Here is a 100,562-nt window from a genome sequence, read left to right on the forward strand (position 1 = left end):
GGAGCGCCCTTGAGGGACCGGCCCGACACGGAAGGACGATGGGACTGACGGGAAACCCCCAAACCGACTGTGACACCGCCCGAGGGGCTACCGCCCCCACCCCCGCCCCACTCCGCACGGCCCCCCGCCCCCTCACTCCTCCGGCGGGAACACCGCCTCGCCCGACGGGGACAGGGTGATGAGGATCGCCTCCACCGGGCAGCCCTCGGCGGCCGTCAGCGTCGGCTCGTTCGCGTCCGTTTCCGGGGAGCGGGGGTGGGACTGGCGGGCCGAGTCGAGGGTGAAGGCGTCGGGGGCGTGGTTCACGCACATGCCCGAGCCGATGCAGACCCCCCGGTCGACCTCGACCTGCCAGCGGTCCCCCATCAGGCACCCGCCGGGAGGTGGATCATCTTGTGCTCCAGGTACTCGCTCAGGCCCTCCGGGCCGAACTCGCGCCCGACGCCGCTGCTCTTGTAGCCGCCGAACGGTCCCAGCATGTCCAGGCTGAAGGTGTTCACGTTGAAGGTGCCGGTGCGCACGCGCCGCGCGAGGTCGACGCCGTGTTCCACGTCGGCCGTCCAGACACTGCCGCTGAGGCCGAACTCCGAGTCGTTGGCGATCCGTACGGCCTCCTCCTCGTCCCCGTACGGGATCAGGCACACGACGGGGCCGAAGATCTCCTCGCGGGCGATCCGCATCGAGTTGTCGACGTCGCCGAAGAGGGTCGGTTCCACGTACCAGCCGCGTTCCAGGCCCGCCGGGCGGCCGCCGCCCGCCAGGACCTTCGCGCCCTCCTCCTGGCCGATCCGGATGTAGTCCAGCGAGCGCCGCCGCTGGCGCTCGGCGACGAGCGGTCCGAGCTGCGTCGCCGGGTCGAGGGGGTCGCCGACGACCAGGCCGCCCGCCGCAGCGGCGAGGGCTTCGGCGACCTCCGCGTAGCGGCTGCGCGGAGCGAGGACGCGGGTCTGGGCGACGCAGGCCTGGCCGTTGTTCATCCAGGCCGCCGGGACGATCCCGGCGATGGTGCTCTCCAGGTCGGCGTCCGGCAGGATCACGGCTGCGGACTTGCCGCCCAGCTCGAGGGTGACCCGGGTCAGGTTGCGGGCGGCGACCTCCATGACCCGCTTGCCGGCGGCGACGGAGCCGGTGAAGGCGACCTTGTCCACGCCGGGGTGCCCCACCAGGTACTCGCTGACTTCCCGGTCGGCGGGCAGCACCGACAGCACCCCCTCCGGCAGCCCGGCCTCCCGTGCGATGTCGGCCAGGATGAAGGAGTCCAGGGGGGCTTCGGGGGACGGCTTGAGGATGACCGAGGAGCCGGTGAGCAGCGCCGGCGCGAGCTTCGCCGCGGCCACGAACTGCGGGACGTTCCACGGGATGACGGCGGCGACGACCCCGACCGGTTCGCGGCGTACGAGGATCGGGCCGAGCGCGCCCTGACGGCGCTCCTCGTAGGGGTAGTCGGCGGCGACCTTGATGGCGGAGTCGTAGACCATCATGGCGCCGAGCGCCTGGGCGAGGACGCTCCAGGAGTACGGGGAGCCGTTCTGGGAGCTGATGGAGCGGGCGATCTCCTCGTGCCGGACGGCGATGGCGTCCTTGATCCGGGAGACGACGGCGGTCCGCTCCTCGAGTGACAGGCGGGGCCAGGGGCCTTCGTCGAAGGCCTTGCGGGCGGCGGTGACGGCCCGGTCCACATCGGCCTCGGAGGCGTGCGGGACGCTGCCGATGACCTGCTCGGTGTGGGGGGAGACGACGCGGATGGTGCCGGTGCCCAGCGGATCCGTCCATTCCCCGCCGATGAACAGTTGGCCGTGTTCCACGAGCTCGGTCATGTCCGATGCCTCCAGGAGCTGCGCACGATCTCACCGATGTCGCAGAACTGATACCAGTTCTAGTTCGAGGAGTCCACGGCCAGGACGGCAGCGGCGGCAGGGACGGCAACGGCGGCAACTGCGCGGCGCCACCTCACGGCTGGCCAGGAAGCCTCCCGGATGGTCGACTTGGGCTACTACTGCAACACGTTCTCGCTCACGCGCTCCAGCCCGGCCGTCGCCCAGAGTCCCCAGGGAGAGCCCTCATGACGGAAACCACTCCCCAACTCCCACCTCACCCCACCCCCCACCTCACCGATCACGGCGGCGGTGTCCGTGCCATCAGGGTGCCGATCCCCGACAACCCCCTCGGCCACACCCTCGTCCACGTCCTCGACACCGACCGCGGGCCCGTCCTGATCGACACCGGCTGGGACGACCCCGCCTCCTGGGACACCCTCACCGCCGGGCTGGCCGCGCTCGGTACCGCCGTCGCCGACGTCCACGGCGTCGTCATCACCCACCACCACCCCGACCACCACGGCCTGTCCGGCCGCGTCCGGGAGGCTTCGGGGGCGTGGATCGCCATGCACGCCGCCGATGCCGAGGTCGTCGTACGGACCCGCTCCTCCGAGCCCGCCGTCTGGTTCGACTACATGAGCGAGAAGCTGGCCGCCGCCGGGGCCCCCGAGGAGCACCTCGCGCCCCTCCGCACGGCCCGGGCCGAGGGGCGCGTCCGCACGCTGCCCGGGCTGAGCGCCGCCGTGCCCGACCGGGAGATCGTCCCCGGCGAGCTGCTGCCCCTCGCCGGGCGGCGGCTGCGTGCGGTCTGGACCCCGGGGCACACCCCCGGCCACGTCTGCCTGCACCTGGAGGAGGCCCACCCCGCCGGCCTCCCCGGGAGCGGCCGGCTGTTCTCCGGTGACCACCTGCTGCCCGGGATCTCCCCGCACATCGGCCTGTACGAGGCCCCGGGCGACACCGGTGTCACCGATCCCCTCGGCGACTACCTGGACTCCCTCGAACGCGTCGGCCGCCTGGCTCCCTCCGAGGTGCTCCCGGCCCACCAGTACGCCTTCACCGACGCGCCGGCCCGCGTACGGGAGCTGCTGGAGCACCACGAGGAACGGCTGACCGGGCTGTGGCGGCTGCTGGCCGAGCCCCTGACCCCCTGGCTGCTCGCGGAGCGGATGGAGTGGAACCGGCCCTGGGAGCAGATTCCGTACGGCTCCCGGAACATCGCCGTGTCGGAAGCGGAGGCGCATCTGCGGCGGCTGGTGAAGCAGGGCCGGGCGGAGGCGGTCCCGGGCACGGACCCGGTGGCGTACCGGGCGCTGTAGGCCGCCGCACGACCGGTCGGGGGACCGCCCGCGGGCACCCGGGCCACCGGGCCCGCGCGTTACGGGCCGGTAGAGTGAGCCCGTCGTCCACACTTCCGTACGGGGGGAAGCCGGTGCGAATCCGGCGCTGACCCGCAACCGTGACCCGGCCCGCAGCACGCGGGACGGCAGCCGGAATGCCCCGTACCGGAGGTGCGCGGCTCGTGCCGCCGGGTCCTCCGGCGGCCGGCACCGTCGAGGTAAACGGAGCCGGAGCCCGGTGCCTGCGCGTGCCTGTCTCCCGCCCCCCGTACGAGAGGCACCCTCCCCGCCATGAACGTCCGCCGCAGCGCCGCCGCGCTCGCCGCATCCGCCGTGCTCTGCGCGGGCGCCGCTCCCGCCGCCCTCGCCGACACGCCGCCGCCCTCCCCCGCCGCCTCCCCGGCCCTGCCGGCCGGCCTGTTCGGCAAGGCGGACCCGACGTACGACGGGGTGTGGCGGCAGTCGCTGGCCCTGCTCGCCCAGCGGACGGCCGGTGTGAAGCCCGCGGGGCAGGCGGTGGAGTTCCTCGTCTCCCAGCAGTGCCCGAGCGGCGGTTTCGCCTCCTACCGCGCGGCCGTGCCGTGCGACGACAAGACGATGTACGACACCAACGCGACGGCGGTGGCCGTGCAGGCCCTGAAGGCCCTCGGTGGCAAGGACGCCGAGGTCAAGAAGGCCACGGACTGGCTGAAGTCGGTGCAGAACGAGGACGGCGGCTGGGCCTACGTCCCCGGCTCCCCCAGCGAGGGCAGCTCCACCTCCCTCGTGATCAGCGCGCTGGCCGTGGCGGGCGACAAGCCGGCCGAGGTGAAGTCGAAGGCGGGCAAGTCGGCGTACGACGGGCTGCTCTCCTTCCAGCTGGGCTGTTCCGCGGAGCCGGCCTCCGACCGGGGTGCCTTCGGGTACCAGCCGGCCGACGGCAAGCTCGCCGCGAACGCCGACGCCACCGCCGCGGCCGCGCTGGCGGGGCTCGGCAAGGGCATGGTCGTCGACCCGGCCGCCACGGACACCCCGGCCGCCGCACTGGCCTGCCCGGCCGGCTCCGCCGACCCGGCGGGCGCGGCCCGGGGCGCGGCCGGCTACCTCGCCGAGGCCCTGAAGAAGGACGGCCACCTGACGGCCGTCACCCCGGGCGCCGACCAGCCGGCCGCCGACACCGGCAACACCGCCGACGCGGTGATCGCCCTGGCCGCGGCCGGGCACCGGCAGGCGGCGGCGGGCGCCCTGGAGTGGCTCCAGAAGAACTCCACCGCCTGGGCCAACCGCAACCCGGCGGCGCTGGCCACCCTGGTCCTGACGGCCCACGCGACGGGCACCGACCCGAAGGCCTTCGGCGGCGTCGACCTGGTGGCGGCGCTGAACGCCACCGGTCCGGCCCCGGAGGCCGTCGCCGACACCGAACCGCAGACGGTGGAGGGCGAGGAGCAGCCCGGCTCCGGCAGCGGGAACGTCTGGTGGATCGTCGGCGCGGGCGCCGCGGCCGGCATGGGCATCGGCATCCTGCTGAGCGGCCGCCGCAAGAAGAACCAGCCGTGACCCGCGGCCGTACGCGTACGCGGGCCACCCGGGCCGGTGCGCTCGCGGGAACCCTCGGCCTCCTCGGAGCACTGGGCCTGGCCCTGACCCTGGTGGCGGCCGCGCCCGCCCTGGCGGCGAGCTACCGCTACTGGTCGTTCTGGGACGGCGCGGACGGCCGCTGGACGTACGCCACCCAGGGCCCCTCGACGGCCCGTCCCGCGGACGGCGCCACGCTCGGCTTCCGCTTCGCGGTCAGCAAGGACGCCGCCGCCGAGGCGGCCCGGCCGCGCGCCGGCGCCGACTTCCAGGCCGTCTGCGGCGGTACCGCCCCGGTGGACGGCAGGAAGCGGGTGGCGCTGGTCATCGACTTCGGCGTGCCCGGGGACGCCCCGGACGGCGAGGGCGTGCCGCAGGACGCCCCGCGCACCGCCTGCGCACAGCTGGCGCCCGCGGCCACGGCGGCCGAGGCCCTGGCGGAGGTGGCGAAGCCGCTGCGCTACAACGGCGCGGCCCTCCTCTGCGGGATCTCCGGCTACCCGAGGACGGGCTGCGGCGAGCCGATCCCCGACGCGGAGCCGAAGCCTCCGGCCTCCGCACCGGCACCGTCGGCCTCCTCGGACGGCGGCTCCTCCGGCCCCTCGGCGGGGCTGTTCCTGGGCATCGCGGCGCTGCTCGCCCTCGGCTCCGCCACCGTCTGGCAGTCCCGCCGCCGCAAGCGATGACGGGGCGCCCCACCCACGGCGGGGCACGTGCCGCCGCACCCCCGGCCCGGCGGGGTGCGGCCGGGCGGACCGGCCCCCCGCACGGGCCGGCGTACGGAGGCGTACGGAAGGGAACGGCGCCGGCGAGTGAACGGCGCTGGCGGGCCCCCGAGGCGCGGCGCGGGAACGCCCTGCACGCGGGGGCCTGGTGGCTGTGGGCGCTCGGGCTCGCGACCGCCGCCTCCCGGACCACCAATCCGCTGCTGCTCGGGCTGATCGTCGGTGTCGCCGGGTACGTGGTCGCGGCGCGCCGGACGCAGGCGCCGTGGGCGCGGTCCTACGGGGCCTTCCTCAGGCTCGGCCTCTTCGTCATCGGGCTCCGGCTGGTCTTCTCCGTGCTGCTGGGCTCCCCGGTCCCGGGCTCGCACACCCTCTTCACCCTGCCCGGGATCGCGCTGCCCGACTGGGCGCAGGGCATCCGGTTCGGCGGCCGGGTCACCGCCGAGCAGCTGGCCTTCGCCTTCTACGACGGCGCGAAGCTGGCCACCCTGCTGATCTGTGTCGGTGCCGCGAACGCGCTCGCCAACCCGGCCCGGCTGCTGAAGTCGCTGCCGGCCGCGCTGTACGAGGCCGGGGTGGCGGTGGTCGTCGCCATGACCTTCGCGCCGAACATGGTCGCCGACGTGGCCCGGCTGCGGACCGCCCGCCGGCTGCGCGGGCGTACCACCGGCGGGGTGAAGGCGGTCCTGCAGATCGGGCTGCCGGTGCTGGAGGGGGCGCTGGAGCGCTCGGTGGCGGTCGCCGCGTCGATGGACGCGCGCGGGTACGGGCGTACCGCGCGGGTCGCGCCGGCCGTGCGGCACACCACCAATGCCCTCACCCTCGGCGGGCTGCTCGGCATGTGCGCCGGTACGTACGGGCTGCTCGCGGCGGAGGGCGCCGCGTTCGGGCTGCCCGTCCTCGGCATCGGCCTCGTGCTGGCCCTCGCCGGGCTGCGGCTCGGCGGGCGGCGCAGCGTCCGCACCCGGTACCGGCCCGACCGGTGGGGGGCGCGGGCCTGGCTGGTCGCCGGCTCCGGCGCGGCCGTCGCGGCCCTGCTGATCCGCGCCGGCTCGCTGGATCCGGAGGAGCTGCGGCCTGGCGTGGTCCCGCTGGTCGCGCCCGGCCTGCCGCTGTGGCCGGCGGCGGCGATCCTGATCGGTCTGCTCCCGGCCTTCGTGGCCCCCGTACCTCCCGAGGAGTCTTCCCGTTGATCCGCTTCGAGCAGGTGTCGGTGACGTACGACGGCGCCGCGCAGCCCTCCCTCCGGGACGCGGACTTCACGCTCCCGGAGGGTGAGCTGACGCTGCTGGTCGGCCCGTCGGGGGTCGGCAAGTCGACGCTGCTGGGGGCGGTGTCGGGGCTGGTCCCGCACTTCACCGGCGGCACGCTGCGCGGGCGGGTGACGGTCGCGGGCCGGGACACCCGTACGCACATGCCGCGCGAGCTGGCGGACGTGGTGGGCACGGTGGGGCAGGATCCGCTCGCCCATTTCGTGACGGACGTGGTGGAGGACGAGCTGGCGTACGGGATGGAGTCGCTGGGCCTGCGGCCTCCGGTGATGCGCCGCCGGGTGGAGGAGACGCTCGACCTGCTCGGCCTGAACGAGCTGCGCGACCGTCCGATCGCCTCCCTGTCGGGCGGTCAGCAGCAGCGGGTGGCGATCGGCTCCGTCCTCACGACGCACCCGCGCGTGCTGGTGCTGGACGAGCCGACGTCGGCGCTCGACCCGGCGGCGGCCGAGGAGGTCCTCGCGGTGCTCCAGCGGCTGGTGCACGACCTGGGCACGACGGTGCTGATGGCGGAGCACCGCCTGGAGCGGGTGGTCCAGTACGCCGACCGCGTCCTCCTCCTCCCGTCCCCCGGCGCGGCCCCGGTCCTGGGCTCCCCGGCGGAGGTCATGGCCGTCTCCCCGGTGCACCCCCCGGTGGTCTCCCTGGGCCGCCTGGCCGGCTGGAGCCCGCTCCCCCTCTCCGTCCGTGACGCCCGCCGCCGTGCCGCTCCGCTCATCGCCCGCCTGTCGTCCGCGACGGCATGCGCGGCGGGGGAGCCGCCGCGCCCGTCCGCGGGCCGGGGCGGGGGCACCTCCGCATCCGAGCCCGCGTCCGCGTCCCCGCCCGCGCCCGCGTCCCCGCCCGCGCCCGCGCCGGCAGCCGAGGCCCCGTCGCAGCCCCCGTCCCCGGCCGGCGCGGTCGTCGTCGCCGCGTCCCGGGGTCCCGTCGTACCCGCCGGTGGCGCCGGTGCCTCCGGTGGCGCCACCGGCACCGGCCTCCTCGGCCGGCTGGCCCGGCTCGCGCGCCGCGGGCCGGGCGCCGGGGCCCCGGCCGGCCCGCCGGACGACACCACCGCCGCCGCCCTCGCCACGGGTCTAGCCGTCCGCCGCGGCCGCGCGGAGGTGCTCCACGACATCACCCTCCGGGTGGCCCCCGGCGAGACCGTCGCCCTCATGGGCCGCAACGGCGCCGGCAAGTCCACCCTCCTCGCCGCCCTCACCGGCACCCTCGCCCCGTCCGCCGGCCAGGTGACCGTCGGCGGTCTCACCCCGCACCGCACCCCGCCGCCGGAGATGGTCCGCCGCGTCGGCCTCGTCCCGCAGGAACCCCGCGACCTGCTCTACGCCGACACCGTCGCCGCCGAGTGCGCCGCGGCCGACGCCGACGCCGGGGCCGCGCCCGGGACCTGCCGGGCCCTGGTCACCGCCCTGCTGCCCGGCGTACCGGACGACACCCACCCCCGGGACCTGTCCGAGGGGCAGCGGCTGACGCTGGCCCTGGCGCTGGTGCTGACCGGCCGGCCCGCCCTGCTCCTCCTCGACGAACCCACCCGCGGCCTGGACTACGCCGCCAAGGCCCGTCTGGTGGAGACGCTGCGCGGCCTCGCCGCCGACGGCCACGCCATCGTCCTCGCCACGCACGACGTGGAACTGGCGGCCGAGCTGGCCCACCGGGTGGTGATCCTCGCGGGCGGCGAGGTCGTCGCGGACGGCCCGACGGCCGAGGTCGTGGTGTCCTCCCCGGCTTTCGCCCCGCAGGTGGCCAAGGTCCTGGCCCCGGGCCACTGGCTCACCGTGTTCCAGGTCGCCGCCGCCCTCGGGGATTCCCGATGAGCCCCGCCCGTCCCGTCCGTCCCGCCCGGCCCGTCCGCATCGGCCCCCGTGCCGCCGCGGCCCTGCTCCTGGTCACCTCCATCGGCATCGCCGCCTTCGGCTGGCCCCTGCTCGCCGACCGCCAGTCCGGTCTGGCGCACTCGCAGGACGCCCCGTGGCTCTTCGCCGCACTGCTCCCCCTCCTGGTGGCCGTCGTCATCGCGACCCTCGCCGACGGCGGCATGGACTCCAAGGCCGTCGCGATGCTCGGGGTGCTCGCCGCCGTGGGCGCGGCGCTGCGGCCGCTGGGCGCGGGCACGGCCGGGCTGGAGCCCATGTTCTTCCTGATGGTGCTCAGCGGCCGGGTCCTCGGGCCGGGCTTCGGCTTCGTCCTCGGCTCCGTGACGATGTTCGCGTCCGCCCTGCTGACGGGCGGGGTCGGACCGTGGATGCCGTTCCAGATGCTGGCGCTGGGCTGGTTCTCCCTGGGCGCCGGGCTGCTGCCCGGGCCGGAGAGGATCCGGGGGCGGGCCGAGCTCGCGATGCTCGCCGCGTACGGGTTCCTGGGCTCGTTCGCGTACGGCACGGTCATGAACCTCCAGGGCTGGGTCCTGCTCCAGGGCATGGGCCAGGGCATCTCCTTCCACCCCGGCGACCCGGTGCCGCAGAACCTGGCGCGCTTCCTCGCGTACTGCCTGGCGACCTCACTGGGCTGGGACCTGGGCCGAGCCGCCCTCACCGTCGTCCTGACCCTCACCCTCGGCGGCACGCTGCTCAGGGCCCTGCGCCGGGCGACGCGGAAAGCGGCGTTCGACGCGCCCGTTTCCTTCGATTCGGGGCCCGGAAGTGGCCCGGACCACGCCCCCCGAAGGACACAAACCGCCACATACGGTGACATCCGGCCGCCCCGCCGGTGAGGCGCCCCACAGGACCCAGGTCACATCCGACCCGCCCTAGTACCCCACCCCCTCCCCCACCCGTCCCCCACCACCACAAACACCCCTCCGGACCCCGCCCCCCAAGCCCTTCCCCTATGCCGGCTAGGAGCAGGGGGGCGTTGCCAGCCCGCCCGGGGCCTGGCTAACTGGTGTTGTCGCCGAGGCGGCCGGGGCGCACCGCCCCCCGCCGGGACGATCCCCTCTCCTTCGTGTGAGTGGCTCACGCGTGCTCCGGCACGCCCCGCGACCGTCCCTGTTCCCGTCGGAAGGTTTCCTCCGTGTCCAACGCCGTCATCCGCCGCATCGCCGCTTCGAAGAAGACCCTCGCCGGCAGTGTCCTCGCCCTGGGCGTCGCGGGCTCGATGCTCGCCGCCGTCCCCGCGCAGGCCGCCCCGACGAGCGCCAAGGCGATCGCCCAGCAGATGATCAAGGACCCGGCGCAGTTCGCGGCCTTCGACAAGATCGTCACCCACGAGAGCGGCTGGGACCACACCGCGACGAACGCCTCCTCCGGCGCCTACGGCCTCGTCCAGGCCCTCCCGGCCTCGAAGATGTCCTCCGCCGGCTCGGACTGGAAGACCAACCCGGCCACCCAGATCAAGTGGGGCCTGGACTACATGAACGACCGCTACGGCAGCCCGGTCGGCGCCTGGAACTTCTGGCAGGCCAACCACTGGTACTAAACCGACGCTGCGCAAACCCACACGAAGACGCCCGCCCGGGACACCCCGGCGGGCGTCTTCGCGTCGTCACCCCCGCGCTCGCCGGCCTCCCGGTGCTTCAGCGTCTCGCGGGTCGACGACATAGCGTCGGCCCTAAGCGCCGTGCCAGCGCATCAGGTTCTGGAATAGCTCACCCTGCTCGATGGCGTCATCCAGGGCGTTGTGCGTGTGGGGGCGGGTCGACAGCAGATGGCTCGGCATCGACCGCTTCGCCGCCTCACCGACCGGCACGGCGGCCTTGGCCGCGTACAGCGTCTTGAGGTCCAGGCAGCGAGAATGCCCGAACGGCGAGCCTTGCGCGGCGAACTGGACGAAGTACCAGTACATCCACATCCAGTCATAACCCAGCGGGTACGCCACGAACACCGGGGAAGCGCCCAACTCCTCGGACATGGCTGCCAGCCAGTCCACGGCGGCGTTCATGGCCTGCGCCGGATCCTGACCCTCACGCACCAGCAGCTCGCGGTCCAGGCCTCCAACCGCCAGGGCCTCCGGGTCGTAAACATCGCTGATCGGCTTCAGCTCGGCGTAGAACGTCCGCTCGGCCGGATCGACAGCCCGGAACCCGGACCCGTCACGGATGCCCGCGACCGCCAGACCGAAGCTCGACATCGAGAACGGCCCGGGCACCGGGCCGTCGGCCTCCACGTCGGCGGACACGTAGAACTCTGCTCCTGACATGCTTCTCGCCCTCCGGGTCCTCAGGAGGAAACCTGGGCGGTAACAGTCAGCCCGGCCCGCGCCGCGGCGTCCAGGATCACCTGCCGGAGCGCCTCCGTCTCCTCGGCCGGCAGGGGATCACGCGCGTAGTCGAGCGAGACCATCCAGTCGTCATTCGCGTAGCGCCACAAAGACACCTTGACCCTGCCCTGCTCGGCAGTGCGCAGCTCCCGCCGTCCGAACTCCTCATCCCAGTCGTCATCGAGACGACCACGCGGAGTGAGTCCCACCGCGCGCCGGAAGCTGGAGAGCCGATCCGCGTCGAGCTCGCCCTTCATCCGGATCTGCAGCTGGTCATGCATCTACATCGCCTCCAGGACGGTTGATGATCCAATCGGTTTCACGGAAATGCGTCGAGATCCCCGTGCCCACACCGGTCCTGTCCGGCGGACCGTCCGAGGTGAACAAGGCAGGAGCCACCTCGCGACCGGTCTCCTGCTCCCAGTGATCTTTCCACTCGTCGAGTGCGGGGAACGCCTTCTCGACCGTCTTCTTGTCCACAAAGTCGTACTTCGGGTGGATCACGTCAGGCTTGCGCGTAGCGGGATCCGAGGCCTCCCAGGTATCCCGCGCCTTGTCGACCATGTCGCTGGACGAGATCTGGACGTCATAGTCACTGGGCGGCTCGGCCTCACCGTTGCCGTCTTCGACCCCCAGCAGGTGCTTGGCGTCGAAAGGTATCCGGGCGGGGCGTTCGGACTCCGGCCGGTCCCCCATCCACTCCACCAGCTTGTTCTGTGCCTCGGGCTGGTCGGCGAGATCACTTTCCGACGGGAAGTCTTTGTGCGATCCGGAGAAGAACTGCGCCGACGATCCCTGCAGCCGGATGTCCACCTGCTCCGGATCGATTCCGTCCGCCGCGAGGGCGTCGTTCAGGGTGCTCTTGAACTCCTTGAACTGTTCCGGGCTCATCCCCAGCGGTGCCTCGAACCGCTGCCATGCCTCGACCTGCTTCTCGTCCAGACCGAGGAACTGCAAGTCCTCGTCCCGAATCTCGTATCCGGTGTCGTCACACGGCCAGCCACGCACCCGGTCGCCGGATTCGAGTTCCTCGACGGGCACGCGTCCGGCCTCGTCAATCAGCCCGTTGGCAAGCGCCTCCTGCTTCCGGGCGTCCAAGGGGTCCACAGGACCATCAGCAGCGTCGGAGGGCTCCGGTTCTTCGAACGCCTCGAACTCCTGCGGGGTCGCCGACTCGACCTCGTCATCCGACGAAGTCTCCACGTCTGCCTCTTCGCCTTGTTCTTCCCCTTGGCGCGGCAGCTCGGGCGCCTTGCTGGGCGCCTCGGGCTGCTTCTCGGTACCGAGTGATGCCGTGTACAGGACCGAGTGCGGGACGGAGTCGCGGTAGGGCTTGAGTTCCAGCTCCAGCTCGGGGAGTTCGGCGTCCGGGTCTTCTGGAGACTCAGGGACGCCGGCGTCCTCGGCGGACGCCTCGGACGTCTCGGATGCCTCGAGATCGGTCGGCTCAGGGGACTCGGGAGGCTCCTCCTCTGTGGAGTCGCGCGGCTCCGTCGGCTCCTCAGGGGCGTCTGCGTCGCCGTGTTCCTCCGTGCTGTCCTGGTCGATGGAATCGTCGGGCTCTTCCTCTGCCTCGGTTCCTTCCCCGTTCTCCAGTGGCTCCGGCGGTTTCCGGCCCTCGGGCTCGTCCGGGTCCGCCGCTTGCTCGGGCTCGGCCGGGTTCTCAGGCTCGCCGGGCCGGTCCGGGTCCGCCGGCTGCTCCGGGTCGGTCGGTTCCGTGGGCCGGTCCGGGTCCGCCGCTTGCTCGGGCTCGGCAGGGTCAACTTCGTCGGCCTCTGTCTCGGACTCACCTTCGGAGGCGGTCGAGGCCTCGGGGGCCGCCGGTTCGGTGGGGTCCCCGGGCTCGGCCGGGTCGCCCTCCTCCGTCGGCTCCGTATCCGCCTCCCCTGCCTCGTCCGGGGCTTCCGGCTCCTCCGGGTCGGCGGCGTCCCCCTTCGTCCCGGTGTCGGGGGTCTCGCCGCCCTTGGGCTCCGGGGCCTCCTTCGGTTCCCCGACCGGTTCCGGCTGCTCCAGCGGCGGAGGCGGTGTCGGGGTGTCGGGCCCGGTGGTGGCCGTCGTGTCGAGCTCGCTCATGCCTTGTCCCCCGTGGACGTTGCGGCCGGAACCGGCTTGCGCGGTCGGCGTGTGAAGACGGTGAGGGCGCGGGCGAAGCGCTGGGACCAGTCGTCCGACGGGTCCGCGCAGCCGACGATCTGCTCCAGTACGGACGGGGTGTGGCGGCCGTGGTAGTACTGGCGCGTCTTCGTTCCCTTGCGGGCCTTCCACTGCGGTTCGGCGACCGGGCAGGGGTCGTCGCCGTCGAGTTGGGCGCGCATCGTCTCCGCGACGTGCCCGGCCAGGGCCTCCGGGGCCTGCGGGGCGCCCACGCGGCTGTGGACGGCGCGGTCGACGGCCTGGCCGATGGCGCACTCCACCAGGCGCCGGTCCGACGTCCAGTACGGGGCCAGATCGCGGCGCATCGCCTCCCCCGGCAGGGGGGTGACCCAGCCCAGCAGGTGGGAGGCCACGGCCATCTCGGCCCAGAGGGTGATGCGCAGCTCGTCCTGTTCGGTCAGGCGTTGCGCCGTGCGCAGCTGGCGGAGCGTGCAGGGGGCCGCCGCGCAGTCCGCGCCGCAGGCCCGGCTGCGGGCCGTGACCATCGGGGCCGGGGAGGCCGGCCGGATGGCGGACGCGTCCTCGCGCGCGGTGCCGTCCTCCATGCGGACCAGCAGGGGGTAGTCCATCCCGTCGGTGAAGACCGCCGCCTCGCCCGGCTTGAGGGTGACCAGGTACTCCGACTGGGCCTCGGTGATGTTCATCGTGGCGCCGACGGCCTCGCGGTCGTCCTGGGCCGGGAGACGGTGGACGACCTTGGCGGCCGTGTTCTTGATGACGTCGGGGACGAGTTTGCTCGGAATCTGGTCGGCAATCACCAATCCCTCGCCGTACGCGCGGATTTCGGCCAGGAGTCCCGCGAACATCTCGACGGCGTGGGCGCTCGCCCCGCCTTCCTCCGAACGCCGGAGGAGTCGGTGGGCCTCCTCGAAGACGGTGATGTGGCGCAGGGGAAAGGCGATCCGGCGGGTGGTGCGCTGTTCCATCCGGAGGTATTCGATGAGACGGATGAGGATGGTCCCCATCAGGAACGCCTTGTCCTTGTCGTCTCCGACGTCCTCGATCTCGAAAACGACGTTCCGCTGGAGGAGCTGGCCGAAATCGATGGGGTGGCCGCCCTCGAGGAACCGGCCGGTGGTGCCGAGGCGGAGGCTGGCGAGCCTGATCTTGATGAAGCCCTGGACGTTGTCGGTGATCTCCTTGCCGTAGCCGATCTCCGCGACGATCCGCAGCGCCGTGTGCTCCAGGTCCTCCAGCGTCGGGTAGCGCGGCTCGGTCCCGGCGGAGCGGGGTTCGCCGAGGGTGAGGTCCCAGCCCAGGTCCTCGTAGCAGCGGGTCAGGGCGGCGCTCAGGACCTGTGGGAACGGCTCCTGCGGGTCGAAGGAGGCGAGGAAGAGGGCCCGGACCATGTCCAGGTGGGTCTGGAGGGGGAAGCGTTCCCCGTCGGCGAAGACGGAGGGCTCCAGGGGGTTGAGGCCCGCCGGGAGGGCGTCGCGGTCTCCGGGCTTGATCACGATGACCTCGTGTTCGTCGCCCAGCCGCGCGGACATGAACCGGTACTCCGCCTTGGCCGGCTCGACGACCAGCCACGGCAGCCGCTCCCGCGTTGCCGCTTCGAGCAGACCGCGTACGGTCTGGGACTTGCCGCCGCCCGTGGCCCCGCACACGAAGGTGTGCCGGTTGAGCGTCGAGCGCGGCAGGTCCAGGGCGCCCACCGGGCCACGGTTGCGGTCCAGGATCGTGCCAAGCCGGATCGGGCCCGCGGCGCCCGGCTGGAGCGAGGAGGCCCGGTTCTCGGGGGTGACGTCGAACTCGGGGCGCAGGGCGAAGCGGACGCCGGGTATCTCCTGGGCCGGGGGGCGGGCCAGGGCCGCGAGCAGTTCCGAGCTGCCGACGAAGGGGTAGCCCGTGTACTGGGCCGGGTCGGTCTCGAGTCCGGCTGTGACGACGGTGGGGAAGTCGCCGGCCCATCCGGTGGGCCGGAGCGCGTACGGGAGCCCTTCGAGGTCCGCCGACGCGCAGACCAGGGCCGCCACTCTCTGGGCCTCGTCGGGGGTGCGGCCGCCGGCCAGGAGGCGTATGCGCCACAGCCCGGTGGCCGAAGCCTTGGCCAGTTCCTTGTGCCGGCGCTCCAGCCGGCCGGCTTCCAGGGCGTACTCGGGCGAGCCGGCCGCCTTGGACTGTGCCCGGCGCTGCCGGTCCGCTGCCTCGCCGGTCAGCTCGTCGAGCTCCTGCGGCGGCACCGGGTCGGCCAGCAGCAGCCAGGCGAAGGCCTCCTGCCAGACGCCGAGCAGGCAGTCCTCGAGCGTGGGGCGCAGGCCTGACGCTCCCGCCTGCCGGGGTTCGTCGTCGACGAGCAGTCCGTCCGCGACTCCGGCGATGGCGGTCCAGTGCGGGAACTGTGCCAGGGAGCCGACGACGGCCCCCGGGGCGTGCCGCCGCGCCCGCGCCCCGGCCGGGAGGCGGAGCAGGGCCGTGCCCGGGTCGGAGGGGTCGTCGCCGCCGGCCAGCGCGGTACCGCCCAGGAACACGTCGAGGGGGTGGGTGGCCGACGGGCGCGACCAGCCGAGGAGGATGCCGCCCCCGCCAGGATCGGAGGGGCGGCGGGAGTGGGAGGCGGAGACCAGCGCGGCGAAGCGGTGGGCGCGCAGTTCGTCGTCGGGGCCGGCCGGCCGGTTGGCGTCGGGGCGTTGCCGGGGGACCTCGGTCAGGGCGTACGTGGGCAGTGCGAGGAGGCGGTGCCATGCCTCGCCCGCGGTTTCGCGCAGCGTGGTCGACACAGCCCCGCCTTCAATCGTTCGAACTCGTCGCCAGCATCCTAGAGTCGCTCGAAGTCAGCTCCAACCCCCGGCAGTCGGGAAGGGTGTTGACCGGAAGTGAATTGGACCTCGGGGCATGTGTGATGCAGCATGACCCGACTACAGGTCGATGAATGATTCTCCGCTTCGGCGGGTCCGGTAGCGGGTCGGATCACCGGCTGTCCCATGTGGCACCTACCGGAGGCATTTGGTCAACTGTCTTCATTTCAACGCCGTACGAAAGCACCGTGCACGGCGTCAGGTATCCACAGGGGGACTTCCGTGAACCAACCAGTCGATCCCAGACAACTTCATCTCCCCCCGGATGAAAGCGAATTCACCGCCCCGAGCGCACCGCGGCCGGTGCCGCCCCAGCCGCACGGGCAGCAGCCCCCGGGCCCCGGGCAGCAGACGGCCCCGCCGGCCGGCCCCGGCTTCCCGCAGCAGGGCCACCCGTACCCGGGCACCCCGCCGGTCCCGCCGCAGGCGGCGCCTCCCGCCCCGCCGGCGGCCGTCACGGGCAGCTTCCACCTCGCGCCACCGGCCGGAGCGACCGGCAGTTTCCACCTGGCGCCACCGGCCCAGGCGGCCGCCGCCCCGGGCCACCCCGCCGCCCCGCCTCCGCAGCCGTACGCGGCCCCGGGCCCCTACGCGCCGACCCCGCCGCCGGCGCCGCCGCAGCCACCCCAGCCCCAGCAGCAGCCCCCGCAGCAGCCGCAGCCCGCGCAGTACGCGCCCGGCACCTTCGCGACGCCGCCTCCCGCCCCGGGCTTCCAGGCTCCGGGCAACCTCCCGGCCCCGGTGACGCCGCCCCCGGCCGCGCCGCCCACGCTCGCGAAGCCCGGGCCCGGGCAGGCCGCGCCGGTGCCCGCCGGGGCTCCCGTACCAGCGCACCAGCCGGCCCCCGCCTACGGCCCGGCGCAGCCAACCACCGCATACGGCCCCGGGCAGGTCGCGGCGTACGACCCCGCGCAGCCGGCCCCGTACGACCCGGGCGCGCCGCCGCCCATACGTCGCGGGGCGGACGCGTCGTCCATCACCACGCTGCTGCTCCACCTCCCCCTGTTCCTGGGCAGCTTCGTGGTCATCTGGCTGCTCTCCCAGCTGCTCCCGCCCGGGCTGGACATCGTCTTCGTCATCGCCTGGCTCGCGTCTGGCGCACTGATGTTCCACCGTCCGACCGAGCGGGCCCTCGCCCGTCTGATGTTCAAGGTCCGCGAACCCACGGCAGCCGAAATGGCCCGGCTCCGTCCGATTTGGGACGAGGTCACCGGGCACGCGGGCATCGACGGCTCGCGCTATGACCTGTGGGTCGAGGACAGCAACGAGATCAACGCTTTCGCCGCCGCAGGCCACATCGTCAGTGTGACGCGCCGGTCACTGGACCAACTCCCGGAGGAGAGGCTCGCAGCCGTCCTCGCGCACGAGCTGGGGCACCACGTCGGCGGTCACGCCTGGGCGGGTCTGCTCGGTATCTGGTACGCCTTCCCGGCCCGGTTCGTGATGGGCATCGTGAAGCTCATCATGCGGGGGATCCTCTTCGTGGTGGCCGAGGGCACGTCCTGCTTCGCGGGGATCCTCGCCCTGATCATGCTCGCTCTCGCCGTCACCTTCGCCGTCACCTTCCCCCCGGCGCTGGCCCTGCTCGCCATCCCGTTCCTCCTCGCCTGGGCGGGGCGCCGCGGTGAGCTGCGCGCCGACCGGTTCGCCGCGGAGATCGGGTACGGACCCCAGCTGCACGCCTCGTTCACAAGCCTGCAGAACGATGCGAACGGCGGTGCCGACGACCGTCGCCTCCAGCAGGGACTGCTGACCCGGCTGATGGCCACGCACCCGCCGATGCACCAGCGCGTTCGCGCGCTGGATCCGTTCGTCACCGCGGCGGACGGACCCGCCGCACCGACCGGAGGCCTGCCCTCATGAGCGTGCAGAACACCGAGGCCCAGGCGGCAACCCGCTGTCTGCGCCTGTTCGAGCCCGGCCAGCGGCTCGGCTGGACCTACCGCGACCCGGAATCGCTGCGCAGCCTCTTCTCCGAGCCCGAGCCCCAGCGGCCACCCGCACCCGTGGCGTACCAGAACCGGGCGCAGGCCGCGCGGCTGAGGCACGAGGACCGCAAGAGTTCCACGGTCAAGATCGGTGGCGGGATAGCGCTGCTGCTCCTGGTCCTGACGACGGTCGGCGGCGCCCTCATGGTGGTACTGGCCGTGATCGCGGCGGCGGCGACCGCGGCCCTGGTCGTCCACGCCGGGCAGTTGGCCGCGAAGGCCGCGGCGGAGTTGGAGGCCAAGAGCGCGGAGCTGGAGCAGCACTTCCAGTACGCCTGGCACTCCTGGCAGCAGCGGGCCCTCCAGCACACAGCGGCCCAGGACCAGTGGATCAACGGCCTCGACGCGTGGGGCGCGCTCCCCGCGGGGCCGGGCATGCGGCGGCTGGACATCTTCGGGGGCAGCCAGCGCAGCCGCGAGGGGTTCCTGACCGTCTTCGGCACGTCGACCCTCCAGCAGCGGCCGTTGATCGTGGTCGACCTGACGCAGGCCCTCGTCTGCGAGGAGCTGTGCGCCGTCGCCGGGCTCGCCGGTGTCGCCGTCGACGTGCAGCTGCTGCCGAGCCGGATGGCCGAGAGCGGCATCGTGACCGGTCTCACCGCGCAGGAGCTGGTCGACGCCCTCGTGGAGGCGGTGTACGCGGAAGAGGCCGAGGGCAACCGGGCCGGGCGGGCGCTGGACACGAGGATCCTCCAGCAGCTGTGCGCGGTCCTGGGGACGGAGGTCACCCCGGCCCGGCTGGGGGCGGGTCTGCGGGCCCTGATGGGCGAGCTCGACGACACCGAGGTCCTCACCCGGGCGGAGCGCAACCGCATCGCGGACGAGCTGCTGGGTGACAAGAACAAGGACCAGATGCGGGACAGCCTGCTGCGGCTCGCGTCCTTCCTCCATCCGCTGGAGCGGCTGGGCGCGGAGCGCTGCGGGCGCGGCCCGGGTTATCTCACCTGTATCGCGCTGGACTTCACCACCGGCTCCGCCAGTACGGAGCTGCTGGCCGACCTGGCGGTGCAGAGTGTGACCCGGCGCCTGGCGTCCTTCCCCGAGGCGGCGCCGTCCGTGGTGGTCGCGCTGGGCGAGCGGGGGCTCCAGCGGCGGTACCTGGAGCAGCTGGCCAGTGTCTGCGAGCGGCGCGGTGCGCAGCTCACCGTCCTGCACCCGCATCTGCGCGAGGGGGCGCAGGAGGTGATCGGCGGTGGCACGGTCGGCTTCATGAAGCTGGGCAACCACCAGGAGGCCGGGGTCGCGGCGGACTTCCTGGGCCGCCACCACTCCTTCGTCCTGCACTCGCTGACGGACACCGAGGGGACGACGGTCAGCACCTCCGTGGCCAAGACGATCGGGTCCTCGGTGAGCGTGGGCACCACGTACAGCGAGTCGGTGACGCGGGGGTCGAACTGGGGGAGCTCCGACACCTACCAGGGCGGTTCCAACCCGTTCGCGACGAGCAGCACCAGCAGCTCCGGCGGCAGCTACAGCGAGACCACTGGTACGTCGACCAGCCGGACGTACTCGACCAACGAGTCCACGACGCACACGAGCGGCGACAGCCAGAGCACCAGCCTCGCGCACGGCCGGCAGCGCGTCTACGAGTACGCGGTCGAGCCGACCCGGCTCCAGGCGCTCGCCGAGTTCAGCCTGCTGCTCGTGGAGCGGAGGCCGGACGGGTCGGTGGCTGTCCACCCGGTGGACTGCAACCCGAACGTCGTCCTGCTCGACCGGGTGAGCACGCAGCCGCTGCCGTACACGGCGTAGCGGCGGCGGGCATACGAGGGCCCCGGTGGCCGGCCTCCCCAGGTCCGGCCGCCGGGGCCTTCGCATCCCATCCCACGGGTCCGGTGAGCGCCGTCAGAGGCGCTGGATGATCGTGCCCGTCGCCAGCGCGCCTCCCGCGCACATGGTGATCAGCGCGAATTCCCTGTCGCGCCGCTCCAGCTCGTGCAGCGCGGTGGTGATCAGCCGCGCGCCGGTGGCGCCGACGGGGTGGCCGAGCGCGATGCCGCCGCCGTTGACGTTGACCTTCTCCAGGTCCTGGCCGAAGACCTGGGCCCAGCTGAGGACGACGGAGGCGAAGGCCTCGTTGATCTCGACGAGGTCGATGTCCTTGAGGGACATCCCCGCCTTGCCCAGGACGGCCCGGGTCGCGTCGATCGGGCCGTCCAGGTGGAAGTGCGGGTCCGCGCCGACCAGTGCCTGGGCGACGATCCGGGCGCGCGGCTTGAGCTTGAGCGCGCGGGCCATCTTGCGCGACGCCCACATCACGGCCGCGGCGCCGTCGGATATCTGGGAGGAGTTCCCGGCGGTGTGCACGGCCGTCGGCATGACCGGCTTGAGCCGGGCGAGGCCCTCCATGCTGGTGTCGCGCAGGCCCTCGTCCCGGTCGACCAGCCGCCACATGCCCTGGCCGGCGGCCTGTTCCTCCTCGGTCGTCGGCACCTGGACGGCGAACGTCTCCCGCTTGAAGCGCTCCTCCGCCCAGGCGGTGGCGGCCCGCTCCTGCGAGAGCACCCCGAGCCGGTCGACGTCCTCGCGGGTCAGGCCCCGGCGGCGGGCGATCCGCTCGGCGGCCTCGAACTGGTTCGGGAGGTCGACGTTCCACTCGTCCGGGAAGGGCTTGCCGGGCCCGTGCTTGGAACCGGAGCCCAGCGGGACCCGGCTCATGGCCTCGACCCCGCAGGCGATGCCGATGTCGATGACCCCGCCGGAGACCATGTTGGCGACCATGTGGTTGGCCTGCTGGGAGCTGCCGCACTGGCAGTCCACGGTGGTCGCGGCGGTCTCGTACGGCAGGCCCATGGCGAGCCAGGCGTTGCGGGCGGGGTTCATGGACTGCTCGCCGGCGTGGGTGACGGTGCCGCCGACGATCTGTTCGACGCAGTCGGGCTGGATTCCGGTACGCGCCAGGAGCTCGCGGTAGGTCTCACCGAGCAGGTAGGCGGGATGGAGGTTGGCCAGGGATCCCCCGCGTTTCCCGATGGGGGTGCGTACGGCTTCGACGATGACGGGTTCCGCGGCCATGAGCTCGTCCTCTCCTGCACTCTCTGCACAGCGCCGGCGTGGCGGGCCCGTCCCGGCGACTGCCCCGCGCGAACTAGTACGCGTTCTAGTTCTCCCCGCAGTCTTATGACCCCGGCCCCCGGCACGCAAGGGTCTTGCACGCGCCTTCCACGGATTCCACACGCAACAGTTGCCGCGGGAGCCCTTGTGGCTTCTAGAACTCGTTACTACCTTCGAGCCAGATTCTGATGGGCCGTCAGACATTCGTCAGACTTTGGAGTCGCCCGATGCCCTGTCCCGCGCTGCCCGAAGGCTTCGACGCCACCGACCCCGACATCCTCCAGGACCGCGTCCCCCTCCCGGAGTTCGCGCAGCTGCGGCAGACCGCGCCCGTGTGGTGGTGCGCGCAGCGACGGGGCGTCACGGGGTTCGACGACGAGGGCTACTGGGCCGTGACCCGGCACGCGGACGTCAAGTACGTCTCCACGCACCCCGAGCTGTTCTCCTCCACCACCAACACCGCGATCATCCGCTTCAACGAGCACATCCAGCGCGAACAGATAGATGCCCAGCGCCTGATCATGCTGAACATGGATCCGCCGGAGCACACCCGCGTACGCCAGATCGTGCAGCGGGGGTTCACCCCCCGCGCCATCCGGGGCCTGGAACGGGCCCTGCGCGACCGGGCCCGGAAGATCGTGGAGGAGGCGCGGGAGGCCTCGGCGGACGGCTCCTTCGACTTCGTCACGCAGGTGGCGTGCGAACTCCCGCTCCAGGCCATCGCCGAACTGATCGGCGTACCGCAGGAGGACCGCTCCCGGATCTTCGACTGGTCGAACAAGATGATCGCGTACGACGACCCCGAGTACGCGATCACCGAGGAGGCCGGCTCCCACGCGGCCGTGGAACTGATCGGCTACGCGATGAACCTGGCCGCCGAGCGCAAGGAATGCCCGGCCAAGGACATCGTCACGCAGCTGGTGGCGGCCGAGGGCGAGGGCAACCTGCGCTCCGACGAGTTCGGGCTCTTCGTCCTGCTGCTGGCGGTCGCGGGCAACGAGACCACGCGCAACGCCATCAGCCACGGCATGCACGCCTTCCTCACCCACCCCGAACAGTGGGAGCTGTACAAGGCGGCCCGGCCGTCCACCGCCGCGGAGGAGATCGTGCGCTGGGCCACCCCCGTGGTGTCCTTCCAGCGCACCGCCACCCGGGACACCGAGCTGGGCGGCCAGAAGATCAAGGCCGGTGACCGGGTGGGCCTGTTCTACTCCTCCGCCAACCACGACCCCGAGGTCTTCGACGACCCGGACGTCTTCGACGTCACCCGCGACCCCAACCCGCACCTCGGCTTCGGCGGCGGGGGCCCGCACTTCTGCCTCGGCAAGTCCCTGGCCATCCTGGAGATCGACCTGATCTTCAACGCCCTGGCCGACGCCCTGCCCGACCTCCGGCCCGCCTCGGACGGCCCGCGGCGGCTGCGCGCGGCCTGGCTCAACGGCATCAAGGAGCTGCGGGTCCGGGCGGGATGACGGACCGCCGGCGCCCCGGCCGGTGCGCGCCGGCCCGCGATGAACCAGGACGGCGGGGGCCGCACCACCCACGCCCCGGCCCCTGCCGTCCGCCGGCCCGGTGACCGGCCCGGGCGGCGGCACCGGCCCCCGTCGCCGCCGCTACGCCCGGCCCGACGCGGCCGGGGCGCGCACCGGATCCCCGGCGGTCCGGCGCTGCACGGGAAGGGGCGCCTTCAGCCCGCGCGGCCCGGACAGCACGTGGACCAGCCCGAACCCGGCCGCGACGACGGCCGCGCCGCCGACCGCGTCGAGCACCCAGTGGTTGGCGGTGGCGACGATCGCGCACACCGTGATCAGTGGGTGGAGGACGCCGAGCAGCTTCTGCCACCGCCGGCGCGCGAGGACCACGACCACGGCCCCGCACCACAGGGACCAGCCGAAGTGCAGCGAGGGCATCGCGGCGTACTGGTTGGAGATCGCGGTCATCGCCCCGTACGACGGGTTCGCCAGGTCCTGCACCCCGTGCACCGTGTCGACGAAACCGAGGCCGGGCATGAGGCGCGGCGGCGCGAGCGGGTACAGCCAGAAACCCGCCAGCGCCAGGACGGTGGCCAGCCCGAGCGAGGCGCGCGCCCAGCGGTAGTCACCGGGGCTGCGCCAGTACAGGACGGCGAGGATGCCGAGGGGGACCACGAAGTGGAAGGAGGTGTAGTAGAAGTTGAAGAAGGCCTCCGGCCAGCGCGTGTTCACCACCGCCTGGTTGACGGCGTACTCGATGTCGATGCCGAGCGCCCGCTCGATCCCGTGGATCCGGCCGGCGTTGTCCTCGGCGACGGAGCGGCTCGCGGGGGCGGCGGCGCGGATGTGCGAGTAGACCGAGTAGCCGACCCGTATCAGCAGGAGTTCCAGCAGCAGGTTGGGGCGCGAGGCGACCCGCCGCCAGAACGGCAGCAGCGGGACGCGGGACCAGCGCGCGTCGGCGGGCCGCCCGTAGACGGTGGGCACCGGATCGCGCCAGTACGGGGAGGAACGCGGCAGGAACGGCACGGCGCAGGCCGCCGCCAGGGCCGCGAGGAGCGGCACGTTGTCGCGTACGGGGGCGAGCGCGGCCAGGTTGGGCAGCAGTACGGCGCTCGGCAGGGTCATGGCCAGCACGACGGCGACGGGCCACACCGGGCGGTCGGCCGCCCGCCTGCCCACCTTGCCGGCGACGGCGAGGAGCACCCAGAGCAGCTGGTGGCGCCAGCCGGCCGGGGACACGGCGACGGCGACGCAGCCGGTGACGGCGACGGCGAGCAGCAGCTGGCCGTCGCCGGCGTAGCGGACCGCACGGCGCAGGCCGGTCCAGGCGACGGCGGCGGCGAGGGCGAGGCAGAGCGCGACCTCGCCGGGGCCGCTGAGGCCGAGGCGCAGGAGGGCGCCGTGCAGGGACTGGTTGGCGAGGCCGTCGGGGGCGCCGCCGAGACCGGTGCCGGCGAGGTGCTCGACCCAGTACGTCCACGAGTCGCGCGGCAGCGAGGCCCAGGACAGGGCGGTGGCCCCGGCGAAGGTCGCGGCGGCGGCCCTGGCGGCCGGGCGGCGGCCGATGAGCCACAGCAGCGGGACGAAGAGCAGCAGGGCCGGCTGGAGGGCGGCGGCGAGACCGGCGAGGAAGCCGGCGGGCCGTCCCGCGGGGACCCGGAAGACGGCGAGGAGCACCAGCAGCACGGGCAGCACGGCGGTCCGCCCGGGCAGGGCGGCTTCGCGGACGGGGAGGGAGACCAGCAGCAGCGCGACGAGCACGGGCGCGGCCGGCAGCGCGGCGCGCCGGGCCAGGGGGCCGGGGCCGGGGGCGGGAGCGGAGGCATCGTCGGGGGCGGGGGCATGGGCGGGGGCGGGGGCATGGGCGGGGGCGGGGCCGGAGGCGGGGAGCGCCCGCGCGGCGACGAGGCCGGTCGCGGCGACGAGGAGCACCGTCACGCAGGTCCAGGCCACCTCCACGGAGGGCGTGGCGAGGGCGGCCAGCGGCTTGAGGACGAGCCCGGCGAAGGGGGTGCCCGCGAACTGCCCGGCGTCGTAGAGCGAGCCGGGGAACTGGAAGCCGCCGAGCCACTCGCCCGGCGGCACGCTCAGCACCGCGGCGGCCTGTCTGACGCCGAGTACGGCGGCGAACGCCCACAGCAGGATCCGCAGCGCCCCCGGCCGGCCGTTACCGCCTATGACCCCGGCATGCCCGCCGGCACCGCCCCGCTCCGCCACGTCAGCCACGCCCCGCCGCCCTCCGCCCTGTCGACCGCCACGGTGACTTCGCCTGGCTGCCGCGCGTCGTGCCCCGTTTCATTACCTGGACGACGATATCCCGGGCGGGATCCCTAGGATGGCGGCCATGAGCATCGTGAAGATCAACGCGCTGACCGTCCCGGACGAGCAGCGGGAGCTGCTGGAGCAGCGGTTCGCCTCGCGGGCGGGCGCCGTGGAGGGTTCGGACGGGTTCGAATGGTTCGAGCTGCTGCGGCCGATCGAGGGGACGGACCAGTACCTCGTCTACACCCGGTGGCGGTCGGAGGAGGACTTCCAGGCGTGGATGGAGGGTCCGATGAAGGCGGCGCACCAGGGTGGGGGCGCGGGCGGGGCCGGCGGTGAGCGGCCGAAGCCGGCGGCTTCCGGATCGCAGGTGTGGTCGTTCGAAGTGGTGCAGCAGGCGGCGCCCAAGCAGGCCTGACGGCCGTCGGGGCGCGCGTCGGCCGGCGCCTCGGGCACGGGCGCGTTGGTCGGGGCCGCTGCGGGCCGGGGCGCGTTGGTCGGGGGCCGCTGCGGGCCGGGCCTGGGCGCGTGGGGTGTCAGGTCGGCTTCCCCGCTCCCCCGGCCCCCGGCCCCCGGCCCCTCCGGTCCGGCCCGGTGGGGCCGGACCTCCGGCCCCGCGCCGGGCGGCGCCTCTGCCCGGTCAGCTCCAGAAGGCGTCGGATTCGTCGATGTCCTGGGTGCACTGGTCGATGTCGGTGATCTTGCCGCCGACGATGGTGAAGAACAGCCCTTCGTGGATCTCGATGCCCCGGTCGCCGCGGTCGCCCTGGGCGACGTGCACGGACATCGCGTGGCCCCGGCCGTCCACCATGACGTTCTCCAGGCGGACCCGGAGGGTTCCGTTGGTCTCCTCGCCGAAGCGGCGGTAGAGCTCGAGGACGGCTTCCCGGCCCTTGTGGTGCCCGGAGAGCACGTTGTTGCCGGGCACGTGGTGGATGACGTCCGCCGTCATCAGCGTGCCCAGGGTCTCCATGTCGCCCTTGCCGAAAGCCTCGTAGCCGCGGCGGATCAGGGCACAGTCCGGATGCTCCGACATGACGGTTCAACCCTCCACTTGTGCGATTTACGCCTTTCCTCATCATCAGCCCGTGCCTGTGGATATTCCACGCGGCGGGTTCGGCGACCTCTGCACAATGACGCCATGGACAGGAATTCGATCACCACGAAAGACGCCACGACCACCGCGAACCGCAGGTGGGAGGTGGTGGCGGAGCCCTTCGCCAGCGCGGACGCCACGGCGCTGCGCCGCGCCTATTACGCGGAGGTCGCCGGCCGGTACTGGGCGCGGGCCGTCACCGAGGCCGAGATCGACCAGGGCATGCTGGACGACCCGGCGGACGGGCTCGTACCGCCGACGGGCCAGTTCGTGGTCGGCCGGCTCGACGGGCGGCCACTGGCCTGCGGCGGGATACGCCTGCTCGACCCCGCCACCGCCGAGCTCACCCGGGTGTACGTGGACCGGCGCGCCCGCGGCACCGGCGGCGGGGCGGCCCTGCTGTCCGCCCTGGAGGAGGCCGCCCGCGAGCTGGGCGCCACGCGCGTGCGCCTGGACACCCGCTCGGACCTGGTGGAGGCCCGCGCCCTGTACGCGCGCCACGGATACCGGGAGATACCCGCGTACAACTCCGGGCCGTACGCCGAGCACTGGTTCGAGAAGAACCTGGACGGCGGCGGGACCGTCTCCTCCTAGGCGGGTGCGTGGTCCCGGCGCGGCAGCGCGTCGTAGGGCTCCTCGGAGTCGGATCCGCACAGTTCCCGGTTGAGTTCCTCCACCAGCTTGACGAGGTCGGTGGGCCGGTCGGGCCCCCACCAGTCGCCGAGCAGCTCGGCGAGCGATTCCTGCCGCGCCTGCGCCAGCCGGGCCGCCACCTCCCTGCCCTGGTCGGTGAAGACCAGCTGGAGCCCTTCCCTGGTGGCGAGACCGCGTTCCTCGATCTGGCGGGCGGCCTCCGTGACGGCCTTGATCGGGACGGCGGTGCGCTCCGCGAGCACGGCCGGCTCGACGGAGCCGTACTTGTTGATCCGCAGCAGCAGCCAGCTCGCGGCGGGCAGCAGGTCGTAGCCCGCCTTCGCGGTGATCTTCTCGTACACGTGGCGGCGGCCTTCGCGGGTGCCGAGCGCGGACAGCGCGCGGGCGACCTCCTCGTGCGAGGAGCGGTGCACCGGGTTGGACGCCAGGGTCTCCGTCACATCGGGTGCGGTGACGGACGCGCGCAGCTTGTCCTCCTTCAGGAACCAGGAGATGAGGAAGGCGAGCAGCACCACGGGCACCGCGTAGAGGAAGACGTCGGTGATGGCGGAGGAGTAGGCGTCCAGCGCCCGTGGGCGCAGCTCGGGCGGGAGCGCTCCGATGGCCCGGGGATCGGCCTCCAGGCGTGCCGGGGTCGCGGTGGGCGGCAGCGGGATCCCCGCGAGGGTCTCGGACAGTTTGTCGTCGAGCCGGTTGGTGAAGACCGTGCCGAAGACGGCGACGCCGAAGGAGGCGCCGATGGAGCGGAAGAAGGTGGCGCCGGAGGTGGCGACGCCCAGGTCGGCGTAGCTGACGGCGTTCTGCACGACGAGGACGAGCACCTGCATGACCAGTCCGAGGCCGACGCCGAAGACGAAGAAGTAGACGCTCGTCTCCCAGTCGGAGCTGGTGCGCTTCAGCTGGTGCAGGAGCAGGAGGCCGAGGGCGGTGACGGCGGTACCGGTGATCGGAAAGACCTTCCAGCGGCCGGTGCGGCTGACGATCTGTCCGGAGGCGGTGGAGGCGATCAGCAGGCCGAGCACCATCGGCAGCATGTGGACGCCCGACATGGTCGGCGATACGCCCCGCACCACCTGGAGGAAGGTCGGCAGGTAGACCATCGCCCCGAACATCGCGAAGCCGATGACGAAGCTGATCACCGAGCAGAGGGTGAAGGTGCGGATCCGGAACAGGCCCAGCGGCAGCACCGGTTCCGCGGCCCGCCGCTCGACGAGGACGAACGCGACGAGGAGGACGGCTCCGAGGACCGCGAGCCCGATGATCCGGGCCGAGCCCCAGCCCCAGCTGCCGCCGAGCGAGGCGACGAGCACGAGGCAGGTGGCGACGGAGGCGATGAGGAAGGTGCCGAGGTAGTCGATGGTGTGCCGGGAGGAGCGCACCGGGATGTGCAGGGCGGCGGCGATGACGAGGAGCGCGACGAGACCGATGGGGAGGTTGATGTAGAAGACCCAGCGCCAGGAGAGGTGGTCGACGAACAGGCCGCCCAGCAGGGGCCCGAGGACGCTGGTCGCGCCGAAGACGGCGCCGAAGAGGCCCTGGTACTTGCCGCGCTCGCGGGGCGGGACGATGTCGCCGACGATCGCCATCGACAGCACCATCAGTCCGCCGCCGCCGAGACCCTGGAGGGCGCGGTAGCCGATGAGCTGGGGCATGTCCTGGGCGAGGCCGCAGAGGGCGGATCCGATCAGGAAGATGACGATGGCGGCCTGGAAGAGCTTCTTGCGCCCGTACTGGTCGCCGAGCTTGCCCCACAGGGGTGTGGCGGCGGTGGCCGCCAGCATGTAGGCGGTGACCACCCAGGACAGGTGCTCCATGCCGCCGAGGTCGCTGACGATGGTGGGGAGCGCGGTGGAGACGATGGTCTGGTCGAGCGCGGAGATCAGCAGGCCCAGCAGCAGGGCCCCGATCGAGACGAGCACCTCGCGCGAGGCGTGTTCGGCGGCGGGCTTCGGACCCCTGGCCGACGCGGTCACATCCTGAGCCATCGACTCCTCCTCTCCTCAGGCGGATCAACATCTCCATCCTGAGCGGTGTGTCCCGTTATGGCCTCTCGGAAGGGTTGGGCGGGACGGAGGGGGTCTGCATAATCGCTGGCAATGTCCAGGGGAGGGGTACCAGTGAGCACAGAGCGCTGTCCGGAGTGCGGCGCCGTGGGTGTCGGCTGTGAGTGTGCGCGGGGCGTGGGCTTCAACCCGCTGCGCATTCGCCCGTACGTGTCCATGCCGCAAGCCGACCAGGCCGGCCCGTCGTCCCCCCAGCCGGTCTTCGGCGCCATGGCCCACCCCGACGGGGACCCGGGCGGGGACCCGGGCGCGGACGGCGGTACGGACCCGGGCACGCCGCCCGTCGTCCCCCCGGCTCCCCAGGAACCTCCGGCGCCGGCTCCCACTCCCCCGCCCGGTGTTCCGTATGCGGCCGAGGCGGCTCCGTGGCCCGCCGCCTGCGCCGCGACCGGGGAGGATCCGCAGCACCAGGCCGCCCAGGAGCCGGACACCGCACCGCACGGGCACGCCGCCCGGGCCGACGAGGCCCCGACGGCCATGCTGCCGCCGGTCCCCGCCGGGCCGGGTCCCGCGGAGGGGCCGGGCACCCCGGCGTACGGCATACCCGTGGCCGGAGCCGTACCGCCGGCGGAGCAGACGGTACGGCTGCGGGCCGTCCCCCCGCGCGGGCCCGACGGCCGTCCCGCCGAACGGGCCCGCTCCCGGCGGCTGCCGCTGCTGGCCGCAGCGGGCGCGGCGGTGGCCGTCGGCGCCGTGGCGGTGGCCCTGGTGCTGTTCACGGGGGGCGGGGAACACGACGCGGCACTGCTGGACCCGAAGCCGTCGGCGCCCGCATCCGAATCCGCCCCGGCCGTGCCGTCCGAGGCGCCCTCCGGTCCGACCGCGAGCCCCTCCGCCTCGGCCCCGCCCTCCCCGTCGCCGAGCGCCTCCCGCTCGGCGTCCGCGTCCGCTTCCCCGAGCGCGTCCCGTTCGGCGTCGCCCTCCCCCACCGCGAGCCGCTCCCCGAGCCCCTCTGCCCCGCCGAAGTCGGTGAAGCCGGCCACGCTGCGTCCTGGCGACTCGGGGCCCGAGGTGGAGAAACTGCAGCGGCTGCTGTGGGAGCAGGCGCTGTACCGGGGCAGGTTCGACGGCCGGTACACCCGCGGCGTGGAGCGGGCGGTGGCGGACTTCCAGCTGGAGAACGGGATCTACGAGGACGAGTTCGGCGTCTACGGGCCGGCGACCCGCGCCGCCTTGGAGGGATAAGTCACTCGGCCGTTGGTGGCGCGCACCCCACCAGGTTTTGTATCGTGAAGGAACAAAGTGGTTCCGTCCGCAACCCCTGACCGGTGGACGGAACCACTTGTTCTCTTTCACCACCGTCTGGAGCCCCGCAATGCCGGCCAGCACCACCACCGCCCCCGCCGTCCTCACCGCCAGGGCACTGCTCCTGGACATGGACGGGACCATCGTCAATTCCGACGCGGTGGTCGAGCGCTGCTGGCGCGAGTGGGCACTGTCGCACGGGCTGGACCCGCAGGAGGCCATGAAGGTGGTGCACGGCCGGCAGGGCTACGCCACGATGGCGATCCTGCTGCCCGAGCGCCCGATGGAACTCAACCACGCCGAGAACGCGGTGATGCTGGCGCGGGAGACAGCCGATACCGACGGCGTGGTCCCCGTCGCGGGCGCCCCCGAGTTCATGGCGGCGCTCGCGGGCCTGCCGCACGCCCTCGTCACCTCGGCCGACGCCGCCCTGGCCGAGGCCCGGATGACGGCCGCCGCGCTTCCGATGCCGCCCGTGCGGGTCACCGCCGAGTCCGTCGGGGCCAGCAAACCCGACCCCGAGGGCTTCCTCAAGGGCGCCGCCGAGCTGGGCGTGGACCCGGCCGACTGCGTGGTCTTCGAGGACTCCGGGGCCGGTATCGCGGCAGGCCTGGCGGCCGGCATGCGCGTGATCGGTGTCGGCCCCCGCGCCGCCGCGCACGGCCCGACGGCCCACGTCCCCGACCTCACCTCGGTCCGCGCCGACCCCGCCGAGGACGGCACGGTCCGCCTCACCCTCACGCTGCCCGCATGACCCGCGCGCGCCGCCCGCTCCCCCGGCACGTCCGGCGCAGGCGGCAGTTCCGGGTCACCACCGCCAGGAGCGGTGCCCAGGCGAGTAGCGGGACGTAGCGGACCCCACAGGGGCCAGGCGGAGGGGCCTCCGGCGGCCACGGTGTCGCCGGTGCCGTTCAGCGGGGGCGAAGCCGGAGTCGTGGTTCAGGGCGGCCTCCGCGGCATGCGCCGTGGCCGGGAAGGCGCCGGCGGAAGCTCAGGCCGGCGCCGTGCCGAGCCGTTCCTTCCGGCCCCGGCCAAAGGCGCCCCGCGGGGCAGCCCCTCGCCGGGGGGTGCGACCGGCCCCGAGGTGAGGAGCGCCAGGCACCCGGCCACCAGCGAGAGCGAGAGCGCGTACCCCCACTCCACGGCCGGCCACCCGGCGTACCAGTCGGGCCGGCCGGCGGTCACCGCCGTCCGCCACGGCCCGGGGAGCAGGGCGCACAGTGGGACGGCGTAAGCCGCCCACCTGAGGGGACGGGGCGAGCCGTGGAGGGAAGGGGAGTGGCTGGCGGTCATCGTCGTTCCTCTCGTCCGTTGTCGTACCGCCATGCTCGTCCCGGCGCCAGGGCCCCCGCCTCCCCCGCCCGTGGGGGCCGTCTCCCCCGCACGGGGGAGGCCGGGCGGCAAGGGGTGCCGGCTGCACCCCCCGGGCCGGCGGGGGGGCAGGGCGGGCAGGCCACGGCCCGCCGTCCCACGAAGCGGACGGTCCCGGACCGGCGGGGGCCGGCGCGGATCAGGCCACACCGACCGCCCGGGGGATCAGACCGCACCGGCCCGGAGGATCAGGCCGGACCGGCCCGGATCAGCCCGCGATCGCCTCGTACAGGGAGAAGCCGGCCAGCGCCGCCATGACCGCGGCGGCGACCTTGGTGATGAGCCGCAGAGGTACGTACTTCATCAGCGTGCGCCCGCCCAGGATTCCGATGCCCGCGACGGCCCACAGCGCCAGCACCGCGCCGAGGCCCACGGAGAGCGGATTGTCGTACCTCGCCGCGAGGTTCGCCGTCATGATCTGGGTCAGGTCACCGAATTCGGCCACCAGGATCAGCATGAAGCCGGCCCCCGAGACCTTCCAGAAGGACTGGTCCGCGGGCGCCTTGACCTCCTCGTCCTCGTCGTTCTTCTTCAGGAGCAGCATGGCCGCGCCCGCGAGGAAGAGGAGACCGACGACGGCCTGGACGAGCCGGTGCGGGAGGAGCGTGAGGACACTGCCCGCGGCGATGGCGAGGGCGACGTGCACGGCGAAGGCGGCGGCGACGCCCGCGAAGACGTAGGAGGCGCGGTAGCGGGTGCCGAGCATCAGGCCGGCGAGGGCCGTCTTGTCGGGGAGTTCGGCCAGGAAGACGACGCCGAAGGCGATCGCGAGGACGCTGAAGCTGAACACGGGGTGGAAACCTCGATCGGTCGGTCGGGCAGGACGCCGTCGGACCGAGAGACCTGGATTCTTCAGGGGTCGCTTCGGCTCGGCGGCGCCCCGGGAGGTGTGATCACGTCACGTGCCACGCATGCGCATGCGTCGCGCGCGCCGCGTCACATGGACAGGGCACTGCGGCCGAAGGTCTCGCTGGCCGGCCGCTGACGCGGTCTGCCTCCGGGCGCCGGCTGGGTGACCCAGCAGTATGTCGACGGTCCGGCGAAGAGCTACTCCCCTTCTGCTCCGTTCAGGGTACGCGACGGCGCCGACGGGGCAACGACGTCCGGTATGTGAGTTTGACCCCACTCGCTCCCCCCTCGCACCCCGTCCACCCCCACTTCGGCCCACGCTTCGAGCGCCGGAATCTCAACTTCCCCTTGAGTGGGGACCGTTGCCGCCCTTGATGTGACGTGCCCATGTCGGCAATCTGTCACCTGGTGCCCGTCCCCGCGACATCTGGCGCCGCCACCATGGCCGCGCCCCGCCGGGGCCGCACGGCCACACCCCCCCACCCAGGGAGCCCTCCATGGCCCTCATATCCACCCGCACGTCCTCCGTCTACGCGCGTCGCATCGGGCGCGCGGGCGTCCTCGCGTCCGCCGTCGCCCTCGCCTCCCTCACCTCGCTCGTGAACGCTCCGGCCGCCCTCGCCGCTCCGCCCACCCCCATCACCGCCGCCGAGGCCCGCTCCTACCTGGCCACCGTCAGCCCCGCGGCCGAGGGTTCCCTCACGGGCTACAGCCGCTCGCTCTTCCCGCACTGGAGCACGGTCTCCGGAACGTGCAACACCCGCGAGACGGTCCTCAAGCGCGACGGCGTGAACGTCGTGACCGACTCCGCCTGCGCCTCCGTGAGCGGCAGCTGGTACTCGGAGTACGACGGCGCCACCTGGACCGCCGCTTCGGACATCGATATCGACCACATGGTCCCCCTCGCCGAGGCCTGGCGCTCCGGGGCCGCCTCCTGGACCACCACGAAGCGCCAGCAGTTCGCCAACGACCTCACGCGGCCGCAGCTGATCGCCGTCACCGACAACGTCAACCAGGCCAAGGGCGACCTCGACCCCGGCAAGTGGCTGCCGCCGCGCACCGAGTACCGCTGCACGTACGCCCGCATGTGGGTCCAGGTGAAGCAGTACTGGGGACTGCGCATGGACTCCGGGGAGAAGACGGCCCTGGTGAACCTCCTGAACGGCTGCTGACCCCAAGCCCCGCCCGGCCCTTCCCCGGTCGCGGCCCGGCCCCCTCGGGGAAGTGCCGGGATTTCACCCGCCCTATCCCCCGCCAGGGGGAGGCCCAGCCCCCTCCCTCCCCTTACCGTGATCGAAAGGTCTGCCGAGGAGGGGGAGTTGGATGGCCGGGCTGCGACTGGGACCACTGCTGCGCTACGTCGACTGGGACGCGGGCGACTCCGCCACGATTTGGGTCGAGGCGGACCGCCCGTGCACGGCCGAGGTGCGCTGTGCCGACGGATCGGGCGGCAGCATCCGCACCTTCCAGATAGCCGGCCACCACTACGCACTGGTGCCGGTCACCGGCCTGACGCCGGGCACGACCACGGCGTACGAGGTGCTGCTCGACGGGAACCGCGTCTGGCCCGCCGACGGTGACGGCTTCCCGCCGAGCACCATCAGCACCCCCGCCGTGGGGGGCGGCCCCGGGCGGCCCGTCCCCGGGCTCCGCGTCACGTTCGGCTCCTGCCGCCAGGCGGCCCCGCCCGCCGGCCGGCGCGGGCCGCACGGGGCCGACGCCCTCGACACGCTCGCGGCGCGGCTGGCCCAGCACCCCCAGGAGGTACGGCCGGACGTCCTGCTGCTGCTCGGTGACCAGGTGTACGCCGACCAGCTGTCGCACGCGACCCGCGAGTGGCTCGCCGCCCGCCGCGACCTGCGGGAGGCACCCGGCGCGCAGGTCGCGGACTACGAGGAGTACACCCGGCTGTACGACGAGTCCTGGCTCGACCCCGAGATCCGCTGGCTCCTGTCGACGGTGCCCAGCCTGCACATATTCGACGACCACGACGTCATCGACGACTGGAACACCAGCGCGGCCTGGCTGGCGGAGATGCGGTCCACCCCGTGGTGGCCGGAGCGGGTGCTCAGCGGGCTGATGTCGTACTGGGTGTACCAGCACCTGGGCAACCTCTCCCCCGCCGAACTCGCCGCCGACGCGGTGTACGCGGCCGTACGTTCCGCCCCGGACGGCACCGACGTGCTGCGCGCCTTCGCGGCCTCGGCGGACGCCGAACCGGCTTCCGTGCGCTGGAGTTACCGGCGGGACTTCGGCCGGACGAGGCTGCTGATGGTGGACACCCGGGCGGCCCGGGTGCTCGCCGAGGACGGACGGGCCATGCTCGACCCGGGAGAACAGCTCTGGCTCCGGGACAACGCCCTGGACGGGCACGGCAATTACGACCACCTGCTGATCGGGTCCTCACTGCCGTGGCTGATGCCGCCGCTCATCCATGACGCGGAAGTGTGGAATGCCGCGCTCTGCCGGGGGGAGCGCGGGGCGCGGTGGGCGCGCGTCGGGGAGGACCTGCGGCGGCGCAGCGATCTGGAGCACTGGGCGGCGTTCCCGGCGTCGTTCGCGGCCCTGAGCGATCTGATCGAGGAGGTGGGCACGGGCCCGCGGGCCCCGGCGACGGTCGCCGTCCTGTCCGGGGACGTCCATCACGCGTACGTGGCCGAACCTCGAATACCGAGCACGGCCCGGGTGTTCCAGCTGACCTGTTCCCCCGTGCACAACTCCATCCACCGGGTGGTGAAGTGGGGGTTCCGGCTGGGCTGGTCGCGGCTGGGCCGGTGGCTGGGGCGCGGCTTCTCCCGGCACGGCCGGACGGGCAGGCCGCCGGTGAGCTGGCGCCGGACGGGGGGACCGTGGTTCGGCAACCAGCTGATGACGCTGGCCCTGGCGGGCCGCAGCGCCCGGCTGCGGCTGGACCAGGCCCGGTCGGGCCGGGCCGGGACCCGGCTGGTGACGGTGCTGGACCGGGAACTCACCACGGCGGAGTAGGCCAGGGCTTCCCCGGGCCGGCGGCGGGCGTACGCTGTATGGCTGTCAGCCGCCCCTGCCGCTCCCCGCGACGACGCGGCGCTTCGGACTGGGGAGTCCCGCTGTGCTTGAGACTCTGGGGTCGTTGACCACGAGCCCCTGGATCTACGCCGTGGTGGCGGTGTCCGTGGTCCTCGACGTGTTCCTGCCGGTGCTGCCGAGCGGGATGCTGGTGATCACCGCCGCCGCGGCCGCGGCCACGGGTTCACCCGCCCAGGCCCCCGACATCAGGCTCCTGCTGGTGGTCGCGGCGACAGCCTCCGTACTGGGCGACACGGCGGCGTACCGGCTGGCCCGGCGCGGCGGGGACCGGCTCGACCGGGCCATCGCCCGGTCCCGCCGGCTGACCCGCGCCCAGGAACGCCTGGGCACCGCCCTGGCGAGGGGCGGCGGCGTCCTGGTGGTCATCGCCCGTTTCGCCCCGGCCGGCCGCTCGGTCGTCTCGCTGGGCGCCGGCCGGACGCGGCGCAGGGCGTCGGAGTTCCTGCCCTGGTCGGTGCTGGCGGGCATCAGCTGGGCGGGCTACAGCGTGTCGCTGGGCTACTTCGGCACCCAGTGGCTGGGCACGGCCTGGCTCGGCACCGCGGTCTCCCTGGCCGCCCTCTTCGCGGCGGGCTCCCTGGCCGCCTACCTCGTACGCCGCCGCCCCTCCGCGTCCCCGGCGCCGGCCTGACCCACCCCTGCCCGGCGCCGCGGGGAGCCCTGCCGGGCCTCCCGCCACGGGGCCAGCTCCTCCCCCGACCGCCGCGCCCCCGCGCGGAACCCGCGCAGTCGTCGGCGGGGACGCGCCACACCCGAAGGGAGCAGGCGGGTCACCCGTTCACCCGGCAGGGATCGCCGCCTTCCTCAGGGGCTTCTAGCGTCCAGAAGACGGCGCTCCTGCCCTGGCCGCGCCGTTTCGACGAGCCCGAGGAGTCCCCTCCATGTCCCCCACGCGCACGCGCAACCGGAGCCGCCTGACCGGGATCGCCGCCGCGACACTCGTCGTCGCGGCCGTCACACCCGCCACGCTCGCCTCAGCCGCCCCCTCCGCCACCGTCTCCCCGGGCACCGTCGCCCCCGGCGGCCGCGTCAGTCTCAACCTCGACGGCTGCGACACCTCCACCGGCAGGGCCTCGTCCCGCGCCTTCGGCGCCGTCTCGCTGACTCCGGGCAGCCGCAACGGGAACAACCTCTTCGGCGCGGCCACGGTCTACCGTGACGCCGCCGCCGGCTCCTACCCCGTCACCTTCGAGTGCGGCGGAACCGGGGGCCGCCGCGTCACGGTCACCCTCCACGTCAGCCCCGGCGCCGCCCGCGGCGGCCTCGGCGGCAGCGTCGAGTCCATGAGCCCGGGCCGGATCGGCCTGGGCGGCACCCTCGCGGCCGGCGCGCTCGGCACCGGCATCTGGCTGCTGCGCCGCCGCTGGGCCCACTCGGGCTGACGGCCCGGTCAGACGGCGGCGGCCGTCCGTCCCCGCACCTGCACGCCGTCGAGCAGCGCGGCGGTCGCCTCCGCGACGGCGTCCACGGCGGCGTCGAACACCTCCTGGTTGTGCGCGGCCGGGGCCCGGAACCCGGACACCTTCCGTACGTACTGGAGCGCGGCCGCCCGGATCTCCTCCTCAGTGGCCTTCTCGGGGATGGCGGGCGGGCGCAGGGTCTTAATGGAGCGGCACATACCTCCACTATGGCGCGGCCGGCGGCAGTTCGGCCCCGGAAAGCTTCATGATGAGCCCGGCCTGGAGCCTTCCGCGCAGCTCCGGGTCGGAGACCTCCTCCAGGAGCCCAATGGCCTGCTGGGTGCTCTCGGCAGCCCGCCGGTCCTCGCGCAGGGACGCCGTCTGGGCGGCCATGTGCCGCAGGGCCAGGTCGGCCCGCCGGTGGAACAACTGCCCGACGAGGGTGACGACCAGGCCGGCGGAACTGGTGACGACCCCGATGTACGCGTCCCCCGTGCTCTCCGCCTTCCACACCGCGAGCCCGACCCCCAGGAGCAGCACCGCCGCACCGACCCCGGCGAACCGCTGGCTGGTGGCGAAGCTGCTGCGCGCCTGCGTGAGGCCGTACGCGTAGTACTCCACGAGGATCGGCGTGAAGTCGTCATGCCGGTCCCCCAGCTCGGCCGACACCCCCTGACGCGCCCCGGCGTCCACCAGCCGCGGATCCACCGCCTCCCGCGCCCCTCGGCCCAGCCGCGCCAGCAGCCGCTTCCGCTCGGCGTCCCGCTCCCGCTCGAACCGCGCCTGCCCCAGCAGGGCGACGCCCAGCAGCCCGAGCCCCGCCACCCCGAGCCCCACGACCCAGACCCACTCCACTCCCCCGGCCACACCTTCCAGATCCCCGCGTCACCGCGCGGGAAACCGGCCCGGAACCTAGACTGACGAACGCCCGGACCGTTCAGCACCAGGGACCCGAGGGAGCCACACCATGGCCAAGCGAGGAAACAAGAAGCGCGCCCGCAAGAAGAAGAAGGCCAACCACGGCAAGCGCCCCAACGCCTGAACCCCAGACATCCAGAAGACCCCCCGCCCTCACCGGCAGGGGGCCTTCGTCACAGTTCCCCCTCACCCCTCGTCGCTGCGCTCCAACACCAGGCCCACGAACCCTTCTTCCAGTCCGTTGCCCTCGTCGAGGTACGAGTGAGTCCCGTCGTGGACACCGTCACCGGCCAACACGAGGAGGTGCGCAGCCAGCGTCTCGAGGCCTGCGGCATCGGCCTCGATGACAACCTCTCGGTCGGGGCGCGGCTGTGCTCGGAAGTCAAGGGGACCATGATGCCGCTCACGGCACTCGCGTCCGGCGGGGTCTCGGGCGAAGCAGCTCCCACGAATCGGCTCTTCAAGGGCGCCGTCACCGTCCCCGATCGTCGGCGTGGATGTCAGCTGGGGATGCAGAAGGCCCCCAACCATGATCGGTTGGGGGCCTTCGCGCTGGTGGGCGTGGACGGTTTCGAACCGCCGACATCTGCTTTGTAAGCTCGCCCAGAGGCCGGTGAGCGCCAGTGCAAGCCCAGTAGCGGCTGCCGTCCACAGCCCTCCGGGGTTGCCGCCGTGCGCCGACGTTGATGTCAGCAGTGGATGTCAGATCACGGGTTCGGCATCTGCTCGTCAGCCGCCCTACGCGGTCGCCCAATGGCTTCCGCGGCACGCCTGTCAGCTGCATGCTTTCGCTCGATGGAGGCCCGCAGCTCCCCAGGCGCCGGCCAAGGCGCACGCCGGTGGATCATGCGATGACAGTTAGCGCATATGAGAGCGAGATCGCTGAGCTTGGTCCGCCCCTCGCCCGCTTCGTGCAGCGGCACGACGTGATGGCACTCGATGTACCCAGAACCGCGGTCGCCGTAGACCTCCTCGAAGTCGAACCCGCACGCTTCGCATGCCAACCGCCCGCCGCGCTGAAGCACGGAAGCGATCTTCTTCTTGCGCAGGCTCTTGTTCCGCTCTCGGGCCTGGTGCCGGCGCGTCAGCAGCCGACCCTCGGGAGCGCTGTAATCGTCCTCGAACTCCTCGTCGCCGATCGGAGCAAGAGTCCGCAGATCGCCCGCGGCAATGCCGTCGCGAATGAGCCGCGCGACCCCGGTCATCTCATCGGCCCGAGCCAAGAACTCGTTCAACACCGCGACGTCGAGGGCTCCGCCGTTGGTGGGCTTGCCCCGGTACTCCGGATGCCGCGTGGCAATGTCGAACGTCTTACGAGCCACCCCGTTGGGGTTGCGGAACTTCTCGTTGCGCTCTGCCTCAGCGTGGATGGGAAGCAGCTGGAGTAGATCCGACAGCTCCACCACTCTGGCGTCCTGGGCGTCCAACCCCTTCCAGCCGTTCTCCATCACGAGCTGACAGGCAAGGATGATCTCGTCCCGAGCCCAGTCAGGATTCCTGACGGCCTTGACCTGGAACCCTGCCCGCTTCAGCCACGCCGCGGCGTGCTCCTTGCCTCCGCTGAACTCGTCAGGCCTGAGGGCCCGACCCTGATCCCACTGATGCGCCACGCCCGCTATGGCCTTGGAGTCGTACTCCCGCCCGTCATGCACCACCACGTACGACCGGGCCTCGCCGAAGCCGTACTTCTCCAGGAACGCATCCCGTCCCAACTCTTCGTACTCGGCAATGGTCTTGAGCACGGATCCGTGTGTGATCGCTCCTCTGCGCATGGGGGCAGCGTACGACGCACCATTGACACCCGCCTGCCGCTTCATGCACCCGAAGGCTGGGCTCTGGGGCACCGTGCGCCCCGCTGTGCGACGGATGCCCTCTTGCGCGGCTCGCACACAGCCTGCACGGTTCCGTTGAATGCTGCTCGGCACTCAGGTGCCACAAGGGGGAAGGGCGGTAGGCCATGACAACCGTGACAGGCTGGGCCGAGAAGACCTTCGGCGATGCCGCCGGCCCGTTGGTCGACCTGATTCCGGCCAGCTTGGTTCGAGCCCATGCCCGAGCCCGTAACGGCCACGAGGGAGTGCAGACCCAGACCCTGGAGGCATACGGACACGGCCTGTACGCCGCGCAGTACGAGGAACTTGAAGTGGGCCTCGCCTCACTCCCCGCGGCCACGCCTGTCCGCTTACAGGGACGAACGCTCATGGTCCTTGGCGACCATGTCATCTATCCGCTCCGCTACGCCAAGAAAGACGTCCCCGTCACGGCGGCACGGCTGCGACGCGCCACGGGCTTCCGAGCTGACCTGATACGTCGGCACGGCCCCGAGCCCATGCAACAAGCCTTCGACTTGGGCCTCGACGAGTTGGACGAGCAGGAACCCCATCCCGACCTCGGCCTGCTGTCAGAGGACGTCAAGCTCGTGCTCGTCGCCTACGCCTGTTCCATGGCTCAGGGCGTCATGCGCATCGAGTGGGGCTCCGCCGAACTGCGCCGCGAGGACCGCTACCTCATCTGGCACCACCACGAGCCGCTTCACCTACCGCCTCGGTGAAAGAACGTCGATCGCACGCGGCTCCGGAGGCCCCGTGCGTTTCAGTTGTGGCCGCAGGTCAAGAGCCTAGAAGCAGTCTGTTGTGGCCCGTCGGTCCGCACATAGGCCGTGAGTCCTCGCGCCCCACCCTGCGTTGGGCGAAACGCCCAACTCTCGGCTCGCCGCCTCTTGTCGACCGCCCAGCGCCGCCAGTGTCCACGCACGCTGATGCTAGCTACCGCTCTCAGTGGCGGCCGGCGGCTACCGGCTCACTTCTTGCTCCGAAGCTTCCGCATCTTCTCTTCGGCTTCCCTCTTCTTCCGCTGGGCGACCGCGTACGGTGTCCATGCGCCCTGGTGCTTCGCGCACTGCCCGCTTCCGATGATCGCCCTGTTACGACAGCGACCGCCATCCTGCGTTGCCGCACCGCATCGCGGCTGCGTCATCTCTCCCCCGCTCATCCGGCTTCCTGGGCACCACCAAGGTGCGGAGGGAGTAGGCCACCCGAGAGGGCGCACAGAGGGCCTATCGAAGCTCAGAAGCGCACGCCGTGCCGGGAACCCGGCAATCACGAGCCTGGGAGTCACCGATCTTCATGCCCCATCTGGGTTGCAATCGGTAGAAACAGGGCGCATCAGTCGCTCTCAGAGCCCCAAGAGCGGGCCGCGATGCCAGAGCCTTTGGGGAGCTGGGCACCACAACAATCGCTCAATGGTCACTCACCGTAATAATGGAGGGCGCTTGGTGGCGTCTTCCTGGCTACGGTCCGTCGCTACGCTGCACCTCCGGTGACGGACCGTAGCCAGGAAGACCCGGGGTGGGTGTTCATTTGGAGTAAAAATGACGGTCTCTTTGTCGAGGCTTGACCTCAGGGTCCAAGGGCTTGGGCTGCCCTCCGTGCTGTTGGGGATGTGGCAGATCCCCAACAGGGAGGGCTAGGCTCGCTTTGTGGATCTGACTGAGCTGACGACCATCGTTGCTGATCTTCGAAGCGAGGGGAGTGACTTCGCTGAGGTTGAGGTTAAGCGCGCCGCAGACGGCTTCCCTCGGACCGTTGCGCCCACCGTCTCCGCTTTCGCCAATACGCCCGGTGGCGGGACGCTGATCTTTGGACTCGATGAATCGGACAATTTTAGCGCCGTTGGGGTTTATGACCCAGTGGCTTGTAAGTCTGCGCTGGCGTCGATGTCACGTACCGGAATTGAGCCAGCGGTAAATCCGCAGACCTGGGATTTTATCTTTGAGGGCCGGCCGGTGGTTGTTGCCCAGGTCGATGAACTCGCCACGTCATTCAAGCCTTGCCGTGTCAAGGGCACCGGGAAAGCCTATCTGCGTTCTTACGATGGGGACTATGAACTTTCCCAGCTTGAAGAGCAGGCGTTTATCGCCAATCGGGATATGCCGCGATTTGATCAGGCTGTCGTGAACGAATCTGGCATGGATGATCTCGACGTCATTCTAATTGATTCCTATATTGAGAACTGTAAGGCCACGTCTCCGGCCCTTGCGCGGTTTGATCGAGATGAGATTCTATTCCGTACGGGAGTGGTGGCGGGGCCCGATCGTCGGCCCACGGTGGCCGGCCTGCTGTCTCTAGGGGTCTATCCGCAGCAATTTTTCCCCAACCTGGTCATTCAGGCCAGTGTCGTCCCGGGTCCAAATGACCCTCCCGGTACGCGGGCTGTCGATGCCAGGCGATTTGACGGCCCCATCCCGCTGATGCTTGAACAGGCATTGAGTTGGGTTCAAAGGAACACTCGAACCAGGGTTCGGTTTGGTTATGACGGCCATGGGCGCGACGAGTCCGAGTACCCAGTTGAAGCTGTGCGTGAGCTGCTCTCTAATGCGCTGATCCATCGAGACTTGGGCCCCTATGCTCTAGGGGAGGCGATTACGCTCAAGATCGATAAGAGTCAGCTCATCCTGAGCAACCCTGGCGGTCTTTGGGGTCTGACTGTGGACCGTTTGGGTCACACCGGGGTTACTTCTGCACGGAATTCGTACATTGTGCGAGTTTGTCAGAACGTTCGCTATGCCCGGGGGCAGCGGGTAGTGGAGGCTCTCGCTTCAGGAATCCCTACGGTCTTGAGGAGTCTTCGCGAAGCTGGAATGGTTCCCCCTCGTTTTCATGATCAAGGGGTGAAGTTCACGGTTCGAGTCCCTAATCACACATTGTTGGCCCCGGCTGATCTGGAGTGGCTGGCTTCTCTCAGCCCTTCTGCCCCCTTGAGTGATATTCAGCGGCATGCGCTTGTGGCGATGAGGCACGGTACGCGATGGACTAACAAATCCCTGCGCGACGCATTTCCCATGGACTCGCTTGAGGCGAGGAATACCCTCGCTGGTCTAGTCGATGCCCAGGTGGCTGAGGCTGTTGGGGAGCGGGGGGGTAGAATTTATCGCCTCGCTTCAGATCTTTCGGGGAAGTCCAGCTCTGGGCGGCAGAATCTTCCGGTAATGGATGAGGCGGAGTCGGCGGAGCTTGGTAGCTCACCGGATAAGATCGAAGGTGGAGTTACACGCTCTCGCGGGGCGCGGAGGGAGAACGCAAAGGCTGTAGTGGAGGCCTTGACGGCCGGCCCTGCGTCGGTCAGTGATATTCGCGCATTTACGGGGCTCTCCACCAGGCAGGTCGAGTACGCGATCGAGTTGTTGAAAACCGAAGGAAAGGTCGCTTTGCTGGGCAGGCGCGGGGACCGGACTAGTCGTTGGTCGTTGAGCCAGGGTGGGTCTGCCGAGGATAGGTAACCTTCTGTTGACGTGCAGTGGGTTGTCTACCTTCGCCCCGACCTCCCCAACTCCCATCCCGTCTGCCGTCGACCCACACGTATGTGGAGCGGGCGCGGTGCCGGGCGTCCAGGTGGAGCGCGCCACTGTACGAACGACCTGGACGCCCGGTGCCGTGTCTGCTCGGCTTGTCCTGGGTCGACGGCAGACGGGATGGGAGTTCCCCCGCCTCAGCCTCATCCGGCCGGCACTCGCGAGCGGTCCCCGCCATCCCGGAGCCGGAGCGCCCCCGCCGGAGGCATGTTCGGTGAGGGAGGGAACCAGCGGCCCCTTTGGGGCTCGGCTCATGCCTTCGGGCCTTATCCCGTCTGTAGGGGCGGGCGTCGGCGCAGCGCGCGCGGAGCGGGCCGAAGGCAGGAGCGTCGCGCGAGAGCGGAGCCGGGAAGCCCGCCCGGCGGAGCGGAGCGCAGCCGGGTGCTTGATGAGGTAGAGAAACCTGTAACAGGTCCGCGTGGCTCCTACGGCGAAGCCGTGGGGAAGGCCCCGGCAATGGCGTGCATAGCGTCGGTGCGGCGTCGGCTCCCGCCTCGGCGAAGAGCGTGGCCTTGTGAGGCTTGTTGGCGTAGGCCACCACCGTTGCCGCCGGCGGCGTGAGCAGCCTGGACGTCGGTGAGCGAGTCACCAATGAGGGTGCAGTCCGCTACCCCACCCGCACCCGCTCCGCCGCCGTAATGATCGGGACCGGGTTGGGCTGGATCGGGTGGGCAACGTTTCCGCCGTCGCCCGTCATCCTCACACTTGCCTCCCTCCCCGCCCCCCTATTCCCCCTTCAGCAGCCTGCTTGTGAACCCGCGTCGGCACAGCTGTTCGTATGCCTCGATCACGTCGTTCGGCACCTGCTGGCTGATCATGAACCCCTGTTCCGGGTAGAGCAGAAGCCGCTGCAAAGCGCCCACAAGCATGTCGATCACCAAGCGGGCGTCCCCGATGGAGCTCACGTACTCCTCCAGCGTCATCGGGCTCGAAGCGCTGACGATCTCGACTTCGGGCCACAGTTGCCGCGCCGTGGCGTATGCCCGTCGTTCCTCGTAGGGCTTGCTGATCAGCAGTACGGAGGAAACCTCCACCCCGGCTTCTCGGAGGAGTTCGCGGCTGAAGCGGATGTTCTCGCCGGTGTTCCGAGCGCGCGGCTCCACCAGTACGGCTGAGCTGGGGACCCCCAGTTCGATCGCTCGCTCCTGGTAGTGGACGGCCTCGCCGCGCGGCATCCGTTCGCGCGTCGTGGGGCTGGTGGCTCCGGTGAACAGGAGTAGCGGAGCCATGCCTCGGCGGTACAGATCGACCGCGGTGTCCGCCACCCCCAAGTCGTGGCTGCCCAGCCCGATGGCGACCGAGCAGGGCCGCGGCATGTGGCCCATCTGGTGGTAGTCCCACAAGCGCCGAGTGTCTGCCCAGTCCTGCGCCGAGATCACGACTGGCCTTCCCCGTCATTCGCCGAGTCGGGGACCTTGAAGTCGTACTCCCAGGCGAACCGCGACGCAGCGTGCACTCCAATGGCGAACTCGACCACTGTGCCGGATGCGGTGCAGGTCGTGCGATGCAGCTCCACGACTGGTTCGCCGGCCGGAAGCTGGAGAAGCTTCACCTCGTCCGCCGTGGGGGTCCGGGCGAAGATCCGTTCCTTCATGTGGTCGATCTCGTAACCCGCGTCGTACAGGACGCGGAACCCGCCACCTCGGCCGGCCGGGCCAGGCGTCGGATCCACCAGACGCGTACCTTCAACGTGCTCGGGCCGGTAGTAGCTGGTCAGCATATGCGTCGGCTGGTCGCCTTCCTTGACCAGCCGTGCACGTGCGTAGACCGGAGCCCCCAGCGCGAGACCGTGTGCGGCTGCCACCTCGGCTGACGCTTCAACGAGGCTCACCGACTGGGTCTGTTCGTTGCGGCGGTACGCCCGGCCGGAGGCCACACGGTCCGCGATGAACGCCACTTCGTCGCCGTCGCGCCACTTGGCCTTGTCGTACCGGGCGATACCCAGGCGCTTCAGTGGAACCTGCTGCCGCACGACGGTGCCGTGGCCGCGGGACGAGGTGACAAGACCTTCAGCTTCCAGGGCCTTGTAGGCGGCGTGGACGGTGGCCTTGGAGCCCTTGCCCTGATCGACCTGTTCTCGGATGTGGGGCAACTGCTGTCCAGGCCGGTAGACACCGCTTCTGATCTCTTCGGCCAGCTTGTCCGCCAGCTCTCGCCACTTGGGCGCCATCACGAACTCCTCTCGACGGAATCTAGTCAAGCACAGTCCTAGGACTAGACAGTCCTAGGACTGTGCGCCACTATTTCTCTCAGCGACGCAGTCCTAGGACAGCGAGCCAAAATGGGCTCACTCGGGCTGCCTGACATTGGGAGCATCCATGCCCGCTTTCAAGATCGACCTCTCGACCGCCGTCGTCTTCGTCGCGACCGCCCCCACGCCGAAACTCGTGAGCAAGCAGACCGGTGAGCGGGCCACCGACCGGGAGACCGGTGCGGGTCTGTCCACGGTCGGCCTGCTGATCTCGGACGAGGGGGAGGGCAACCTCTACCAGGTGACCGTCCCGGAGACCGGACTGCCCGCGGGGCTGGTGCCGGGCATGCCGGTGTCGGTGATCGGGCTGAAGGCCCGGGACTGGGAGAACACGTTCAACGGCCAGACCCGGCACGGCATCTCGTTCCGCGCCGTCGCCCTCACCACCGTCGGGGCCTGACCGTGGCTGACCTGACGACCTTATGGGACGTCGCCGTCCCCCTGGCCGGGGCCGGTGGAGGCCTCCGCTACGCGAAGGCCCGCGCGCCGCGCGTGTACTGGTCGCTAGTGGGGTTGCCGGTGGCGCGGGTGCGGTTCGCGGTGACGTATCGCTCCACGATGGACGTGTGCGGGCTGACGGTGCAGCCGTCGCGCCTGCGGGCGTTCCTGGTCCGCAACGTCACCCGGCACGGTGACGTCCAGCCCGTCCCGCCTCGGGTCCGCCGCGTCCGTCCCTCCGCGACCGGGATGCGGGTCACCCTGCGGCTGCCGGCCGGACTGGAGCCCGCCGACGTGATGGCGGCATCGGAACGGCTGCGGCACGCCTGGGGCGTCCGCTCGGTCAACGTGATCGAGGTCCGGCCCGGGTTTGTCGAGCTGCGGATGACCGGCTACGACGTGCTCCAGCGGGTGAGGATGCCGCGCCGCCTGCCTTCCGGGCCGATGACGGTGGCGGTCGCGCTGCGGGAGGACGGCACCGCGTTCGTCCGGGACTACCTCAAGGTCCCCCACGCCCTGACGCTCGGCGCCAACCAGTCGGGCAAGTCCATGTATCAGCGCAACCTCGTTGCCGGCCTTGCCCGGCTGCCGGTCGCCCTCGTCGGCATCGACTGCAAGCGCGGGGTCGAGCAGCGGCGTTACGCCCCGCGCCTGTCGGCTCTCGCGGTGACGCCGGACGAAGCCGCGGGGGTTCTGGACGCGCTCGTGGACGACATGGAGACCCGATTCGACCTGCTGAGCGAGTACGGGGCCGCCGACATCTGGGGGCTGCCCGAAGAGGTCCGGCCAGTGCCGGTCGTGCTGCTGGTGGACGAGATCGCGGAACTGTTCCTCGTCGCCGGAAAGAAGGACGAGGAACGCCGGGACCGGATGGTCACGCAGATGATCCGGCTCGGGCAGATGGCCCGCGCCGCCGGAATCTACCTGGAGATCTGCGGCCAGCGCTTCGGCTCCGACCTCGGCAAGTGCGCCACCACGCTCCGCGCCCAGCTCACCGGCCGCGTCGTCCACCGCGTCAACGACAAACAGACCGCTGACATGGGCCTCGGCGACATTGCCCCGGACGCGGTGATCGCGGTGACCACGATCCCGCCCGACCGCCCCGGCGTCGCCGTGGCCGGCGACTCCTCCGGCGGCTGGTCCCGCATCCGCACCCCCGAACTGAGCGCGGACGAAGCCGGTGAGATCTGCACGCAGTACGCCTACCTGACCCCGGACCTTCCGGCCCTCGCCCCGTACCGGCCGGTGCTCCCCGCCGAAGCCGCGGCGAACGGGTCCGTTCCGCTGGTGAAGCCGATTCCAGCGACAGACTGATCCCTTATCCCCTCGGTTGGCGTGACCGTCTCACGCCAGGTCCCTACCCGACCCATGCCCGAATCCGAAGGGAACCCCATGTCCGCCACGAAGAAGCCCCCGGGCCCGCGTCGCCGTACGTCCAAGCCCGCGTCCACCCCGCCGTCCTGCGGCACCTGCTCCGGCACTGGGGAGACCACGACGACGGTCCGGGTGGGGCGCAAGCGCCGGGAGATCGACGCCACCCAGACCGCGCTGTGCCTGGACTGCCTCGGCACCGGCACCGCCTAACCCCCAGGAAGGAGACGGCCTCGTGTTACGCACCCTCCGCTTCGACGCCGTAGTCATCCAAGCCGTCATCGCCGGGGCCCTGTCCTTCGCCCACCTCCACGACCTCGCCGCCGCTGCCGGGCAGGACGGCTGGAAGGCCTGGGGTCAGCGTCGACCTCCTGTTGGTCGCCGCCTGGCGCCGAATGCGCACCGACGTCGAGAACCGCGATGCCTGGCTGTGGTTCGCCATCGCCCTCATCGCCTCACTCGGCGCCAACATCGCCACCGCCGGGCTCCTCGACCTCCAGAACGTCCCGGCCTGGCTGCGCATCCTCGTCACCGGATGGCCCGCCCTCGCCTTCCTCGGCGGCACCCTCCTCGCCCACAGCCCGGCACCAGAGCCGAAGGTGCCGGAACCGGAGCCCCTGGATCGGCCTCACAGCGAACCTGAGCCGGAACTCACCGTGGAGCGGATCCCGGAACCGGCCACCGAACTTCCGCCGGCCGAACCCGCCCCGGAAGAACCGGACGAAGAAGCCCCAGCGGAACTTACTCCCGTCGCCAAACCTGCGCCCCCCGCTACCGCTGTGGCCGTTCCGCCTGCGCTGCTCGATCACGCCCGAAAGATCGCGGACGCCCACCGCGTCCAGACCGGCGCCCCGATCGACGCGACGACCCTCCGGACCCGTCTCGGTGTCCCGGCCGCGCTCGCGGACTCGATCGCCCTCCAACTCGCCTGACAGGAGATCGCCACCCATGCGCCCGAAGCACTTCTACAACGTGATCCGCATCGGACCCGTCCGCGTCGGCACCTACCGCGACGGCCTTGGCCGTACCAAGCACACCGCCGCCTGCACCGCCCCCGAGTGCGGCTTCTCCGCCGACTACTCCAGCCGCGCCGCCGCTGAACTCGCCGCCCGCACCCACCGCTGCAACCCGCGCTGACCCGCGAAGGAGACCCACGTCATGGACGTCCCGCTCTGGCTCGCCCTGATCGTCGTCGGCGCCCTCGGCATCAAGCTCATCCGCCCGCCCTGGTGGCTTGTCGCCGTGATCCTCCTCGGCGGCTACCTCCTCGCCGACAGCTTCCTCGCCCCGATCGCCGACCCCATCACCAAGTAGGGAGACACCGCCATGTTCCGACCGCACATCCCGGTCAACCCGCTCCCGACCGGCATCGTCACCCCGCTTACCCAGACCGCCCCCACCACCGGCGTCGAGTCCCGCCACCAGTCCTCGCCCATGGTCGCCCCGCCGGCCGCCCCGACCCGGCCCACGGTCCAGCTCACCCCCGGCAGCGTTCTCGCCCTCGCCGCCGGCGGCGGTGCCGCGGTCCTGGTCGTCGGCGCCGTCCTCGTCTCGATGCTCCTCGCCGTCGCCATCACCGGCGTCTCCATCGCCCTGATCGCGGTGGTCCTGCGCCTGCTCATCAAGGACCTGCACAAGCACTGAACGGCCCCCGGGGCGGCCTCGGTCGCCAAACTTCCGCCGCCCCGGGCGCCTGCACCCATCCCAGATCCAACGGACCCGAATGGGAGAGCTTCATCATGCCCGAGCACACCCCTGCCCCGCGCGTCTGCCACCACTGCGACGGCTTCGCCACCGCCACCATCACCACCGGCCTGCTCACCGCCAGCGGCACCCGGGACACCATCCCCGTCCACTGCCCCGCCTGCCGAGGCCTGGGCCACACCGTCCCCGCCGCCCGCGTCCGCGTCGGGAGGTGACGGCTGTGGCTCTCCTCGACTGGCGCTCGCCCGAGCACTTCGACCACACCGGCGACAAGCCCTGCGTGATCTGCACCAAGCCCACCCCGCTTCGCTCCGACCGGGGCAAGCCCGTCCACAAGGTGTGCGCCGAGGAGTGGATCGACAACCACCCCACGAAGGAGGACGGCCAGTGAACACCGCCCTCCCCAACGGCCTGAAGGTGCTGGACCTGTTCTGCTGCCAGGGCGGAGCGGGCATGGGCTACCACCTCGCCGGCTTCGACGTCACCGGCGTCGACCTCGCCCCCCAGCCCCGCTACCCCTTCGACTTCGTCCAGGCCGACGCGATCGAGTACGTCTACGAGCAGGCCCTGAGTTCGACTTCATCCACGCCTCCCCGCCCTGCCAGCGCTACACCCTCGCCCAGCGCATCCAGAACCGCACCCACCCCGACCTCATCGCCCCCGTCCGCGCCGCGCTCGAAGCCACCGGCCGCCCCTGGGTGATCGAGAACGTCGAAGACGCCGCATCCCAGCTGCGTACCCCTGTCACCCTGTGCGCGGCCGCGTTCGGGATGCGGACCTACCGCCACCGGCTGTTCGAGACCGGCGGAGGCTTCGCCCTCACCCAGCCCCGCCACCGCCCCCACACCGCGCCCCTGACCAAGATGGGCCGCCCCCGCGCCGAGGGCCACTTCGCCCACTACGTCGGCAACTTCTCCGGCGTCCAGGAAGCCCGCACCGACATGGGCGTCCCCTGGATGAACCGCGACGGGATCCGCGAGTGCATCCCGCCGGCCTACACCGAACACATCGGCACCGCCCTGCTCGCCTCCCTCCTGGAGGTGGCTGCGTGACCGATGCCGCCACCCTGGCGGGCCTGGACCCGGCCACCCTGAGCGACCTGCTTCGGGTGGCCGGGGCTCCCGGTTTCGACCGCCTGACCGAGCAGATCCGCCGCACCGGCGGCTGCGCCGCCCCCATCCGACTGTCCGGCGGCACCAAGCTCCTCGACCCCGCCACCAAGACCGTGCTCCACGCCTACACCACCGACACCGAACCCGGCGGCGTCCTGCGCGTCGCCTGCGGCAACCGCCGCGCCTCCCGCTGCCCGGCCTGTGCCTGGACCTACGCCGGCGACACCTACCACCTCATCCGCGCCGGACTCGTCGGCGACCGGGCCAAGGGCACCCCCGAGACGATCCGCGACCATCCCCGCGTCTTCGCCACCCTCACCGCCCCGTCCTTCGGCCCCGTCCACAACCGCCCCGGCGCCCGCCCCTGCCGCTGCGGCGTCCGGCATACCGAGGACGCGCCCGAGCTGGGGACCCCGCTCGACCCGGACGGCTACGACTACGCGGGTGCGGTGCTGTGGAACAACCACGCCTCCGAGCTGTGGCGCTACTTCACGATCTACCTCCGCCGCGAGATCGCCGCCCGCGCCGGCCTCACCCAGAAGGCCGCCCGCGAACAGTCCCGGGTCTCCTTCGGCAAGGTCGCCGAGTACCAGAAGCGCGGGGCCGTCCACTTCCACGCCGTCATCCGCTTCGACGGACCCGACGGGCCCGAGTCCCCGCCGCCCGCCTGGGCGACGCTCGATCTCCTCACGGACTCCATCCGGGCCGCAGCCGCCCGCGTCCGCGTCGTCGTCCCTGCCGCCCCGGACCACGGGATCGCGGACGAGTGGGAGCTGCGGTGGGGCGAGCAGCTCGACGTCCAGCCCATCGGCGCCTTCGGGAACGGCGAAGAGCTGACGGAACAGGCGGTCGCCTCCTACGTCGCCAAGTACGCCACCAAAGCCGCCGAGACCACCGGCACCGTCGACCACCCCGTCGGCAACAAGGAGGCACTCGTCCTCCTCGGCGTCCCCGACCACCCCCGTCGGCTCATGGAAGCCTGTATGGACCTCGACCGCGCCTACCCCGACCGGCGACTGAGGGCCTGGGCTCACATGCTCGGCTTCCGCGGCCACTTCTCCACCAAGTCCCGCCGCTACTCCACCACCCTCGGCGCCTTACGCCAGATCCGCGCCGACTACCGCGCCGCCCAGCAACGCGCATCCCTCGGCCTGCCCGACCCCGACGAGAACCCGGAAGCCACCCTCCTCGTCATCGCCCACTGGTGCTACGCCGGCCACGGCCACACCCCCGGTGAGTCCTGGCTCGCCGCCAACATCCGCCGCGACATCCAGCACAACCGCGAGATCGCCCGCGAAGGCCTACACGACCAGCTCGCCCTGGAAGGAGACGTGTCCTGACCACCGCGACCGCCGAACTGCTGACCGTGCCCGAGGTCATGCAGCGGCTCAAGCTCGGGCGCTCGACCGTCTACGACCTGATCCGGTCCCGGCGGCTCGTCTCCATCACCATCGGCCGGGCCCGCCGGATCCCGGCTGACGCCGTCCGGGAGTTCATCGACCACGAGATCGAGGAGGCTGCCTGATGGCGACCCAGCGCAAGCGCAACCCCAACGGCGCCGGGGCCATCACCCAGCGCAAGGACGGACGGTTCCAGGCAGCCGTCTACGTCCTCCAGCCCGGCGGCACCCGCGCCCGGAAGTTCGCCTACGGCAAGACCTGGGCCGAATGCGACGTGAAGCGCCGGGAGCTGCTCGCCAAGGTGGACCAGGGCGTCCCCGTCCCCACCCGGTCGGCCAAGCTCTCCGAGTGGCTGCCGTACTGGCTCGACAACATCGTGAAGCCGCACCGCAAGCGCACCACCTTCGCCAAGTACGAGATCCACGTGCGGCTCTACCTCGTCCCGATGCTCGGCTCGAAGCGCCTGGAGTCGATGAGCGTGGCCGATGTCCGGCGGGCGCTGGGGCAGTTGCAGAAGAAGACCAGCGCGGCAACGGCCAAAGAGTCGCACCGGGTTCTGCGGACCGCCCTCACCGCTGCCTGCCGGGAAGAGCTGGTGAGCCGGAACGTGGCCACGCTTGTGGAGCCGCCCAAGGTCGACTCGCGGGAGATGGACCCCTGGACGCTCCAGGAAACGCTGGACTTCCTGGCGGCCGCCCGGACCGACCCGCTGTACCCGGCCTTCGTCATCGCCATCGCCCTCGGCTTTCGGCGCGGCGAGATCGTCGGGCTGCGGTGGGAGAACGTGGATCTCGACAAGCGTGAGATCCGGGTGCGGACCCAGCGGCAACGGGTCAGCGGGGAGGCGTACGAGGACGACCCCAAGGGACGTCGGCGCCGGCAGACGCTGCCCCTGCCCGGGATCTGTGTCGCTCCCTGCGCTGGCAGCGGATGAGGCAGGCCGCCCAGCGTGAGAAGGCAGGCGACGCCTGGCAGGAGACCGGATACGTCTTCACCACCCGGACCGGGCGGCCGATCGAGCCGCGGAACGTCTACCGGTCCTTCACCCGCGTGGCCAAGGACGCCGGACTGAGGGTGATCCGGCTGCATCACGCGCGCCACGGCACCGCGACCCTGTTGACCGCCGCCGGGGTCCCGCCTCGGGTCGTGATGGAGATCCTCGGGCACTCGCAGATCGCCGTCACGATGAACGTGTACACCCACGTCGTCCAGGACACCCAGCGCGAGGCCATCGGGCACATTGACCGGCTGCTCAGGCACCAACCTGTCAAAGCCTGACCGGACGCGCCTTGAGGGCCTCGCCTTAGACAGGCTGAGGCCCTCAAGTTGTTAGCGGGGCGGACAAAAAGATCTACTCTCGGGGAAGCTCGGGAGCCTTGTGCGGCTGGCCATCCGGTCCAGCTATCCGGTATTCCACCCCATCAAGTCGGAATGTCGGCTGGATATCTCCGACTTCCGCCGGGCACACCCGCACAGAGGCCCACTCACCCTGACTAATACCGGGTAGGCCCAAAGCCTTTGCGATCTCCCTATGCTGCCGCTGATATCCAAGGATAAGAATCCCCTCGTCACGGAGATCCAGTCTGGCATCGCGCACTCTCTTAGAGCTGTCCTCCTGGGAGGCCACCGTCTGAACCGTAGTGCGGTTTACCAGCGTCTGCTGTAGCCGACGGAAAAGCTCGTTGACTCGCTTCTGTCCGCTACTTGAAGAGGCAAATATGGCGTTCACCGCGTTCACGTCTGCTCGACGTAGCTCCATGAGCTGGTTCCGCGGATACTCGGCCTCCCTGACCAGCCACCTGATGGACACCTTAGCTGCCGCCCGGAAGGACCTCTTGCTGTCGCGGGTAGCTTTCGGCCTCAGCAGATCCGGCTGGGCCCGCACCACCCCGACACTGAACCTGGAAGTGCCTTCCGACGCTTGCATCACCAAGCATATTTTCCCCACGTTCTTTGGCGCGATCATCCAATCACCCGTCGCGCTGAATTTGGCGTCAACTTCGTGACCCGCGATCAGGTAATCAAGGTCGACCCCATGCCCGAAATCGAACTCTTCTCGCGCAAGAATCTCCGCCTTGGCGCCGAGGTAGGAACGCTCGACGTTGGCCACCTTTTCATCGAGGAAATCGTAGCGCCGGGTCCGCCGGCCATCCAGGATTTCGTCAACGGACCTACGGAACACTTGCCCAAAGCGGCCAGCGAGACTTCCCCGGCCTTTCTCTTTGATGGCCTCGATAACTTCATTCAGTGCCGGATCGAAGCCCGCACTGCCGTCAGCCGTGTCGGGCTCGTTGGCAGAGCCCCCGGCCACATCAAAAAGCAACCCGTCCGGCACAGTCCCCCCTAGCAGCGGATGATCTTCTGCCGTGATCCTAGGGCCCCGTGAGTGGCTGCCAGCAAGCAAGCGGGCTCGTCCTTCCCACCCAACCGGGAGGCCAGCTATTCCGGTCTGTCGTCGCATCGCGCCGGCAGCTTCTGCCGCTGCGCAGGCCACAGGACCGCCCCTGACCGTGCTCGTTGATGTCACGTGCGGATGCAGAAGGCCCCCAACCGTGATCGGTTGGGGGCCTTCGTGCTGGTGGGCGTGGACGGTTTCGAACCGCCGACATCTGCTTTGTAAGAGCAGCGCTCTACCCCTGAGCTACACACCCGTGGACGAGTGGACAGCCTACATGCAGGGCGGACCCCCCACGCAATCCCGTTCCCGTGGGGGAGAATGGACCGGGGCATGGGCGGACGCGGCACGGGAGAGGGATTGTGACGACGGCATCCCGGCGGTGGTTCGGTGGGCGGGACGAGAGTCGGCGGGCGGATGCGCAGGCGGCGAAGGACGCCGCGGCGGCCGCGTTCTACGAGCTGGACACCGCGCAGCGGGATCTGCGGATCTCCATCGAGACCATCGCCGCCGCCGACGGGTCTCCCGCGGCGCGGCAGGCCACCGAGGGGTTCGCCGCGCTCGGGCGGCGGATCGACGAGGTGAGCCGCGAGTACATCGAGGCCGTCGACGCGCACGACCTGGACCGGGTCGACCTGGAGGGCTCCGTCGCGCACCAGGCGCGGCAGCAGCTGACGCGGGCGCGGGACGAGCTGGTGCGGGTCAAGGGGGAGCTGGAGCGGTTCGCCCAGGGGCTGCAGCCGCTGCTGGACAAGGCGGAGACGCAGCTGGCCCGGGTGGCGCCCGCGCGGGAGCGGGCGAAGGCGGCGCTGCTGGCGGCGAGTGACGCGCTGGACGCGGTACGGGCCCGGGGGATGCGGGCCGACGACCTCGCGGCGCGGCTGGCGGCGCTGGGGCCGGAGCTGACGAAGCTGAACCAGGGCGCGGCCCGGCACGGGGTGCAGGAGACCGTGCAGCGCGCCGACCGGATCCTGCGGGACGCGGAGACCGTACGGGCGGAGGCCGAGCGGTTGCCGGAGCGGGCCGCGGAGATCGACCGGCGGCTGGTGAGCCTGCGGACCCGGGCGCAGGCGCTGCGCAACCGGGCGGACCGCGTGGATCCGGTCCTCAGCGAGCTGCGGCGGCGCTTCACTGCGGCCTGCTGGCAGGACCTCCAGCACGTCCCCGACCAGGCGGTACGCGATGTCGCGCGGGCCGAGGAGCGGCTCGGGGAGGCCGCCCGGGCGCGGGAGGAACAGCGCTGGGCCGACGTATCGGCGCTGGTCGAGGCAGTACGGGCCGCGCTGGACGCCACCGACGAGGCGGTGTCGGCCGCGCAGGACCGGCTCACGCGGCTGGAGGCGGTGGCGCGGGACCCCAGGGCGGAGGCGGAGCGGACCCGGTTCGCGATCCGGGACGCGCAGCGGCTGGCGATGGCCGGCCGGAGCGTGCCCGATCCGCGGCACGCGCGGCCGCTGGACGAGGCCGTGGCACGGATGGAGCGGGCGCTGGCCGCGCTGGAGGGACGGCACCCCGACTACTGGCACTTCCTCCAGGAGATGGAACAGGTCCGGGCGGCGGTGGGCCGGGTGGTGTCGGACATCCGCGACCGGCGCGGGGCCGGGTAGCCCCACCGGCGGGGGCGGGCAGACGCACAAGCGGCGAGCCGTTGCGTGGGCGCGGCGCGAGGGTGCACCCCGGCCGGGCTCGAGCCCAAACCGCGGGCGCGGCGCGACGGGAGCACCCCGGCCGGGCTCGGGGCCCTGACCGCGGGCGCGGCGCGGCGGTGACCCGCGGCCGGGCTCGGGGCCAGGACCACGGACGCGGCCGGGGTCCGGCGCTGCGCGGTTGTCCGGGTGGGGCCGGCGGCGGATGCTGGAACGGAGCAGAGGAGGGCGTTATGGCCGCCCGCATGTTCCACCGGCCCCGCACCCGCTACGCGCCGCCGCCCCTACCCCCCGTACGTCACGAGGCCTACGTGGCGCACGCGGCGTACGGGTGCACGCAGCCGCACGAGCACTACGCGCCCTACGTGCCCCACGAGCCGTACGGGCCGCCGCCCGAGCCGCGCGGCCCCCGCCTGGTGGAGCGTCTGCTGCACCCCGTCAACGCCCGGCTCGACGAGCACCTGCCCACGGACCACAAGCTCAGCAAGGTCTACCGGGTCGGCGCCGGCCTGACCGGTCTGCTGCTGATCGTCTTCGGGGTCCTCGGGCTGATAGACCGGATCGGCTTCTTCGACACCGGCGGCGACACGGTGCTGGCCCTGAACACCAACGGTGCGCTGAGCGTCCTGTCCATCTGCATCGGCGGGCTGCTGTTCGCCGGGATGGTGATCGGCGGGACCTTCGCCTCCACCCTGAACATCGTGCTCGGGCTGGCCTTCATCGCGAGCGGCTTCGTCAACCTCGCCCTGCTGGACTCCGGCCTGAACTTCCTGGCGTTCCGGATCCAGAACGTACTGTTCAGCTTCGTCGTCGGCGTGATGCTGATGTGGTTCGGGATGTACGGGCGGGTCGGCAGCGCCCTGCCGCACGACAATCCGTACTGGCGCGCCCGCCACCCCGACCAGGCGGCGCGCGAGCTGCGGGTCCGGGAGGGATTCCGGTCCGGCCGCGGCACTGCGTAGCCTGTGCTCATGCCTCGTTACGAATACCGCTGCCGGACCTGCGACGACACCTTTGAGGTCAGCCGGCCGATGGCCGAATCGTCCGCGCCCGCCGACTGCCCCTCCGGGCACGCCGACACCGTCAAGCTGCTCTCCGCCGTCGCCGTCGGCGGGACCAGCAGTGCTCCCGCGCCGGCCGGCGGGGGCGGCTGCTGCGGTGGGGGCGGCTGCTGCTGACTCCCCCGGGGCGGCTCAGCGCCTGCGCGAGAGGGTCAGGCCGTCGGAGATCGCCAGCAGGACGGACTCCATGCGGGGGTCGGCCATGGCGTGCTCGTTGAACGCGCGGACGCTCGCCCCCCGGCCGGTGGGTGACTCGTCGAGCACCGTGCCGTGGAACAGGGTGTTGTCGGTGACGATCAGGCCGCCCGGGCGCAGCCTCGGCACCAGCTCCTCCCAGTAGAGGATCTGGTTCTCCTTGTCCGCGTCCACGTACGCCATGTCGACGTGCGGCTCCGCCGGCATGGCGCGCAGGGTCTCCAGCGCGGGGGCGATGCGCAGCTCGATCCGGTCGGCGACGCCCGCCGTCCGCCACGCCTCGCGGGCGTACGCGGTCCACTCCTGCGACACGTCACAGGTCATCAGGCGCCCGTCCGCCGGGAGGGCCTGGGCCATGGACAGGGCGGAGAAGCCGGTGAAGGTGCCGACCTCCACGATGTGGCGGGCTCCGGTCAGCCGGACCAGGAAGGCCAGCAGCGGTCCCTGTTCCTCCGCGGACTGCATCCCGGCCGACTCGGGGAACTTCTCCCAGGTGGTCCTCACCAGCCCCCGCTGGACCTCGTCCAGCGGGGGGTTGTGGGCCAGGACGTACTGGTAGAGCTCGTCAGTGATCTTGGTGCTGTTGCCCTTGGTCATGCGGTCAGTGTCGCAACGGCCCGGCCGAATTCCCGGACGATCTGCTCGCCCGCCACGACTCCGGCCGCGCTCAGGGCCGTCACCGTGGGGGCGGTCCAGCCCGCGTCGGCCAGCTCCCCGTGCCCCGGCCGCCAGGCCCGGTCGGCCGCCAGCAGCAGGTCGGCGTCCAGCAGTGAGTCGCCGGCCGCGAGGGTCGTGGTGGCACCGGTGCGGCGGGCGATCTCCCGCATGGCGGCGCTCTTGGTCAGCGGCCGCGGAACGGCGTAGATCTTGCGGCCCTGGAGCGAGACCGTCCAGCCGCGCACCGCGCACCACTCCGTCAGGGCCTTGAGCCACTCCTCGGGCACCAGTGCCCGCTCGACGACCAGGTACGCGAAGAGGTCCTCCGCCACGCGCGTCTTGCGCAGCCACACCGGGTCGGATACGGCCAGCAGGTGCTGGTGCACCTCCTCCAGCGGGGCGCATTCCGCCGCGAGGCGTGCGGCCACCGCGCGCCGCCAGTCCCGGTCCGGTACGCCGTCCACCAGCAGCTGGCCGCCGTTGGCGCAGATCGCGTACCGGGCCGCCGGGCCGGGGAAGCGGATCCGCTGGTACTGCTTGCGCGTGCGGGTGGTGGTCGGGACGAACACCGCCCCCGGGTCGGCGGCCAGCCCGGCGAGCAGTGCCGCCGCCGTCTCCGTCATGTAGGACAGCGGCCTGCTCTCGTGCACCTCGACGCACAGCAGCCGGGGCGCTTCCGGGTCGGGCATGGTCAGGGCGAGGGCGGCCGACGAGTAGATGAGCGTGCGGTCGAGGTCACTGGCTACGAGGACGGTCACTTGGAGGCCACGGCCTTTCCGTCGGCGCCCGTGGCGCCGCGCGTGAAGCGCGGGTGGATCAGTCCCACGCACATGTAGGGCAGGTCGTCGACCTCCTCGACCGGCACGCCGCGCTGTTCGGCGAGCAGGCGTACGTGGTCCAGGTCGGAGCCGGCTCCGCGCTGGGCCAGGATCTTCCACGGCACGCGGCGCAGCAGCACCCGGGTGGTCTCGCCGACGCCCGGCTTGACCAGGTTCACGTCGTGGATGCCGTACTCCTCGCTGATCCGTTCCACCGCCGCCCAGCCCGCCCAGGTCGGGGTGCGGTCGGCGGCGAGGAGTTCCTTCACCTCGGCGGCGACCGTGTCGGCGACCTCGTCGAAGCGGGCGGCCACGGTGTCGACGAAGGCGGCGGAGACGTCGGCGCCGGCCAGCTCCCGGTAGAACTTCGCGCCGTGGAAGTCGCGGGGGCCGACCAGGTCGGACCTGAGCACCGTACGCGAGACGAGTCCGGAAACGGTGGAATTCAGGCAGGCGGAGGGGATCAGGAAGTCCTCGCGGGTGCCGTACGTGTCCACGCAGGACCCGGGGTCGGCGAGGACGACGATCTCCGGGTCGAAGCCCTCGAAGCCGGCCAGGGCCTCCCGCAGCTCGCGGGTGATGGCGCCCTTGCCGGTCCAGCCGTCGACGAAGACGACGTCGGCGGGGTCGTGGTGGGCGGCGAGCCAGCGCAGGGCGTTGGCGTCGATGCCGCGGCCGCGCACGATGGAGACGGCGTAGTGCGGCAGGTCCAGGCCGTGCCGGGCGCGGGCCCAGCGGCGCATCAGCACGCCGACGGGGGTGCCGGCGCGGGCCAGGGAGACCAGCACGGGCGAGGGGGAGCGCTCGGCGAGCACGGTCTCGGTGACGGTGCCGACGGCACGGGCGATCCGCGCGGCCGAGGCGTCCAGGGCGCTGCGGTACAGCTCCTGGTACTGCGGCGAGGGCTGGTACTCGACGGGCAGGGACTCGGCGTAGTGGGCGCCGCCCGCCTGGATGGCCTCCTCGCGTTCCTCGGTCGGGGCCTCCAGCCGCACGCCGGAGAGGTCCTGGAGGAGCCAGCCGACGTCCTCGGGTGCGTACGAGGAGAAGGCCGGTCCCCGCAGCGGTTCGGGCAGCGGCGGCTCGGTCACGGTCGGCTCCTGCCGGTCGGGTACGTAGGACGGGACGACGGCCAGGACGACCCGGCCGGTGTGCGGGGCGAGCCGGGCGAGCAGTCCCGCGTGGAGCCGGGGCGTGTCCCCGGCGGAGTCGACGACGGCGACGACGGCGTCGAAACCGGCGCCGGCGACGTTGTAGGCGTAGCGGTCCCCGGGCCCGTCGGCGGGGGCGTCGTGGGCCGGGAAGACCAGCCGGGTCCGGATCGCGTAGCCGGGGTCGTCCACGGCGAGCACGGGCGAACGGGTGGTGGTGGAGAACCGCACCTCGCGGGCCGCACCGGATTCCTCCAGGGCCCGCGCGAGGCGCAGCGGCGCGTACATCAGCTCCTCGTTGCCGAGTACGAGGACCTTCCCGGGCCGCTCGCCCAGCGCGCCGGCGAGCCGCGCGGCCATGGCGGGCAGGGCGGCTTCCAGCGTTTCGCGGTGCGCGGGGGTGAAGCCGTGGCGGCCGCCGTCCGGCAGCCCCGCGGGCCAGCCGAGCCGGACCCGGGTGACCGCCGGCGCACCGCCCGGCCCGGACCCGGTGCCGGCACCGGCTCCGGCTCCGGCTCCGGCATCGGCATCGGCTCCCGCTCCGGCACCGGCACCCGCTCCGGCGGCCTCGTGCTCCTCCACCAGGGCCCGCCCCTTGGCCAGGACCCCGTCCGGGAGGGAGACCGTCCCGGACGCCAGGGCGATCAGGTCGACGCGCGCACCGAGTTCGGCGGCGAAGGCGGTCAGGCGGTCGCGGTCGGCGGCCGAGCGCATGTCGACGAGGGCGACGACCACGTAGTGCGGGCGGGGGTGGCGGGCGTGGAGGTCGCGGATGGTGTTCAGGACGGTGTTGCCGGTGGAGAACTCGTCGTCGACCAGGACCAGCGGCCCCTGTCCGGCGAGCAGCGCGGGATCCTCGGGCAGCAGGAGGTGCGAGGTGGCGTGCGAGTGGGCCTCCTCGAACCCGCCGGCGGGCCGCAGCCCCGCCACCGGGCGCCGCGTGGAGTGCAGGTAGGAGGCGGGGCCCAGACCGTCGGCGACGCAGTGGCCGAGGCCGGTGGCGGTTTCGGCGTAGCCGAGGACCACCGCGGCGGCGGCGGATTCCCCGAGCAGCTCGCGGACCCGTACGCCCAGCCCGTGGCCGGCGGCGTACACGGCCGCGGGCGACTGCGGGACGTGTTTGCCCAGGACCCGCGAGACGAGCAGGTGCGCCCGCTTCGGATTGCGCCGCAGGGCCAGCCCGAGCAGCTCCTCCAGCCGCGGCGACGTCTCGCCGGCGGTTTGGCTCAGCTCCACGCCCAGCCGCTCGGCGACCCAGGTTCCCGACCACACCGTGTCGATGGTCTTGCCCTTCCTCGTCATGGCCGGCCGGCTCACACCTGGAGCCCGGCCGTCAGGAGGTCGACGAAGCCGACCTCCTCCTTCGCCACACCGAAGACCTCGGCGCGCAGCATGGTGCGCTCGGCCCAGGCCCGGTGGGGCTTCACCTCGTTCATCTTGTTCGTGTAGGCGGAGCGCATCACGCCGCCGCCTCCGCGCTCGGGGCGCAGGATGTCCTGGGCGTCGCTGAACTCCTCGTGGGAGACCACCGACAGCGCGTGCACCGGCGTGACGTGGGCCGGGTGGATGCAGGTCTTGCCGAGCAGCCCGTTGGCGCGGTCGAGCTCGATCTCGCGCAGCAGCCCGTCGAGGTCGTGTTCGATCAGGGCGGTGCGCAGTTCCTCCACGCCCTCCTCCAGGAAGGGGCTGCGGCGCAGCTGCGGCTTGAAGAGGCGCTGCTGGCTGCGGAAGTACTCCCAGACGGGGCCGGTGACGGTGAAGCCGGTGCCGTCGGCGCGGCTGAGGACGTTGACGACGTCGGCGATGACCCCGGCGACGATCTGGACGTCGTAGGCGGTCATGTCGGGGGTGCGGCGCAGTCCGTAGAGGGAGCAGAAGTCGGTGACGCCCAGGCGCAGGGCGAGGACCCGCTCGCGGTAGCGGTTGACGGTGCGCGAGATGCCGGCGAGGGCCTCGACCCGGGTTTCGAGGTGGAGGAGGTCGGGGGTCTCCAGGACCGGCATGGCGTACAGCCGGGGCAGTCCGGCGGCCGCCTCGGCCTGGGAGACGGCGTCCAGGAAGGCCGTTCCACGGCTTTCGGTGAACTTCGGTAGTACGAATCCGGCCAGGTTGTGCACCGAACCGCCGAGCCGCCGGACGAGATCGGGTATCTGCTCGGGGGTGCGGACGCGGATGAAGAGGAGCGGCAGCCCTGCGGGGCCCGCCCCTTCGGCGTCGAGGGCCTCGAACTGCCGGACGAGGTTCTCCTCGCCGTCCACCACGTCGGCGTCGCTGATGGAATCCTCCAGGCAGAGGACCATGGAGACGACGCCCCGGCCGGCCTGCTTGCGGATGTCCTCGGCCAGCTTGGGCCGGATGGCCGGGCTGTAGAGGGTCGCTCCGAGGGCGGCGGCCAGGGTGCGGGCCGGGGAGGCCAGGGTGAACTCGGCCGGCTCCTGGTGGAAGAGGTCCTTTCGGACGGTGGGCGATATGTGCCCGAAGTGACGCATGTGCTTCCCCCGTACTGCCTCGGCGGCCCAACTGGCGTGGCCGGTAATAGTACGTACGAACGCGAGTCAAGAGTTCCTCAAGCACATGAAGTTCAGGTAACCCTCTTGCACCATGCCCAGCTCCCGCTCCCGGGACAAGGCCCTACGGGGGGCCGCATTGTCCCGGTCGCCCCCGGGAGGGCAGGATGACGGGCATGACGCACGCGATGCAGAAGGGCTCCAACATCCCGGTGACCGCCACGGCGGTACGGGCGGTACTGCGCTGGACCACCGGACCCGAGGTGCCGGACGTGGACGCCTCCGCGCTGCTCGTGGGAGCGGACGGGCGCGTGCGCTCGGACGAGGACTTCGTGTTCTACAACCAGCCCCGGCACCCCTCGGGGTCCGTGTGGCGCCTGGGCAAGAAGCAGGTGGGCAACGCGGTCACCGACGCCGTCCAGGCGGACCTGCGTGCCGTTCCCCCCGCCGTGGACCGGGTCCTGGTGGTGGCCTCCGCCGAAGACGTGCCCTTCGAGCAGGTCCGTGACCTGCGCATCCAGCTGTACGACGCCACCCCGGGCGGTGCTCCCGAGCCGCTGGCCCACTTCGACGTCCGCCCGGAGACCGGCGCCGAGACGGCGCTGATCTGCGGGGAGCTGTACCGCCGGGGCGAGGGGTGGAAGTTCCGCGCCCTGGGCGAGGGCTACTCCGACGGCCTGGTGGGGCTGGCCACCGACCACGGCATCTCCGTCGACGAGAACGCCGCCGAGGCGGCCGGCTCCGCCGCGGAGGCGGCCCCGGCCACCGCCCCGGCCCCCGGGTCGGAGCGGACCGCCGCCATGCGCCCCCCGGTGCCGGCTCCGGTCACGCAGGCCCCGCCGGCGGCCCCGCCCGCCTACGGCTACCCGCAGCCGGTGTCCCCCGCCCCGGTGCCGGCCCCGGGCGGCGACCCGTCCTTCCGGATGCCGGTGCAGGGTCCGCAGTTCATCCGCCGCTGACCGGGCGGGGGCCGGGCCGGTGCCGGTCGGGGGCCGCGTTCAGGCCTTGGTGCTCTTGTAGCCCCGGCCCCACTGGAGCCCCCAGCCGTACAGCCGGTCCAGCTCGGCCTGGAACCCGTACACGAACCTCACCTCGCGGCGGACGAGCAGCTCGCCCTTGACGTTCTCCAGGGAGAGGACCGCGCAGGAGCGGGCCTGCGGGTGCCGCTCGTCCAGGGGGATCTCGATCCTGGGTCCGGCGGTCGGGTAGAGGGTGACCAGGGCGTGGGTCCGGTCGAAGGCCGGGGTCTGGTCGTAGATGTAGACGAAGACGAGGAGCCGTTTGATCTCGTCGGCGTGGTCGAGGTTGATGTACAGGGTCTCCCCCGAGCCCGAGCCGAACCGGTCGTCGCCGCTGAGCTTCACGTACGGCGGGTCGTTGAGGTCGCCGAGGAGGTTGCCCAGGGGCTGCACGGCGCCCCGGGTGCCGTCGGTCAGCTCGTAGAGACAGCCCATGTCGAGGTCCACGTTGACCATGCCCTGGGTGTGGGCCTGCACGATGTCCGGTTTGAAGAGTTTGAACGGATGCCGCAGGAGCCGGCCGCTCTGGCCGGAGCGGCCGCCGAAGTCGGAGGTGCGCATCCGCCAGGAGAGGTTCACGCGCATGTTGCCGTGGACGGCCTGCTGTTTGGTGAGCGACACCGTCGGGTGCCGTTTGGTCAGCTCGATGGCGTTCGACGAGGCGTTGCCCGAGTCGAAGCCCATGGCGCGAGCGCCCCTGATCCCGTCGAAGAACCCCATGTGTTCCAACCCCCCGGGTCGGTCGGTGCGGACATGCGGCGGGGCGGCCGCGCGGTCCAGTGGATCCGCGCGGCCGCCCCGTCGTTACTGGAAGCGTTCCGCAATCAGCGCCGGGTCACACCCCGGCTCCGACCTCCGCGGCGCTGTCGCCGCCCTCGGCCGCCAGCCGCTTGTTGCGGCGCACGGAGGACCAGAAGGACCAGGCGATGAGCAGGACGCCGACGAGGCCGGTGATGACCTCGTGGATCTCGTACTGGATGGTGACGAGCAGGATCACGGCGAGGGCGCCGATCGCGTAGTGCGCGCCGTGCTCCAGGTAGACGTAGTCGTCGAGGGTGCCCTGGCGGACCAGGTAGACCGTGAGCGACCGGACGTACATGGCACCGATGCCGAGGCCGAGGGCCATGAGCACGATGTCGTTGGTGATGGCGAAGGCGCCGATGACGCCGTCGAAGGAGAAGGAGGCGTCGAGGACCTCGAGGTAGAGGAACATGAAGAACGCGGCCTTGCCGGCCATGGCGACGGCCGAGACGGGCTTGCCGCTCTTCTTGGCCGCTTCCTCCGCCTCGTGCTCGGCCTCCTCCTCTTCCTCGAGCTTGTTCTCGAAGTAGCCGGAGAGACCGCCGACGACCATGTACGTGATCAGGCCGAGGACGCCGGAGATCAGGACGGTCTGCGCCTTGTCCACGTGGGTCCCGCCGTGCTGGTGGGCGTGGGCGGCGAAGGTCAGCGAGGTGATGACCAGGACGATCAGCGCGATGCACGCGGACAGCATGTCGATCTTGCCGAGCTTGGCGAGCGGGCGCTCGAGCCAGGCGAGCCACTTGATGTCACGGTCCTCGAAGATGAAGTCGAGGAAGATCATCAGCAGGAACATGCCGCCGAAGGCGGCGATGGACGGGTGGGCGTCCGTGACCAGCTGCTTGTACATGTCCTTGTCGGTCATCGCCAGATCGACGGCCTCGATGGGGCCGATCTTGGCGCTGATCGCCACGATGACCACCGGGAAGACCAGGCGCATGCCGAACACGGCGATGAGGACACCGACGGTGAGGAAGATCTTCTGCCAGAAGGCATTCATCTTCTTCAGGATTCCGGCGTTGACCACCGCGTTGTCGAAAGACAGCGAGATCTCGAGGATCGACAGGATCGCCACGATCCCAAAAGCGGTCCACCCCCCGTAGAACACCGCTGCGACCAGACCGAGCGCAGTGACTGCGAACGACCAGCCGAAGGTTTTGAGAACCACTGGCACCCCATCGTGTTGTACGGCTTTACGAAACGTTGACCCCGAAGTCTAGAGCGATGCCCCGCAGCCCCGACGCGTACCCCTGCCCTACCGCCCGGAACTTCCATTCCCCGCCGTACCGGTAGACCTCACCGAAGATCATCGCCGTCTCGCTGGAGGCGTCCTCGGTCAGGTCGTAGCGGGCCAGTTCCTGGTCGTCGGCCATGTTCACCACGCGGATGAAGGCGTTGCTCACCTGGCCGAAGCTCTGGCGGCGCGCGTCCGCCTCGTGGATCGAGACCGGGAAGACGATCTTGTCGACCTGGGCGGGCACCTTCGTGAGGTCGATGATGATCGACTCGTCGTCGCCGTCACCCTCGCCGGTGAGGTTGTCCCCGGTGTGTTCGACGGAGCCCTCGGGGCTCTTGAGGTTGTTGTAGAAGACGAAGTACTCGTCCCCCAGCACCCGGCCGCTGTTGCACAGCAGTGCGCTGGCGTCGAGGTCGAAGTCGGCCCCCGTGGTCGAGCGCGCGTCCCATCCGAGACCGATCAGAACCCGGGTGAGGTTCGGTGCGGCCTTGGACAGGGAGACGTTGCCCCCCTTGGCGAGTGTGACGCCCATGATGTGGTCCTCCCCGTACGACGTGGTGGTGGTGGCCGAGCCACCCGCTCATGGTGGCAAAGCCGGTCCGGCGCCGTACACAGAGGTGCACGGCGCCGGACGGACGAACTGCTCTCGGTTGCGGCTCAGACGTTGACGCCGAAGTCCTGCGCGATGCCGCGCAGGCCGGAGGCGTAGCCCTGGCCGATGGCGCGGAACTTCCACTCGGCGCCGTTGCGGTACAGCTCGCCGAAGACCATGGCGGTCTCGGTCGAGGCGTCCTCGGAGAGGTCGTAGCGGGCGAGCTCGGTGTTGTCGGCCTGGTTCACGACGCGGATGTAGGCGTTGCGGACCTGGCCGAAGCTCTGCTGGCGGCTCTCGGCCTCGTAGATCGAGACGGGGAAGACGATCTTGGCGACATCGGCCGGGACGCCGGCGAGGTTGACCTTGATGGCCTCGTCGTCGCCCTCGCCCTCACCGGTGGTGTTGTCACCGGTGTGCTCGACGGACCCGTCCGGGCTCTTCAGGTTGTTGAAGAACACGAAGTTCGAGTCGTTGGCGACCTTGCCCTGGTCGTTGGTCAGGATCGCGCTGGCGTCGAGGTCGAAGTCGACACCGGTGGTGGTGCGAGCGTCCCAGCCCAGACCGACGATGACCGCCGTCAGGTTAGGCGCGGCCTTGGTCAGCGAGACGTTGCCGCCCTTGCTGAGGCTGACTCCCACGGGTCCTCCATTGGTATGTGTGTGGGGCGGGGCCCCGTCGTGCGTTCTACCGGATCAACGTTCCGATCCTAGTGACGGGTTCCCGCCCGCAGGCGGTTTTCCTACGGAACCGGCCGCCGGGCCGGTTCCGGTGCGGGAGGCTCAGAGGCTGTCGAGGGCCTTGATGTACTCGTTCAGGTCACGCGCGTCGGGCAGCCCGTTGACGACGGTCCAGCGCACGATGCCGTCCTTGTCGATGACGAAGGTGCCGCGGACCGCGCAGCCCTTGTCCTCGTCGAAGACGCCGTAGGCGCGGGAGGTCTCGCCGTGCGGCCAGAAGTCGGACAGCAGCGGGTAGTCCAGGCCCTCCTGCTCCGCGAAGACGCGCAGGGTGGGGACCGAGTCGTTGGAGACGGCGAGCAGCTGGACGTCGTCGTTCTGGAAACGGGGCAGCTGGTCGCGCAGCTCGCACAGCTCGCCCGTGCAGACGCCGGTGAAGGCGAAGGGGTAGAAGAGCAGCACCACGGCCTTCTCGCCGCGGAAGTCGGAGAGCCTCACGGTGGCGCCGTGGTTGTCCTTGAGCTCGAAGTCCGGGGCCTTGTGTCCGACCTCGATCGCCATCTCTCGCATCCCTTCGTTTTCCTGCGTCCCCGCACGGGGCCGTTCGGGTGAGGCCCAGCCTACGGCCCGTCGCCGCGGACCACGCCGGACCGGCGCGCCGGAGGCTCCGCGCACGCCCCGCCGGAACGCGCACACCCCGCCGGCCGGGGTGGTCCCGGTCGGCGGGGTGTGCTCTTCCGCTTGGCTGCGGGGCGCAGATCAGCGCTTGGCCTTGGCGGCCTTCGGCGTCACCAGCTTGGTGGAGGTCCACTCCTTGCCGACGGGCCCGCCCTTGGCAAGCGAGAGGCCGGCCGTCTCGGCGGCCTCGCTGATGTCGCTGGCCTCGACGTAGCCGTCACGGCCCGTCTTGGGGGTCAGCAGCAGGATCAGTGCGCCGTCCTCGACCAGCTCGGTCGCGTCGACCAGGGCGTCCGTCAGATCGCCGTCCTCGTCGCGGAACCACAACAGCACCGCGTCGGCGACGTCGTCGTAGTCCTCGTCGGCGAGCTCGCTGACGAGACTCTCGACGGCGTCACGGAATTCCTGATCGACGTCCTCGTCGTAGCCGATCTCCTGGACCACCTGTTCGGACTGGAAACCCAGCCGGGCGGCCAGGCTCTCCGCGTGGTCCGCGGTCGCGCTCACGGGGTGCCTCCTGCTCATGTTCGGTGAATGTCTTTCGGCGGCGCGCGTACGCGCAGCATTGGGCGTAGTCCACACGGGCGCGGCGGATCGCGCAAGTACCCGGCCGCCGAGACCGTCGAAACGGTGACGATTGCGGCCGTCTCGCCGCAACTTTCAGGCTTCCCCGGTGGGCCACCGGTGATTCATCCCACACCATTCCAGCTCATTCGGCACCGCATGAGGACTTTTCTCTCCGTTCGGGGGACGAACGTCCTTGCGAACCCGGTGATCGGCCTGGGCGTATGGTTGCGATTTGGCCCGGCTCCGGCCGGGGCCCGCCGGGCCGCTCCCTCGCCGCTCCAGGTGTTACCCAGTGGTAGAGGTGAAGATTTCGGCCGGGCGTAAGACCATGGGAGGCGGCGACCCAAGGCACGACTCCCCCGACAGCGAAGGAACAGCGTGGCTTCCGCATCCGATCGCAACCCGATCATCATTGGCGGCCTTCCGAGCCAGGTCCCGGACTTCGATCCGGAGGAGACGCAGGAGTGGCTCGACTCCCTGGACGCCGCCGTCGACGAGCGGGGCCGCGAGCGCGCCCGCTACCTGATGCTGCGGCTGATCGAGCGGGCCCGTGAGAAGCGCGTGGCCGTGCCCGAGATGCGCAGCACCGACTACGTCAACACCATCGCCACCAAGGACGAGCCCTTCTTCCCCGGCAACGAGGAGATCGAGCGCAAGGTCCTCAACGCCACCCGCTGGAACGCCGCCGTCATGGTCTCGCGCGCCCAGCGCCCCGGGATCGGCGTCGGCGGCCACATCGCCACCTTCGCCTCCTCCGCCTCCCTCTACGACGTGGGCTTCAACCACTTCTTCCGGGGCAAGGACGAGGGCGACGGCGGCGACCAGATCTTCTTCCAGGGCCACGCCTCCCCGGGCATCTACGCCCGCGCCTACCTCCTGGACCGGCTCTCCGAGCAGCAGCTCGACGCGTTCCGGCAGGAGAAGTCGAAGGCTCCGCACGGCCTGTCCAGCTACCCGCACCCGCGCCTGATGCCGGACTTCTGGGAGTTCCCGACCGTCTCGATGGGCCTCGGCCCGCTCGGGGCGATCTACCAGGCCCGCATGAACCGGTACATGGAGGCGCGCGGGATCGCGGACACCTCCAAGTCCCACGTTTGGGCGTACCTCGGCGACGGCGAGATGGACGAGCCGGAGTCGCTGGGCCAGCTGTCGATCGCGGCCCGTGAGGGCCTCGACAACCTGACCTTCGTCGTGAACTGCAACCTCCAGCGCCTCGACGGCCCGGTGCGCGGCAACGGGAAGATCATCCAGGAGCTGGAGTCGATCTTCCGCGGTGCCGGTTGGAACGTCATCAAGCTGATCTGGGACCGCTCCTGGGACCCGCTGCTGGCGCAGGACCGCGACGGCATCCTGGTCAACAAGATGAACTCCACTCCCGACGGGCAGTTCCAGACGTACGCCACCGAGTCGGGCGCGTACATCCGCGAGCACTTCTTCGGCGGGGACCAGCGGCTGCGCGCGATGGTCGAGAACATGACCGACCAGCAGATCCAGCACCTGGGCCGCGGCGGCCACGACCACAAGAAGGTGTACGCGGCGTACGCGGCGGCCAAGGCCCACAAGGGCCAGCCGACGGTGATCCTGGCGCAGACGGTCAAGGGCTGGACGCTCGGCCCGAACTTCGAGGGCCGCAACGCCACGCACCAGATGAAGAAGCTGACGGTCGACGACCTCAAGCGCTTCCGCGACCGGCTGCACATCCCGATCACGGACGCCCAGCTGGAGAGCGGCGCCCCGCCGTACTACCACCCGGGCCGCAATTCGCCCGAGATCCAGTACATGCACGACCAGCGCAGCGCGCTGGGCGGTTACGTGCCGACCCGGGTGGTGCGCGCCAAGCCGCTGCAGCTGCCGGACGAGAAGACGTACGCGGCGGCGAAGAAGGGCTCGGGACAGCAGTCGATCGCCACCACGATGGCCTTCGTCCGCATCCTGAAGGACCTGATGCGGGACAAGGAGATCGGCAAGCGCTTCGTGCTGATCGCGCCCGACGAATACCGCACCTTCGGCATGGACGCCTTCTTCCCGAGCGCCAAGATCTACAACCCGCTGGGCCAGCAGTACGAGGCGGTCGACCGCGACCTGCTGCTCGCCTACAAGGAGTCCCCGACCGGCCAGATGCTGCACGACGGCATCTCGGAGGCGGGCTGCACGGCCTCGCTGATCGCCGCGGGCTCGGCGTACGCGACGCACGGCGAGCCGCTGATCCCGGTCTACGTCTTCTACTCGATGTTCGGTTTCCAGCGCACCGGTGACCAGTTCTGGCAGATGGCCGACCAGCTGGCGCGCGGTTTCGTCCTGGGCGCGACCGCCGGCCGGACCACCCTGACGGGTGAGGGTCTCCAGCACGCCGACGGGCACTCCCTGCTGCTGGCGTCGACGAACCCGGGCTGCGTCGCGTACGACCCGGCCTACGGGTACGAGATCGCGCACATCGTCAAGGACGGTCTGCGGCGGATGTACGGGCCGGACGCCGAGGACGTCTTCTACTACCTGACGGTCTACAACGAGCCGATCCAGCACCCGGCCGAGCCGGCGGACGTCGACGTGGACGGCATCCTCAAGGGCATCCACCGGGTGTCCCAGGGCACCTCGGGCGCCGTCGGCGCGCAGATCCTGGCCTCGGGCGTGGCGGTGCCGTGGGCGCTGGAGGCCCAGCGGATCCTGGCGGCCGAGTGGAACGTACGGGCGGACGTCTGGTCGGCGACCTCCTGGAACGAGCTGCGCCGCGACGCCGTCGAGGCGGAGGAGCACAACCTGCTCCACCCGGAGGAGGAACAGCGCGTCCCGTACGTGACGCGGAAGCTGTCGGGCGCGGAGGGGCCGTTCGTGGCGGTCTCGGACTGGATGCGCGCGGTGCCGGACCAGATCGCGCGCTGGGTGCCGGGGACGTACACCTCGCTCGGCGCGGACGGCTTCGGCTTCGCCGACACGCGGGGCGCGGCGCGGCGCTTCTTCCACATCGACGCCCAGTCGGTGGTGCTGGCGACGCTCACCGAGCTGGCCCGTGAGGGCAAGGTCGACCGCTCGGTGCTGAAGCAGGCCGTCGACCGGTACCAGCTGCTGGACGTGGCGGCCGCCGACCCGGGCGCCGCCGGCGGCGACGCCTGACGTCCGACGCCTGACGTCCGCGGGGGGCCGCCGCACCGGGGCCCGCCGGGTGAGCCCCGTCCGGATGCCGGGCGGGGCTCACCCGTACCGGCGTCCGGGCCGGCCGCACCGCGGCCCGTCCGGCGGGCACCCGCGCCGGCGCGTTCCCTACGATGCTCCGCATGAAGGAAACCTCCCGCCAGCTGCTGTGGGAGCGGCGGAGCCAGACCCCGTTGCTCCTGCTCGCCATGGCATTCGCCGTGGCGTACGCGGTGCCGATCGTCGCCCCGGACGCGGAGCCGTCCGTGCACCGGGCGTGCACGTACGCGGAGTGGGCGGTCTGGGCCGCCTTCGCCGTCGACTACCTCGTGCGGCTGGGCCTCACGCGGGACCGGCGGCACTTCCTGCGCACGCACTGGCTGGACCTGGCCGCGGTGGTGCTGCCGCTGGTGCAGCCGCTGCGCCTGCTGCGGCTGGTGGCCACCTTGATGCTGGTGGGGCGGCGGGCGCGGATGGCCCCGCAGATCCGGCTGACCACGTACGTGGCGGGAGCCGTCGTGGGGCTGCTGATGTTCGGCTCGCTCGCGGTGCTGAGCGTGGAGCGGGACGCCCCCGACGGGAACATCAGGAACCTGGGCGACGCGGTGTGGTGGTCGTTCACCACGATGACCACGGTCGGGTACGGGGACCACTCCCCCACCACGGGTCTGGGCCGGGTCCTGGCGGTCGGGCTGATGCTGTCGGGGATCGCCCTGCTCGGTGTGGTGACCGCCAACATCGCCGCCTGGTTCATCGCCCGCTTCGAACGGGACGACCAGGTGGAGCGGCTCCAGCTCGCCGCGGTCCGGGAGCTCCAGGAGGAGGTACGGGCGCTGCGCGCCGAGGTCGCGCTGCTGGTCGGCGACGGCCGGGGCGCGGTGCCCGCTCCGGCCGCCGCCGGGTCCGCCCTCGAGGAGCCGGCGGGCGCTACCGTTCCCAGATCTTGAACGCCTTGATCTGGAAGGCGGACTGGGGCAGCCAGGTCCCGTCGCCCGGATAGGTCTGGAACTCCCCGGTCTCGGCGCACTCGGCCGACTGGTAGGTGGTCACGGGGCGCCCGGTCCGGTTGATCAGGGACTGGTAGGCGGGCCCGGCGGGCAGGGCGGTGCAGCTGTTGATGTCGAGCGTGCTCAGGTCGTGGACCTGCTTGGTGCCCTTGAAGTCCGGTTTCGCCCACAGGCACAGCTGCCCGGTGGCGCAGGGCGGCCCCGCGGCGTGGGCGCCGGTGGCGGTGCCCGGGACGAGGGTGGCGGCGGCCAGCAGGACGGCGGCGAGGGTGGTGGCGCGAGCGGTGCTCCACGTACGCATGACGGGGTCAACTCCTCCTTGACGGACGGGCCCCGGACCGTTTCCGGTGCTCCGTCGACACCACGCTGACCTGCGGCGACGGTGGTGCGGAAGGGGCTGCGGGCGGGTCCACCCTGATAGGCGACAGCCCCGCCGGAACCGTCCGGCGGGACTGCGGCGGGCGCGGGATTGACCGGCCCGTAACGCGGTCGCGGGCTGCTCAGATGTGGCCCGCGCCGCCCGCTCCGGCCTCGGCGTTCTGTCCGCGCTTGGTGAAGCAGGCCACGACCGCGGCGAGGACGGCGACGATCCCGGCGCAGGTGAAGGCCGTGCTCATGCCGGACACGAAGGTGTCGTGCGCGACGTCGGCGATGGTCCGCACCACCGCCTCGGGAGTGCCGGGCGGCACCGGGGCGATGCCGACCTGGACCCCCTTCGCGGCGAGGTCGAGCTGTTCGGGGGTGAGCGGGGGCAGTCCGGCGTCCTGCCAGTTGTCCCCGAAAGTGTCACTGACCTCGGCCGCCATGACCGCTCCGAGGACGGCGGTGCCGAGGCTTCCGCCGACCTGCATGGCGGCCTGCTGGAGGCCGCCCGCCACACCGGACAGCTCCAGCGGCGCGTTGCCGACGATGACCTCGGTGGCGCCGACCATGACGGGCGCGAGGCCGAGTCCGAGGAGGGCGAACCAGAGCGACATGGTGAGCGTGCCGGTGTCCGGGGTGAGCCGCGCCATCCCGAAGCAGGCGGCGGCGGTGGCGGCCATGCCGGAGACGAGCGGGACGCGCGGGCCCACCTTGGTGATGGCGGCGCCGGCCAGCGGCGAGCCGACGATCATCATGCCGGTGAGGGGCAGCAGGTGCAGGCCGCTGTCGACCGGGCTCATCCCGTGCACGTTCTGCAGGTAGAAGGTGACGAAGAACAGGCCGCCCATGAACGCGAAGGCCATCAGCACCATCAGCACGGTGCCGGCGGACAGCGGCAGCGAACGGAACATGCCGAGCGGGATCAGCGGCTCGGAGACCTTGGTCTCCCAGACGGCGAAGAGCACGAAGCACAGGACGGAAGCGCCGAGGAAGAGCAGGGTCCTGGTGTCGCCCCAGCCCCATTCGGCGGCCTTGATGAGGGCCCAGACCAGGGAGAACATCGCGGCCGACAGGAGCACGATGCCCGGCAGGTCGAAGGAGCGCGGGGCGTTCTCGGCGCGGTGGTCGAGCAGGATGAACAGGCCGAGGAGGAGCGCGACGACGCCGACCGGCACGTTGACGAAGAAGACGGACTGCCAGCTGACGTGCTCGACGAGCAGGCCGCCGACGATGGGACCGGCGGCGGTCGAGGCGCCGATGACCATGCCCCAGATGCCGATGGCCATGTTGAGCTTCTCGGCGGGGAAGGTCGCGCGCAGCAGGCCGAGGGCGGCGGGCATCAGCAGGGCGCCGAAAAGGCCCTGCGCGACACGGAAGCCGATGACGAGCCCGACGCCGGTCGACAGGCCGATGGCCGCCGAGGAGAGCGCGAAGCCCGCGATGCCGATGAGGAAGGTCTGGCGGTGTCCGAAGCGGTCGCCGAGCTTCCCGGCGGTGATCAGGGAGACCGCGAGGGCCAGCAGGTAGCCGTTGGTGATCCACTGGACCTCGGCGAGGCTGGCGCCGAGGTCCTGCTGGATGGCGGGGTTGGCGACGGCGACGATCGTGCCGTCGAGGGTGACCATCATGACCCCGACCGCCACGGCGAAGAGGGTCAGCCAGGGGTGACCGCGCAGTCCGGCGCGTGCCGGAGCCGGGTTTCGTTCCTTGTCGAGCGTGATCCGACCAGTCATGCGAGCAGATTAATGACAGCGTCTGACACTTCACAAACGGCTCAACGCGGCAGTGGCTGTCAGGTCGGTCACAGGTACCCTGACCGCTTACTCAGCGTCAGATCAGCCTCCCCCGTCAGCCACCTCCCACCCATGAGCCACGTCTCCCCACGTACAGAGAGGACCCCGCGGTGATGACCGACGAGCGGCCCGCCCCGGCGGCCGGACTGCGCGAGCGCAAGAAGCGGCGCACCCGGGACGCCCTGCTGCGCGCCGCCCTGCTCCTGTTCCTCTCCCAGGGCTACGAGCGGACCACGGTCGACGAGATCACCGACGCCGTCGAGGTCTCCCAGCGCACCTTCTTCCGCTACTTCGCCAACAAGGAGGAGGTCGCGTTCGCCGTCCAGGACCTGGTCGAGTCCCACTTCCTCGCCGCGCTGCGGGCCCGGCCAGCCGCCGAGGCCCCGCTGGAGGCCATGCGCAACGCGGTCCTCGCCGCCTGGGACACCGTCGAGGAGGCCATCTCCGACGTGGTGCCCGTCGACCTCTACATGCGCGGCTACCAGCTGATCGAGTCCACTCCGGCCCTGCTCGCCGTGCACCTGCGCCGCTCCACGGAGCTGGAGGAGGAGATCGCCCGGCTGATCGCCGCCCGCGAGGGGCTCGACCTGGACGCGGACCCGCGGCCCCGGGTGGCGGTGGCCGCGTTCTGCGGGGTGATGCGGGTCACCGGCCGGCTGTGGGGCCAGGGCGAGGACACCAGCGTGTCCGCGATCCGGCGGATGACCGGGGCCTACCTCGACCAGATCGGCCCCGCCCTGGCGGAGGACTGGGGCCGGGCGACCGCGGCGGGCTAGCCCGCCGTCGAAGTCCCGGGCCGCCGGCACCGCGTCGGGACACGCCGTACGGCCGGCGCCGGGCGCTCCCGTGGCGCCCCCGTCCGGGCCCGGAGCGGGCCGCCCGCGGCGGCAACGGAGCGTGACCGGCGGGGAGATGTGTCCCACGACCGGCCGTGAGCCCGGTCACCCGGGACGCCGCAGCCTCCAGCGGTCTCCTAGTCTGGCTCCAGTGAACCTGCCCGGCCGCCCCGCCCCCACCACCCCGGACGCCCCCGCGCGCCCCGCCGCCCTGCGCACCCTGCTCGCGCTCGCGGTCGTCTTCCTGATGCTGGCGACCACCGGCTGGACCGCCGTGCACCGTCCCGACACCGGGATCCAGGCACGGGCGGCCGAGCTCGTCGCGTGGGCCTCGGCCCGGGTGGAGGGGCAGGCCGTCCCGCCCGCCGACGCCCCCGTACGGACGGTCGCCCGCTTCTTCGCCGGCCTCGACGCCACCCAGCGGGCCCACCTCGCCGACGGCTACCCGCTCGTGGTCGGCAACCTCGACGGGGCACCCGCCGAGATCCGCTACCGGGCCAACCGCCGCGCCCTGGCGCAGGCCGCGCGGCTGGAGCGGGCCCGCGGCCGGGACGTCGCGCTGACCCCCGCCGACCGGGCCACCGCCGTCCGGCGCGCCCACCGGTTCGAGTCCCTCGCCGAACCCGGCCGGCAGATCCTCGTCTTCGACCCCACCGGCAGCGGCCTGGTGGCCGAGGTCTTCGGCGACCTCGGGGCGGCCCGCCGGGTCTCGGTGGTCGTCCCCGGCGTCGACACCGACGCACTCACCTTCGAGCGTTCCCAGCGCCGCCTCACCGCACCCGCCGGCATGGCGCGCTCCCTGTACGAGGCCGAGCTCGCGACCGCGCCGGCCGGCCGTACCGCCGTCATCGCCTGGGCCGGCTACACCGCCCCCACCGGGGTCGGCGTGGACGCCGCCACCGGCCGGCTCGCCGTGCAGGGCGCCGTACGCCTGGAGTCGCTGGCGGCGGCCCTGCCCGGGGACGCGAGCGTGGCCCTGTTCTGCCACAGCTACGGCTCGGTGGTGTGCGGAGTGGCCGCGCGCCGGCTGCCGGACCGGGTGACCGACCTGGTGGTGGCGGGCAGCCCCGGCATGCGCGCCGAGAACGCCGCCGCGCTGCACACTTCCGCCCGGGTCTGGGCCATGCGCGACGAGGGCGACTGGATCTCCGGCGTACCGCACGTGGAGGTCGGCGGGGTTGGCCACGGCGCGGACCCGGTGGCCCCGGAGTTCGGCTCGCGGCTGCTGTCCTCGGAGGGGGCCCGGAGCCACACCGGTTATTTCGAGCCAGGCACGGCCTCCCTGGACAACTTTGCCAAGATCGGAACCGGCGCCTTCGGTTCCGTCGCGTGCGCGAACGGCGGCGACGACTGCCGGCTCGGAATTTCCGGTACGCAGGGTGACTGACGGGGCCGCCCCCCGCCGCACACCCGTAGCAAGTCGAAAATCGGGCCGGACGACGAGGGGGACGCGCGGGGGCACGTCCCTTTACGATGTGCCGCATGGGTGACGTACTGGCCGGAAATCATGCCGTCTGGGAGTTCGACTCGGACTCGGTGCTCATCCGCTTCGCACGGGGGATGCGAACTCCACGGCTCTGGCACGCACTGGGCGAGCGCCGGATCCCCCTGGAGGCGTTGTCCGGGGTGAACGTGAGCGCCGCCGCCGGGGCGATGGGCCGGCGGGACACGGTGGTGCTGCGCGCCGATCCGCGCGCGGGGGCCGATCCGCTGATGGAGGCTGCCGCCGGGCAGCTGAAGGAGGGCTGCGACCCGTACCGCCTCGTGCTGCCCGGGGACCGGGCGCCGCAGGCCGTGGCCTTCGCCGACGCGCTGCGCGAGCGGCTGGGAGCAGGCTCCGACGAACCCGCCGACCGCTTCCTGGTCGAGGTGCCGCAGCCGCCGGTCCACCTGAAGGCGTACGACGCCCGGGTGGGCTTCGACGGCTCGGCGGTCACCTTCCACTGGTCGCGCACGGGGGCCAGCAGCGCCAAGTGGCGGGCCGGCGACCAGCGTTTCCCGCTGGGCGACCTGGCCGGCGTCGAGTGGGCCTCCCCGGACCGTCCCGGCGGCGGGTACCTGCGGCTGACGCTCCGGGACGCCGCCGGGGATCCCGGACCGCCGGACCACGACCTCGCCGCCGCGGTGTTCGGGGTCGGGTACGGGGCGGTGCACGAGTCCCTGCCGTTCGCGGCCGCCGTGCTCGCCGCGCTGCGCGAACGGGCCCCCGTGGCCTCGGTCCCGCGCCCCCGGGGGTCCGACGACCGGCTGACGCACCTGAGCGAGCTGCACAGCACCGGTCTGCTCACGGACGCCGAGTACGCCATGCTGCGGGACCGTTTCGCCGCCGGGGCCTGAGCCGCCGGCAACCCGGCCCGGGCCGGGGCACCGGCCCGGGCGGCGGCTCCAGCAGGGCCGGCTCCGCCCCGGTCAGGGTGATCCGGGTCGCGGCGGTGTTCTCCCGCAGCCGCTCCGGCCTGCGGGTGCCGGGGACCGGGACCACCGTCAGGCCGTGCACCGCCGCCCGCCGCTGCACCCACGCCAGCGCGACCACTCCGGCTGGACCGCCGCGATCGGGTGCACCGCGTACGCCTCGCGCAACTCGGGCCAGGGTGGTCCCGTCCCGGTGGGCGGCCACGAAGGGCGTCTCCCCGGAGAACTCGCTCATGCCCGTGCAGCCGAGGCCCTGGACGCCGACGACCGGCCCGGCCCGGCCCAGTGCGGCCCGCGCCAGCCGGGTGCCGTGCTCCGTCACGACCCCGCCGTGGTGCCCGTCGGTTTCCCCCCGTACATGTTGATCTTCACGTCGAGTACGCCGAGCGCGTCCGTCAGCTCCGCCAGCCGTGCCCGCACCTCGCGGCGCGTCCGTTCCAGCAGCTCGCGGCGCTCGTCGACGGTGTGCTCCCCCTCGCGGACGAGTTCGGCGTAGCGGACCATGTCCGCCACCGACATCCCGGTGGCCCGCAGCTTGCCCACGAAGGCCAGCCAGCCGAGGTCCTTGTCGGTGAACCGCCGCTGCCCCGAGTGGGAGCGGTCCACGTGCGGCATCAGGCCGATCCGCTCGTACCACCGCAGCGTGTGCTGGGTCAGCCCGGTCCTGGCCTCGACCTCGCTGATCGTGTACCGCGTCTGCGTCAGGCTCATGGCCCTACGCTAAAACCCTGGAGCGCACTCCAAGCAAGTAGGCTCGGCGGCATGGAGACCATGCAGAGCCTGCGGGCCATCGAGACCTGGCCGGTACCCGCCGCCGCGGCGGCCGTCGTACGCGCCGACGGGAGCCTGGCCGGCTCCCACGGGGACACGGCCCGGCGCTTCCCGCTCGCCTCGGTCACCAAGCTGCTCGCCGCGTACGCCGTCCTCGTCGCGTACGAGGAGGGGGCCCTGGAACTGGACGAGCCGGCCGGACCCGAGGGATCGACGGTCCGTCACCTGCTCGCGCACACCAGCGGTCTGGCCTTCGATGAGCACCGGGTGACGGCCCCGCCCGGGGAGCGCCGGCTGTACTCCAACGCCGGTTTCGAGGTGCTGGGCGACCACCTCGCCAAGGCCACCGGGATCCCCTTCGCCGAGTACCTGCACCAGGCCGTCTTCGAACCGCTGGGCATGACCTCCTCCAGCCTGGAGGGCTCCCCCGCCAAGGACGGCGTCTCCACGGTCGCCGACCTCGTGCGCTTCGCCGCGGAACTCCAGGCGCCCCGGTTGCTCGACGTCCGCACGGTCGCCGAGGCCACCTCCGTGGTGCACCCCGGCCTCAAGGGCGTCCTGCCGGGCTACGGGCACCAGTCCCCCAACGACTGGGGACTCGGCCTGGAGATCCGCGACGGCAAGTCCCCGCACTGGACCGGGCTGACGTCCTCCCCGCGCGCCTTCGGCCACTTCGGCCAGTCCGGCACGTTCCTGTGGGTGGACCCCGACGTGCGCGCCGCCTGCGTGGCGCTGACCGACCGGGCCTTCGGACCCTGGGCCGTGGAGGCCTGGACCCCGTTCACCGACGCGGTCCTCGCGGAGCTGCGCGGCCGCTAGCGGCTACGCGGGCAGCTCCCAGACCAGCAGCTCGCCCGGGGACCCGGCGGTGATCTCCAGGCCCTTCTCGCCGGTGATCCGCGCCGAGTCCCCGGGGCCCAGCTCCTGCCCGTCGAGCCGCAGGTCGCCGCGCACCACGTGCAGGTAGACCCGCTCCGCCTCCGGTACGGGGACCCGCTCGCCCGCGCCCGGCCGCCGGACGTGGAGCACCGCGCCCGCCGCGGGGACCTCGTACGGGGTGCCGTCCTCGATGCCCCGTACCACTTCGTACGCCGGCTCCCCGCCCGCGGTGAGCGGCGCGAGCCACATCTGCACGAACCGCAGCGGGACCGGGCCGTCGTTGCGCTCCACGTGCCGCGCCCCCGAGCCGGCGCCGAGCCGCTGGACGTCCCCGGGCCGGACCGTGCCGGTGTGCGTGCCGGTGCTGTCCTGGTGGGTGAGCTCGCCCTCCACCACCCAGGTGACGATCTCGGTGTGGCTGTGCGGGTGCTCGTCGAAGCCGGCGCCGGGCGCGAGGCTCTCCTCGTTGCAGGCCAGCACCGGTCCGAAGCGGATGTTGTCGGGGTCGTAGAAGGACCCGAAGGAGAAGGCGTGGCGGGTGGTGATCCCGGCGCCCGGATCCCCTCCCGCGTACCGGTCGGCGGCGCGGCGTACATCGATCATGCGGGCCACCGTAGCCGCCGCCGGGGGCCGGCGTGCGGACCCGAGTCCGAGCCGGGCCGCCGATAAGGCAGTCTTGTCCCGTGCCCCAACCCGAACGTGAGCAGCCCCCCGAGACGCGTCCCGCGCATCCGGTCCACCCGCACACCGCGACGCTGCGCCGACTGGAGAAGTCGTCCGGCCGGCTCGCCGCCAACGCCATCGCGCGGATGGACGAGAACCTGCCCTGGTACCGGGCGATGCCTCCGGAGAACCGGTCGTGGATCGGTCTGGTCGCACAGGCCGGCATCGCGGCCTTCACGGAGTGGTTCCGGCACCCGGAGACCCCGCAGGCCATCTCCACCGACGTCTTCGGGACCGCTCCGCGCGAGCTGACGCGGGCGATCACCCTGCGCCAGACCGTCGAGATGGTCCGTACGACGATCGAGGTCATGGAGGCCGCGATCGACGAGGTGGCGGCCCCGGGCGACGAGTCGATCCTGCGCGAGGCGCTGCTCGTGTACGCCCGGGAGATCGCCTTCGCTACGGCCCAGGTCTACGCCCAGGCCGCCGAGGCGCGTGGTGCGTGGGACGCCCGGCTGGAGTCCCTGGTCGTGAACGCCGTGCTGTCGGGCGAGGCCGACGAGGGCGCGCTGTCCCGGGCCGCGGCGCTCGGCTGGAACTCCCCGGAGCACGTCTGCGTGGTCCTGGGCACCGCCCCGGAGGGGGACAGCGAGCTGACGGTGGAGGCGATCCGCCGCGCGGCCCGCCACCACAAGCTCCAGGTGCTGACCGGGGTGCTCGGCGACCGCCTGGTGGTGATCGCGGGCGGCAGCGACAACCCGATGCAGGTGGCGAAGTCCCTGATCGGGCCGTTCGCGGCCGGTCCCGTGGTGGCGGGGCCGGTGGTCCCGGACCTGCTGAACGCGACGAAGTCGGCGCAGGCCGCGGCGGCCGGCCTGAAGGCCTGCACGGCCTGGCAGGACGCGCCGCGCCCGGTCCTGGCGGACGATCTCCTGCCCGAGCGCGCGATCGCCTCGGATCCCTCGGCCAGGGAGCAGCTGGTGGAGGAGATCTACAGACCGCTGGAGGAAGCGGGCTCGGCGCTGCTGGAAACGCTGAGTGTCTACCTGGAGCAGGCCAGCAGCCTGGAAGGGGCCGCGCGGATGCTGTTCGTGCACCCCAACACGGTGCGCTACCGGCTCCGACGTGTGACCGACGTCACCGGCTGGTCACCTTCGGACGTCCGTTCGGCGTTCACGCTGCGAATCGCCCTGATCCTGGGGCGTCTGGCCGACGGAGATCCGCAGTCCTAGACTTTTGTCGGACATCAACAATTACCCCGACCGTTCTTCGTCCCTGTCCCCACGGGCGGCGGAGACCATCCACAAGAGAGAGTGTGAGGGTGCTCGTACTCGTCGCTCCAGGCCAAGGCGCTCAGACGCCCGGCTTCCTGACTCCCTGGCTCGAACTCCCCGGCGCCGCCGAACGCGTCGCGGGGTGGTCCGACGCCATCGGGCTCGACCTCGCCCACTACGGCACGAACGCCGACGCGGACGAGATCCGCGACACGGCGGTGGCCCAGCCACTGCTGGTCGCGGCCGGGCTGCTGTCCGCTTCCGCGCTCGGTGCGCCGACGCCCTTCGGTGCCGTCGCGGGCCACAGCGTCGGTGAGATCACCGCCGCCGCCGTCGCCGGCGTACTGAGCGAGGGCGACGCGCTGTCCTTCGTCCGTACCCGCGGTCTGGGCATGGCCGAGGCCGCCGCCGTCACCGAGACGGGCATGGCCGCGGTGCTGGGCGGCGACCGTGACGTGGTCGTCGCTCACCTGGAGAAGCTGGGCCTGACCCCGGCCAACATCAACGGCGCGGGCCAGATCGTGGCCGCCGGCACCATGGAGCAGATCGCCGCTCTGGAGGCCGACAAGCCCGAAGGTTCCATGAAGGTCGTCGCCCTCAAGGTCGCGGGCGCCTTCCACACGCACCACATGGCCCCCGCGGTCGCCACCCTGGAGAAGGCCGCCGAGGCGCTCGCTCCGGCCGACCCGGCGCTGAAGTACGTTTCGAACAAGGACGGCCTCGTCGTCTCCTCGGGCGCCGACGTCGTCGCCCGTCTCGTGGGCCAGGTCGCGAACCCGGTCCGCTGGGACCTGTGCATGGAGACGTTCGCCGAACTGGGCGTCACCGGGATCATCGAGCTGTCCCCCGGCGGCACCCTGACGGGTCTGGCCAAGCGCGCGCTCAAGGGCGTGCCCAGCGTGGCGCTGAAGACGCCGGACGATCTCGACAAGGCCGCGGCGCTCGTCGCCGAGCAGACGGCCTGAGAGAAGGAGCCCACACAGCATGTCAAAGATCAAGCCGGCCAAGGGCTCCCCGTACGCCCGCATCCTCGGTGTCGGCGGCTACCGCCCGACCCGTGTGGTGCCCAACGAGGTCATCCTCGAGACGATCGACTCCTCCGACGAGTGGATCCGCTCCCGCTCCGGCATCGCGTCCCGGCACTGGGCCTCGCCCCAGGAGACCGTCGCCGCGATGTCGGTGGAGGCTTCCGGCAAGGCGCTCGCCGACGCCGGTGTCGCCCCCGAGCAGATCGGTGCGGTGATCGTCTCGACGGTCTCGCACTTCAAGCAGACCCCGGCCATCGCGACGGAGATCGCGCACCGGGTCGGCGCGGGCAAGCCGGCCGCGTTCGACATCTCGGCGGGCTGCGCCGGTTTCGGCTACGGCCTCACGCTCGCCAAGGGCATGGTGGTGGAGGGTTCCGCCGAGTACGTGCTCGTCATCGGCGTGGAGCGGCTCTCGGACCTGACCGACCTGGAGGACCGCGCGACGGCCTTCCTGTTCGGCGACGGCGCCGGTGCCGTGGTCGTCGGCCCCTCGGACGAGCCGGCCATCGGCCCCACGGTGTGGGGTTCGGAGGGCGACAAGTCCGAGACCATCAAGCAGACCGTGCCGTGGGACGAGTACCTCGGCAAGGACGGCGGCGAGAAGTTCCCGGCCATCACGCAGGAGGGCCAGGCGGTCTTCCGCTGGGCCGTCTTCGAGATGGCCAAGGTGGCCCAGCAGGCGCTCGACGCCGCCGGGATCACCCCGGATGACCTGGACGTCTTCATTCCGCACCAGGCCAACATGCGGATCATCGACTCGATGGTGAAGACTCTCAAGCTGCCGGAGCACGTCACGGTCGCCCGTGACGTGGAAACCACCGGCAACACGTCGGCCGCCTCGATCCCGCTCGCCATGGAGCGGCTCCTGGCGACCGGAGCGGCGAAGAGCGGCGACACCGCGCTCGTCATCGGCTTCGGGGCGGGGCTCGTCTACGCCGCGACGGTCGTTACCCTCCCCTAGGGCCCGGGATCACTTCCCGCCCTGATCCACCAGTTAGCTACAGAAGGAGCGCCACATGGCCGCCACGCAGGACGAAATCGTCGAGGGTCTCGCGGAGATCGTCAACGAGATCGCGGGCATCCCGGTCGAGGACGTCGAGATCGGCAAGTCCTTCACCGACGACCTGGACGTCGACTCGCTGTCCATGGTCGAGGTCGTCGTCGCCGCTGAAGAGCGCTTCGACGTGAAGATCCCCGACGAGGACGTCAAGAACCTCAAGACGGTCGGCGACGCCGCCGACTACATCCTGAAGCACCAGGCCTGAGCCTGACGAGCGTTTGTCGCCACCTGGCGGTGGCGCCGTGACAATTCAGCACCCCCTTAGACGTGGAGAAAGAATTCCTGTGAGCCCGACCAATCGCACCGTGGTCGTCACCGGTATCGGCGCAACCACTCCGCTGGGTGGCGACAGCGCTTCGACCTGGGAAGGTCTGCTCGCCGGCCGGTCCGGCGTCTCGCCCCTGGAGGGTGAGCGCTTCGCCGAACTGCCGGTCCGGATCGCCGCCCAGGCCGCCGTGGACCCGAGCGAGGTACTCCCCCGCCCGCTGGCCCGCAAGCTCGACCGCTCGGCGCAGTTCGCCCTCATCGCGGCCCGTGAGGCCTGGGCCGACGCGGGGTACACCGCCCCGGCCGGCGAGGACACGACCGTGGTCCCCGAGCGTCTGGGCACCGTGATCGCCTCCGGCATCGGGGGTGTCACCACCCTGCTCGACCAGTACGACGTACTGAAGGAGAAGGGTGTGCGCCGGGTCTCCCCGCACACCGTTCCCATGCTCATGCCGAACGGCCCCTCGGCCAACGTCGGCCTCGAGGTCAACGCCCGCGCCGGTGTGCACACCCCGGTCAGCGCGTGCGCGTCCGGCGCCGAGGCCATCGGCTACGCCGTGGAGATGATCCGTACCGGCCGTGCCGACGTGGTCGTCGCCGGCGGCACCGAGGCGGCGATCCACCCGCTGCCGATCGCGGCGTTCGCCAACATGATGGCGATGTCCAAAAACAACGAGAGCCCGACCACGGCCTCCCGCCCGTACGACAAGGCCCGCGACGGTTTCGTCCTCGGCGAGGGCGCCGGTGTCGTGGTCCTGGAGTCCGCCGAGCACGCCGCCAAGCGCGGCGCCCGCGTCTACTGCGAGGTGCTGGGCCAGGGCCTGTCCGCGGACAGCCACCACATCGCGCAGCCGGAGCCGACGGGCCGCGGTGTCGCGGCCGCCGTGCAGAACCTGCTCGACAACACGCAGATGGACCCGGCCGAGCTGGTCCACGTCAACGCGCACGCCACGTCCACCCCGCAGGGTGACACGGCGGAGCTGAAGGCGCTGCGCAAGGTCCTGGGCGACGACCTCGACCACGTGGCGATCTCGGCGACGAAGTCGATGACCGGTCACCTGCTGGGCGGCGCGGGCGGCATCGAGACCGTCGCGACCGTGCTGGCGCTGTACCACCGGATCGCCCCGCCGACGATCAACGTCGACGAGCTGGACGAGGACATCGACGCGGACATCGTCCGCGGCGAGCCCCGCAAGCTGCCCGTCGACGGCCCGATCTCCGCGATCAACAACTCCTTCGGCTTCGGCGGCCACAACGTCTCGCTGGCGTTCCGCACCGTTTAGTGCGCCTCAGCCGGCTCCGCTCTCGCGGACGTGTTTGCCCGCCGCTCTGGCTGCTCCATTGATGGTCGCGGTGTTCGTCGTCTCGAACACCGCGCCCGGTACGACGAAGGCCCACCCGGACACCGGGTGGGCCTTCGTCGTACCGGGCGGCTAGACCACCTGGTGGAGCCAGCGGACCGGGGCGCCTTCGCCGGCGTAGCGGAAGGGCTCCAGCTCGTCGTCCCAGGGCTTGCCGAGCAGTTTGGCGATCTCCGCCTCCAGGTCGGTCTCGCCGCGCGCGGACCGGGCGAGCGCGGCACGCAGCCGGTCCTCGGGGATCAGGATGTCGCCGTGCATGCCGGTGACGGCGTGGTAGATGCCGAGCTCCGGGGTCGAGCTGTAGCGCTCGCCCTCGGCGGTCGGGCAGGGTTCGGCGGTCACCTCGAAGCGGAGCAGGTGCCAGCCGCGCAGGGCGGAGGCGAGTTTCGAGGCGGTCCCCGCCTCGGCCTGCCAGGAGAACTCGGCTCTCCAGGTACCGGGGGATGCGGGCTGCCTGATCCAGTCGAGGTTCACCCGCACCCCGAGCACGCCCGCTACGGCCCATTCCACGTGCGGGCAGAGCGCACGCGGTGCGGAATGCACGTACAGGACTCCACGTGTCGTCACCTGGACCTCCAGTATGGGACGAGGTCGGGAATAATCTCCAGAAAACGGACAGTATGTGACGTGATGTAATGTAACGGAAATTATTTGACATTGCGCTACGGCACATGCGGCCGAAACGCCACGGGAAAAAGCTACCGTGCGCGAGGGGTCATGGTGTGACGTACGGTCGCTCCAAGACCCGTAAACCCAGAGCATTCACTCAGCAGGACGCCCCTGGAGGACCGGGGGCGACGAGGGAGGACCAACCCCATGCGCTCCACCGCCGCCCGCCGTCGTGCACGCCGGTCCGCGGGCGTGGCGGTGGCCGTCCTGGCCGCGACGGTCACGGGCTGTGACTCCGGCGGTCCGCCGGCCGGCGGTGAGCGGGGGGCGCAGGCCGCGCCGCGCTGGAACACCGCGCCCGCCTCGGTCGCCGCCGTCGGCGACTCCATCACCCGCGGCTTCGACGCCTGTTCGGTGCTGGCCGACTGCCCCGAGGTCTCCTGGGCCACCGGCAGCGATCCCGCCGTCCGCTCCCTGGCCGCCCGGCTGCTGGGCGACTCCGAGGTGCCCGCGCGCAGCTGGAACTACGCCGTCACCGGCTCGCGGATGGCGGACCTCCCGGGACAGCTGGCGCTGGCGGCCCGGCACAAGCCCGGCCTGGTCACGGTCATGGTCGGCTCGAACGACGCCTGCCGGCCCACGGTTTCTTCGATGACCCCGGTGGCGGAGTTCCGCGCCGGCTTCGAGCGTGCCCTGAAGGAGCTGCGGAGCGCGTCGCCCGAGTCGCAGGTGTACGTGTCCTCCGTGCCGGACCTCCAGCGGTTGTGGGAGCAGGGCAAGGACGTCCCCGTCGTACGGCAGGTCTGGAAACTGGGGATCTGTCAGTCCATGCTGGCCGACCCGCTGTCGGCCGAGGCGGTGGCGACCGCCCGCCGGGAGAAGGTGCGGGCCCGGGTGGTCGAGTACAACGAGGTGCTGCGCGAGGTCTGCGCGACGGACACGCTGTGCCGCTACGACGGCGGCGCCGTCTTCCAGTACCCCTTCGGGGCGGACCAGCTGAGCCGCTGGGACTGGTTCCACCCGGGCCGGGACGGGCAGGCGCGGCTCGCGGAACTCGCGCACCGACAGGTGACGGCGGCGGCGCCGCCACGTTGACGCGCACCGGCCCGGGGGCGGTCCCAGGGGCCTCCCCCGGCCCGGTGCACGGGTCTTTTCCGGCCACATCCGCGCTGCGGCGTGTCGTGCCGTCCCGCCGTCACGGGCCGAGGGTCGCCGTCAGCCGGGTGTCTGCGTACGAGCGGCCCGCGCGGACCTGGTGGCTGCCGCCGGTCCGCCGCCAGCCGCACGCGTCCTCGTCCCAGACCTCGAAGGCCCGGGCGGGCAGCTCGATCTCCGCCTCGACGCTTTCCCCGGGCCCGCCCTCCACGCCCGCGAAGCCGGCCAGCCGGCTCGCCGCGCGCCCGTCCGGGTCGGCGAGGGGCGCCAGGTAGACCTGGACCACCTCGCGGCCCCGCCGGGTCCCGGTGTTGGTGAGACGGACCCGGACCCGGTCGGCGGCCGCCTCCAGGGACTCGTACGCCCAGTCCGTGTAGCCGAGGCCGTGCCCGAAGGGGTAGGCCGGCGTCACCCCCCGGGCCTCGTACGCCCGGTAGCCGATCAGCAGCCCCTCGCGGTACTCCAGCCGCCCGTCGGCGGGGACGACCTCGGTGACGGGCGCGTCGGCGAGGGCGGCGGGCCAGGTGGTGGGCAGCCGCCCGCCGGGCTCGCTCACCCCGAGGAGTACGTCGGCCAGCGCGGCCCCGCCCTCCTGCCCGGGGAACCAGGTCAGCAGCACGGCGGCGACGTCCTCGCGCCAGGGCAGCTCGACGGGGGAGCCCGCGTTGACCACGACCACGGTGTTCGGGTTGGCGGCGGCGACGGCCCGCACGAGGTCGTCCTGGCGGCCGGGCAGGGCGAGGTCCGCGCGGTCGAAGCCCTCGGACTCCACCCGCTCGGTGGTGGCGACGACCACGACGGCCGTGTCGGCGGCGCGCGCGGCCCCCACCGCTTCGGCGATCAGCTCGTCGGCGTCGCGCCGCGGCCCGAGGTGGAGCAGAGAGAACACCACCGCCCGCAGGGGCAGCGCGCCCATGTCGGGGACCCGGTAGGTCAGCGACACCCCGACCGGTTCGCCCTCGGTGAGGACGGCCCGGGCGCGCTCCCTGGGCGCTCCGAGGAAGGCCTCGAAGGGGTCGGTCTCGTCGCCCGTCTCCTGGACGCCCTCCCAGAGGGTGCGGCCGTCGACGGCGAGGGTGAAGGCGCCGAGTCCGCGGGTGCCGAAGGCGTGCTCGCCGCTCTCGCGCGGCAGGTAGGTGCCGGTCACCTCGACGGTGGCCATCGTCTCGTAGGAGGCCCCCTCGGGCAGGTCCTCGCCGATCCACTGGACCTGACCGCTCGGCAGGGTGGCCTCGCCGATGACGGCCCCGGAGGCGTCCCGGCAGACGGCGCGCAGCTCGAAGCCCTGTCCGGCGGGGACGAGTTCGTCGCTCGGGTCGGCGCCGACGGCGAAGGTGAGGGCGCCTTCGGGCAGCGCGGCGGTGAGCCCGTCGAGCGGGGACACCACCCGCTCGGGGAAGACGGTCGCGGATCCGCCTCCGAGGACGCGGGCGTCACGGGCGGCGGCGCCGATCAGGGCGACGGTGCGGCCGGGGCCGGCGTCCAGTGGCAGGGCGCCGGCTTCGTTGCGTACGAGGACGGCGCCGCGGGCGGCCAGCTCGCGGGCCAGCGCCTGTCCGTCGAGCGGGGCGGGCGGTTCCGCGACGGCGGCGGGGGCACCCTCGAGGAGACCCACGCGGGCGGCGAGGCGCAGGACGTTGCGCACGGCCCCGTCGACGGCGGCTTCGGGGACCTCCCCGGAGCGGACGGCCTCGGCGAGGGCGGGCCCGTAGACGGTCCGCGGGCCGGGCATGGCGACGTCGAGGCCGCCGAGGAGGCACCCCGTGGTGGAACGGGCGGCCGTCCAGTCGGAGACGTTGCAGCCGTCGAAGCCCCACTCGGCGCGCAGGACCTCGTTCACCAGTTGCCGGTGCTCGGTCATGGTGGTGCCGTTGACGCGGTTGTAGGCGGTCATGACGCCCCAGGGGCGGGCGTTCCTGACGATGGCCTCGAAGGGCGCGAGGTAGACCTCGCGCAGCGGGCGCGCGGCGATGACGTTGTCGACGGTGAAGCGCTCGGTCTCGGCGTCGTTGCCGACGAAGTGTTTGACGGTCGTGGCGACCCCGCCGTCCTGGACGCCGCTGACGTAACCGCTGCCGATGGCGCCGGTGAGGTACGGGTCCTCGGAGTAGCACTCGAAGTGGCGGCCGCCCAGCGGGGAGCGGTGCAGGTTGACGGTGGGGGCGAGGAGGACGTGCACGCCCTTGCGGCGGGCCTCCTGGGCGAGGAACCGGCCGGCGCGGCGGGCGAGCGCGGGGTCCCAGGCGGCGGCGAGGGCGGTCGGGGAGGGCAGCGCGACCGAGGGGTCGTCGGCGGTCCAGCGCACGCCCCTGACCCCGACGGGGCCGTCGGACATGACCAGGGACCCGAGTCCGATCCCGGGGAGGGCGGGCAGGGACCACATGTCCTGCCCGGCCAGCAGGCGGGCCTTGGTGTCGAGGTCGAGCTTGCCCAGCGCGGCCTCCACGGCGTCCTCGCGTGCCCGGTCGTCGCGGTCGTCGCGGTCGTCACGGTCCTCGCGGTTCCCGGCGTGCCCGGGGGCTTCGCGGTCCTCGCGTGGCTGATCGGCATCGGTCACGGCCGTGGCTCCTCGTCGGTGTGCGTGCGCGTGCGGTGCGGACGGCCCCCATCGTGGACCCGAGACCTGTAACGCGGTAGGTCTCGTGATGCTTTCGTGACTTCACCATGCCGTACGGTCCTGCTGGCGGGTGTGAAGCGGAAGGAGCGCCGGGCGATGGCCAGAGCGAAGAGCGAAGAGCGGCGCGGCGAGATCGTCCGCGCGGCGGTCGAGGTGATCGCCGCGCGCGGCTACCGGGGCGCTTCCCTGGGGTCCGTCGCCGAACGCGTGGGCCTGACCCAGCAGGGACTGCTGCACTACTTCCCCACCAAGGAGGCCCTGCTCGTCGCGGTCCTGGAGGAGCGGGACCGCTGGGACACCGGCGGCGGCTCCCGCGCGGCCGCCGACGCCTGGCGCCTGGACCTGCTGGAGTCGCTGGTGGAGTACAACGCCATGCGCCCCGGCATCGTGCAGACCTTCTCGGCGCTGCTCGGCGAGAGCGTCACCGACGGCCATCCGGCCCGCGCCTTCTTCACCGAGCGGTACGCGCAGGTGCGGGCGGAGATGGCCACGCTGCTGCGCGCGGAGTTCGGTGCGCGCCTCCCCTCCGGCCTCACCCCGGAGGAGGCCGCTCCGCTGCTCACGGCGGTGATGGACGGCCTCCAGTACCAGTGGCTGCTCGCCCCGGAATCGGTGGACATGCCCGCCGCGTTCCGCTCCTTCCTCACCCTGCTGAGGGGTCCGGGCGCATAGCCGACCCGTCCTGCCGGGCATCCTGTCCCCGAACTCCGAGCGGGGGGACACACGATGGAGTCACTGGATCCGGACATCGCGGCACGCGAGACGAGGCCTCTGGGGCAGGAGGGACTGGAGAGGCCTGAGAGGCCCGAGAGGCCTGAGAAGCCTGAGAAGCCTGAGAAGAAGGTCGCATGGTCGGAGCTGTTCTTCGACCTGGTGCTGGTCTTCGCCGTCACCCAGGTCTCCGCCCTGCTGCACCACGACCACGGGTGGGCCGGCACCGGCCGCGCCCTGATCGTCTTCGTACCCGTCTACTGGGTGTGGGTGGGCAACACCGTCCACGCCAACACCCATGACGCGGACCGGCCGCTGAACCGGATCGCCCTCTTCGCGGCCGGGCTGTGCGGCCTGCTGATGGCCCTGGCCCTGCCCGAGGCCTTCGGCGACCGCGGGCTCCTCCTCGCCGGCGCCTACTTCTGCGCCCGCCTGGTGCTCGCCGCGCTCGCGCACGGCCGCAGCCGCCGCCTCCGGCCCACCCCGGTGACCCTGTCGGTGCTGATCAGCGGCCCGCTGATGCTGGCCGGCGCCCTCCTCGACGGCGGACTCCGCGTCGCGCTGTGGGCCCTGGCCGCCGCCGTGGACCTGGCCGCGCCCCGGCTGACGCGCTCCGCCATGGTCCGGCTGAACCTCGACTCGGGCCATCTCGCCGAGCGGTTCGGCCTGTTCGTGATGATCGCGCTGGGCGAGTCGATCGTCGCGGTCGGCGCCCCGGTCGCCGCCGCCCCCGAGCTGGGCACCGGCTCCCTGGCGGCCGTCGCCGTGGCCTTCGTCCTCGTCTGCGGTCTGTGGTGGGTGTACTTCCACCTCGCCGCCGGAGCCGTCCGGCACGGACTGGAGACCGCGGCCGTACGGGCGGACGTGGCCCGGCAGGTCCTCTCGTACGGGCACCTCTCGCTGATCGCCTCGGTCATCGCGGTGGCCGTCGGCATGGCCGAGGCCGTCGCCCATCCCGGGACGCGGCTCCCGGCCGGCGTCGCCGCCCTCCTCCACGGGGGGTGCGCCCTCTTCCTCGCCACCTTCGGCTACACCCGCTGGTACCTGTTCCGCTCCTGGTCGGTGACCCGGCTGGCGGCCGCCGCGGCCGTCCTGGCCCTGCTGCCGGTGGCCGTCCTGCTGCCCTCCCTCGGGGCCCTCGGCCTGCTGACCCTCGTGGTCACCGTCCTGAACCTGGTGGAGCTGGGCCTGGTGCGCCGCCGGGACCGGCTCCCGGGCGGCCGGGGCGGGGAGGCGGCCGAGGGGCTGGCATCCTGAGTCCATGAAGATCGCCGCCGCCCAGCTGACCTGCGTTCCCGCCGACGTCTCCGCCAACGCCGCGGCCGCCGCCGCCCTCGCCGTCCGGGCGCGCGGACAGGGCGCGGAGCTGGTGGTGTTCCCGGAGTTCACGCTCACCGGGTACGAGCTGGACGCCCTCGCCGACGACCCCGGCCTGTGGCTGGCCGACGCCGAGGACCCCCGCCTGGACGGGCTGCGCTCCACCGGCACGGCGGTGGCCGTCAACGTCGCCCTGCGCACCGGCGGGCCGCTGCCCGCCATCGCGACGCTGGTGTACGGCGCGGACGGCGGACACCTGGCGACGTACGCCAAGCAGCACCTCTACCAGCACGAACGGGGCGCCTTCGCCGCGGGCACCGCCGACGGCCGCTTCGAACTCGGCGGCATCCGCTTCTCGCTGGGCGTCTGCTTCGACAACCACTTCCCCGAGCTGGCCGGCCGGGCCGCGGCCGACGGCTGCGCGGTGCACCTGGCGAGTTCCCTGTACGGCACGGGCGACGGGATCGCCGAGCGGGCGAGCGTGTACCCCGGGATCGCGAAGGAGCACGGCCTGTACGTGGTCCTGGCCAACCACGTCGGCCCGGCGGGCCCGTGGACGGGCTGCGGCGGCGCGGCGGTATGGGCCCCGGACGGCGCCCTGCTGGCCGAGGCCGGCGACCGCGGCCCGGACGTGGTCACGGTCGAGGTCCCCGCCTGACGTCCGGCCGCCTGACGTCCGGCCGCCCGGCGGCCTGCCCAGGCGGCATCCCCCCGGCTCAGGCGGAGTCCGGGAGGAGGTGCTTGGCGCCCCACTCGCCCAGGGCCTCCAGGGCCCCGTTCAGCTCCTCGCCGAGCGGAGTCAGGGAGTACTCCACGCGCGGCGGGACCTCGTCGTACACCTCCCGGCGGACTATGCCGTCGGTCTCCAGCTCGCGCAGCTGCGCCGCGAGCACCTTCTCCGACACCCCGGGGACGAGCCGCCGCAGCTCGCCGAAGCGGCGCCGCGGGCAACGCTCCAGCTCCCACAGGAGCGAGACCTTCCACTTGCCCTCGATCACGGACATCGCCGCGGCGATCCCGCAGTGGTCCGCCCCGGGCCGGCCTGTCACCGCCATCACGTACTCCCCTCCCACCTGCTCGCTCACCTCGGGGTAACCACCCACTCCGAAGTGCGTACTTGAGCGCGTCACCGCCCGCCACCAGGCTAAACGGCATGACCGACACACACGTGACGAAGCGTCCGCTCACCCTGCTCGGACTCGGCGACATGGGCACCGCCCTCGCCCGCACCTGGCTCGCCGCCGGGCACCCCCTGACCGTCTGGAACCGCACCGCCGCCAAGGCCGCCGCCCTGGCCCCCGAGGGCGCGGCCGTCGCCGAGAGCCCCGCCGCGGCCGTCGCCGCGAACACCCTCGTCGTGCTCTGCCTGCTGGACGACGCCAGCATCGGATCCGCCCTGGACGGCGTCGACCTGGCCGGCAAGGACCTGGTCAACCTCACCACCGGCACCCCCGCCGAGGGGCGGGCGCGGGCCGCCTGGGCCCAGGAGCGCGGTGCCCGCTTCGTGGACGCCGGGATCATGGCGACGCCGGACATGATCGGCACGCCCGCTTCCGGGGGGTACGTGCTCTACAGCGGCTCCCGCTCCCTCTTCGACACCCACCGGGCCGCCCTGGAGGTCCCGGCCGGCGCCCGCTTCGTCGGCGAGGACCCGGGGCACGCCGCGCTGCACGACGTGGCGCTGCTCAGCGCGATGTACGGCATGTTCGCGGGGATCTCGCACGCCTACGCGCTGATCGAGGGCGAGGGCATCGCCCCCAAGGACCTGGCGCCGCTGCTGTCCGAGTGGCTGGGCGCGATGGGCTTCTTCGTCGGCAACGCCGCGGAGCGGCTGACCTCGCGGGACTTCACCAGTGAGGTGGTGTCCAACCTGGCCATGCAGGTCGCCGCCAGCGGCACGCTGCTGCGCACCGCCGCCGACCAGGGGGTCAGCGCCGAGCTGATCAGCCCGTACCTGGACCTGATGCGCGAGCGGCTGGAGGCCGACCCGGCGGCCCACGGCGGCGAGGACACCGTCGCGGCGCTCACCCTGCTGCGGCGGCGGTAGCCGCGCCTCGGCCGGCGGGACCCCGCGGGGGCCGGGCCCGGTCAGCCCTGGGCGTAGGGGTTGGGGGGCTGGCCGTAGGGGTTCGGGGGCTGGCCGTAGGACTGGCCGGGACCCTGGCCGTGGGGCCGGCCGTACGGGCCCTGGCCGTACGGGCCCTGGCCGGGCCGCGGGTCGCCGCCGTCCTCCCCGTCCTCCGTGGCACCGGCAGAGTCGGCGGAGTCGGCGCCCACCAGCTCCCGCGCCATCAGGGTCGCCCCCGCCACCGCGCCCGGCATCAGGAAGACCGCGACGAACGGGATCAGGAACGCCAGCACCAGCGGCACGCCGAAGCCCAGGGCCTGCGCCCGCCGCCCGCGCAGCAGGACCAGCTGCTCGGCCAGGTCCACCCGGCGCCGCTGGAGCGCGACGGAGGTGAGCTCCTGGGTGAGGAAGAAGCCCGAGACGCAGAACCCGATCACCGGCACCACGGTCTGTCCGATGACGGGAACGAACCCGAGGGCGAAGAGCAGGATCCCGTACAGCACCACCCGTACCAGCAGCCGCACGCTGTCCCGGGCGGAGACCCACAGGTCCTCCCAGAACGAGCGCCCCGATTCGGGGACCTCCCCGCCCTCGGTCCGGTCGACCTGCTCGGAGAGGGACTCGTAGAAGGGCTGCCCGACCAGCAGGGTCACGGCGGTGAAGGTGATCACCGAGAGGAAGAGCCCGAGGGAGAGGGTCACGGCGGTCAGGAAGCCGCGGAACAGGCCCAGCCAGGGCGAGGACCAGTCCGAGGCGAAGGGCGTGGCCCATTCGACGAAGTCGTCGGCGCCGTAGAGGAGGCCGGCGAGCGCGGCCGCGTACAGCGCCAGCGCGACGAGGCCCGGCAGCAGGCCGAAGCCCAGCCAGCGGCCGTTCCGGAACACCCATTTCTGTCCGGCCAACAGGTACCGGAAACCCCCCGCAAGATCACGCATGGGGCCAGTTTATGGGGCCGGGTACGGCGAAGGCCGCACCCCGCGGGGGGTGCGGCCTTCACCAGGCGTGCGACGCGGTCAGGCGACGTTCAGCTCGACCGTGATGTTGCCGCGGGTGGCCTTGGAGTACGGGCAGATCTGGTCGGCCTTCTCGACCAGGTCCTTGGCGGTCGCGGCGTCCACGGTCGGGATCGAGGCCGTGAGCTTGACGATGATGCCGAAGCCGTCGTCGTTCTTGCCGATGCCGACCTCGGCGGTCACGGTGGAGCCGGTGACGTCGAGGTTCTCGTTGCGCGCGGCGACGCTGAGGGCACCCTGGAAGCAGGCGCTGTAGCCGGCGGCGAACAGCTGCTCCGGGTTGGTGCCGGCGCCGCTGCCGCCGAGCTCCTTCGGCGGGTTCACGACGACGTCGAGCTGGCCGTCGTTGGTGGCGACGCGGCCGTCACGGCCGTTCTCGGCGGTGGCGACGGCCGTGTACGCGACGTCGGTCTGCGTGATGGACATGAAGTACTTCCTCCAGATGAATCGCCGCGATGCGCGCCCACGATCGCGACGGTCGTGGAGTGAGCCTAACCGGTGAAAGAAACGATCATCTTTCCGGTGTTCTCTCCGCGCAGCATTCCGAGGAAGGCGTCGGTGGCGTTCTCCACGCCCTCGACGACCGTCTCGTCGTAGCGGAGCTCCCCGGAGGCCAGCCAGCCGGCCACGTCCTTGACGAACTGCTGCTGCAGTCCGTAGTGGTCGCCGACGAGGATGCCCTGGAGGCGCAGCCGCTTGCCGATGACCATCATGAGGTTGCGCGGGCCGGGGGCCGCCTCGGTGTCGTTGTAGCCCGCGATGGCGCCGCAGAGGGTGGCGCGTCCGTGGACGTTCATGCTGGTCACGGCGGCCTCGAGGTGGTCGCCGCCGACGTTGTCGAAGTAGACGTCGATGCCGTCGGGGGCGGCCGCGGGCAGCTGCTCGGCGACGGGGGCGTTCTTGTAGTTGAAGGCGGCGTCGAAGCCGTACTTCTCCGTGAGCAGCGTCACCTTCTCGTCCGAGCCGGCGGAGCCGATCACCCGGGAGGCGCCCTTGATCCGCGCGAACTGGCCGACGAGGCTGCCGACCGCGCCCGCCGCGCCGGAGACGAAGACGGAGTCGCCCTCCTTGAAGGAGGCGACCTCGAAGAGGCCCGCGTAGGCGGTCAGGCCCGGCATGCCGAGGACGCCGAGGTAGGCGGAGAGCGGGGCGAGGGCGGCGTCGACCTTGACGGCCTGTCCGGCGTCCACCTCGGCGTACTCGCGCCAGCCCAGCATGTGCAGGACGTGGTCACCGGCCTGGAAGCCCTCGGCGCTGGAGGCGACGACCTCGCCGACGGCGCCGCCCTGCATCGGCTCGTCGAGCTGGAAGGGCGCGATGTAGGACTTCGTGTCGTTCATCCGGCCGCGCATGTAGGGGTCCACGGACATGTGCAGGTTGCGGACCAGGATCCGGCCGGGGGCGGGCTCGGCGGAGACGGGCACCTCGCGCAGGGCGAAGTCCTCGGCCACGGGCCAGCCCTGCGGGCGGCGGACGAGGTGCCACTCGCGGCTGACGGCGGGGATCTGAGACATGAGGGACTCCAGGGGAACGAAGATTTACTTCAGAACGTGAAACAACCATGCGCCTGGATATTTCATGTTGTCAAGTAAACCGTTACGCTGGAGCCATGCCCAGTCGTCGCGCAGACCCAGTGACCGTCGAGGTCGTCGAACTCATCGGCGATGTCGTGGCCCGCTACCACATGGAGTACGAGGAGGCGGCCGCCCGCCACCAGCTCACCGGTGCCCAGGCCAAGGTGCTGAACCTGCTCTCGATGGAGCCGCTGCCCATGCGGCACATCGCGCAGAAGCTGCGCTGCGAGCCCTCGAACGTGACCGGCATCATCGACCGGCTGGAGACCCGCGGCCTGGTCGAACGCCGCCCGGACCCGGCCGACCGCCGGGTGAAGCTGGCCGCGCCCACCGAGGAGGGCGTCGCGACCGCCGAGCGGCTGCGCGAGTCGCTGGACTTCGCGCGCGAGCCGCTGGCCGGGCTCTCGGCGGAGCAGCGCACGGCGCTGCGGGACCTGCTCAGGCGGATGCTGGGCTGAGCGGTCAGGGGGCGCCGTAAGGGCCGGACGCCGCACGGGCCGGACGCCGCACGGACCGGACGCCGCACCGGCCGGGGTTGCGGCACGGACCGGGGAATGCCCTACGGCCGGAGGTGCCGCACCGGCCGTGGGGCCCGGTCAGCAGAAGAACCAGAACACGCAGGTCTCGGTCGGCTTCGGCTTCGGCTTGCCCGTCGTGCTCGTCGGGCTCGGCCGGGTGGGCTGCGACGAGCCGGTGGGGCCCGGCGCGGGCTGCCCCGGCTGGGTCGGCCTTACGGACGCCCCGCTGCTGGAAGCTTTCTGCGAGGGGGTCGCCGCCGAGGCGGAGGCGCTCGCACTCACCGACGGCTGCGCCGACCCGCTCGGGCTCCCGCTGGGCCGGGCCGCCTTCGCCGCCCCGCCGGAGCCCTTCGGCAGGACCGGCGGCACGGCGGGCCCCCCGCTGGGCAGCGGGTCCGGCTGCTTCGGCCCGTCGTCGGTCAGCACCACCTTGTCCGCCCGGTCGGCGCCCTCGTCGTCGGCCACGATCCGGGCCACGGCGATCGAGCCCCCGGTCGCCAGCACCAGACCCAGCCCGAGCGCGAGCACACCCCGGCCCCGTCTGCGGCGGGTGGCGGCGCGCTTGCGGGTGCCCGCGCGGCCCTCGTGGGGGCCCGACAGCACGACCAGCGAATCGGCGAACACCTCCGCCAGCGCGGGCTGCGGCTCGGGGCCGGGGGACGGCACGCTCGGCGCGGCGACCACCAGGTGCTCGGCCGGGGTTCCGCACCCGGCGCAGGCGAGCGCGCCGTTGAGGTGCCTCTGACAGGCGGGGCAGAAGTAGTTCATGGCGACCGCAGGCTATGCGGTCCCCGGCAACATAAGCATTCCGGGAAGGTAAGGATCCTGTGTGGAATCGTTACTTCCATGACAGCGACTCCGACTCCGGGGCGCCCGGGATCCTTCGGGCCGGCCGCCTTCCAGCTGGTGCTGCTGCGCCGGATGGCGGACTTCCAGCCCGGCCTGGCCGAGGAGGCCCGGCTGCGCCTCGGCGCGACCCTCGCGGAGCAGCGGGAGGCCAACCGGCGCTGGCAGGCGATGGTCCGCTCCCCCAGGTCGCGCGGTGCCCTGGCGCGTTACCGGTCGGTGCTCGGACCGCCGGAGTCCGTGGAGCGGCGAACCATCGGCGACCTGGAGTGCGAGGCCCTGCTGTGGCCGGTGCCGCTGTGGCCGGAGCTCCGGTTCGAGGTGCTGGCCGCGCCGGACGGGGCGGTGTGGAACGACTGGCTGGTCCGGGCCCCGGGCGCGCGGGGACCCGTACTGGAGACGGCCGGTGACCTGCGGCCCTGGTCGGCAACGGTGGACGAGGTCGCGCGCGCCTTCGCGCCGGCCCGGCCGATGGAGGGCACGGCGCCGACGCGCTGGCGGCTCGCGTTCACCGCGTCGGGCCGGCCGCTGGTGGCGGAGTTCACGTACGGGCTGCTCCAGCGGGTGCAGGAGGCGTAGGGGCCGGCAGGGGTCGGGGCCGCCGCCTCCGGTCAGTTCCGCAGGAAGGCGCGGACTCCGGCCGAGGTGGCGTCGTCGCCGAGCAGGTCGTTGTGCTCCAGGCAGCCGACCGGCGTGTTGAGGGCCCCGGCGAGCGGAACGCTGCTGTCGGGGTTGACCACCTCGTCGCACTCCGACCAGAAGGTGGCGTACCTGACCGCGCCCGGGGTCTCGTCACCGGCGGCGAGGTTCTTCGTCACGTACGAGCCCGGGGTCATGTCGCGACAGGCCTGGTCCCACAGTGCGCAGGCCCAGGCGGTGGAGGTGCCGTGGTTGGGGCCCGCCAGCGAGACCCAGTGGTCCACGGCCGCGTCGCCGCCGCCGTACTTGACGTACCAGCGGCTGACGAGCGAGCCGAAGGAGTGTCCGACGAGGTCCACGCGGGCGGCGCCGGTCTGCCGGCGGACCTGGTCGACGTAGGCGGCGAGGCGTCCGGAGAGGACCTCGTTGACGGACTGGTGGGTGTCGTAGCCGAAGGAGAAGAGCTCGGAGTCGGCGTACCCGTCGGCCCTGAGGTCCTCGCGCAGGGACCCCCAGACCCCCGGGTCGGCGTTGTAGCCGTGTACGAAGACCACCGGATTGCGGGCGGCGGCGCCGTCGGCCGCCCCGGGGGCGGCGGCCCGGGCCGGAACGGGTGCCAGGAGGACCGGGCAGAGGGTCAGGAGCACCAGGAGTCTCTGGCGGAGCGTCAGCATCGGCTCCCCTTTACCTTGTTACGCGCCGGTAGCGCGGACGGTGCGCGCATGCTGCTGCCTGTCGGTACAGAAATCCACCCCCGTGCAGCACCCCTCACCCGTACGCCGCACCCCACCCGGAGCAGCCCAACGGGCGGCATGACCCATTTATCCGAGAAGATGTGAAATGCGATCGGCTACTGCCGGTCTCATCCCTCGTCCGCGCTCTCGGGAGGATCTGCCGTGACCGTCAGTCTTGAGCAGTTGCGCCGCTGCCACGTCGCCGTCGACCTGGGAGCCGCGAGGACCCGCGTCTACGTCAAGGGACCGGGACTGGTCGTCGACGAGCCCAGCGTCGCCGCCGTCAACACCCGCACCGGCGCCCTCATCGCCGTCGGCACCTTCGCCGAGCGGATGACCGGCCGCACACCCGACTACATCCGCGTCGTGCGCCCCGTCTCCGGCGGCACCGTCGTCGACATCGAGATGGCGCAGCGGATGCTGCGTCACCTCCTCGGCGAGAAACTGCGCCGCGCCCTGCGCCGCAAGCCCCGGCTGCGCGCCGCCTGCTGCACCCCGCACGACGCCGACCCGCTCGCGCAGCGGGCGGCCGTGGAAACCATGGTCGGACTCGGCGCCCGGCGCGTCGAGCTCGTCGACACCCTGATCGCGGCCGCCGTCGGCTGTGGCCTGCCCGTGGAACAGCCGACCGCGACCATGATCATGGTGTGCGGGGCGGCGGCCACCCAGATCGCGGTGCTCTCCCTCGGATCGATCGTCACCGCCGAGCGGATCCCCGTCGGCGGCGAGGCCATCGACCACGCGGTGGTCCAGCACCTGCGCCACGCCCACGAACTGATGCTGCCGAGCCAGGCCGTACGCCCCCTCCAGCTGGCGCTGCACGGCAACGGGATCACCCCCGAGGGCCCGGCCTCCACCCTGATCCACGGTCGGGACGTGGCCACCGGACTCGCCCGCTCCGTCCACGTGGACACCGCCGCCGTGCGGGACGCCATCCACACCCCGCTGACGGCCGTCCTCGACGGCATCGGCAAGGTGCTGCGGGACTGCCCGCCCGACCTGGTCGCGGACCTGACGGACCGGGGGATCATGATGGTGGGCGGCAGCGCCCTGCTGCCGGGCCTGGACCAGATGCTGCGGGACTCCACCGGAATGCCCGTGGCCATCGCCGAACGGCCCGACGTGTGCGCCGTGCTGGGACTCGGCGCGATGCTGGAAGGAAAAATCGCCCCCATGGTCCTCAACCCGCTGGCCGGATGACCCTGGACGGACCCGCCGGCACCGCCGGAACCGGCGGGACCGGTGTGCCTTCGAGCATCCCGGTGCTGCTGGAGGCGGTCCTCAGCGTCGGCTCCGAGCTGGAGCTGCACACCACCCTCCAGCACGTCGTGGACTCCGCCACCGAGCTGTGCGGAGCGCGGTACGGAGCGCTCGGGGTCGTCGACCCCGAGCGCGTCCGGCTGACCCAGCTGTTCACCTCCGGCATGACCGACGCCGAACGCGCCGCGATCCCCCGGCTGCCCGACGGCCGCACCGGCCTCCTCGGCGCGCTCATCACCGATCCCCGGCCCCTGCTGCTGGACGACCTGACGAGGGACCCCCGCGCGGCGGGCTTCCCGCCCGGCCACCCGGCCATGCGCAGCTTCCTGGGCGTGCCGATCCGGGTGCACACCGAGGTCTTCGGCAACCTCTACCTCACCGAGAAGCGCGGCGGCGGCCCCTTCACGGACGAGGACCTCGCGCTGATGCGCGTCCTGGCCTCGCAGGCCGGCATAGCGATCGGCAACGCCCGGCTGTACGAGACCGCGCGCCGGCGCGAACGCTGGATCGAGGGCGCGGCCGCCGTCACCACCACCCTGCTGGCGGGACGTCCGGCGGCGGACGCCCTCATGTGCGTGGCCGAACGCGCCCGGCTGCTGGCGGACGCGGCGGCCGGCGTGGTGCTCCAGCCGACGCCGGAGGGCGGCATGGAAATCGTGGCCGCCTCGACGCACGGGGACCCCGGCGACCTGGTCGGCACCGCCATCGCGCCCGGTTCGCCGGTGCTGGAACAACTCCTGGGCGGCGAGCCCGTCTTCATAGAGGACTCCGCGACCGATCCCCGCATGACCACGCACGTCCGCGAACGCTTCGGGCCCAGCATGATGCTGCCGCTGCAGAGCGGCGGACAGCTGATCGGCACCCTCGCCCTGCCCAGGGCCCGGGGCGGGCAGCCGTACGACGCGGTGGACCGGCTGCTGGCCTCGCAGTTCGCCTCGCAGGCCGCACTGGCCCTGGTCCTGGCGGACGCGCAGCACGACCGGGAGCAGCTGGCCGTGTACGAGGACCGCGACCGGATCGCGCGCGACCTGCACGACCTGGTGGTGCAGCGGCTGTTCGCCACGGAGATGATGCTGGAGAGCACGCGACGCCGGTCGGCCAACGCGGCGGCGGGCGAAGGGGGCGGCGGCCAGGGCGGCGACGAGGTCGGCGAGGAACTGGCCCGCGCCGTGGACGAACTGGACTCCACCATCCAGGAGGTCCGCACGGCCATCTTCGCCCTCCAGCAGCCCCCGACCGACGCCCCGACCACGTTCCGCGGACGTGTGCTGCGCGAAACGGGCGGAGCCGCCGTACTGCTGGGGTTCCAGCCGTCGGTGCACTTCGCGGGGCCGGTGGACGCGCTGCTCCCGGACCCGGTGACGTCCGCGCTCCTGTCGACCCTGCGCGGCGCCCTGGCGGCGGCACACCGGCGCAGCGAGGTCACGTCGATCGAGGTCGAGATCGACGCGACCCCGTCCCGGGTCCGCCTGACGGTCTCCGACGACGGCCGCACGGAAGCGGGCACGCGGGGCACGACGGTGGTGTGGGAGGCGGGGCTGTAGGGAGATCCCCTCGGGCGGCGTCACAGTCGGTTTGGGGGTTTCCCGTCAGTCCCATCGTCCTTCCGTGTCGGGCCGGTCCCTCAAGGGCGCTCCTCCGTCGCGTCGCTACGCGATGGCCTTCGGCCACCCTTGACCGACCGTCCCGCCCCGGAAAGACAAGGACTGCCGAGAACCCCCCAAAGAAACGGGA

The 100,562-nt window shown here is 72.1% G+C and carries 96 protein-coding genes, 1 tRNA gene and 4 pseudogenes; 59 read left to right on the top strand and 42 right to left on the bottom strand.

The features are described from left to right. Positions 1–132: 132 nt before the first annotated feature. On the bottom strand, positions 133–366 hold the full coding sequence (locus ACZ514_RS28845) for a ferredoxin (RefSeq protein ID WP_468171363.1): 234 nt from the start codon (positions 364–366) through the stop codon (positions 133–135). Further along, positions 366–1,817 (bottom strand): aldehyde dehydrogenase, encoded by a 1,452-nt coding sequence (locus tag ACZ514_RS28850; RefSeq protein ID WP_469126045.1) that lies wholly within the window; start codon positions 1,815–1,817, stop codon positions 366–368. Before ACZ514_RS28850 ends, ACZ514_RS28845 begins: the two co-directional genes overlap by 1 nt. Positions 1,818–2,062: 245 nt before the next feature. Between ACZ514_RS28850 and ACZ514_RS28855 the strand changes: the two genes are divergently transcribed. From ACZ514_RS28855 to ACZ514_RS28885, 7 genes are all read left to right on the top strand, one after another. Continuing rightward, complete coding sequence (locus ACZ514_RS28855) at positions 2,063–3,136, top strand: MBL fold metallo-hydrolase (RefSeq protein WP_469126046.1); 1,074 nt, start codon at positions 2,063–2,065, stop codon at positions 3,134–3,136. A gap of 312 nt (positions 3,137–3,448) precedes the next feature. After that, positions 3,449–4,693 (top strand): prenyltransferase/squalene oxidase repeat-containing protein, encoded by a 1,245-nt coding sequence (locus ACZ514_RS28860; RefSeq protein WP_469126047.1) that lies wholly within the window; start codon positions 3,449–3,451, stop codon positions 4,691–4,693. Beyond that, complete coding sequence (locus ACZ514_RS28865) at positions 4,690–5,397, top strand: SCO2322 family protein (RefSeq protein WP_468171375.1); 708 nt, start codon at positions 4,690–4,692, stop codon at positions 5,395–5,397. The genes ACZ514_RS28860 and ACZ514_RS28865 overlap by 4 nt, the downstream gene beginning before the upstream one ends. Further along, entirely contained in the window at positions 5,394–6,629 is a 1,236-nt protein-coding gene (locus ACZ514_RS28870) for an energy-coupling factor transporter transmembrane component T family protein (RefSeq protein ID WP_469126048.1), read from the top strand. The genes ACZ514_RS28865 and ACZ514_RS28870 overlap by 4 nt, the downstream gene beginning before the upstream one ends. Continuing rightward, a complete protein-coding gene (locus ACZ514_RS28875) occupies positions 6,626–8,521 on the top strand; it encodes an ABC transporter ATP-binding protein (protein WP_469126049.1) in 1,896 nt (631 codons plus the stop codon). The genes ACZ514_RS28870 and ACZ514_RS28875 overlap by 4 nt, the downstream gene beginning before the upstream one ends. Continuing rightward, positions 8,518–9,417 carry an ECF transporter S component gene (locus ACZ514_RS28880; RefSeq protein WP_469126050.1) on the top strand — a complete coding sequence of 300 codons (900 nt, stop codon included), beginning with the start codon at positions 8,518–8,520 and terminating at the stop codon, positions 9,415–9,417. The genes ACZ514_RS28875 and ACZ514_RS28880 overlap by 4 nt, the downstream gene beginning before the upstream one ends. Positions 9,418–9,716: 299 nt before the next feature. Continuing rightward, positions 9,717–10,121, top strand: a complete 405-nt coding sequence (locus ACZ514_RS28885) for an aggregation-promoting factor C-terminal-like domain-containing protein (protein ID WP_469126051.1) — start codon at positions 9,717–9,719, stop codon at positions 10,119–10,121. A gap of 132 nt (positions 10,122–10,253) precedes the next feature. Here ACZ514_RS28885 and ACZ514_RS28890 read toward each other — a convergent pair whose 3' ends face one another. Genes ACZ514_RS28890 through ACZ514_RS28905 form a run of 4 tightly spaced genes read right to left on the bottom strand, consistent with a single transcriptional unit; the run spans position 10,254 to position 15,775 of the window. Beyond that, on the bottom strand, positions 10,254–10,820 hold the full coding sequence (locus ACZ514_RS28890; RefSeq protein WP_468171390.1) for an exonuclease: 567 nt from the start codon (positions 10,818–10,820) through the stop codon (positions 10,254–10,256). A gap of 41 nt (positions 10,821–10,861) precedes the next feature. Then, a complete protein-coding gene (locus ACZ514_RS28895; protein WP_468171393.1) occupies positions 10,862–11,182 on the bottom strand; it encodes a hypothetical protein in 321 nt (106 codons plus the stop codon). Next, entirely contained in the window at positions 11,175–12,974 is a 1,800-nt protein-coding gene (locus tag ACZ514_RS28900) for a DNA polymerase III subunit gamma/tau domain-containing protein (RefSeq protein ID WP_469126052.1), read from the bottom strand. The genes ACZ514_RS28895 and ACZ514_RS28900 overlap by 8 nt, the downstream gene beginning before the upstream one ends. Further along, positions 12,971–15,775, bottom strand: a complete 2,805-nt coding sequence (locus ACZ514_RS28905) for an ATP-binding protein (protein WP_469126053.1) — start codon at positions 15,773–15,775, stop codon at positions 12,971–12,973. Before ACZ514_RS28905 ends, ACZ514_RS28900 begins: the two co-directional genes overlap by 4 nt. A gap of 381 nt (positions 15,776–16,156) precedes the next feature. Here ACZ514_RS28905 and ACZ514_RS28910 point away from each other — a divergent pair, with 381 nt between their 5' ends. Both ACZ514_RS28910 and ACZ514_RS28915 read left to right on the top strand, forming a co-directional pair. Next, the gene (locus tag ACZ514_RS28910) at positions 16,157–17,716 is read left to right on the top strand and encodes a M48 family metalloprotease (RefSeq protein WP_469126054.1); all 1,560 of its coding nucleotides are present in this window, start codon (positions 16,157–16,159) and stop codon (positions 17,714–17,716) included. Beyond that, positions 17,713–19,593 (top strand): hypothetical protein, encoded by a 1,881-nt coding sequence (locus ACZ514_RS28915; RefSeq protein ID WP_469126055.1) that lies wholly within the window; start codon positions 17,713–17,715, stop codon positions 19,591–19,593. The genes ACZ514_RS28910 and ACZ514_RS28915 overlap by 4 nt, the downstream gene beginning before the upstream one ends. A gap of 93 nt (positions 19,594–19,686) precedes the next feature. Here the strand turns inward: ACZ514_RS28915 and ACZ514_RS28920 are convergent, their stop codons facing one another. Then, positions 19,687–20,856, bottom strand: a complete 1,170-nt coding sequence (locus ACZ514_RS28920; RefSeq protein WP_469126056.1) for a steroid 3-ketoacyl-CoA thiolase — start codon at positions 20,854–20,856, stop codon at positions 19,687–19,689. 266 nt (positions 20,857–21,122) lie between these two features. Between ACZ514_RS28920 and ACZ514_RS28925 the strand changes: the two genes are divergently transcribed. Next, a complete protein-coding gene (locus ACZ514_RS28925) occupies positions 21,123–22,367 on the top strand; it encodes a cytochrome P450 (RefSeq protein ID WP_468171405.1) in 1,245 nt (414 codons plus the stop codon). Positions 22,368–22,508: 141 nt separating this feature from the next. On the opposite strand, the gene ACZ514_RS28930 is transcribed toward ACZ514_RS28925, so the two are convergent. After that, complete coding sequence (locus ACZ514_RS28930; RefSeq protein WP_469126057.1) at positions 22,509–24,596, bottom strand: phosphatase PAP2 family protein; 2,088 nt, start codon at positions 24,594–24,596, stop codon at positions 22,509–22,511. A 118-nt stretch (positions 24,597–24,714) separates the two neighbouring features. Here ACZ514_RS28930 and ACZ514_RS28935 point away from each other — a divergent pair, with 118 nt between their 5' ends. Next, positions 24,715–25,050 carry an antibiotic biosynthesis monooxygenase family protein gene (locus tag ACZ514_RS28935; protein ID WP_469126058.1) on the top strand — a complete coding sequence of 112 codons (336 nt, stop codon included), beginning with the start codon at positions 24,715–24,717 and terminating at the stop codon, positions 25,048–25,050. A 222-nt stretch (positions 25,051–25,272) separates the two neighbouring features. Here the strand turns inward: ACZ514_RS28935 and ACZ514_RS28940 are convergent, their stop codons facing one another. Continuing rightward, on the bottom strand, positions 25,273–25,668 hold the full coding sequence (locus ACZ514_RS28940) for a nuclear transport factor 2 family protein (protein ID WP_468171411.1): 396 nt from the start codon (positions 25,666–25,668) through the stop codon (positions 25,273–25,275). Positions 25,669–25,773: 105 nt separating this feature from the next. On the opposite strand from ACZ514_RS28940, the gene ACZ514_RS28945 reads away from it, so the two are divergent. Next, a complete protein-coding gene (locus tag ACZ514_RS28945; RefSeq protein ID WP_469126059.1) occupies positions 25,774–26,322 on the top strand; it encodes a GNAT family N-acetyltransferase in 549 nt (182 codons plus the stop codon). Here the strand turns inward: ACZ514_RS28945 and ACZ514_RS28950 are convergent. After that, complete coding sequence (locus ACZ514_RS28950; protein ID WP_469126060.1) at positions 26,319–28,367, bottom strand: MFS transporter; 2,049 nt, start codon at positions 28,365–28,367, stop codon at positions 26,319–26,321. The genes ACZ514_RS28945 and ACZ514_RS28950 overlap by 4 nt on opposite strands. Positions 28,368–28,601: 234 nt before the next feature. Between ACZ514_RS28950 and ACZ514_RS28955 the strand changes: the two genes are divergently transcribed. Further along, positions 28,602–29,630 (top strand): peptidoglycan-binding domain-containing protein, encoded by a 1,029-nt coding sequence (locus tag ACZ514_RS28955; RefSeq protein WP_469126087.1) that lies wholly within the window; start codon positions 28,602–28,604, stop codon positions 29,628–29,630. Between the two features lie 130 nt (positions 29,631–29,760). After that, positions 29,761–30,444: an HAD-IA family hydrolase gene (locus ACZ514_RS28960; RefSeq protein WP_469126061.1), complete on the top strand. Its 684-nt coding sequence runs from the start codon at positions 29,761–29,763 to the stop codon at positions 30,442–30,444. Between the two features lie 825 nt (positions 30,445–31,269). Here ACZ514_RS28960 and ACZ514_RS28965 read toward each other — a convergent pair. Further along, positions 31,270–31,851, bottom strand: coding sequence for a TMEM165/GDT1 family protein (locus ACZ514_RS28965; RefSeq protein WP_468171423.1), 582 nt, complete (start codon positions 31,849–31,851; stop codon positions 31,270–31,272). Positions 31,852–32,407: 556 nt separating this feature from the next. Between ACZ514_RS28965 and ACZ514_RS28970 the strand changes: the two genes are divergently transcribed. From ACZ514_RS28970 to ACZ514_RS28985, 4 genes are all read left to right on the top strand, one after another. Beyond that, positions 32,408–33,082, top strand: coding sequence for an HNH endonuclease family protein (locus ACZ514_RS28970; protein ID WP_469126062.1), 675 nt, complete (start codon positions 32,408–32,410; stop codon positions 33,080–33,082). A gap of 151 nt (positions 33,083–33,233) precedes the next feature. Beyond that, positions 33,234–34,895 carry an alkaline phosphatase D family protein gene (locus tag ACZ514_RS28975; RefSeq protein WP_469126063.1) on the top strand — a complete coding sequence of 554 codons (1,662 nt, stop codon included), beginning with the start codon at positions 33,234–33,236 and terminating at the stop codon, positions 34,893–34,895. Positions 34,896–34,998: 103 nt separating this feature from the next. After that, a complete protein-coding gene (locus tag ACZ514_RS28980; RefSeq protein WP_468171432.1) occupies positions 34,999–35,607 on the top strand; it encodes a DedA family protein in 609 nt (202 codons plus the stop codon). Positions 35,608–35,857: 250 nt separating this feature from the next. Beyond that, the gene (locus tag ACZ514_RS28985) at positions 35,858–36,358 is read left to right on the top strand and encodes a hypothetical protein (protein ID WP_469126064.1); all 501 of its coding nucleotides are present in this window, start codon (positions 35,858–35,860) and stop codon (positions 36,356–36,358) included. 8 nt (positions 36,359–36,366) lie between these two features. Here ACZ514_RS28985 and ACZ514_RS28990 read toward each other — a convergent pair whose 3' ends face one another. Together ACZ514_RS28990 and ACZ514_RS28995 are read right to left on the bottom strand one after the other, a co-directional pair. Beyond that, entirely contained in the window at positions 36,367–36,594 is a 228-nt protein-coding gene (locus ACZ514_RS28990) for a DUF2277 domain-containing protein (protein WP_388936116.1), read from the bottom strand. Positions 36,595–36,601: 7 nt separating this feature from the next. Continuing rightward, positions 36,602–37,231 carry a TRADD-N-associated membrane domain-containing protein gene (locus ACZ514_RS28995; protein WP_468171438.1) on the bottom strand — a complete coding sequence of 210 codons (630 nt, stop codon included), beginning with the start codon at positions 37,229–37,231 and terminating at the stop codon, positions 36,602–36,604. Positions 37,232–37,343: 112 nt separating this feature from the next. Between ACZ514_RS28995 and ACZ514_RS29000 the strand changes: the two genes are divergently transcribed. Next, a complete protein-coding gene (locus ACZ514_RS29000; protein WP_099895366.1) occupies positions 37,344–37,418 on the top strand; it encodes a 50S ribosomal protein bL37 in 75 nt (24 codons plus the stop codon). 62 nt (positions 37,419–37,480) lie between these two features. Here ACZ514_RS29000 and ACZ514_RS29005 read toward each other — a convergent pair whose 3' ends face one another. Further along, positions 37,481–37,591, bottom strand: coding sequence for a hypothetical protein (locus tag ACZ514_RS29005; RefSeq protein WP_469126065.1), 111 nt, complete (start codon positions 37,589–37,591; stop codon positions 37,481–37,483). Between ACZ514_RS29005 and ACZ514_RS29010 the strand changes: the two genes are divergently transcribed. After that, on the top strand, positions 37,568–37,891 hold the full coding sequence (locus ACZ514_RS29010) for a hypothetical protein (protein ID WP_469126066.1): 324 nt from the start codon (positions 37,568–37,570) through the stop codon (positions 37,889–37,891). The two genes, ACZ514_RS29005 and ACZ514_RS29010, sit on opposite strands and share 24 nt — an antisense overlap. A 110-nt stretch (positions 37,892–38,001) precedes the next feature. Here ACZ514_RS29010 and ACZ514_RS29015 read toward each other — a convergent pair whose 3' ends face one another. Continuing rightward, a complete protein-coding gene (locus ACZ514_RS29015; RefSeq protein WP_469126067.1) occupies positions 38,002–39,066 on the bottom strand; it encodes an HNH endonuclease in 1,065 nt (354 codons plus the stop codon). 185 nt (positions 39,067–39,251) lie between these two features. Here ACZ514_RS29015 and ACZ514_RS29020 point away from each other — a divergent pair, with 185 nt between their 5' ends. Both ACZ514_RS29020 and ACZ514_RS29025 read left to right on the top strand, forming a co-directional pair. Then, positions 39,252–39,845: a hypothetical protein gene (locus ACZ514_RS29020; protein ID WP_469126068.1), complete on the top strand. Its 594-nt coding sequence runs from the start codon at positions 39,252–39,254 to the stop codon at positions 39,843–39,845. Positions 39,846–40,772: 927 nt separating this feature from the next. Next, positions 40,773–42,572, top strand: a complete 1,800-nt coding sequence (locus ACZ514_RS29025; RefSeq protein WP_469126069.1) for an ATP-binding protein — start codon at positions 40,773–40,775, stop codon at positions 42,570–42,572. A 797-nt stretch (positions 42,573–43,369) separates the two neighbouring features. On the opposite strand, the gene ACZ514_RS29030 is transcribed toward ACZ514_RS29025, so the two are convergent. Beyond that, positions 43,370–44,023 carry a YdcF family protein gene (locus tag ACZ514_RS29030; RefSeq protein ID WP_468622558.1) on the bottom strand — a complete coding sequence of 218 codons (654 nt, stop codon included), beginning with the start codon at positions 44,021–44,023 and terminating at the stop codon, positions 43,370–43,372. Then, complete coding sequence (locus ACZ514_RS29035; protein WP_469126070.1) at positions 44,020–44,814, bottom strand: GntR family transcriptional regulator; 795 nt, start codon at positions 44,812–44,814, stop codon at positions 44,020–44,022. The genes ACZ514_RS29030 and ACZ514_RS29035 overlap by 4 nt, the downstream gene beginning before the upstream one ends. Positions 44,815–44,962: 148 nt before the next feature. On the opposite strand from ACZ514_RS29035, the gene ACZ514_RS29040 reads away from it, so the two are divergent. The 13 genes and pseudogenes from ACZ514_RS29040 (at position 44,963) to ACZ514_RS29100 (ending at position 52,198) form a co-directional block, all read left to right on the top strand. Then, positions 44,963–45,295: an SCO3933 family regulatory protein gene (locus ACZ514_RS29040; protein WP_469114041.1), complete on the top strand. Its 333-nt coding sequence runs from the start codon at positions 44,963–44,965 to the stop codon at positions 45,293–45,295. Between the two features lie 2 nt (positions 45,296–45,297). Next, positions 45,298–46,647 carry an FtsK/SpoIIIE domain-containing protein gene (locus tag ACZ514_RS29045; RefSeq protein WP_469126071.1) on the top strand — a complete coding sequence of 450 codons (1,350 nt, stop codon included), beginning with the start codon at positions 45,298–45,300 and terminating at the stop codon, positions 46,645–46,647. Between the two features lie 78 nt (positions 46,648–46,725). Next, positions 46,726–46,917 carry a hypothetical protein gene (locus ACZ514_RS29050; RefSeq protein ID WP_468622565.1) on the top strand — a complete coding sequence of 64 codons (192 nt, stop codon included), beginning with the start codon at positions 46,726–46,728 and terminating at the stop codon, positions 46,915–46,917. A gap of 22 nt (positions 46,918–46,939) precedes the next feature. Next, positions 46,940–47,636, top strand: a pseudogene (locus ACZ514_RS29055) (DUF2637 domain-containing protein). Positions 47,637–47,652: 16 nt separating this feature from the next. Next, positions 47,653–47,841: a mobile element transfer protein gene (locus ACZ514_RS29060; protein ID WP_469126072.1), complete on the top strand. Its 189-nt coding sequence runs from the start codon at positions 47,653–47,655 to the stop codon at positions 47,839–47,841. Positions 47,842–47,862: 21 nt separating this feature from the next. Continuing rightward, positions 47,863–48,018, top strand: a complete 156-nt coding sequence (locus ACZ514_RS29065; RefSeq protein WP_468622570.1) for a hypothetical protein — start codon at positions 47,863–47,865, stop codon at positions 48,016–48,018. Positions 48,019–48,030: 12 nt separating this feature from the next. Beyond that, positions 48,031–48,348: a SpdD-like protein gene (locus tag ACZ514_RS29070; RefSeq protein ID WP_469114042.1), complete on the top strand. Its 318-nt coding sequence runs from the start codon at positions 48,031–48,033 to the stop codon at positions 48,346–48,348. Positions 48,349–48,443: 95 nt separating this feature from the next. Then, positions 48,444–48,623, top strand: coding sequence for a hypothetical protein (locus ACZ514_RS29075; RefSeq protein WP_468622574.1), 180 nt, complete (start codon positions 48,444–48,446; stop codon positions 48,621–48,623). A 5-nt stretch (positions 48,624–48,628) separates the two neighbouring features. Further along, on the top strand, positions 48,629–48,799 hold the full coding sequence (locus tag ACZ514_RS29080) for a hypothetical protein (protein WP_468622575.1): 171 nt from the start codon (positions 48,629–48,631) through the stop codon (positions 48,797–48,799). Positions 48,800–48,861: 62 nt separating this feature from the next. Continuing rightward, positions 48,862–49,460: pseudogene (locus tag ACZ514_RS29085) on the top strand (SAM-dependent methyltransferase). Then, positions 49,457–50,860: a replication initiator protein RepSA gene (gene repSA, locus ACZ514_RS29090; RefSeq protein ID WP_469126073.1), complete on the top strand. Its 1,404-nt coding sequence runs from the start codon at positions 49,457–49,459 to the stop codon at positions 50,858–50,860. Before ACZ514_RS29085 ends, repSA begins: the two are co-directional and overlap by 4 nt. Further along, positions 50,857–51,045, top strand: coding sequence for a helix-turn-helix domain-containing protein (locus ACZ514_RS29095; protein WP_344333450.1), 189 nt, complete (start codon positions 50,857–50,859; stop codon positions 51,043–51,045). The genes repSA and ACZ514_RS29095 overlap by 4 nt, the downstream gene beginning before the upstream one ends. After that, a pseudogene (locus ACZ514_RS29100) lies at positions 51,045–52,198 on the top strand (tyrosine-type recombinase/integrase). The gene ACZ514_RS29095 and the pseudogene ACZ514_RS29100 overlap by 1 nt, the downstream one beginning before the upstream one ends. Positions 52,199–52,271: 73 nt before the next feature. Here the strand turns inward: ACZ514_RS29100 and ACZ514_RS29105 are convergent. After that, positions 52,272–53,324, bottom strand: a complete 1,053-nt coding sequence (locus tag ACZ514_RS29105; RefSeq protein WP_469126074.1) for a NaeI family type II restriction endonuclease — start codon at positions 53,322–53,324, stop codon at positions 52,272–52,274. A 172-nt stretch (positions 53,325–53,496) separates the two neighbouring features. Then, positions 53,497–53,571: transfer RNA gene (locus ACZ514_RS29110), tRNA-Val, on the bottom strand. A 106-nt stretch (positions 53,572–53,677) separates the two neighbouring features. Here ACZ514_RS29110 and ACZ514_RS29115 point away from each other — a divergent pair. The 3 genes from ACZ514_RS29115 (at position 53,678) to ACZ514_RS29125 (ending at position 56,139) form a co-directional block, all read left to right on the top strand. Then, positions 53,678–54,922, top strand: coding sequence for a hypothetical protein (locus ACZ514_RS29115; RefSeq protein WP_468171441.1), 1,245 nt, complete (start codon positions 53,678–53,680; stop codon positions 54,920–54,922). Positions 54,923–55,194: 272 nt separating this feature from the next. Continuing rightward, complete coding sequence (locus ACZ514_RS29120) at positions 55,195–55,923, top strand: DUF4383 domain-containing protein (RefSeq protein ID WP_469126075.1); 729 nt, start codon at positions 55,195–55,197, stop codon at positions 55,921–55,923. Between the two features lie 9 nt (positions 55,924–55,932). Next, positions 55,933–56,139: an FmdB family zinc ribbon protein gene (locus tag ACZ514_RS29125; protein ID WP_467893756.1), complete on the top strand. Its 207-nt coding sequence runs from the start codon at positions 55,933–55,935 to the stop codon at positions 56,137–56,139. A 15-nt stretch (positions 56,140–56,154) separates the two neighbouring features. On the opposite strand, the gene ACZ514_RS29130 is transcribed toward ACZ514_RS29125, so the two are convergent. The 4 genes from ACZ514_RS29130 to ACZ514_RS29145 are packed head-to-tail and all read right to left on the bottom strand — an operon-like array spanning position 56,155 to position 61,332. Continuing rightward, the gene (locus ACZ514_RS29130; RefSeq protein ID WP_469126076.1) at positions 56,155–56,814 is read right to left on the bottom strand and encodes an O-methyltransferase; all 660 of its coding nucleotides are present in this window, start codon (positions 56,812–56,814) and stop codon (positions 56,155–56,157) included. Continuing rightward, positions 56,811–57,632, bottom strand: coding sequence for an HAD family hydrolase (locus ACZ514_RS29135; protein WP_468171450.1), 822 nt, complete (start codon positions 57,630–57,632; stop codon positions 56,811–56,813). The genes ACZ514_RS29130 and ACZ514_RS29135 overlap by 4 nt, the downstream gene beginning before the upstream one ends. Next, on the bottom strand, positions 57,629–60,145 hold the full coding sequence (locus tag ACZ514_RS29140; protein ID WP_469126077.1) for a phosphoribosyltransferase: 2,517 nt from the start codon (positions 60,143–60,145) through the stop codon (positions 57,629–57,631). The genes ACZ514_RS29135 and ACZ514_RS29140 overlap by 4 nt, the downstream gene beginning before the upstream one ends. An 11-nt stretch (positions 60,146–60,156) precedes the next feature. After that, complete coding sequence (locus ACZ514_RS29145) at positions 60,157–61,332, bottom strand: HpcH/HpaI aldolase/citrate lyase family protein (RefSeq protein ID WP_469126078.1); 1,176 nt, start codon at positions 61,330–61,332, stop codon at positions 60,157–60,159. Positions 61,333–61,517: 185 nt separating this feature from the next. Between ACZ514_RS29145 and ACZ514_RS29150 the strand changes: the two genes are divergently transcribed. Beyond that, the gene (locus ACZ514_RS29150) at positions 61,518–62,309 is read left to right on the top strand and encodes a TerD family protein (protein ID WP_468699630.1); all 792 of its coding nucleotides are present in this window, start codon (positions 61,518–61,520) and stop codon (positions 62,307–62,309) included. Between the two features lie 39 nt (positions 62,310–62,348). On the opposite strand, the gene ACZ514_RS29155 is transcribed toward ACZ514_RS29150, so the two are convergent. The 6 genes from ACZ514_RS29155 to ACZ514_RS29180 all read right to left on the bottom strand — a co-directional run bounded on the left by ACZ514_RS29155 (position 62,349) and on the right by ACZ514_RS29180 (position 66,864). Beyond that, on the bottom strand, positions 62,349–63,089 hold the full coding sequence (locus tag ACZ514_RS29155) for a TerD family protein (protein ID WP_468699631.1): 741 nt from the start codon (positions 63,087–63,089) through the stop codon (positions 62,349–62,351). 115 nt (positions 63,090–63,204) lie between these two features. After that, entirely contained in the window at positions 63,205–64,338 is a 1,134-nt protein-coding gene (locus ACZ514_RS29160) for a DUF475 domain-containing protein (protein WP_468171465.1), read from the bottom strand. A 25-nt stretch (positions 64,339–64,363) separates the two neighbouring features. After that, a complete protein-coding gene (locus tag ACZ514_RS29165; RefSeq protein WP_388936147.1) occupies positions 64,364–64,939 on the bottom strand; it encodes a TerD family protein in 576 nt (191 codons plus the stop codon). 125 nt (positions 64,940–65,064) lie between these two features. After that, a complete protein-coding gene (locus ACZ514_RS29170; RefSeq protein WP_249765901.1) occupies positions 65,065–65,640 on the bottom strand; it encodes a TerD family protein in 576 nt (191 codons plus the stop codon). Positions 65,641–65,781: 141 nt separating this feature from the next. Further along, positions 65,782–66,240 carry a peroxiredoxin gene (locus tag ACZ514_RS29175; RefSeq protein ID WP_267036810.1) on the bottom strand — a complete coding sequence of 153 codons (459 nt, stop codon included), beginning with the start codon at positions 66,238–66,240 and terminating at the stop codon, positions 65,782–65,784. A 198-nt stretch (positions 66,241–66,438) separates the two neighbouring features. Then, positions 66,439–66,864 (bottom strand): DUF3052 domain-containing protein, encoded by a 426-nt coding sequence (locus ACZ514_RS29180; protein WP_468171468.1) that lies wholly within the window; start codon positions 66,862–66,864, stop codon positions 66,439–66,441. A gap of 438 nt (positions 66,865–67,302) precedes the next feature. On the opposite strand from ACZ514_RS29180, the gene aceE reads away from it, so the two are divergent. After that, positions 67,303–70,035: a pyruvate dehydrogenase (acetyl-transferring), homodimeric type gene (gene aceE, locus ACZ514_RS29185; RefSeq protein WP_468700552.1), complete on the top strand. Its 2,733-nt coding sequence runs from the start codon at positions 67,303–67,305 to the stop codon at positions 70,033–70,035. A 161-nt stretch (positions 70,036–70,196) separates the two neighbouring features. Continuing rightward, positions 70,197–71,000, top strand: coding sequence for a potassium channel family protein (locus ACZ514_RS29190; protein ID WP_468700550.1), 804 nt, complete (start codon positions 70,197–70,199; stop codon positions 70,998–71,000). On the opposite strand, the gene ACZ514_RS29195 is transcribed toward ACZ514_RS29190, so the two are convergent. Together ACZ514_RS29195 and ACZ514_RS29200 are read right to left on the bottom strand one after the other, a co-directional pair. After that, positions 70,981–71,361 (bottom strand): peptidase inhibitor family I36 protein, encoded by a 381-nt coding sequence (locus tag ACZ514_RS29195; RefSeq protein WP_468700546.1) that lies wholly within the window; start codon positions 71,359–71,361, stop codon positions 70,981–70,983. The two genes, ACZ514_RS29190 and ACZ514_RS29195, sit on opposite strands and share 20 nt — an antisense overlap. Positions 71,362–71,560: 199 nt before the next feature. Beyond that, the gene (locus ACZ514_RS29200; protein WP_469126079.1) at positions 71,561–73,156 is read right to left on the bottom strand and encodes an MFS transporter; all 1,596 of its coding nucleotides are present in this window, start codon (positions 73,154–73,156) and stop codon (positions 71,561–71,563) included. A gap of 173 nt (positions 73,157–73,329) precedes the next feature. On the opposite strand from ACZ514_RS29200, the gene ACZ514_RS29205 reads away from it, so the two are divergent. From ACZ514_RS29205 to ACZ514_RS29215, 3 genes are all read left to right on the top strand, one after another. Further along, positions 73,330–73,992, top strand: coding sequence for a TetR/AcrR family transcriptional regulator (locus ACZ514_RS29205; RefSeq protein ID WP_468171483.1), 663 nt, complete (start codon positions 73,330–73,332; stop codon positions 73,990–73,992). Positions 73,993–74,209: 217 nt separating this feature from the next. Beyond that, entirely contained in the window at positions 74,210–75,439 is a 1,230-nt protein-coding gene (locus ACZ514_RS29210; protein ID WP_468171582.1) for an alpha/beta hydrolase, read from the top strand. Positions 75,440–75,534: 95 nt separating this feature from the next. Next, entirely contained in the window at positions 75,535–76,389 is an 855-nt protein-coding gene (locus ACZ514_RS29215; RefSeq protein WP_469126080.1) for a DUF4429 domain-containing protein, read from the top strand. On the opposite strand, the pseudogene ACZ514_RS29220 reads toward ACZ514_RS29215, so the two are convergent. Both ACZ514_RS29220 and ACZ514_RS29225 read right to left on the bottom strand, forming a co-directional pair. Then, a pseudogene (locus ACZ514_RS29220) lies at positions 76,337–76,591 on the bottom strand (hypothetical protein); the annotation flags it as partial. The gene ACZ514_RS29215 and the pseudogene ACZ514_RS29220 overlap by 53 nt on opposite strands. A gap of 191 nt (positions 76,592–76,782) precedes the next feature. Then, the gene (locus ACZ514_RS29225; RefSeq protein ID WP_468171488.1) at positions 76,783–77,175 is read right to left on the bottom strand and encodes a MerR family transcriptional regulator; all 393 of its coding nucleotides are present in this window, start codon (positions 77,173–77,175) and stop codon (positions 76,783–76,785) included. A 60-nt stretch (positions 77,176–77,235) separates the two neighbouring features. Between ACZ514_RS29225 and ACZ514_RS29230 the strand changes: the two genes are divergently transcribed. Continuing rightward, positions 77,236–78,054: a serine hydrolase domain-containing protein gene (locus ACZ514_RS29230; RefSeq protein WP_469126088.1), complete on the top strand. Its 819-nt coding sequence runs from the start codon at positions 77,236–77,238 to the stop codon at positions 78,052–78,054. A 3-nt stretch (positions 78,055–78,057) separates the two neighbouring features. On the opposite strand, the gene ACZ514_RS29235 is transcribed toward ACZ514_RS29230, so the two are convergent. Next, positions 78,058–78,717 carry a pirin family protein gene (locus ACZ514_RS29235; RefSeq protein ID WP_468171490.1) on the bottom strand — a complete coding sequence of 220 codons (660 nt, stop codon included), beginning with the start codon at positions 78,715–78,717 and terminating at the stop codon, positions 78,058–78,060. A gap of 80 nt (positions 78,718–78,797) precedes the next feature. Here ACZ514_RS29235 and ACZ514_RS29240 point away from each other — a divergent pair, with 80 nt between their 5' ends. From ACZ514_RS29240 to fabF, 5 genes are all read left to right on the top strand, one after another. After that, the gene (locus ACZ514_RS29240; protein WP_468171493.1) at positions 78,798–80,009 is read left to right on the top strand and encodes a PucR family transcriptional regulator; all 1,212 of its coding nucleotides are present in this window, start codon (positions 78,798–78,800) and stop codon (positions 80,007–80,009) included. An 89-nt stretch (positions 80,010–80,098) separates the two neighbouring features. Further along, entirely contained in the window at positions 80,099–81,016 is a 918-nt protein-coding gene (locus ACZ514_RS29245; protein ID WP_469126081.1) for an ACP S-malonyltransferase, read from the top strand. Positions 81,017–81,035: 19 nt separating this feature from the next. After that, on the top strand, positions 81,036–82,040 hold the full coding sequence (locus ACZ514_RS29250; RefSeq protein WP_468171499.1) for a beta-ketoacyl-ACP synthase 3: 1,005 nt from the start codon (positions 81,036–81,038) through the stop codon (positions 82,038–82,040). 55 nt (positions 82,041–82,095) lie between these two features. Beyond that, entirely contained in the window at positions 82,096–82,344 is a 249-nt protein-coding gene (locus ACZ514_RS29255; RefSeq protein WP_468171502.1) for an acyl carrier protein, read from the top strand. 79 nt (positions 82,345–82,423) lie between these two features. Then, the gene (gene fabF, locus ACZ514_RS29260; protein ID WP_468171505.1) at positions 82,424–83,689 is read left to right on the top strand and encodes a beta-ketoacyl-ACP synthase II; all 1,266 of its coding nucleotides are present in this window, start codon (positions 82,424–82,426) and stop codon (positions 83,687–83,689) included. Positions 83,690–83,839: 150 nt separating this feature from the next. Here the strand turns inward: fabF and ACZ514_RS29265 are convergent, their stop codons facing one another. Next, a complete protein-coding gene (locus ACZ514_RS29265; RefSeq protein WP_007263912.1) occupies positions 83,840–84,334 on the bottom strand; it encodes a DUF3145 domain-containing protein in 495 nt (164 codons plus the stop codon). A gap of 249 nt (positions 84,335–84,583) precedes the next feature. On the opposite strand from ACZ514_RS29265, the gene ACZ514_RS29270 reads away from it, so the two are divergent. Next, entirely contained in the window at positions 84,584–85,471 is an 888-nt protein-coding gene (locus tag ACZ514_RS29270; protein WP_468171507.1) for an SGNH/GDSL hydrolase family protein, read from the top strand. A gap of 100 nt (positions 85,472–85,571) precedes the next feature. Here the strand turns inward: ACZ514_RS29270 and ACZ514_RS29275 are convergent, their stop codons facing one another. Beyond that, on the bottom strand, positions 85,572–88,088 hold the full coding sequence (locus ACZ514_RS29275; RefSeq protein ID WP_469126082.1) for a beta-glucosidase: 2,517 nt from the start codon (positions 88,086–88,088) through the stop codon (positions 85,572–85,574). A gap of 156 nt (positions 88,089–88,244) precedes the next feature. Here ACZ514_RS29275 and ACZ514_RS29280 point away from each other — a divergent pair, with 156 nt between their 5' ends. Genes ACZ514_RS29280 through ACZ514_RS29290 form a run of 3 tightly spaced genes read left to right on the top strand, consistent with a single transcriptional unit; the run spans position 88,245 to position 90,834 of the window. Further along, the gene (locus ACZ514_RS29280) at positions 88,245–88,820 is read left to right on the top strand and encodes a TetR/AcrR family transcriptional regulator (RefSeq protein WP_468171513.1); all 576 of its coding nucleotides are present in this window, start codon (positions 88,245–88,247) and stop codon (positions 88,818–88,820) included. Positions 88,821–88,874: 54 nt separating this feature from the next. Beyond that, on the top strand, positions 88,875–90,116 hold the full coding sequence (locus ACZ514_RS29285; protein ID WP_469126083.1) for a low temperature requirement protein A: 1,242 nt from the start codon (positions 88,875–88,877) through the stop codon (positions 90,114–90,116). A 4-nt stretch (positions 90,117–90,120) separates the two neighbouring features. Beyond that, the gene (locus ACZ514_RS29290) at positions 90,121–90,834 is read left to right on the top strand and encodes a carbon-nitrogen hydrolase family protein (protein WP_468171516.1); all 714 of its coding nucleotides are present in this window, start codon (positions 90,121–90,123) and stop codon (positions 90,832–90,834) included. A 58-nt stretch (positions 90,835–90,892) separates the two neighbouring features. Here the strand turns inward: ACZ514_RS29290 and ACZ514_RS29295 are convergent, their stop codons facing one another. After that, positions 90,893–91,231 carry a winged helix-turn-helix transcriptional regulator gene (locus ACZ514_RS29295; protein ID WP_388939136.1) on the bottom strand — a complete coding sequence of 113 codons (339 nt, stop codon included), beginning with the start codon at positions 91,229–91,231 and terminating at the stop codon, positions 90,893–90,895. 98 nt (positions 91,232–91,329) lie between these two features. Here ACZ514_RS29295 and ACZ514_RS29300 point away from each other — a divergent pair, with 98 nt between their 5' ends. Continuing rightward, entirely contained in the window at positions 91,330–92,223 is an 894-nt protein-coding gene (locus ACZ514_RS29300) for an NAD(P)-dependent oxidoreductase (RefSeq protein WP_469126084.1), read from the top strand. Positions 92,224–92,264: 41 nt separating this feature from the next. On the opposite strand, the gene ACZ514_RS29305 is transcribed toward ACZ514_RS29300, so the two are convergent. The 3 genes from ACZ514_RS29305 to ACZ514_RS29315 form a co-directional block, all read right to left on the bottom strand. Beyond that, on the bottom strand, positions 92,265–93,179 hold the full coding sequence (locus ACZ514_RS29305) for an EI24 domain-containing protein (RefSeq protein ID WP_468171522.1): 915 nt from the start codon (positions 93,177–93,179) through the stop codon (positions 92,265–92,267). A 78-nt stretch (positions 93,180–93,257) separates the two neighbouring features. Beyond that, on the bottom strand, positions 93,258–93,683 hold the full coding sequence (locus ACZ514_RS29310; RefSeq protein WP_468171525.1) for an organic hydroperoxide resistance protein: 426 nt from the start codon (positions 93,681–93,683) through the stop codon (positions 93,258–93,260). 65 nt (positions 93,684–93,748) lie between these two features. Next, the gene (locus tag ACZ514_RS29315) at positions 93,749–94,771 is read right to left on the bottom strand and encodes an NADP-dependent oxidoreductase (RefSeq protein ID WP_468171528.1); all 1,023 of its coding nucleotides are present in this window, start codon (positions 94,769–94,771) and stop codon (positions 93,749–93,751) included. A 95-nt stretch (positions 94,772–94,866) separates the two neighbouring features. On the opposite strand from ACZ514_RS29315, the gene ACZ514_RS29320 reads away from it, so the two are divergent. Then, entirely contained in the window at positions 94,867–95,289 is a 423-nt protein-coding gene (locus ACZ514_RS29320; RefSeq protein WP_468171531.1) for a MarR family winged helix-turn-helix transcriptional regulator, read from the top strand. A 138-nt stretch (positions 95,290–95,427) separates the two neighbouring features. On the opposite strand, the gene ACZ514_RS29325 is transcribed toward ACZ514_RS29320, so the two are convergent. Then, on the bottom strand, positions 95,428–96,117 hold the full coding sequence (locus ACZ514_RS29325; protein WP_468171534.1) for a hypothetical protein: 690 nt from the start codon (positions 96,115–96,117) through the stop codon (positions 95,428–95,430). Between the two features lie 78 nt (positions 96,118–96,195). On the opposite strand from ACZ514_RS29325, the gene ACZ514_RS29330 reads away from it, so the two are divergent. Next, complete coding sequence (locus tag ACZ514_RS29330; RefSeq protein WP_469126085.1) at positions 96,196–96,774, top strand: hypothetical protein; 579 nt, start codon at positions 96,196–96,198, stop codon at positions 96,772–96,774. Positions 96,775–96,806: 32 nt separating this feature from the next. On the opposite strand, the gene ACZ514_RS29335 is transcribed toward ACZ514_RS29330, so the two are convergent. After that, complete coding sequence (locus tag ACZ514_RS29335) at positions 96,807–97,508, bottom strand: esterase/lipase family protein (protein ID WP_468171540.1); 702 nt, start codon at positions 97,506–97,508, stop codon at positions 96,807–96,809. Between the two features lie 222 nt (positions 97,509–97,730). On the opposite strand from ACZ514_RS29335, the gene ACZ514_RS29340 reads away from it, so the two are divergent. Together ACZ514_RS29340 and ACZ514_RS29345 are read left to right on the top strand one after the other, a co-directional pair. Further along, positions 97,731–98,768, top strand: a complete 1,038-nt coding sequence (locus ACZ514_RS29340) for a rod shape-determining protein (protein WP_468171543.1) — start codon at positions 97,731–97,733, stop codon at positions 98,766–98,768. Next, positions 98,765–100,372 (top strand): sensor histidine kinase, encoded by a 1,608-nt coding sequence (locus tag ACZ514_RS29345; protein WP_469126086.1) that lies wholly within the window; start codon positions 98,765–98,767, stop codon positions 100,370–100,372. Before ACZ514_RS29340 ends, ACZ514_RS29345 begins: the two co-directional genes overlap by 4 nt. Positions 100,373–100,562 lie beyond the last annotated feature (190 nt).

This window comes from Streptomyces sp. NPDC034086, assembly GCF_055575515.1.

Coding starts and splice junctions, on each gene's coding strand:
- ACZ514_RS28845 (WP_468171363.1), bottom strand. CDS start 366: ATGGGGGACCGCTGGCAGGTCGAGGTCGACCGGGGGGTCTGCATCGGC.
- ACZ514_RS28850 (WP_469126045.1), bottom strand. CDS start 1,817: ATGACCGAGCTCGTGGAACACGGCCAACTGTTCATCGGCGGGGAATGG.
- ACZ514_RS28855 (WP_469126046.1), top strand. CDS start 2,063: ATGACGGAAACCACTCCCCAACTCCCACCTCACCCCACCCCCCACCTC.
- ACZ514_RS28860 (WP_469126047.1), top strand. CDS start 3,449: ATGAACGTCCGCCGCAGCGCCGCCGCGCTCGCCGCATCCGCCGTGCTC.
- ACZ514_RS28870 (WP_469126048.1), top strand. CDS start 5,394: ATGACGGGGCGCCCCACCCACGGCGGGGCACGTGCCGCCGCACCCCCG.
- ACZ514_RS28880 (WP_469126050.1), top strand. CDS start 8,518: ATGAGCCCCGCCCGTCCCGTCCGTCCCGCCCGGCCCGTCCGCATCGGC.
- ACZ514_RS28895 (WP_468171393.1), bottom strand. CDS start 11,182: ATGCATGACCAGCTGCAGATCCGGATGAAGGGCGAGCTCGACGCGGAT.
- ACZ514_RS28900 (WP_469126052.1), bottom strand. CDS start 12,974: ATGAGCGAGCTCGACACGACGGCCACCACCGGGCCCGACACCCCGACA.
- ACZ514_RS28915 (WP_469126055.1), top strand. CDS start 17,713: ATGAGCGTGCAGAACACCGAGGCCCAGGCGGCAACCCGCTGTCTGCGC.
- ACZ514_RS28920 (WP_469126056.1), bottom strand. CDS start 20,856: ATGGCCGCGGAACCCGTCATCGTCGAAGCCGTACGCACCCCCATCGGG.
- ACZ514_RS28925 (WP_468171405.1), top strand. CDS start 21,123: ATGCCCTGTCCCGCGCTGCCCGAAGGCTTCGACGCCACCGACCCCGAC.
- ACZ514_RS28935 (WP_469126058.1), top strand. CDS start 24,715: ATGAGCATCGTGAAGATCAACGCGCTGACCGTCCCGGACGAGCAGCGG.
- ACZ514_RS28940 (WP_468171411.1), bottom strand. CDS start 25,668: ATGTCGGAGCATCCGGACTGTGCCCTGATCCGCCGCGGCTACGAGGCT.
- ACZ514_RS28945 (WP_469126059.1), top strand. CDS start 25,774: ATGGACAGGAATTCGATCACCACGAAAGACGCCACGACCACCGCGAAC.
- ACZ514_RS28950 (WP_469126060.1), bottom strand. CDS start 28,367: ATGGCTCAGGATGTGACCGCGTCGGCCAGGGGTCCGAAGCCCGCCGCC.
- ACZ514_RS28955 (WP_469126087.1), top strand. CDS start 28,602: ATGCCGCAAGCCGACCAGGCCGGCCCGTCGTCCCCCCAGCCGGTCTTC.
- ACZ514_RS28960 (WP_469126061.1), top strand. CDS start 29,761: ATGCCGGCCAGCACCACCACCGCCCCCGCCGTCCTCACCGCCAGGGCA.
- ACZ514_RS28970 (WP_469126062.1), top strand. CDS start 32,408: ATGGCCCTCATATCCACCCGCACGTCCTCCGTCTACGCGCGTCGCATC.
- ACZ514_RS28975 (WP_469126063.1), top strand. CDS start 33,234: ATGGCCGGGCTGCGACTGGGACCACTGCTGCGCTACGTCGACTGGGAC.
- ACZ514_RS28985 (WP_469126064.1), top strand. CDS start 35,858: ATGTCCCCCACGCGCACGCGCAACCGGAGCCGCCTGACCGGGATCGCC.
- ACZ514_RS28990 (WP_388936116.1), bottom strand. CDS start 36,594: ATGTGCCGCTCCATTAAGACCCTGCGCCCGCCCGCCATCCCCGAGAAG.
- ACZ514_RS29015 (WP_469126067.1), bottom strand. CDS start 39,066: ATGCGCAGAGGAGCGATCACACACGGATCCGTGCTCAAGACCATTGCC.
- ACZ514_RS29020 (WP_469126068.1), top strand. CDS start 39,252: ATGACAACCGTGACAGGCTGGGCCGAGAAGACCTTCGGCGATGCCGCC.
- ACZ514_RS29035 (WP_469126070.1), bottom strand. CDS start 44,814: ATGGCGCCCAAGTGGCGAGAGCTGGCGGACAAGCTGGCCGAAGAGATC.
- ACZ514_RS29040 (WP_469114041.1), top strand. CDS start 44,963: ATGCCCGCTTTCAAGATCGACCTCTCGACCGCCGTCGTCTTCGTCGCG.
- ACZ514_RS29050 (WP_468622565.1), top strand. CDS start 46,726: ATGTCCGCCACGAAGAAGCCCCCGGGCCCGCGTCGCCGTACGTCCAAG.
- ACZ514_RS29060 (WP_469126072.1), top strand. CDS start 47,653: ATGCGCCCGAAGCACTTCTACAACGTGATCCGCATCGGACCCGTCCGC.
- ACZ514_RS29065 (WP_468622570.1), top strand. CDS start 47,863: ATGGACGTCCCGCTCTGGCTCGCCCTGATCGTCGTCGGCGCCCTCGGC.
- ACZ514_RS29070 (WP_469114042.1), top strand. CDS start 48,031: ATGTTCCGACCGCACATCCCGGTCAACCCGCTCCCGACCGGCATCGTC.
- ACZ514_RS29075 (WP_468622574.1), top strand. CDS start 48,444: ATGCCCGAGCACACCCCTGCCCCGCGCGTCTGCCACCACTGCGACGGC.
- ACZ514_RS29120 (WP_469126075.1), top strand. CDS start 55,195: ATGGCCGCCCGCATGTTCCACCGGCCCCGCACCCGCTACGCGCCGCCG.
- ACZ514_RS29125 (WP_467893756.1), top strand. CDS start 55,933: ATGCCTCGTTACGAATACCGCTGCCGGACCTGCGACGACACCTTTGAG.
- ACZ514_RS29130 (WP_469126076.1), bottom strand. CDS start 56,814: ATGACCAAGGGCAACAGCACCAAGATCACTGACGAGCTCTACCAGTAC.
- ACZ514_RS29140 (WP_469126077.1), bottom strand. CDS start 60,145: ATGACGAGGAAGGGCAAGACCATCGACACGGTGTGGTCGGGAACCTGG.
- ACZ514_RS29145 (WP_469126078.1), bottom strand. CDS start 61,332: ATGCGTCACTTCGGGCACATATCGCCCACCGTCCGAAAGGACCTCTTC.
- ACZ514_RS29150 (WP_468699630.1), top strand. CDS start 61,518: ATGACGGGCATGACGCACGCGATGCAGAAGGGCTCCAACATCCCGGTG.
- ACZ514_RS29155 (WP_468699631.1), bottom strand. CDS start 63,089: ATGGGGTTCTTCGACGGGATCAGGGGCGCTCGCGCCATGGGCTTCGAC.
- ACZ514_RS29165 (WP_388936147.1), bottom strand. CDS start 64,939: ATGGGCGTCACACTCGCCAAGGGGGGCAACGTCTCCCTGTCCAAGGCC.
- ACZ514_RS29175 (WP_267036810.1), bottom strand. CDS start 66,240: ATGGCGATCGAGGTCGGACACAAGGCCCCGGACTTCGAGCTCAAGGAC.
- ACZ514_RS29190 (WP_468700550.1), top strand. CDS start 70,197: ATGAAGGAAACCTCCCGCCAGCTGCTGTGGGAGCGGCGGAGCCAGACC.
- ACZ514_RS29195 (WP_468700546.1), bottom strand. CDS start 71,361: ATGCGTACGTGGAGCACCGCTCGCGCCACCACCCTCGCCGCCGTCCTG.
- ACZ514_RS29200 (WP_469126079.1), bottom strand. CDS start 73,156: ATGACTGGTCGGATCACGCTCGACAAGGAACGAAACCCGGCTCCGGCA.
- ACZ514_RS29205 (WP_468171483.1), top strand. CDS start 73,330: ATGACCGACGAGCGGCCCGCCCCGGCGGCCGGACTGCGCGAGCGCAAG.
- ACZ514_RS29215 (WP_469126080.1), top strand. CDS start 75,535: ATGGGTGACGTACTGGCCGGAAATCATGCCGTCTGGGAGTTCGACTCG.
- ACZ514_RS29225 (WP_468171488.1), bottom strand. CDS start 77,175: ATGAGCCTGACGCAGACGCGGTACACGATCAGCGAGGTCGAGGCCAGG.
- ACZ514_RS29230 (WP_469126088.1), top strand. CDS start 77,236: ATGCAGAGCCTGCGGGCCATCGAGACCTGGCCGGTACCCGCCGCCGCG.
- ACZ514_RS29235 (WP_468171490.1), bottom strand. CDS start 78,717: ATGATCGATGTACGCCGCGCCGCCGACCGGTACGCGGGAGGGGATCCG.
- ACZ514_RS29250 (WP_468171499.1), top strand. CDS start 81,036: ATGTCAAAGATCAAGCCGGCCAAGGGCTCCCCGTACGCCCGCATCCTC.
- ACZ514_RS29255 (WP_468171502.1), top strand. CDS start 82,096: ATGGCCGCCACGCAGGACGAAATCGTCGAGGGTCTCGCGGAGATCGTC.
- ACZ514_RS29270 (WP_468171507.1), top strand. CDS start 84,584: ATGCGCTCCACCGCCGCCCGCCGTCGTGCACGCCGGTCCGCGGGCGTG.
- ACZ514_RS29280 (WP_468171513.1), top strand. CDS start 88,245: ATGGCCAGAGCGAAGAGCGAAGAGCGGCGCGGCGAGATCGTCCGCGCG.
- ACZ514_RS29285 (WP_469126083.1), top strand. CDS start 88,875: ATGGAGTCACTGGATCCGGACATCGCGGCACGCGAGACGAGGCCTCTG.
- ACZ514_RS29290 (WP_468171516.1), top strand. CDS start 90,121: ATGAAGATCGCCGCCGCCCAGCTGACCTGCGTTCCCGCCGACGTCTCC.
- ACZ514_RS29295 (WP_388939136.1), bottom strand. CDS start 91,231: ATGGCGGTGACAGGCCGGCCCGGGGCGGACCACTGCGGGATCGCCGCG.
- ACZ514_RS29300 (WP_469126084.1), top strand. CDS start 91,330: ATGACCGACACACACGTGACGAAGCGTCCGCTCACCCTGCTCGGACTC.
- ACZ514_RS29305 (WP_468171522.1), bottom strand. CDS start 93,179: ATGCGTGATCTTGCGGGGGGTTTCCGGTACCTGTTGGCCGGACAGAAA.
- ACZ514_RS29310 (WP_468171525.1), bottom strand. CDS start 93,683: ATGTCCATCACGCAGACCGACGTCGCGTACACGGCCGTCGCCACCGCC.
- ACZ514_RS29315 (WP_468171528.1), bottom strand. CDS start 94,771: ATGTCTCAGATCCCCGCCGTCAGCCGCGAGTGGCACCTCGTCCGCCGC.
- ACZ514_RS29320 (WP_468171531.1), top strand. CDS start 94,867: ATGCCCAGTCGTCGCGCAGACCCAGTGACCGTCGAGGTCGTCGAACTC.
- ACZ514_RS29325 (WP_468171534.1), bottom strand. CDS start 96,117: ATGAACTACTTCTGCCCCGCCTGTCAGAGGCACCTCAACGGCGCGCTC.
- ACZ514_RS29330 (WP_469126085.1), top strand. CDS start 96,196: ATGACAGCGACTCCGACTCCGGGGCGCCCGGGATCCTTCGGGCCGGCC.
- ACZ514_RS29335 (WP_468171540.1), bottom strand. CDS start 97,508: ATGCTGACGCTCCGCCAGAGACTCCTGGTGCTCCTGACCCTCTGCCCG.
- ACZ514_RS29345 (WP_469126086.1), top strand. CDS start 98,765: ATGACCCTGGACGGACCCGCCGGCACCGCCGGAACCGGCGGGACCGGT.